Below are 85,946 nucleotides of genomic sequence, written 5' to 3'. Positions count from 1 at the left end.
GTGTTGGGCATGAATGCGGCGATGATGGAGGATTACCTCAAGTTCATCGCTAACCGTCGTCTGTCGCAGATTGGGTTGAAGGAAGAGTACCCAGGTACCACCAACCCGTTTCCGTGGATGAGCGAGATCATGGACTTGAAGAAAGAGAAAAACTTCTTCGAGACCCGTGTGATCGAGTACCAGACTGGCGGCGCGCTGAGCTGGGACTGACTCCACATGTGGGAGGGGGCTTGCCCCCGATGACGTTCGTTCAGCTCAAGCTTCAGTGACTGATGCACCGCAATCGGGGGCAAGCCCCCTCCCACATCGGTTGCGGTGCGCGATAAATCTTTGCAAATTGCCTTCTTATGCCCAATCAAACCATCAAGACCCCCTGCATAGGCCTGTGTTCCACCGTCTACGGAGACCTGGTCTGCCGCGGCTGCAAACGCTATCACCACGAAGTGATCCAGTGGAACGGCTACAACGCCGAGGAAAAACAGGCGGTGTGGCTGCGCCTGGAGCAACTGCTGGTGCAGGTAATGGCCAGCAAGCTGCAGGTGCTCGACGCGCACCTGCTGCGCCAGCAACTGGAGAATCGCAAGATCCGCTTTGTGCCGCACCAATCGCCCTATTGCTGGGCGTACCAGCTGATTGCGCGGGGGGCTAGAGTGATTTCCAGACTGGAGGCGTATGGGTTGGGGTTGCTGCCGGAGTTTCGCGAGCGCAGCCTGGCGGATCTGCGCGATGCGATTGACCGGGAGTTTTTCCTGTTGTCCGAGGCGCATTACGAGCGGTATATCGCGCCGGGGTTTATCAGGGAGGCTTTTGGGCCTCCACTGATAGCCAGCTTTTAACTCAGCCGTTCCAGGCGGCTCCGCGCTCAGTCTGCACGTTGTAACGCTCGATAGCCTCCTGGCACACCCGCGCTTGCAGATGCCCCTGCTCCACCAACGCCGTCAACGCTGCCAGCACGAGATGATGGCGATCCACCTCAAAGAAATCGCGCAACGCCGCCCGTGTATCACTGCGCCCGAATCCGTCAGTACCGAGCACGGTGTAGCTGGAATCCAGATATGAACCGATCATCTGCGGCACAGCCCGCACGTAGTCGGACACAGCCACCACCGGCGCGCCCTTGGGCAAGCATTCAGCCAAGTGGCTGACACGTGCCTTCTGCTGCGGATGCAAGCGATTCCAGCGTTCCACCTCCCGCGCTTCCCGCGCCAGTTCGCTGAAACTGGTCACGCTGAACACCTCGCTCGCCACCTGCCAATCCTGCGCCAGCAACTGCGCCGCCGCTTGCGCCTCGCGCACCAGCGTGCCGGAACCCAACAGGCGCACCTTGGCATCGACCGTACCTTGCAAGCGATACATGCCCTTGATGATCGCCGTCTCCACGCCTTCCGGGAGGCTCGGCTGCGGGTAGTTTTCGTTCATCAGGGTCACGTAGTAGAACTCGTCCACATCGTGCTCCAGCATCTGGCGCATACCGTGGTCGAGGATCACCGCGAATTCACCGGCAAACGCCGGGTCGTAGGCGCGGCAGTTGGGCACGGTGGCCGCCGTGAGGTGGCTGCTGCCATCCTGGTGCTGCAAGCCCTCGCCACCGAGGGTGGTGCGCCCGGCCGTGGCGCCGAGCAGGAAGCCACGGGCGCGCTGGTCGGCCGCGGCCCAGATCAGGTCGCCGACGCGCTGGAAGCCGAACATCGAGTAATAGATGTAGAACGGCAACATGCGCAGGCCATGGACTGAATAACTGGTGGCCGCGGCAACCCAGGAGCTGATGGCGCTGGCTTCGCTGATGCCCTCCTCCAGGATCTGCCCATCGGTGGCTTCGCGGTAGCTGAGGATCGAGCCGATGTCTTCCGGCTCGTAGCGCTGGCCGACGCTGGAATAGATGCCGATCTGCTTAAACAGGTTGGCCATGCCGAAGGTGCGCGCTTCATCGGCGACGATGGGCACGATGCGCGGGCCCAGGGCTTTGTCCTTGAGCAGGTTGGTGAGCATGCGCACGAATGCCATGGTGGTGGACATTTCCTTGCCGTCGGCGGCCGTGGCAAAACCGGCGTAGCCCGATACCGCCGGCACGGCGACAGGCGCGGCGGCCTGGCTGCGACTGGGCACGTAGCCGCCCAATGCGTTGCGCCGCTGGTGCAGGTAGCGCAGTTCGACGCTGTCGTCTGCCGGTTTGAAAAAGCTCAGGGACTCGGTCTGCTCATCGGTCAGCGGCAACTGGAAGCGATTGCGGAAGGCGATCAGTGCATCGCGGTCGAGTTTCTTCTGCTGGTGGGTGGTCATCTTGCCCTGCCCGGCTTCGCCCATGCCGAAGCCCTTCTTGGTCTGGGCCAGGATCACCGTGGGCTTGCCCTTGACCTGCCGCGCCGCGTGGTAGGCCGCGTGAATCTTGACCATGTCGTGGCCGCCACGCTTGAGGCGGTCGATCTGTTCGTCGCTCAGGCCCTCGACCAGCCGGGCCAGGGATTCACTCTGGCCAAAGAAGTGTTCGCGGTTGTAGGCGCCGTCCTTGGCGGCAAAGGTCTGGAATTGGCCGTCAACCGTACTGGACAAGGTGTTGACCAGCGAACCGTCGGCATCCTTGGCCAACAACGCATCCCAGTCCGAGCCCCACACCAGTTTGATAACGTTCCAACCGGCGCCGGCAAACAAGGCTTCCAGTTCATCGATGATGCGCCCGTTGCCGCGCACCGGGCCGTCGAGGCGTTGCAGGTTGCAATTGACCACCCAGGTGAGGTTGTCCAGGCCTTCACGGGCGGCCAGGGTCAAGGCGGACATGCTTTCCGGCTCGTCCATCTCGCCGTCGCCAAACACGCCCCAGACGTGGCGGTCAGTGGTGTCCAGCAAGCCGCGATGCTGCAAGTAGCGCATGAAGCGCGCCTGGAAAATCGAACTGATGGGGCCGATCCCCATGGAACCAGTGGGGAACTGCCAGAAATCCGGCATCAGCCAGGGGTGGGGATAGCTGGACAGGCCGCGTGCGCCTCCCTTGGGCCCGCCGATCTCCTGGCGATAGTGGGCCAGGTCGGCTTCACTCAAGCGGCCTTCAAGGAACGCCCGCGCATAAATGCCAGGCGCGGAATGCGGCTGATAGAACACCAGGTCACCGCCAAAGCTGTCGCTGCGGGCACGGAAGAAATGGTTGAAACCTACCTCGAACAAGTCTGCCGCGCTGGCGTAACTGGCGATATGCCCGCCGAGTTCGCCATAGGCCTGGTTGGCGCGCACCACCATGGCCAGGGCGTTCCAGCGCACCAGTGAAGCCAGGCGTTCTTCGGTGGCGAGGTCGCCCGGAAACGCCGGCTGCTGCTCGACGCTGATGCTATTGATGTAGGGCGTGCCGTGGCGCGGTTTCCAGTCAATGTGCGGGGCACTGGCATCCTGGGCCAGCACATCGAGGATCTGGCGCGCCCGTGCCGGGCCGGCGTTCGCCGCCAGTGAGGCGAGGGCTTCGCGCCATTCATCCAGCTCTTGCTGGTCAATCACCGCTGTCGTGAAACCGTTCATGGGCACCTCCAGGCTTTTTTTCCAGTTTATGTCGGCACCGAAGGATTTTTTGCCTGTTCTCAAGCGCTGATTTCAGCATTTTGAGCATGAATCACTGCCAACTCACTTTTTTGCAGCACGTTGTGCTCAAGCCACCCGCAACCCTGCAACTGTGTTTAAAATGCCGCCCGCTCAATCAATGACGTTTAACGATGAACCCAGAAGCACTCGCCACCCTGCACGCTCATTTGCTCGCTGCCCTGCAGACTCCGCCGAGCGAAACCCGCCGCCTGTTCCACGGCCGTGGTCGTTGCTGGCCGGGCCTGGAGCAACTGACGGTGGACTGGTTGCAAGGCGTATTGCTGGTGTCGTTGTTCAAGGAGCCCGACGCGGCACAACTGGACGCCCTGAAACAGCTGCTGCGCAGCCAGTTCGGCCGTTATACCGTGGCCCTGCAACACCGCTACCTGCCGCAAAGCACCACCGAATGGCTGGTAGGTGAGCCCGTCGAAGAGCAGATCATCGTCGAAGGCGGCCTGCGCTACCTGATCGACCTGGGCAAGAAACAGAATAGCGGGCTGTTCCTCGACATGCGTCATGGCCGCAACTGGGTGCGCGAACAGGCCAGGGGCATGCGTGTGCTCAACCTGTTTGCCTACACCTGCGGGTTTTCCGTGGCGGCCATCGAAGGCGGCGCCGAGCATGTGGTGAACCTGGACATGGCCCGCGGCGCCTTGAGCCGTGGCCGCGACAACCATCGTCTCAACGGTCATGACCTGAGCAAGGTGAGTTTCCTGGGCCATGACCTGTTCAAGTCCTGGGCCAAGGTTACCAACAGCGGCCCCTACGACCTGGTGATCATCGACCCGCCCTCGTTCCAGAAAGGCAGCTTTCTGCTGACCAAGGACTACCAACGTGTGCTGCGCCGGCTGCCGGATTTACTCACGCCACAGGGCACGGTGCTGGCCTGCATGAACGACCCGGCCTTCGGCGAAGACTTCCTGATCGACGGCGTGACCCGCGAAGCGCCGGGCCTGAACTTTGTGGAGCGCCTGGCAAACCCGCCGGAGTTTCCGGATATCGATCCGCAAAGTGGCTTGAAGGCACTGGTGTTCCGCCAGGGTTGATGCCGAAATGTCTTACGCTTGCTACGCTAAGTGATACGCCGGGGTGGTGAACCTTCTTACCCCCTTCCCGGTCGATACCTGCATTCCCCGGCCAGACTCGACGGCGTCACGTTGTCGGCTGCCCCGTTTCACCTTTTGGAGAACCGCCCGTGATATCGACCCTGCATGTAGCCAGACTCAAAGCCTGGGGCGCCCACGGCTTCACCGCCACCGGTGTGGTATTGGCCTTCCTGGCCACCCTGGCGCTGCTGGAAAACTCGCCGAAGGCCTGCCTGCTGTGGCTTGGCCTGGCATTGGTGGTGGACGGGGTCGATGGCTCGCTCGCGCGCCGGGTGAATGTCAGCACGGTATTGCCAAGCTTTGACGGCTCGGTGCTGGACCTGGTGATCGATTACCTCACCTATGTGTTCATTCCCGCACTGTTTATCTACCGCTATATCGACCTGCCGGACTTTACCCACCTGTTCACGGTGTCGGTGATCCTGGTGTCGTCGCTGTTCTGCTTCTGCAACGTCAACATGAAGAGCAAGGACAACTACTTCGTCGGCTTCCCCGCCGCCTGGAACGTGGTGGCGCTGTGCGTGTATATCATCCAGCCGGAAGCCTGGGTCACCTTGCTCACCGTGATTGGCCTGGCGCTGCTGACCGTGACGCCGATGAAGTTCCTGCACCCGTTCCGGGTGAAGCGGTTCATGCCGATCAACATCGCGGTGACCACGATCTGGTTGCTGTGCAGCTTCTTGATGGTGGTGGATTACCCGAATACCAACCCGTGGACGTTTGGGTTGTGGTCGGTGATGTCGGCGTATTTCCTCGGGATTTGTATCTGGCGCACGGCGTTGGAGTGGATCGAAACACATCGATCGTAAGTCGACGCAGTAACAATGTGAGAGGGGGCAAGCCCCCTCCCACATTTGGATTTGCAGACTCCCCGCGAGTAAGATGGCGGCCTTTCGCATAGCGCCCTGCCAAGAATAAGCCCTGCCCATGCCCTTCGAACTCAGCGTAGACCTCACCACCCTCGCCATCCTGGCGGTGGTTGCCTTCATCGCCGGTTTTATCGACGCCATTGCCGGTGGCGGCGGCCTGCTGACCACACCCGCCCTGCTCACCGCCGGCATGCCACCGCATTTGGTATTGGGCACCAACAAGCTCAGTTCCACCTTCGGCTCGGCCACCGCCAGTTTCACCTTCTATCGCCGCAAACTGTTCCACCCGCGCCAGTGGGTGCACGCCATCGTTGGTACGCTGGTCGGCGCACTGAGTGGCGCCGTGGTCGCCCATTATTTACCGGCCGAAACCCTGAACAAAATGCTGCCAGTGATTGTGTTCGCCTGTGGCCTGTACCTGCTGTTCGGCGGCACGCCCAAGGCGCCGCTGGATGCCGACGCGCCGATCAAGAAGAAGTGGCAAGCCACCCAGGGCTTCGGCCTGGGCTTCTACGATGGCGTGGCAGGCCCGGGCACCGGGGCGTTCTGGACGGTGAGCACGATGCTGTTGCACCCCATCGACCTGGTGAAGGCCAGCGGCGTGGCGCGCAGCATGAACTTTGTCAGCAACGCAGCGGCGCTGACGGTGTTCATCGTCAATGGTTCGGTGGACTGGATCGTCGGCCTGGCCATGGGCGTTTCAGTGATGTGCGGCGCATTCTTTGGCGCACGCAGCGCGATCAGCGGCGGCGCCAAATTCATTCGCCCGGTGTTTATCACCGTGGTCCTCGGCCTGACGGTGCGTCTAGCCTGGCAACACTGGTTCAGCGTGACCTAGTCGACGGGCCAGGTACAGGTCGATCAGGTAACGCGCAATCGAGCGTGACGCCGGCAACGGCGGCAGGTCGTGGATGTTGAACCACTGCGCGTCCTCAATCTCATCGGCCTGGGGCACGATGTCGCCACCGGCGTACTCGGCATGGAAGCCCAGCATCATCGAGTGCGGGAACGGCCAGCACTGGCTGCCCATGTACTGGATGTTCTTGACCTCCAGCTGCACCTCTTCGCGGACCTCGCGGACCAGGCAGTCTTCGGCCGACTCACCCGGCTCGGCAAACCCCGCCAGGGTGCTGTAGACCCCCGTGACAAAGCGTGGCGAACGCGCCAGCAGGATCTCGTCGCCACGGGTCACCAGCACGATCATGCTCGGCGAGATCCGCGGATAGCTGCGCAGGTCGCAGGCCTGGCAGTACATCGCGCGTTCCCGTGGCACCTGGACCATGGCCTGGCCACAACTGCCACAGAACCTGTGCTCCCGTGCCCAAGTACCGATCTGCGCCGCATAGCCCAGCACTTTGTACAAAGTGTGATCGCCTTGCAGCATGAAGCCGCGCAGGCCCTGCCAACTGCAGCCCGGCACTTCAGCCGCCGAGTCGAGCTCCAGCAGGTACACCGGCTCGCCATCGAGGTGGCCGATGCCATGCTCGGCGAACACCGACAGGTCCTGGCGCTTGAGCCATTCCCTCGGGAACAGCGGGCCATTGGTGTCGTGCAAAAAGCCGTCGCGGCTGCGGGCGACGGCCCAGCCGCCAGGGGCGTCGTTGTCCAGCAGCGTTGTGGTAATCCAGCCTGGGGTCATGTCAGTCAATCCACGAATTCGGGTTTCTGCTTGCTCATATGGGCCGCGATGGCCACGCGCAGGTCGTTGGATTGCAACATAGCCGAGTTCCAGGTGGCAACGTATTCCAGGCCGTCATTGACTGTATGGTCACGCATGTAGCTGATCATGGCCTTGGTGCCGGTGACCGCAATCGGCGATTTGCCGGCGATTTCATGGGCAATCTCCATCACGCCGGCCAACAGGCTGTCCTGATCGGCGTAGACGCGATTGACCAGGCCGATGCTGCGCGCCTCCTCGGCGCCGAACTGGCGACCGGTGTAGGCCAGCTCGCGCAGCATGCCGTCGCCGATGATGCGCGGCAGACGCTGCAGGGTGCCGACGTCGGCGGCCATGCCGATGTCGATTTCCTTGATCGAGAATTGCGCACCTTCGGCGGCGTAGCGCATGTCACAAGCGCTGATCAGGTCGATGGCGCCGCCGATGCAGTAACCCTGGATCGCCGCCAGCACCGGCTTGCGGCAGTTGTCGACGGCGTTGAACGAGGCTTGCAGTTCGAGGATCTTGCGCCGCAGCAGGCGGGCGTTGCGACCGACATCCTTGCCAAAGTCATTGGCGACCGAGGCCAGCATCATCAGGTCGATGCCGGAGGAGAAATGCTTGCCGGCGCCGCTGAGTACCACGGCGCGCACGGCGTCGGTGTCTTCGACCCACTGGAAGATGTCGATGATTTCGGTCCAGAACGCGGCGTTCATCGAGTTGATCTTTTCCGGGCGGTTGATCTGCACATGGGCAACGTTGCCGGTGAGTTCGACGACGAAAGCTTGGTATTCGGACATGGCAGTGATCCCTGACTGGCGAGTGATAAGGCCCGAACTATAACAAGTGTGTGTGACGGCACATCGGCCAAAAACGGGACGGGCAAACGTAATGGAATGTTGTGGGCGCAAGGTTCAGGCAATACCGATACATTTGATCCCGGAGGCCCGGCTTATCGGCGATACAATCAGGGCCCTTGCCTGGAGCCGTCTATGCCGTCCACGTTGCGTTCGTCGCTGATTCTTGCCCTGGTGGTCGTGTTGACCGGCGTTGGCGCGGGCCTGGGCGGGATGCTCCTGGCCCTGCTGCTGCACGGTATTCAGCACCTGGCGTACGGTTACAGTCTCGACAGCCTGGTCAGCCACGAAACCTTTCTGTGGGGCGTGACCGCCGCCGCGCCGGAGCGCCGTTTGCGGGTGCTGGTGGTATGCGGCCTGGTTGCCGGGTTGGGGTGGTGGACGCTCTATCGCTACGGCCGCCCGCTGGTGAGCATCAAGCGGGCGGTGTCGGAACACATGCCGATCATGCCGCCCAAGACCACCCTCGCCCACGCGCTGTTGCAGATCATCACCGTGGCTCTCGGCTCGCCGCTGGGGCGTGAAGTGGCGCCCCGTGAGGTCGGTGCACTGGCCGCCACCTGGCTGTCCCGACACGCCCGGCTCGAACCGCCCATGCACCGCCTGATCGTGGCTTGCGGCGCGGGGGCCGGGCTGGCGGCGGTGTACAACGTGCCGTTGGGCGGCGCGGTGTTTGTACTGGAAGTGCTGGTGGGCGCATTCAGTTGGCCGGCGGCGCTGATTGCGCTGGCAACTTCGGCGATTGGTGCAGCAGTGGCGTGGATCGGGCTGGGGGCGGAGTCGCAATACGTGGTGCCGCATTTTGTGCTGAGCCCGGTGCTGATCGCCTGGGCCGTGGTGTGTGGGCCAGTGTTTGGATTGGCCGCCTATGGTTTCACCCGCCTCACCGGCGCTGCGCGGGCGAACGCCGCCAGAGGCTGGCGCCTGCCGGTATTGGCGTTGATCAACTTCAGCGTCATCGGCGGGCTGGCAATGTTGCTGCCGCAGATTCTCGGCAACGGCAAAGGCCCGGCGCAACTGGGTTTCGACAATGAGCTGAGCATCGGCCTGGCCGCACTGTTGCTGGTGGTCAAGGTGCTGATCACCACCAGCAGCCTGCGCGCCGGGGCCGAAGGCGGCCTGCTCACCCCCGGCCTGGCGAATGGCGCGTTACTGGCGATCATCCTCGGCGGCGCCTGGAGCCTGGTGTGGCCGGGTGTGCCCCTCGGAGCGTTTGCAATCATCGGCGCGGCGGCGTTCCTCGCCGCCAGCATGAACATGCCCCTGACCGCGATTGTGCTGGTGGCGGAATTCACCCGCATCGACCATGACTTCCTGGTGCCGATCATCCTCGCAGTGGTCGGCGCGGTGTGCGTGGGCAAGCTGTGCCAACGCATGGAAACTGCTGGAAAAAAGCCTGACTAAGCGCCATCCTTCGCGCTTTAGGCCGCCCCGACAGCGGCGCTCGACGTTTAAAGGATATGCCCATGCACGCCCAACCCCTCACCGCCGCCGAATTCGAGTTCATCGAAGACACTTTGCTTAAATACGGCGACGACCATTCGGTGCTGAACCTGGCCGAACTCGACGGCTACTTCACCGCGCTGGTGTCCAGCCCGGTGCAGGTGGACGTGGCCGAGTGGTTCCCGGCGATCTGGGGCGGCCAGAACCCGGAATGGGACAACATGGATGAAGCGCAGAGTTTCCTCGAACTGTGCGTACGCCATATCAACACCCTGGCCGGGCAACTGGCCACTGACGCCACGGGTTTCAAGGCGCGCTTCGACGATACCGAACACCAGGGCCACACCGTGACCCTCGCCGAGGAATGGTGCTTTGGCTACATCCGTGGCGCCGCCATCGGTAACTGGCCTGAATTGCCCGCCGAGCAGGCCGCGCAATTGGAGAAGATTTCCTGGTGCGCCGAACAGGACAACTTCGAATTACCGGCCGACCTGGATGTAGACGCCCATCAACAGCGGGTCAGCGAAATCGAACCGGCTGCGCGGGCGCTACATGATTACTGGTTGAGCAAGCGTTGACCGGACTTTATTTGAAGTCCAGGTCAAACGCCTGGTAGAACGCGTTGCCCGTGTTGGCCACGATCCACATCAGCACCACCACATGTCGGCCTTGCTTACCCTTGGGCAATGTCACCTGATGCTCGACCTTGGCTTTCAGTTCGTCGGCATGCTGGTAGTACGGCACCTGGGTGTAGAAATCCTCGAAGAACGGCTGGGTGTCCAATTGAGCACGACTGATGCGCTGTTTCGGGTCCCAGCCATCCCTGGTGATGAACCAGCGGTAACCACGGGTAACGTGGGCGGCGGTGTATTCCCACTGCACCTTGAAGACTTGTCCGGCCTCCACATTCAGCAGTGGCCAGGTAAACGGCGTGTTGAGCTTTTTGCTCATCTCCTCATCGGTGTAGTTGATGCAATCGCGCTCGTCGGTTTTGCCGCCGCTCAAGATATGCCCATCGGCCGGCGGCGTCACACTCTGGTCGTCGGTTTGATAGGGTGCGGGGAACGGCCCGGCAGTCAGCGCCGGGAAGTTCTTGCCGCCTTCCATTTCGTTGACTTGCCAGTTGCCCAGCAGCCCGCGTTCAACAGCCACCGAGCCACGGCTGGCCGGGGTCACGACGCGGCCATGTCTGAGTTGAGTCTGGGGTTTGTTCATTTCAGTCACTCCTTGATTGAAAACGCCCCGGGGATGGGACGCGCTTTGAACTTACCCTATCGCCCCGGCTTGTCCATCGAGGCGCCGCGTATGAAAATTTACACAACTCCTGCATTTCATTGACCGGACGCGCTTGTCCTGCCCCCTGTTGGGGCGCACGCCTACCCTGCCAAGGGTAATCCACCTACAGCGCGTCCCGATAATCGATAACCCTGCGGAAAATGCCGGCCGGCGGCGTTCCCTGCTCGACAAGTACTGTATCTATGCCCGATTATTCGAGTCCGCCCGTCGGCCACTCCGTGCCACCTTGCCTTGATCAGGAGCCCTGTCCCTTGAGTTCGCAGAAAACCGTGACCGTTACACCGCCCAATTTCCCCCTCAATGGCAAGGTCGCGCCCCCCGGCTCCAAATCCATTACCAACCGCGCCCTGTTGCTGGCGGCCCTGGCCAAGGGCACCAGCCGTCTCAGCGGCGCGCTCAAGAGCGACGACACCCGCCATATGTCGGTGGCCCTGCGCCAAATGGGCGTGACCATCGATGAGCCGGACGACACCACCTTCGTTGTCACCGGCAACGGCAAACTGCACCTGCCGGCACAACCGCTGTTCCTCGGCAATGCCGGTACTGCCATGCGCTTTCTCACGGCTGCGGTGGCCACGGTCGAAGGCACCGTGGTGCTGACCGGCGACGACTACATGCAAAAACGCCCGATCGGCCCGTTGCTGGCGACCCTCGGCCAGAACGGCATCCAGGTCGACAGCCCGACCGGTTGCCCGCCGGTCACCGTGCATGGCGTGGGCAAGATCAAGGCCAAGCGCTTCGAGATCGACGGCGGCCTGTCCAGCCAGTACGTGTCGGCGCTGCTGATGCTCGCGGCCTGCGGCGAAGCGCCGATTGAAGTGGCGCTGACCGGCAAGGACATCGGTGCCCGTGGCTATGTCGACCTGACCCTGGACTGCATGCGCGCCTTCGGTGCCCAGGTTGAAGCCGTTGACGACACCACCTGGTGCGTGGCCCCGACCGGCTACATCGCCCACGACTACCTGATCGAACCCGACGCCTCCGCCGCCACTTACCTGTGGGCCGCTGAAGTGTTGACCGGGGGGCGCATCGACATCGGCGTGGCCGCGCAGGATTTCACCCAACCGGACGCCAAGGCCCAGGCCGTGATCGCGCAGTTCCCGCATATGCAAGCCACGGTGGTCGGCTCGCAGATGCAGGACGCCATCCCGACCCTGGCGGTGCTCGCGGCTTTCAACAACACGCCGGTGCGTTTCACCGAGTTGGCCAACCTGCGGGTCAAGGAGTGCGACCGTGTGCAGGCACTGCATGACGGCCTCAATGCAATCCGCCCGGGCCTGGCGACCATCGAAGGCGACGACCTGCTGGTAGCCAGCGACCCCGCATTGGCCGGCACCTCGTGCACCGCGCTGATCGACACCCACGCCGACCACCGCATCGCCATGTGCTTTGCCCTGGCCGGGCTGAAGGTTTCGGGTATTCGCATACAGGACCCGGATTGCGTGGCCAAGACCTATCCCGAGTACTGGAAGGCCCTGGGCAGTCTCGGGGTGCAGCTGAGCTATTAAGGCGTCGGCGTCGGAATGGGGAGGCTCTGCACATGATCATTCGCCAACCCTGCCCACCCGGCGCCTGCGTCTGCGACCGCGAACAACTGTTGCAGACGCCGGGTGCCGACCAGCGCATCCTCCGGCTCACGCGCCAGGAAGAGAAGAAACTGCTCGACCGGCTTGAAGACCTCAAGAGCCTGCAGGACCTGGAGCGCATGCAACAGCTGATGTACCAGCAACTGGGCATCCGCGTGCATATCGCCCCTGGACATACCGAGGTCAAGAGCATGCGCGGGATCCAGATCGTCATCGACGATTTGCCAGGGATGTGTCGCAAGACCCGCCAATCGATCCCGGCCGCGATCCGCCGAGGCATGGAAAAACGTCCGGAAATCGCCTACCGCCTGCTGGATGCCCACGACTTGTTTCGCGACGTTTGAATCAACCGGCAACCGCCTTGGTTTCAAACACTCCCCGACCAACGGCCCTGGCCTTGTCCAGATGCGCCTGCGCCCCACCGCTTTCCGACTCCAGCAACAATTCGGACGTCACCACCTGCGCGCCACAGTAATCAAAAATCCCGTAGTCGATCTGCGTGCGCATCGCCTTGGCATAGCCGTGCCGATCAAAGGCATCGTCATCCGCCGCGCCCAGGGCCAGCAGGTGGACCTGCAGGTGCCGCAGTTTTTTCACCATCAGGGTATCCGGGCCGTACTCGATGGCCCAGCCGTTGACGAATACACGGTCGATCCAGCCCTTGAGCAAGCCCGGCAGCGACCACCAATAGATCGGGAACGCCAGCACCAGCGCGTCGGCGCGGTCAAGGCGGGCCTGTTCGGCCAGTACGTCGGCCGGGGGCGTGGCGCGGCTGCGGTGTACCGCATGGTCGGCGGCGTTGTAGCGCGGGTCAAACCCTTCGGCGGCAAGGTCGGCGATCTCGAATGTGTGGCCGGATGCGCCGAGGCCGACGGCCACCTGCGCGGCGACGCTGTGGGTAAGGGATTGCGGGTCGTGATGGGCAACAACAATCAACGCATGCATGACAAAACTCCCCTTCAGGGTTAGGCTGGGCTTAAGTTACGATCAGTAAGTTACTTTTGGTATATAAGCATGTCAAGCCCCGCATCCCCTGCCCCACGCCGTCGCCTGTCCCGTGAAGATCGCCTGCGCCAACTACTTGATGTGGCCTGGCAACTGGTGCGCGATGAAGGCACAGACGCCCTGACCCTTGGCCGCCTGGCGGAACTGGCGGGCGTCACCAAGCCGGTGGTTTACGACCATTTTGTCACCCGCGCCGGGTTGCTGACCGCGCTGTATGAAGACTTCGATGCGCGCCAGAACCAGGTGTTTGTCGACGCCATCGAAGCCAGCAGCGCTACGCTTGAGGATCGTGCCTGGGTGATCGCCGCGTCCTATGTGGACTGCGTGCTGTTGCAAGGTCGGGAAATTCCGGGGGTGATCGCCGCGCTCAGCAGCTCGCCGGAGCTGGAGACGCTCAAGCGCCAGTACGAGGCAATCTTTCTCGATAAATGCCGCGATGCGCTGTCGCCCTTCGGCCGGATTTCCCAGCCGGGTCTAAGGGCAATGCTGGGGGCTGCGGAAGCGTTGTCCCAGGCAGCGGCCAGTGGTGAGATCAGCCGTGAAGAGGCGCAACAGGAGTTGCTGGCGACCATCCTGGCGATGGTCAATCGTGGGCGCGTCTAGAAAGTTTTGGGTGACGATGCAACAACCTACACGGCGGCGGCAACTGACAGCTCACATTGCCACATGGTAGTGAGCGGGCTTGCCACAAAAAAGATCCACTCAACGCCCGACAACAAACAACTGCACCTTGCGCGCCAGTTGATCGAGGTGCCGGTCACGCTGCTTCTCCGCATCCACCATGGCGCGCTTGCCATGCTTTTGCAGCAGGTACGTATGAATCTGCCGCACCTCCAGCGAGCGGTAGATCGACGCCACATCCAGCACGCCCATCAGGCCATCGGTGCCGTAGTCCCGCGTGTTCATCAACACCTGGGTGCCGCGCGCACCACGCACTTGAAAGCCCATGCCCTCAAAGGCGGGCACCTTCTCCACCGAACAGGCCAATTCAGCATGGGGATAACGGCTCAACACGTCACGCATCATTGCGCGGGCCACACCCTGGCGCCGATAGCCGACCTGCACCGCCATGAACGCAACACCGCAGGCCTCTGGATCATCCTTCACGGGCAGGTACAGGCAAAAGCCAATCAGCTTGTCCCCGTCCATCGCCACCACCAACTCGACCGCAATGCCTTTGGCACCGTTGAGCGCTTCGAGGTACAGGTGCACTTCAAAGCCGGTGGCATATTGGTAGATGTTGTACAGCAGGTTGCTCGGCGGCAGCGCTACGCTGCTGATGTCAGTGAGGTTATCCACCACCAATTGCAGGATCTGGCTGTTGATCGGCTCGGGGCACGGTGTGGTGTAGCGGGTAAGGCTGTACATGCAAATTCCTGGGGGTTCAGCGTCAAGGCAGCGCTGATTGTACCTGTTCGGCGCATACCTCACGCAAACACCCGCGCGACCAACGGTGGGTAAGGTCGGCATCTTGCCGGGGATGCCAGAGCATCGCCACGGTAAAGCCCGGCAACGTCAGTGGCAGGGCAAAGCTGTACAGGCCTGCACGTTGACGGGTGGTGTGTTGATCGTCGGCACGTCCGTACTGGGTGCAGTGTTTGCCTGGGCCAGCCCGGACGTGACCCGCGCCCTGCCCCAATCCGTGGCCTATGGCCTGCATCCAACGTTCAGCGTGGCGCTGGGTTTGATCCTGCTGGCCGGTGTGATGGCATGGCGCCGCTTCAGCGCTTGTAACAGCCTCCAGAACACCCATTGAGGCAAAAAAACAAAAAAGGCGTTGCGCCAGACCGGGTTACATCGCGCATCATGGGCACTTTCAAGCTCAAGGGTAACGTCCATGCGCGTTCTGTCATTGATGATGGGTCTCACGACGCTGGCCGCCAGTACGGTGTTCTGCGCCAGCGCGATGGCGAATGAAGAAAGTCAGTTGGTACAACAGATCAACCAATACCGCAGCCAGGTGCAACGTTGCGGCGACCAGGGTTCCCAGGAACTGCCACCGCTGGCCAGCGACACCCGGCTGGTGCTGCCGGCCACCAATGTGGGCGACTTGCAGCAAGCGCTGGCACGCGCCGCGTACCCGATGGTCAACGTGCAGGCCATCAGCCTGTCCGGGCCCAAGGATGCCCAGGCGGCCATGAAGGCCGTGCGCGAGAGCTTCTGCCGCGTGGTGCTGGACCCGCAATTCGTCGATATCGGCGTGAGCAACAGCGGCCAGGACTGGCGCATCGTGCTCGCCCGCCCGCTGCTGACCAGTGGCCTGGGCGATTGGCAGACCGAAGGCAGGCAACTGCTCAACCTGATCAACGCCGCGCGATCGCAGCCAAGGCAATGCGGCCCCCAGGCGTTTACCGCCACCACGCCCTTGTCGTGGAATGACGACCTGGCCGGCGCCGCCAACAGTCACACGCGAAACATGGCCAACGGCAATTTCTTCGACCACCTCGACCACGACGGCCGTACCCCCGGCGACCGTGCGGAACTGGCCGGGTATATCGCGAAGAACATCGGCGAAAACATCGCCGCCGGCCTGGACACGCCGCGCAAGGTGGTCGACGGCTGGCTCGCCAGCCCGGGCCATTGCGCCAACCTGATGAACCCGCAGTTCCGCGAGCTGGGCGCGGCCTATGCGATGGACCCGAAGAGTGACGCGGGGATTTATTGGACGGCGGTTTTCGGCGCGCAATAAGCCGGTTTGCAGATCGCCACGAATGCACAGTGCATCAAATTGCTATCACCGCGATAATCCCGCTGAACTGCCAGCGGGGTTTCCGGTCTGTTGCTTGTCAGGCCCTCCCTTCAAGGCGTTACGCAGATCGCGGCAAACAAGGTGTTCTTGCAATGATGAATTGGCTGCAGAGTAGCAGCGACATGGCTGAGCGGGTTCGCCAGCATGATTGGGCGAATACGCCCCTGGGTCCGCTGGAACAGTGGCCGGATGTGCTCAAAACCACGGCCGCACTGTGCTTCGCCTCAAGCTTTCCCCAGGCCATCATCTGGGGACCGCAGTTGATCACGCTCTACAACGATGCGTTTATTCCGATCCTGGGCGATAAACCTGACGCATTGGGCCGCCCTTTCAGCGAAATCTGGCACGAAGTCTGGGACCAGATCAGCCCGATCGCCGACGCGGCATTCGAGGGGCACGCGACCTACATCGAGAATTTCCCCCTGGTCATTGAGCGTGGTGCGGGGCCGGAGCAGGCCTACTTCACGTTCTGCTACAGCCCGATCCGCGACCCCGATGGCAAGATCGTCGGCATGCTCGACACGGTCACCGAAACCACCACCACCGTATTTCTCACCCAGCGCCTGGCGGCCCTGGACACCATCGGCAATGCGGTCGCCACCGCCACCGATGCCGAACACATCATGGCCACCACCACGCGCCTGCTGGCGCAGCACATGCAGGTGTCCAACTGCGCGTATGCCGACATGGATGCCGACGAAGACGGCTTTACCATTCGCGGCAACTGGGCAGCGCCCGGCTCGCCGAGCATCGTGGGTCACTACAGCCTGGCCTCGTTCGGCGCAATGGCAGTGCAGCGCCTGCGCGCCGGCGAACCGTTGGTGGTGCAGGACAATCGCATCGAGTTCGCCCCCGAGGACGCCGCCAGCTATCAGGCACTGGGCGCGTTGGCCACTGTGTGTTTCCCATTGATCAAGCACGGCCGCCTCACCGCCTTGATGGCCGTGCATGACAAAAAGGCCCGGGTCTGGTCGCCCTATGACCTGGCGCTGGTAGGAGAAGTCACCGAGCGCTCCTGGGCCCATATCGAGCGCGTACGCGCCGACGCCGCCGTACGCGAAGGCCTGGCAGCCTTCACCGAGCTGAACGCCTCGCTGGAACAACGGGTACAGGAACGCACCGCTGCCCTCACCCAGGCCGAGGCCGCACTGCGCCAGTCACAGAAACTCGAAGCCATCGGCCAATTGACCGGCGGCGTGGCCCACGACTTCAACAACCTGCTGACCATCATTCGCTCCTCGGTGGACTTCCTGCGTCAGCCGGGGTTGTCCGAAGAACGGCGCCAACGCTACATGGGCGCGGTGTCCGATACCGTAGAGCGGGCCAGCAAACTCACCAGTCAACTGCTCGCCTTCGCCCGCCGCCAACCGCTGAACCCGGAAGTCTTCGATGCGGGCCAACGGGTCAAGAACATCGGCGAGATGCTCGAAAGCGTCACCGGCGCACGCATCCACGTGCAAGTAGAACTGCCTGATGCCCCTTGCCATGTGCGCGTCGACTCCAGCCAGTTCGAAACTGCGCTGATCAATATCGCACTCAATGCCCGGGATGCCATGGACGGCCAGGGCACGCTGGTCCTGCGTGTCGCCACGGTGGATGCAATGCCGCGTATTCGCGGCGACGCAGCGGTGCACGAAGGGTTTGTGAGCGTTTCCCTGACCGACACCGGCAGCGGTATTGCGGGAGACACCTTCGAGCACATTTTCGAGCCGTTTTTCACCACCAAGGCCGTGGGCAAAGGCACTGGCCTGGGCTTGTCCCAGGTATTCGGGTTTGCCAAGCAGTCCGGCGGCAACGTCGATGTGTCCAGCCGCGTGGGCCAGGGCACGGTGTTTACCTTGTATCTGCCGGAAGTGGCCCCACCCGCGATGCCTCTCGCGCAGCGCCCAGAGGAGCTTGCACCGGTCCACACTGCGACGCCGCGCCATATCCTCATCGTAGAGGACAATCTGGAAGTGGGTCGCTTCGCCAACCAGATCCTCCAGGACCTGGGCTACCGCACCACCTGGGCCACCGATGCCGAACAGGCGCTCGCCCTGGCCGGTGCCGATGCCATGGGGTTCGATGGGGTGTTCTCGGATGTGGTGATGCCCGGCATGACCGGTGTGGCCATGGCCAAGGTGCTGCGCCAGCGACGCCCGGACTTGCCGGTGGTGCTCACCTCCGGCTACAGCGAAGAGCTGGCCGACAGTGGCTACGAAGGGTTCGAGTTCCTCGCCAAACCCTACTCCGCAGACCAGGTGGCCCGGGCATTGGCCAAGGCGATGCCCTAGGCGAGACCTGAAACCTTACTCTGCCACGGCCACTTGATTACGACCCAGGGCTTTCGCCCGGTACAGCGCCTTGTCGGCCGTATTCATCAGGCCGTGCAGGTCTTGATCCTGGGCATGGGTGGAGGCAACACCGAGGCTGGCGGTCAAGCCATGCACCGGCGCGGAAGACAGGCCGGAGATCGCCTTGATCAACTGCTCGGCGATAGCCCGTGCGGTTTCCAGCGAAGTGTTGGGCAGCAACACCGCGAACTCTTCACCCCCCAGGCGCCCGTACACATCGGCCTGGCGGAACGAAGCGCTGATCACTCCGCCAATCTGGCGCAACACCTGGTCACCGGCCTGGTGGCCGTAGGTGTCGTTGATTTCCTTGAAGTGGTCCATGTCCATCATCAGCGCACACAGCGGCTGACGATTGTGCCGGCATTGTTCATACAACACCTGGGCATGCTCGAAGAAGGCGCGGCGATTCATCAGGCCGGTGAGTTCATCGGTCTGGGCGGCGCGGGTGGAGATGTTGTGGGCACGTTCCATTTGCCGGGTCAGGCGAAAGGCCTTTTCCAGGGCATCGGACAGCTTGCGCGTGGCACTCACCACAAAGGTGGAAAACACCAATACCGCGATGGCCACGCCGATTTGCATCGGCGAAGGCTGGAACAGCAGCCAGAGGGTGCACGGGAACAAAACCAGGCCCATGGACCCCAGCGTCATATAGCGGTACGCCGAATAGCAAGACACTGCACTCACCGACATACCCACGGTAAACAGCATCACCAGGGCCTGGGACAGTCGGTCATCGGTGGGCATCACCGCCAGCGCGCCGAAGCCCCAGATGCCGGCCGACAGCATCAGCGTGATCCAGTAGCGGCGCTCCCAGCGATCCGGGGTGCGCTCGGCGTTGGGGCAGCGAAACCACTCCATGAACATCTTGAGCCGCAGTAACGTCGAGGCCGCCAATGCCAGCAGCCAAACCAGGATGACTTGATGATCAAACCGGTCCCAGCACAGCCAGGAGAGCATTATGGCGCCCAAGTAGCTGCCGAAAATGGCGGAAAATGATTGCCGGAACAACTGGTGCAAACGATCGGTCCGCACCTGCTCTTCTATAACGCAATCCTGGTCCTGCCCACGCCCAAGGCCATTCATGAGATTCGCCTGATTCGACTGCCACGACAAAGGCGCCATTGTGGCACCCTGCCAGTAGCGTGGACAACAGAATCCAGCACGGTAGAGCCTTTAAAGCGATTCCGGACGCAGAATCAGCACACCCAGGGGCGGCAAATTCAAAGACAGTGACACCGCTTGCCCATGACGGGGCTCTTCCTGGGTAAATACCTCGCCCCCGTTACCGTAATTGGAACCTGCGTACATATCGGCGTCACTGTTGATCACTTCGCTCCAGCGTCCAGCAAAAGGAACACCGACGGCATAACCCTCACGCGGCACCGGGGTGAAATTGGCCACCACCAGCACCGGCTTACCGTCCTTGCTCCAGCGCAGCCAGGCATAGACGCTGTTGATCGCGTCATCGCCGATCAGCCACTGGAAGCCCTGGGGCGCATCGTCCTGTTCATGCAACGCCGGCTCTTCGCGGTACAGACGGTTCAAGTCGCCCACCAGCTTTTGCACGCCTTTGTGTTCGGCATACTGCAGCAAGTACCAGTCCAATTGCTGATCGTGGTTCCACTCGCGCCATTGGCCGAACTCGCAGCCCATGAACAGCAGTTTCTTGCCAGGGTGCATCCACATGAACGCGAGGTAGGCACGCAGGTTGGCGAATTTCTGCCAGCGGTCGCCTGGCATCTTGTCGATCAGCGAGTGCTTGCCGTGTACCACCTCATCGTGGGAGATCGGCAGGATGAACCGCTCGGACCAGGCATACACCAGGCCGAAACTCAGCTCGTTGTGATGGTGGGCACGGTACACCGGGTCCTGCTGGATGTAATGCAGGGAGTCGTGCATCCAGCCCATGTTCCATTTGTAGTTGAAGCCCAGCCCGCCCTGTTGGGTCGGCTGGCTCACACCCGGCCAGGCGGTGGACTCCTCGGCAATCACCAGCGCACCCGGCGCTTCCTGGGCCACCACGTCGTTCAGATGGCGCAGGAAGTCGATAGCTTCAAGGTTCTCGCGGCCGCCATGGCGGTTCGGCACCCACTCGCCGGCCTTGCGCGAATAGTCGCGGTAGAGCATGGACGCCACGGCATCCACGCGCAGCCCGTCGATGTGGAAGTGTTTGAGCCAGTGCAGCGCCGAAGCCAGCATGAAGCCGTGTACCTCGGTGCGGCCCAGGTTGTAGATCAGTGTGTCCCAATCCTGGTGGAAGCCTTCCAGCGGGTTGGCATATTCGTACAGCGCAGTGCCGTCGAATTGCGCCAGGCCGTGGGTATCGGTAGGAAAATGCGCCGGCACCCAGTCAAGGATCACGCCGATATCGGCCTGGTGCAGCGCATCGACGAAGTAGGCGAAATCCTGCGGAGAGCCGAACCGCGCCGTCGGCGCAAATTGCGACAGCGCCTGGTAGCCCCAGGAGCCGCCGAACGGGTGCTCCATGATCGGCATCAGCTCGACGTGGGTGAAGCCCAATTGCTGCACGTAGGGAATCAGGCGCTCGGCCAGTTCACGCCAGTTATATTGGCGGGCCACTTCGCCTGCCTCGTCCAACTCGCACTGCCAGGAGCCGACGTGCAGCTCATAGATCGACAGGGGTGCCGTGGTCTTTTGCTTGTCGACCCGCGATTGCATCCAGGCGTGGTCCTGCCAGTCCACTTGCAACGGTTCGGCCACCTTGGAGGCTGTGTCGGGCGGCAACTGGGTGGCCAGCGCCACCGGATCGGCCTTGAGCGGCAGGATCCCATGGGCACCTAGAATCTCGTACTTGTAGGCCGCCCCCGGTTGCAGGCGAGGGATAAAGATCTCCCACACCCCGGAAGGATGGCGCAAGCGCATCGGATGGCGACGACCGTCCCAGATATTGAAGTCGCCCACCACCGACACCCGCCGCGCATTCGGTGCCCACACGGCAAAGCGCACGCCCGCCACGCCGTCGACGCTGGTCACCTGGGCGCCCAGGCAACTGCCGAGGTCGCGGTGATTGCCTTCGGCAAACAGGTAAAGGTCCATTTCACCCAGCAGCAGTTGCTGGAAGCTGTACGGGTCTTCGGTGATCTGTTCGCCACCGGCCCACTGGATTTTCAACAGGTACGGCTGACGGGTCTTGAACTGGCCGACAAACAGGCCCGGCACCTGGCTCGCGTCCAGGCTGCCCAGCTGCTCGCCGCCATCACGTGCCAGCACTTGCACACTCAAGGCCTCGGGCAGGAATGCGCGGATAAACTGGCCGCCGTGTTCATCATCGTGCGGCCCCAGCACCGAGAACGGGTCGTGGTGTTCGGCGCGGACCAGCGCTTCGACGTCCCTGGACGCCGGCAATGCAGTCAGTTTCGGTTGCAGCGGTTCTTTATGTGTAAAACTCATGACGTCTCCCCACCGCGTGCAGTGTTCGATATAGGTGCTTCCTTTATAGAAGCAATCCCGCTCAGTAAACCGTGCAACCCTTGCAGGGGCACCGGCAACCAGGTCGGGCGGTTTTCCGCTTCGTAGGCCACTTCGTACGCGGCCTTCTCCAGGCTGAACAACGTCAGCGCGGCGTCCTGGCCTCTGGCATCCTGCCAGTCATGCGCCAGTGTAGCCGTCGCCGCCTGATAAGCCCGGATAAAGGCCTGCCGTGCTTCCTTGAGGTAACGTTCCGTTACGCGTCTGCGCGCCTGGTCCGCCTCGGGCGAGTGATCCACCCCTTGAACATTCAGGGCCATCGCCGCCGCATAGTCGAATGAGCGCAATACGCCGCTCACATCTTTATAGGGGCTGTGCTTGCCACGTCGCTCATGCAATGGCCGCGCCGGCTCCCCTTCGAAGTCGATCAGGTAAGCATCGCCCTTCACCACCAGCACTTGACCCAGGTGCAAGTCACCATGCACGCGAATGCGCAACCCGCCCGCCGTGGCTTTCGCCAAAGCCTGCACATGGCTGGCGATGGCTTTTTTCTGCGCCAGCAAATCACTGACCAGCGCTTGATCCGCCGGGTTCAACTGGCTTTGATGAAGTTTGAGCAAGTGCAGCGCACGCTCCAGTTGTGCGCCGACGTCCTTGGCCCAGGCCTGGGTGTCCTTGGCCGTGGTGATTTCGGGTTTAAAGGCCTTGTCGGTGGTTTTTGCACCGAGCACCTGGTGCATTTCGCCCAGGCGCTGGCCGAGCAGCCCGGCAAAATCCGCCAGCTCGCCCAGGGCGTTGTAGTGTTGTTCCTGCTCGGAAATGGCCTCGGCCAGTTCGTCGCGGATCGCCCGCTCCAGGTTGTTCTGGGTCCAGCTCCAGGCATCGCCCTGGTTGCTCAGGTAGCCCTGGGCAATCATCAGCAGGTTGTCCTGCCCCTCGGCGTCGTGGCGCGCCATCGATCCCAGCAGTGGCGAAATATTGGGGTAGCCCGCGGCCGTCAGATAGGCACTCATCTCCAGTTCCGGGTGCACGCCGGAGGCGACTTTGCGGATCAGCTTGAGCACCAGGCTCTCACCGACCACCACCGAGCTGTTGGATTGCTCGGCCGACAAGTAACGCACCTCGGACTCATCCGTCAGTTGCAACCTGTCCAAGTGCGGTGTGGCCGCAAAGCGCAGCTCACCGTCACTGGTCTCCAGCACGGTGCCCGCCTGCAAGCCCTGGATCACCGCACGAATAAAGTGTTCAAGGCTGAAGGCATCGGTCACCAACCCGACCTGGCGCACCCGACGTACGCGGGCCAGCGCCAATTGCTGGGGCAAGGCACTGGTGAACTGGTCTTCACCGAGAAAACCGAACGGTAGCTGGTAGCGGCTGACCTGGCCTGCGGCCGTCACTTCGACCTCGCTGAGCAACACCGGATGCTGCGGGTCGCCAAAACGCGCACCGTAGGCAATGCGCACGCTGTCGATGGCCGTGTCCTTGCCAGCAAACCAGCGGCGCTTGGGCAACCACGCCGGCAGAGCGGTCTGTTCCAGGGACGCTCGGCAAGGTTCTTCAAGCAGTTCTTCCATGCGTTTTTTCAATACCAGTGTGGTGAAGTCGGGCATGCTCTGGGCCGGTTCCACATGCCAGCTGGGCATCTGGTTTTCCGGCGCCAGCACAAACCAATAGAAGCCGTAGGGCGCCAGGGTCAGCAGGAAATTCAGCTGGCCGATGGGCGGGAAGGCATTACCGCCGAGCATTTCCACCGGCACCATGCCGGCAAACGCCGACAGGTCCAGCTCTGCCGCCTGGGCACTGCGCGACACGTTGGCCACGCACAAAATGATCTCGTTGCGCCCGTCCTCCCCGGTGAATTCGCGGGTATAGGCCAGGATGCGCCGGTTGCTCGGCGAGAGCATTTTCAGGCTGCCCCGGCCAAAGGCCTTGGACTGCTTGCGCACCGCCAACATGCGCCGGGTCCAGTTCAGTAGCGAATGCGGGTCCTGGGCCTGGGTCTCCACATTGACCGACTGATAGCCATATTGCGGGTCCATGATCGGCGGCAGTACCAGGCTGGCCGGGTCGGCGCGGGAGAAACCGCCGTTGCGGTCGATGGACCACTGCATCGGCGTGCGCACCCCATCGCGGTCACCCAGGTAGATGTTATCGCCCATGCCGATTTCATCGCCGTAGTACAAGGTCGGCGTGCCCGGCATCGACAGCAACAGACTGTTGAGCAACTCGACACGGCGGCGATCGCGCTCCATCAACGGTGCCAGGCGCCGGCGAATGCCCAGGTTGATCCGCGCACGCCGGTCGGCGGCGTAGTAGTTCCACAGGTAGTCGCGCTCTTTGTCGGTGACCATTTCCAGGGTCAGCTCATCATGGTTGCGCAGGAAGATCGCCCACTGGCAATTGGCGGGAATTTCCGGAGTCTGGCGCAGGATATCGGTGATCGGGAAGCGATCTTCCTGGGCCAGGGCCATGTACATGCGCGGCATCAACGGAAAGTGGAAGGCCATGTGGCATTCGTCGCCGTCGTCGCCCTTTTTGTCACCGAAGTAGAGTTGCGTGTCTTCCGGCCACTGGTTGGCTTCGGCCAGCAGCATGCGGTCGGGGTAATGGGCGTCGATCTCGGCGCGGATCTGCTTGAGCACGTCGTGAGTCTCAGGCAGGTTTTCGTTGTTGGTCCCATCGCGTTCGATCAAATAGGGGATCGCGTCCAGGCGCAGGCCGTCGATGCCCATGTCCAGCCAGTAACGCATCACCGACAGCACGGCTTTCATGACCTGCGGGTTGTCGAAGTTGAGGTCGGGCTGGTGCGAGTAGAAACGGTGCCAGAAGTATTGGCCGGCGACCGGGTCCCAGGTCCAGTTGGATTTTTCGGTGTCGAGGAAGATGATGCGCGTGCCGTCGTATTTCTGGTCGTCATCCGACCACACGTAGAAGTCCCGCGCCGCCGAACCGGGCTTGGCGTTGCGCGCACGCTGGAACCAGGGGTGCTGGTCGGAGGTGTGGTTGATCACCAGCTCGGTGATCACCCGCAGACCGCGCTTGTGCGCCTCGGCGATAAAGCGCTTGGCGTCGGCCATGGTGCCGTAGTCACTGTGCACGCCTCGGTATTCAGCGATGTCGTAGCCATCGTCGCGGCGTGGCGACGGGTAGAACGGCAGCAGCCAGATAGTGTTGACGCCGAGGTCGGCGATGTAATCGAGCTTGGCGATCAGGCCGGGAAAGTCGCCGATACCGTCATTGTTGGAGTCGAAATAGGATTTGACATGAACCTGGTAGATCACCGCGTCCTTATACCAGAGCGGGTCTTTGATGAAGGTGGCAGCGTTGGGTTTCTTCGCCATTGGAAGCTCCTGAAATACTTGAACCACTCGGTCAATGTGGGAGAGGCGGTGCGACGATTCGACCTGCACCCGATGAAGGTGTGTCAGTTGATGAAGCGGTGGCTGACACACTGCTATCGGGGGCGAGCCCTCTCCCACATTTGTCTCGCGCAGGGTTTAAGAGGTGGTGATACGCCAGATCCCGAACGGCATCTGCGGCTCCAGCCGTGTCCACTGGTGCTTGCCATACCAGGTCCAGCGATGGCCATTCATCAAGTCTTCGCCCTGGGTCTGGGCATCGTCCGGCAACCCCAACTCCCACAGCGGCAACTCGAAATTGGCTTCCTGGGCGTTGTAAGGGTCGAGGTTGACCGCCACCAGAATGAAGTTGCTGCCATCCTCGCTGCGCTTGCCGAAATACAGGATGTTGTCGTTCCAGGCGTTGTAGAGCTTCAGCCCCAAATGCGTTTGCAGTGCCGGGTTCTGCCGACGAATGCGGTTGAGCTGGGCGATCTCGGCGATGATGTTGCCGGGGGCGGTGAAATCCCGAGGGCGGATTTCGTATTTCTCCGAATCCAGGTATTCCTCTTTGCCGGGCACCGGGGCCGCTTCACACAGCTCGAAACCCGAATACATGCCCCACAGGCCCGAGCCCATGGTTGCCAGCGCGGCGCGGATCAAAAAGCCCGGGCGTCCTGACTCATGCAGGAAGCCAGGGTTGATGTCCGGCGTGTTGACGAAGAAATTCGGCCGATAGCACTCACGCCATGGCGATTCATTCAACTGCGTCAGGTATTCGCTCAATTCGGCCTTGGTATTGCGCCAGGTGAAGTAGGTGTAGCTCTGGGAGTAGCCGACCTTGCCCAGGCGCGCCATCATCGCCGGCGTGGTGAACGCCTCGGCGAGGAAGATCACCTCCGGGTACCTGGACCGTACGTCGCTGATCAACCATTGCCAGAACGGCAGCGGCTTGGTGTGGGGGTTGTCGACGCGAAAAGTCTTCACACCCTCTTCCACCCAGCCCACCACGATATCGCGCAGCTCGGTCCACAGGCCTGGGATGGCATCCGCCGCATAGAAGTCGACGTTGACGATGTCCTGATACTTTTTCGGCGGGTTTTCCGCGTACTTGATCGTGCCGTCCGGGCGCCAGTTGAACCAGCCCGGATGCTCTTTGAGCCATGGGTGGTCCTGGGAACACTGGATGGCGAAGTCCAGGGCGATTTCCAGGCCGTGTTCGGCGGCGGCCTGGACCAGGCGGCGGAAGTCGTCGCGGCTGCCCAGTTGCGGGTGGATGGCTTCGTGGCCGCCCTCTTCGCTGCCGATTGCATACGGGCTGCCCGGATCATCGGGACCGGCGGTCAGCGAGTTGTTCTTGCCTTTGCGGTGGCTGCGCCCGATGGGGTGGATAGGCGGGAAATACAGCACGTCGAAGCCCATGTCATGGATCATCGACAGGCGCGAATGCACGTCATTGAACGTGCCGTGCCGTGCGGGATCGTCAGTGATCGAGCGCGGGAACAGCTCGTACCAACTGGCGAACAGTGCCGCCTCACGTTCCACATCGATCGGGTAAACCGTGCTGATGCTCAGGTAGGCACGGTGATCAGCCTGTGTCATCAAATGTGCACTGTCTTCGTGCAGGAACTGCGCAACCTGCTCGGTTTCCAGCAGGCCAGAGAGTTCATGATGCAGCAGCATCAGGCGGTCGCGAAGTTCATTGTCACTGCGTTCGGCGGCCTGCAGCACCAGGCTGCGGCCTTCCTGCAACTCCAGGCTGACCGGCACGCCGGCCTCGTGCTTCTTGCGCAGCTCGTAACAGAAGCTGGCGAAGGTATCGATCCAGGCTTCGATGCAGTATTCGTGGGGGCCTTGCTGGGTCACGGTAAAGGCGCCTTCCCAGCCGTTGTTGCCCACGTCGGTCATGACCACGCTGTGCCAGCTTTCGTCCTGCAGCGGGCGCCAGCGGATCAGCACGGCGAGCTTGTCATGGCCGTCGGCAAACACTTTGCTGGTGACGTTGACCCGCTGGCCGACCACGGCTTTGACGGCAAATTCGCCGCCGTCGATCACGGGGGTGGTGCTTTCGATCGCGATCCGGGGCAGCAACAGCGCCTGGGACAGCGGCAATATGGAGGTGTCTGGAACCTGTGTTTCAGCAGTCATCGAGCATCTTCCCCTTACGCCCTGTGGACGCTCTTTGCTTGATCCGAAATTGCGATACGGCTGAGCTCTCCCTGAGCAGCGCCGTATAGGTCCGAGCCTGCACGCTGGTTAAAAGTTCAGGTGGATGTGCTGCCATTGGGCGGGGAATCAATTCGCCCTGGCAGCTGTCCACCGATAGAGCAAAGCACAAAGGAGGCCACACCGATGAATATCCCGATCCCGGCTGAAACCCCGGACCCGAATATCGACAACCCCACCCTGCCACCCACCGAACCGGAACCGATTCCGGAAAAGGAACCGCCGGAGCATCAGCCACCGCCCGTCGAGGAACCCCCCACGACAATGCCACCGGTGATCGTGTAATCAAGCATGTGCAGTGCGCAAATGCACTGCACAGCCACATCGCCCTACAGAAATGTCGGTAAACATCTCTCACGACTTTCGGAAAGTGCTTAGTACGCAGCCTATTCAACGCGAGCAAACTCTGGGCTCACGATTTTGAATAGGAACCCCCATGCCGATCAGCGCCATTTCCCCCCACGGTAGTGCCACCTACCAACAGGTCGACGACTTCAAGCACCGCGATGACCGCGGTGGGCATATTGAAAAAAATGGCCTGAAGTCAAAAACCTCGCAGGAAGCTATCCCGCGCTTGATAAGTCCGCATTTAGGTTGGCGTGACAAGAACGGTGATGGTGTCACGGTTGTCACCTACTCGTTCATACCCGGCTCCGATAAACCTAAAAAAGAGTACGGCCGCTACCAGGGCGTGAATGATGTGTCCGAAGCAAATAAGGCTAAAACCCGCGACGCACTCAACCAGTGGGCAGATGTGACGAACGTCAAGTTTGTCGAAGGACCAAGAAATGAGCAAAGCGAAGGCCATATCGAGTTCGGAAACTTTAAGACCATGCGCAACCCGAGAGGTGAACACGCGCCCTTCAACCCCCACGCCATTCAGCCGAAAAAAGAAAAGCAAAGCGCACAGGTCTGGACCACAGAAAAGGAAAGTTCAGGCCCGGGCGGCGTGACGACGTTGGTGCATGAAGCCGGCCACACGCTTGGCTTGACCCACCCGGGACGCAACTACGGAAAAAAATATGAACAGAACAAACTTGGCTATTTGGAGGACTCCCGTAAACACACCATCATGAGCAAATATCAACATGGAAGCCCTACACCTATGCCCTTGATGGATGACATCACCGCGATTCAAAGCCGATACGGCGCTAACCATCAAACGCGCAAGGGAGACACTGTCTACGGCTTCAACTCGAACGCCGACCGTGACGTCCTGAAGCTCAAGTCCGACAAGGATGAACTCAGGGGTACCATCTGGGATGGCGGCGGCAACGACACGCTGGATCTTTCCGGTTACAAAAAGGACCAGAAGATCAGCCTGATGCCGGGCACCTTCACCAATGCCAATGGCCGTGACAGGAACCTTTCTATCGCCAATGGCGTCATCATCGAAAACGCCAAAGGCGGCAAGGGCGACGATTTGATCGTGGGTAACGACGCCAATAACATCCTGGAAGGCGGTGACGGTAACGACGTTATTCATGGCGGCAGAGGCTGGGACAAGCTGTGGGGCGGGAAAGGCGCGGATACATTTGTCTACGGCAGTCCGACTGATTCGAGCATGTTCAACGGCGTCGATACCATCATGGATTTCGAAAGCGGCAAGGACAAGATTGATGTGTCGGGTATACGCACAGTAACCGGCGGCAAGCCGGTACGCTTGAACGAGTCCGTCCTCGAGCAGGGGATGGGACACGGGCTGATAGCTGGCGAAGGCGCCATTTACTATGACCCAAAAGAAAACGTCAGCACGCTGATGATAAATTACGGGGCAGGACACGCGACCTTTGAAGTGGAAGTACGAGGCCAACTACAACCAAGCGATGTGGTGCTATGAGGCTGGCCGCCCAGCATAGGCCTACTTCTCCAACATACGCACAAGCCTGGGCATCACGCTGAACACCGCCAAGGCCAGCAATGTACTGAGTACCGCTGTCGATTCCCGGCCCAACCCGGCCGAGACCCCAATCGCAGCGGTCATCCACAGGCCGGCGGCGGTGGTCAGGCCTTTGACATGCCCTTCTTCATCGTCCTTGCCTTTGATGATGGTGCCCGCGCCCAGGAAACCGATCCCGGCAATTACCCCCTGGACCACCCGGCTCATTGCATCCGCCTGATTGCCGGACATCTGCGGCACCATTACAAATAACGCGGCCCCCATTGCTACCAGCATGTGGGTGCGCACCCCGGCGGCCTTGCCCTTGCTCTCGCGCTCAAAGCCGAGGATGCCGCCCAGGACCGCCGCGATCAGCAGGCGCACGGTGATCTGGGTGAGTTGCCTGGCGTCGCCGATATCAGCGAATTCAGCCTGCAGGGTTTGCCACACTTCATGCCACCAGGCGTCCATGGATGCCGTCCTTTATCGTTGTTGGTAAAGGATGGACAGCGGCGACCGCCAGTCAGTTGCCTGGAACCCCTGCACATTGCCTACCCCTAACCTTGCATAGCCCATGAGAAAGGAGATCGGCATGCCCATTCGTATCGACAACCAACTGTGCTACTTCATGCTCGACGACAACCGCCAGGAACAGAGCGTGCCAGCGACGCGGGTCACTGTCCTGACCGACACCGAAAAATCCATGTCCTACGTGGAATTGGCCGCCGAGCGGATCTATATCACTGAAGCCGAGGCCGACGCGCTGACGGTCGCCGGAGCCCACGATGGACGCCAGCATGTGAAGGCCGAAGAGCCTGGTTCGCTGATTTGATTGATCTGTATCAATACACCCGTCATAGCGCTGCACCCTAGGCGATACGGGGTGCAGCGCATTGTCGCAGCACACCTCGCGCAGCCTATCTGATCCGCTTTTTATCACGCTACCTGAGTCTGTTATGCAAACAGCCCCCCGCGCATAGTTCATTGGCCTGATGGAGGCTGATGAGCGAACGACATGAGCGAAAGAATCCCCACCGTGGAAACCTTTGAGCCCATACACCCGAAGAAGGTGAAGGCCAAATCCAGCGACAATCTGATTCATACCCGCAGTTTCACCGGCCTGTTCCGCACCTTGCGCGTAGGCGGTGCAGGCTTTCTGTTCCTGGCGTTTTTCGGCACCGTGTGGCTGAACTGGGGTGGCCGGCAAGCGGTGCTGTGGGACTTGGCTGAAAGCAAATTCCACATCTTCGGGGCGACCTTCTGGCCCCAGGATTTCATCCTGCTGTCGGCCTTGCTGATCATCTGCGCCTTCGGCCTGTTTGCGATCACCGTGTTCGCTGGCCGTGTGTGGTGCGGCTACACCTGCCCGCAGAGTTCATTCACCTGGCTGTTCATGTGGTGTGAAAAGGTCACCGAAGGTGAACGCAACCAGCGCATCAAGCTGCATGCCGGGCCCTGGAGCCTGGACAAACTGGCGCGGCGCTCGGCCAAGCACGCCTTGTGGCTGGGCATCAGTGTGCTGACCGGGCTGACCTTTGTCGGCTATTTCACGCCGATCCGCCCCCTGGCCAGCGAACTGCTGACCTGGCAGATGGGCGGCGTCAGCCTGTTCTGGGTGCTGTTCTTTACCGGTGCCACCTACATCAACGCCGGCTGGTTGCGCGAAGCAGTGTGCATGCACATGTGCCCGTATGCGCGGTTCCAGAGCGTGATGTTCGACAAGGACACCCTGACCATTTCCTACGACGTGGCTCGCGGCGAACGCCGTGGCCCGCGCAAACGTGAAGTGAAACCCGCCGACGTCGGCCTGGGCGATTGCATCGACTGCCAACTGTGCGTGCAGGTTTGCCCTACCGGTATCGACATCCGCGATGGTCTGCAAATGGAGTGCATCGGTTGTGCAGCGTGCATCGACGCCTGCGATTCGATCATGGACAAGATGGGCTACGCGCGCGGCCTGGTGAGCTATACCAGCGAACATCAACTGCAAGGCGGCAAGACCCATCTGCTACGGCCGCGCCTGATCGGCTACAGTGCGGTGCTGCTGGTGATGATCGCAGCCCTGGTGGTGGCCTTGGTGGAACGACCCATGGTCTCGCTGGACGTGACCAAGGACCGTGGCATGTTTCGCGAGAACGCCCAGGGCCAGATTGAAAACATCTACAGCCTCAAGGTGATCAACAAGACCCAGCAGCGCCAGGATTACCGCCTGGAATTGGTGGACGCCGACGGCTTCCAATTGCAGGGCAAGACCGAGATCAGCCTGGCACCGGGGGAAATCATCGATGTGCCGGTGTCGGTGGCATTGCTGGCGGACAAACCGACGAGCAGCTCGCAGACCTTGCGCTTCAAAGTCTCGGATGTGGATGAGCCGTGGATCCATAGCGCTGCCGACAGCCGCTTTGTGGCGCCGCTGAACCGCTGAAAAATACCTGTAAAAAGCTAATTGAGCCCCCATGAAACGCTACGAAAAATTCGCCGACGACATCGCAGAACTGATCCGCTCCGGCGTGCTCGGCCCCGGCCAGCGGGTACCTTCGGTACGCTACGCCAGCCAGACGTACGGCGTCAGCCCGTCGACAGTGTTCCAGGCCTACTACCTGCTGGAACGCCGTGGCCTGATCCGGGCACGGCCGCGTTCCGGCTACTTCGTCAACACCCACGCACCCAGCCCGTTTTCCGAGCCGGTGGTGAGCGAGCAGGTGCATGAGTCCACCGAAGTGGATGTGAGCGAACTGGTGTTCTCGGTGCTCGACTCGATCAAGGACCCCAACACCGTGCCCTTCGGCTCGGCGTTCCCCAGCCCGATGCTGTTCCCGTTGCCGCGCCTGGCCCGGTCCCTGGCCAGCGCCAGCCGCGAAATGGACCCGCGCCTGGTGGTCACCGACATGTCGCCGGGCAACCCGCAACTGCGTCGGCAAATCGCCCTGCGCTACATGGTCGGTGGCCTGATGCTGCCCATGGAGGAACTGCTGATCACCAATGGCGCCTTGGAAGCCCTCAACCTGTGCCTGCAAGCCGTCACCGAACCGGGTGACCTGGTGGCCATCGAAGCGCCGGCGTTCTATGCGTGCCTGCAAGTGTTGGAGCGTTTGAAACTCAAGGCCGTGGAAATCCCCGTGCACCCGCGCGACGGCATCGACCTCAACGCCCTGGCGCAATCCCTGCAGCGCTACCCGATCAAGGCTTGCTGGACCATGACCAGCTTCCAGAACCCCATGGGCGCGACGCTGCCGGAAGCCAAGAAGCAGGCCCTGGTGGAACTGCTGCGCGAGCATCAGGTGCCACTGATCGAAGATGACGTGTACGCCGAGCTGTATTACGGGCAACAGGCACCCAAACCGGCCAAGGCCTTCGACACTGAGGGCCTGGTGATGCATTGCGGCTCCTTCGCCAAAAGCCTGGCCCCCGGCTATCGCGTGGGCTGGGTCGCGGCCGGGCGTTTTGCGCAGAAGGTCGAACGTTTGAAACTGATGACGTCGCTATGCCCCTCAATGCCGGCCCAGGCCGCAATTGCCGATTACCTGCAACATGGCGGCTACGACCGGCACCTGCGCAAATTGCGCTATGCCCTGGAAGAACAGCAAAGCGCCATGCTGGCCGCCATCGCGCGCTACTTTCCGGCACAGACGCGGGTCAGCCAACCGGCCGGCGGGTACTTCCTGTGGTTGGAACTGCCGGAGCAGACGGACTCGCTGAAGCTGTTCCAGATGGCCCTGGCGCAGGGCATCAGCATTGCGCCGGGGCCGATCTTCTCGGCGACCCAGCGCTTTCGCAATTGCATTCGCCTGAACTATGGCAGCCCGTGGACCGAGGCGTTGGAAAAGGCGATGGAGACGTTGGGGCGGATTGTGCGGTCGTTTTGAACGGGAACCCGATAAAACAAGGAACCACATAAAGAAGCGCAAGTTTCTCACAAGGGAGAATGCGTTTACCCCATTTTGACCCGGAACTTTCCCATGAGCATGTCCGTCAAGCCACTGCCGATCCCCCCCATTACATGCGTGCAGCAGAACAGCAACAAATACGCGAGATGACAGGCCCGACGGGGCGCCCTGCCGGCGATCACCGTTCTGCAGACAGGATTATCGAACAGAGCCCTGTACTTAAGAATTTTTTGGACAATCGCGACAATTACCACTTGATTGATGACCTGAAACGCCAGGTGGGTGACTTCACCGAAGCCAACCCGCACCCGGAAGCCAGGGCCAATGCGCTCTACTATCTGGACCAAGTGTTGCGGTTTCTCGATAACCTGGACGATCGCTATCTAAACGGTAGCCATAGCCGCAATGGACAGATCGATGGTTTCAACAGCGATGGCTACAGCACCGTTTACAATTCGGAAGCCAGCCTGCTCCAGGCGTTTTCATTAAAGGGCTATGACGCACTGCGCCATTTGCGGACCCGATAGCACCGCCGTCTAACGGCCACCGCCCAAATCAAGGAACGTCCCGGTGGCATACGAAGCCTTATCCGACAGCAGCCAGATAATCGCTTCCGCCACCTCATCCGGGCGCCCGCCACGGGCCATGGGGATACCGGATTCGAGTTTGCTGACCCGGTCCGGGTCGCCGCTCAGGGCATGGAAGTCGGTGTAGATATAGCCAGGACGCACCGCGTTGACGCGAATGCCCTCACCCGCCACTTCCTTTGACAGACCAATGGTGAAGGAGTCGAGCGCGCCCTTTGACGCAGCGTAGTCGACATACTCGCCGGGCGACCCCAGGCGCGCCGCCACCGACGACACGTTGACAATGCTGCCGCCCTGCCCGCCATGCTTGGGCGACATGCGCAGCACCGCGTGCTTGGCACACAGGATCGGCCCCAGCACATTGGTCTTCATGATTTTCAGGATACGGAACTCGGACATCTCATCCACACGGGATTTGTGCCCCACGGTGCCGGCGTTGTTGACCAGTGCGGTGACGCGGCCCAGTTCGGTGTCGACGCGATGAAACAGTGCAATCACTTCATCTTCAATGCTCACGTCGGCGCGCACGGTAATCGCCTGGGCGCCCAGGGCGCGGACTTGTTCGAGCACACGGTGGGCAGCCTCTTCGTCAGACTGATAGTTGATGCAGATGCGATAACCCTGGCGAGCGGCCAGCAACGCCGTCTCGGCGCCGATCCCACGGCTGCCCCCGGTGATGATGACGACTTTGTCCATGCGTGCGGTCTCCTGATTCAACCTGATGTTTAGGGCTGGATCCAAGAATACCCGTCATGCACGGCTTTTGTCAGGCGCCAAGGTGTCTTCGGCACGCTGGATGTCGACCATGAACCCTTCCGCCGGCAACGGATGGCCCAGCAGGTAACCTTGCAGGGAGTTACACCCCAGGCGCGTGAGAAAGTTCTGTTGCACATCGGTTTCCACCCCTTCGGCAACAATACGCAGGCCCAGGGCCTGGCCGAGGGCGACAATGGCCGAGACGATGGCGGCATCATCGCTGTCGTGCTCCAGGTCGCGTACAAACCCACGGTCGATCTTCAACTCGTTGGCCGGCAGGCGCTTGAGGTACATCAGGCTGGAATAACCCGTGCCGAAGTCATCTATGGAAAGATCGACGCCCATGTCCGACAACTGCTGCAACACCGTCATGCTCGCATCGGCGTCGCTCATGGCGGTGGTCTCGGTGATTTCCAGGGTCAGGCTGTTGGCTGGCAAGCGATGACGCTCAAGGGCTTGAGCCACGCTCTTGACCAGCCCGGCGTGGCAGAACTGCAGCGCCGACAGGTTCACGGCGATACGCCAATCTTCGTAGCCCTGGGCGTACCACAGGCTCATTTGGCGACAGGCTTCATCGAGTACCCATTCGCCGATGGGGATGATCAACCCGGTCTTTTCCGCCAATTCGATAAACGTCGCCGGCAACAACAGGCCCTGTTGTGGATGCTCCCAGCGCAACAGCGCTTCGGCCCCCACCGCAATGCCACTGGCCGCATCGTACTTGGGCTGGTAGTACAAGCGAAATTGTTGCTGTTCCACCGCATTGCGCAGGTCCTGCAACAACTGCAATTGCTTGCGCGCGTTGGTGTTCATCGACGCATCAAAGAAGCTGTAGCCGTTCTTGCCCATGCCCTTGGCGTGGTACATCGCGGCGTCGGCGTTCATCAGCAATTCCTGGGGGTTATTGCCGTTGCCCGGGAACACGGCGATGCCCACGCTGGCGGAGATCTTCAACTCATGTTCGGCCACCTGGAAGGCGCGGTTGATCAGCACCACCTGGCGCTCGGCCAGGCCGAGGGCATCGTCCGGCTGGGTCAGTTGCACCAGCAATACGAACTCATCGCCGCCGATGCGCGCCAGGGTGTCGTGACTGCGCAACTCTTCACGCAGGCGCTGGCCGACTTCGCGCAGCAACTGGTCGCCCATATGGTGGCCAAAAGCATCGTTGACCGGCTTGAAGCCGTCCAGGTCGATAAACATCAGCGCAAAACAGCCGCCCTGCTCTTTCACCGCCTGCATGGCTTGCTGGATGCGGTCGGCGAGCAAGGTGCGGTTGGGCAGGCCGGTGAGCATGTCGTGCAGGGCCAGGTGGGTCAGTTCCTGGTTGGCCTGGCTCAGGGAGTCGGCGAGAACCGCTGTGCGCGCTTCCAGGCGTGCGTCGAGCAACGACGTCAGCAAAGCGATGGCCAGCACCGCCAGGGTGGTAACCAGCACCAGGTTATCCAGGCCCTTGCCGCTCAAACCGTTCAGTGCCGCGCCGCAGAAGCTCTCATCGGCAAAGCGTGCGGCTGCCATGCCGGTGTAATGCATACCGACGATGGCAAAACCCATCACCACCGCCGCCCCACCCCGGGCCAGGCGCACATACGGCGTATTGCGGCGCAGATTATGGGCGATCCACAACGCTGCACCGGAGGCCACCACCGCGATCAATAACGAAGCGCCAAACAGCGTCGGGTCGTAATCGATGCCCGGCGTCATGCGCATCGCCGCCATGCCGGTGTAGTGCATGCTGGCAATGCCGGTGCCCATGATCAGCGCCCCCAACCCCAGCTGCCAGGCCGGCAGGCGCGGTTGGCTGACCAGCCACAAGGCAAAGCCGCTGGACAGCACCGCAATCAGCAACGACAGCGCGGTAATCCCCAGGTCGAAGCCCAGGGTAAACGGCAAGCGCAAAGCCAGCATGCCGATGAAGTGCATGGACCACACCCCCACCCCCATCGCCATGGATCCGCCAGTGATCCATAAGTAAACGGCGCGCCCCTTGGCGGTGGCGATGCGGCCAGAAAGGTCCAGCGCGGTGTAAGAAGCGAGGATCGCAACGAACAGTGAGATCACGACCAGCGAGGGCGAGTAACTACCGATGAGCATGGGACTTCTCGTGCACAGCGAGCCCGAAAGGCCCGTGCGAAATGGCAAAGCGGGCGATTGTAGCGAGAATAATTCTTGAGTACTTGATTAATTATCAGAGCGCCATTAGTGGCATTTTGACGCCAATCGGATGACTCAAAACGAGGATTTGTTGAGGCCAAATATGGCAGTGGGACTTGGTGAGCGGGCTTATTGCGGTGAGCGGGCCCGCCAACCTCAACACGCCTGTTCATCACAGCAAGCCCACCCATTGGATCGAGTTGATCTTCAGTTTTTGTCGGCGATCGGTGTCTGTCCATCCCAGCCACCGCCCAACGCGGCGATCAATTGCACACTGGCCACCAGGCGCGTCTGCAGCAAGGTCAGCACCGTGCGCTCGTTGCTCAGGGCCGTGGCCTGCACAGTGACCACATCCAGGTAGGCAATCAGCCCGGCCTTGTACTGGTTCTGGGTCAGGCGCAGCGACTCACGCGCTGCCGCCAGCGCTTCGTTGCTGACCACCGCCTCGTCCTCCAGCACCTTGAGCTGCACCATGTAGTTTTCCACTTCGCGGAAACCATCCAGCACGGTCTGGCGGTACTTGGCCACCGTCTCGTCATAGGAGGCTACGGTACGGTCGACTTCCGCCGAGCGCTGGCCACCATCGAACAGCGTCATGGCCAGCTTGGGCCCTACCGACCAGAAGCGGTTCGGCAGGCTGATCCAGTCGGCGTACGTGCTGCTGGAGTAACCACCGGCCAGGCTCAGGGTCAGGTCCGGGTAGTAGGCGGCCTTGGCCACGCCGATATTGGCGTTGGCGGCGATCACCGAGCGTTCGGCCGAGGCGATGTCCGGGCGACGCTCAAGCAGTTGCGACGGCAGGCTCACCGGGATCTGCGGCAGCGCCGGAATGTCCTTGCTCACCGCCAGGTTGAAGTTGGCCGGCGCCTCGCCAATCAGTACCGCAATCGCGTTTTCCAGCTGGGCGCGCTGCCAGATCAGGTCGATCAGGCTGGCCTGGGTGGTCTTGAGCTGGGTCTGCGCCTGGGCCACCGCGTCCTTGCCGGAAACACCGGCGCGGTACTGGTTTTCGGTCATTTGCAGGGAGCGCTGATAAGTCTCCAGGGTCGCTTGCAGCAGGCGCGTCTGTTCATCCATGACGCGCAGTTGCAGGTAGCTTTGCACCAGTTCCGACTGCTGGCTCAGGCGCATCGCCGCCAGGTCCGCCGAGCTGGCTTCGGCACTGGCCTCATTGGCTTCCAGGCCCCGGCGCAGCTTGCCCCAGATGTCCGCTTCCCAGCTCACGCCCAACTGCGCATTGAGGGTGTCGCGGATACCGCTGCTGGAACTGCTCAGGCTGGCGCTGCTGCTGCCGGTGCCCTGGCTGGCCCGAGTTTTCCCGGCGCTCAGGTCGACGGTGGGGTAAAACGCCCCACGGGAACTGCGCACCAGTGCCTGGGCCTGGCGAAAGCGCGCTTCGGCCTGGGCCACGGTCTGGTTGGAACTGTTCAGGCGCAGCACCAGCTCATTGAGCTGGCGGTCGCCGTACAACTCCCACCAGGCACCACGGGCCAGGGAATCACTGGGGGTGGCCTGGCGCCAACCCTTGGCTTCCTTGAATTGCGCCGGCTCGACCACTTCCGGGCGTTTGTAGTCGGGGCCGACGGCGCAGGCGCTGAGCAACACGCCGCAGAGCACCAGGCTCGCCACGCGGGAACCCCGGAACAGGGCCAATCGGGCAAAGGTTGAATCGGTCATAGCGCAGTGTCCAGGGCAGCATCGGTCCGCACGCCGCGCCAGGCGTTGAAGCGGTGGCGCGCGCGGTCGAGATAAAGGTAAACCACCGGGGTGGTGTAAAGGGTCAGGACCTGGCTGAACACCAGGCCACCGATAATGGTCAGGCCCAGGGGACGGCGCATTTCCGCGCCATCGCCCGCACCCAGCAGCAACGGCAAGGCGCCGAGGATTGCTGCCAGGGTGGTCATCAGGATCGGGCGCAAGCGCAGCAGGCAGGCACTGCGAATCGATTCGAGCGGCCCCATGCGGTCATTGCGTTCCAGCTGCAGCGCCAGGTCGATCATCAGGATCGCGTTTTTCTTCACCACCCCAATCAACAGGAACAGGCCCAGCAGGGAGATCAGGCTGAACTCGCCTCCCGTCAGGTAAATGGCGAGCATGGCGCCGACACCCGCCGAGGGCAAGGTCGAGAGAATGGTCAGCGGGTGAATGTAGCTTTCGTACAGAATGCCCAACACCAGGTACACCGCCACCAGCGCGCCGAGGATCATGAACGGCTGGCCCTTCTGCGTGGCCGCGAAGGCATCGGCGGTACCGGCCATCTTGGCAATCACGTCTTCCGGCAAGCCGACCTTGGCAATCGCCCGTTCGATGGCGGCCGTACCCTGCTCCACCGTCACGCCGGGCGCCATGTCGAAGGCGATGTCTTCCGAGGCGAACTGGCCTTCGTGGCTGACGCGGTCGTCGGCCAGGCTGTTCTCATAATGGGCGATGGTCGACAACGGCACCCGTGCGCCCGTGGACGTGATCACCTGCATCTGGTTGAGGGTGATCGGGTCCTGGGCATATTTCGGGTTGACCTCCATCACCACCTGATACTGGTTGAGGCTGTCGTAGATGGTCGAAATCTGCCGCTGGCTGTAGGCGTTGTTCAGTACGGCCGTGACCATGTTCATGTCGATCCCCAGGCGCTTGGCCTGGTCGCGGTCGACAATCAACGTGACCTGCGCCGCGCCCCGACCTTCACGGGCGTCGATGGCGGTGAGTTCCGGCAACTCGCGCAGGGCCGCGACCACTTTCGGGTACCACAGGCGCAATGCCGCCAGGTCGCCGCTTTGCAGGATGTAGGAATACTGCGCACTGGTCTGGTCGCGGCTACCGCCGAATTGCAGGTCCTGGTCGGCCATCAGGAACAGACGCCCGCCCGGCACCAGCGGCACATCCTTGCGCAGACGCTCGATCACCGCCTGGGCGGAGACCTTGCGCTCGCTGATGGGCTTGAGGCGGACCAGCATCACCGCGTTGTTGGTGCCGTTGTTGCCGCCGATGAAGCCGGCCACGCTGAGCACCGCCGGGTCCTTGAGCACCGCCTTGCGGAAGGTCTCCATTTTCGGCTGCATCACGCTGAACGACAGGCCGTCGTCACCGCGCACAAAACCGATCAATTGGCCGGTGTCCTGCTGGGGCATGAAGGTTTTCGGCACCACCACGTACAGCGCCACGTTCATGCCGATGGTCAGCAACAGGCTGAGCAGGGTCAGGCGCCGATGGCGCAGCACCCAGTCCAGGCTGGTGGCGTAGCCGGCGACCATGCGGTCGTTGATCTTCTGGCTCCAGCGTTGCAAACCGGTCATCTGCGTTTTGACGTGGGGTTTCAGCCAGCGCGCGCAGAGCATCGGGGTCAGGGTCAGCGAGACAATCAACGACACAATGATCGCCGCCGACAGGGTGATGGAAAACTCGCGGAACAGGTTGGTGACAATCCCGCCCATGAACAGGATGGACAGGAACACCGCCACCAGCGACACGTTCATCGACAGCAAGGTAAAGCCGACTTCCTGTGCGCCCAGATACGCCGCCTTCATCGGCGGCACGCCTTCGTCGATGTGCCGGGAGATGTTCTCCAGCACTACGATGGCATCGTCCACCACCAGGCCGGTGGCCAGGATCAACGCCATCAGCGAGAAGTTGTTCAACGAGAACCCGTACAGGTACATCACCGCAAAGGTGCCCACCAGCGACACCGGCACCGCCAGGGTCGGGATCAGCGAGGCGCGGAAATTCCCCAGGAACAGGTACACCACCAGGATCACCAGCCCCACGGCAATCAGCAAGGTCATCTCGGCTTCATGCAAGGTGGCGGTGATCACCGGCGAGCGGTCCATGGCCAGGCTCAGCTTGACGCTGGACGGTAGCACCGCCTGCAACGCCGGCAACTGCGCCTTGATCTGCCGCACCGTCTCGATGATGTTGGCACCGGACTGGCGGTTGATCACCAGCAGTACCGCCGAGTCGTTATTGAAGAAGCCGCTGTTATAGCGGTCTTCCACACCGTCGCTGATCTTGGCCACATCCCCAAGGCGCAGGGCAGCCCCGTTCTGGTAGCGAATCAGCAGCGGCTCGTAGTCCTTGGCCTTTTCCAACTGGTCGTTGGCCTGGATCTGCCAGTTACGCTCATTGTCTTCCAGCGAGCCCTTGGGCCGGCGCTGGTTGGCGTTGGCGATGGTGTTGCGCACATCATCGAGGGCCACGCCGTACTGGTCGAGAGCCTTGGGCTCCAGCTCGATGCGCACGGCCGGCAGGGAGCTGCCGCCGATCTGCACTTCGCCCACACCCGGAACCTGCGAGAGGCTCTGGGAAAGAATGGTCGAGGCCAGGTCGTACAACTGGCCCTTCTGCAACACGTCCGAGGTCAGCGACAGCACCATGATCGGCGCCTGGGACGGGTTGATCTTCTTGTAGGTGGGCATGCTGCGCATACCGCTGGGCAGCAGGTTGCGCGAGGCGTTGATCGCCGCCTGCACTTCCCGCGCCGCGCCGTTGATGTCGCGGTCGGAATCGAACGCGAGGATCACCCGGGTGGAGCCCTGGCTCGACGAACTGCTCATGGTGGTGATGCCGGCAATCGCGCCGAACGAACGCTCCAGCGGCGTGGCCACGGTAGACGCCATCACTTCGGGGCTGGCGCCGGGCAAGCTGGCCGATACCACGATCACCGGAAAATCGATCTGCGGCAGTGGCGATACCGGCAGCAGGTTGAAGCTGACACCGCCGAGCAACAGGATCGCCAGGCTCAGCAGCATGGTCGCGACCGGCCGGCGGATGAAAGGTCCGGACAGGTTCATGACTCAACCGGCTCCAGGCTTTGCGGCTCTTTGCGCCAGCGGCGGCCAAGGCGATCGAAGTACAGGTAGATCACCGGGGTGGTGAACAGCGTCAACACCTGGCTCACCAGCAGACCGCCGACCATCACCAGGCCCAGCGGTTGGCGCAATTCCGCGCCGGAACCGGTGGCCAGCATCAACGGCACCGCGCCGAACAACGCCGCCAGGGTGGTCATCAGGATCGGCCGGAAGCGCAGCAGGGCCGCCTGGTAAATGGCGGTCTGCGGGTCGAGGCCCTGGTTGCGTTCAGCGTCGAGGGCGAAGTCGATCATCATGATCGCGTTCTTCTTGACGATACCGATCAACAGAATGATGCCGATGATCGCGATCATGCCCAGGTCATTGCCGCTGAGCAGCAAGGCCAGCAAGGCTCCCACCGCCGCCGATGGCAAGGTCGAGAGAATGGTGATCGGGTGGATATAGCTCTCGTAGAGCACACCGAGCACGATGTACATGGTGACCACCGCCGCCAGGATCAGCAGCAAGGTGCTCGACAGCGACGCTTCGAACGCCTGGGCTGCGCCCTGGAACTGAGTCTGCACGCCCACCGGCATGCCGATATCTTTCTGGGTCTGGTTGATCAGCTCCACGCCTTTGCCCAGCGCGACGCCGGGGGCCAGGTTGAACGACATCATCACCGCCGGGAACTGGCCGATATGGGCAATCGCCAACTGCGCCTGACGCTGTTCCACATGGGCCAGGCTGGACAAGCGCACCTGGCCGCCATCGGTGGTTTTCACGTGGATCTGGTTCAGCGCGTCCGGCCCGAGTGTCTCGCCGGACTGGGCCTGCAACACCACGCGGTACTGGCTGGCCTGGGTGTAGATGGTGGAAATCTGCCGCTGGCCGAAGGCGTCGTACAGGGCGTCGGTGATGGTCGATACGCTCACGCCCAGCCGCGAGGCCGCATCGCGGTCGATCACCAGGTACACCTGCAGGCCTTTGTCCTGCAGATCGCTGGCCACATCAGTGAGTTCCGGCAACTGGCTGAGCGCATGCACCAGCTTGTCGCTCCACAGCGCCAGCAGCTCGGCGTCCGGCGAGGACATGCTGAACTGGTACTGGGTACGGCTCACACGGTCTTCGATGGTCAGGTCCTGCACCGGCTGCATGAACAGGCGGATGCCCACCAGCTTGTCGATCTGCGGCTGCAAACGGGTGATCACCTGGGCTGCGCTCAAGTCACGCTGGCCGTGGGCCTTGAGGTTGATCAACAGGCGCCCGCTGTTGAGGGTAGCGTTATCGCCGTCCACACCAATATACGACGACAGGCTTTCCACCGCCGGATCGGCCAGGATGATCTTGGCCAGCTCCTGCTGGCGCTGGCTCATGGCGGCAAAGGAAATCGACTGCGGTGCTTCGGAAATGCCCTGGATTACGCCGGTATCCTGCACCGGGAAGAACCCCTTGGGCACCACCAGATACAGGAATACAGTGAGTCCCAGGGTGGCGATGGCCACCAGCAGGGTCAGTGGCTGGTGCTTGAGCACCCACTGCAACATGCTCCCGTAACGCGCAATCAACCAATCGATCCAGGCACCGCTGGCCTTGTAGAAACGCCCCTGCTCTTCCTCTTTTGGCTCACGCTTGAGCAAGCGTGCGCACATCATCGGCGTGAGGGTCAGGGACACCACCAGGGAAATCAGGATCGCCACCGCCAGGGTAATGGCGAACTCACGGAACAGGCGCCCGACCACGTCGGCCATGAACAGCAGCGGGATCAACACTGCAATCAGCGACAGCGTCAGGGAAATCAGGGTGAAACCGATCTGCTTGGCGCCCTTGAGGGCGGCGGCCAATGGTGTTTCGCCTTCCTCGATATAGCGGGAAATGTTCTCCAGCATCACGATCGCGTCATCCACCACGAACCCGGTGGCGATGGTCAGCGCCATCAGCGTCAGGTTGTTGATGGAGAATCCGGCCAGGTACATCACGCCAAAGGTGCCCACCAGCGACAGCGGCACGGCGATGGACGGGATGATCGTGGCACTGACCCGGCGCAGGAACAGGAACGTCACCATGACCACCAGGGCGATGGCGATGAGCAATTCGTGTTGCACATCCTTGACCGAGGCGCGGATGGTCTGGGTACGGTCGGTGAGCACCGTCACATCGAGGCCGGCCGGCAGGTTGTCGGTGATGCTGGGCAGCAATGCCTTGATGCGGTCCACCACCTCGATCACGTTGGCACCCGGCTGGCGTTGGATGTTCAGCAGCACCGCCTGGTTTTCATTGGCCCAGGCGGCAAGGCGTTCATTTTCAGCGCCGTCGACGATCTGCGCCACGTCCTTGAGGCGCAATGGCGCGCCGTTGTTGTAGGCCAGGATCAGTTCGGCATATTGCGCGGGCGAGACCAACTGGTCGTTGGCATCGAGCATCGACACACGGGTCGGCCCGTCGAAGTTGCCCTTGGGCTGGTTGACGTTGGACGCGGCGATCAGCGTGCGCACATCGGACAGGTTCAAGCCGTTGGCCGCCAGGGCCTCGGGGTTGACCTTGATGCGCACCGCCTGGCGCTGGCCGCCGGCGATGCTGACCATGCCGACGCCGCTGATCTGCGCGATTTTCTGCGCCATCCGCGTATCCACCAGATCATTGAGCTTGGGCAGCAGCATGGTCTTGGAGGTGATCGCCAGGGTCAGCACCGGGGTGTCCGCCGGGTTGACCTTGTTGTACACCGGCGGCGCCGGCAGGTCCTTGGGCAGCAGGTTGGTGGCCGCGTTGATCGCGGCCTGCACCTGCTGCTCGGCGACATCCATATTGATGTCGAGGTTGAAACGCAGGGTCAGCACCGACGCTCCGCCGGAACTGGTGGAGGCCATCTGTGTGAGGCCGGGCATTTGCCCGAACTGGCGCTCCAGCGGTGCGGTGACCGCACTGGTCATCACGTCCGGGCTGGCCCCGGGGTACAGGGTCATCACCCGGATCGTCGGGTAATCCACCTGGGGCAAGGCCGACACCGGCAACAAGCGGTACGCGATGATGCCGGCCAGGACAATGGCCAGCATGCTCAGCGTAGTGGCGACCGGGCGAAGGATAAACAGCCGCGACAGGTTCATGAACCGACCTTTTGCGCCTTGCCGGCGGTGGCACCGGTCTCCCCTTTAGCCGCAGGCTTGCCTTGCAGGTGTTCGGTCGGGGTGGTCGGCACTTCGCTGCTGTCGTTGACCACTTCGATCTCGCTGCCGTCCTTCAAGCGGTCGGTGCCTTCCAACACCACGCGGTCGCCAGCCTTGAGGCCCTCTTTGATCACCGTGTTGTCGCCATCGGAATCACCGACCACCAGGGGCTGCATCTTGACCTTCTTGTCACCGTCCAGCACGTAGACGAAGGTTCCGGTGTTGCCAAACTGGATCGCCGCCGACGGCGCCAGCACCACGTTATGCAGGGTATCGGCCAGCAAGTGCACATTGACGAACTGGTTGGGGAACAGCGCCTGGTCCTTGTTATCGAAACGCGCCTTGAACTTCAGGGTGCCGGTGGTGACGTCTATCTGGTTGTCCAGGCTTTGCAGCACGCCGGTGGCCTGCTTCTTCACGTCGCCACGGTCCCAGGCCTCTACAGGCAGCTTGTTGCCGGCGTGGTAGCGGGTGAGCACGGTTTCCAGGGTGTTTTCCGGCAGGGTGAAGGCCACGCTGATCGGTTGTGTCTGGGTGATCACCGCGAGTGAGGTGGTGTCGTTGGCCGCCACCAGGTTGCCTACGTCGACCTGGCGCAGGCCCACGCGGCCGCTGATCGGTGCGCGGATCTTGGTGAATTCGAGGTTGAGCTTGGCGTCATCCACCGCGCCCTGGTTGGTCTTGACCGTGCCCTGGTATTGCAGGACCAGCGCTTCGGCGGTGTCCAGGGTCTGCTTGGCGATGCTGTCCTGGGCGTACAGGTCGCGGTAACGCTGCACATCGACCTGGGCGTTCTTCAACTGAGCCTGGTTCTGCATCAGCGTGCCCTGGGCCTGGAGCAAGGCGTTCTGGTAGCTGCGCGGGTCGATCTCGGCGAGCAGGTCGCCGGCCTTGACCATCTGGCCTTCCTCAAAGGCAATCTTCACCAGCTCGCCGCCTACCCGGCTGCGCACATTGATGGTGTTGAGCGCGGTCACCGTGCCCAGCGCCTTGTAGTACACCGGGAACTCCCCCAGCACGGCGGGCGCCACGCGCACCGGTACCGGGCCGACGGAGCCGCCGAACCCCGGGCGCATCATCCCCGTCTTGCCGGCATGGCCCGCGGGCTTTTCGGCGCCATCCTTATGGCTGCCGGGCCAGAACTTCCAGCACAGGCCGGCGATAACCAGCAGCACAAGCAGGCCGAACAGCCAGCGGCGGGACTTACGGGGGGAGGATTGCATGGAGTGATCAACCATTGGGCGCGAGAGCTTCTTCTTTGGGAGGCTGAAAGATAAGCACTGGGGCGCATTTAGAAAAGCGCCTTTACCGGCTATTTACCTTGGGCTTACAACTTTTAACTTCTGATCTTAGTCTGCCCGCTATTTCGCTAAGCAGTTGAGACACAAATAAAAACGGCCTGGACTAGGCCAGGCCGCAATCATGCATCACGCGTGTTACTGCAAAACGACAGTAACGTACCGAAACAGTTACTTCAAAACAGCCAGGGCTGCTTCGTAGTTCGGCTCCTGGCCGATTTCCGCAACCAGCTCGCTGTGCAGCACAGTGTTGTTCTCGTCCAGTACCACCACGGCGCGGGCGGTCAGGCCCTGCAGTGGGCCGTCGGCGAGGGAAACGCCGTAGTCGACAGCGAAGTCGGCGTTGCGGAAGTCCGACAGGCTCAGCACATTGTCCAGGCCTTCGGTGCCGCAGAAACGCTTCTGGGCAAACGGCAGATCAGAGGAAATGCACAGCACGACCGTGTTGCTCAGGTCGTTGGCCTGGGCGTTGAACTTGCGTACCGAGGTCGCGCAGGTCGGGGTATCAACGCTTGGGAAGATGTTCAGAACCTTGCGCTTGCCGGCGAAGGTTTCCAGGGTCGCTTGCGACAGGTCGACAGCAACCAGGCTGAATTCAGGAGCGGTGGAGCCGGTTTTCGGCAGTTCGCCTTCAACCTGGACAGGATTACCACGAAGGGTGACTTGAGCCATGAACAGAATCCTTATGCTGGGTTTGATGAAACGAATTCGAGAGGCGGAAGTTAACCACAAAGTGCGATGGCTACCTACCGCCAGACATAAATTCTCATGCCGCCGGTTATGGTTTAATTGCGCGCCGATCGCCCTGCCCTTCAAGGAACCTGTTGTTGATGAATCAGCCTGCCACCAAAGTCCTGGTCATTGGTTATGTCTGGCCGGAGCCGCGTTCCTCGGCCGCAGGCGGGCATATGATGCAGATTCTTGAGAGCTTTCTGACACAAGGTTGGGACATAACCTTCAGCAGCCCCGCAACCATCGGCGAGCACAAGGCCGATTTGCCCGCGCTGGGCATCGCCGAATGCCTAATCGAACTCAATAACAGCAGTTTCGATGATTTTATCCGCGAACTCGCCCCGGATATCGTGCTGTTCGACCGCTTCATGATGGAAGAGCAGTTTGGCTGGCGTGTCGAGAAACAATGCCCCGATGCCCTTCGCGTCCTGGAAACCAGCGACCTGCAAAGCCTGCGCGATGTCCGGCACCAGCACCTCAAGGACCACCTGAGGACGCATCCAGACAGTAACGACTTCAGCGCCCTGTTCAATTTGGCCCTGGACGAAGAATTCCGGCTAATGGCCGACACTGACATTGCCAAGCGCGAAATCGCCGCGATTTATCGCTGTGACATCAGCCTGATGATCTCCGACGCAGAGGCACGCCTGCTCACCGAGCAGTTCAAGGTGCCCGCCGCCCTGCTCCACTGGTGCCCGCTGATGCTGGAACCGCCGACCGAGCCCTTCGCGCCATTTGAAGACCGCGCCCATTTCCTCAGCATCGGCAACTTCCGCCACGCCCCCAACTGGGATGCGGTGCTGTGGATGAAGAACAGCCTGTGGCCGCTGATCCGCCAGCAACTCCCGGGAGCGCAACTGCACATTTATGGCGCCTACACCCCGCCCAAAGCCACGGCCCTGCACAACCCGGCGCAGGGCTTTCATGTAATGAACTGGGCCGAAGACGCCCTGCAAGTGATGTCCGCGGCGCGCATCTGCCTGGCACCCTTGCGATTCGGCGCCGGGATCAAGGGCAAGCTGGCGGATGCGATGCTGTGCGGCACGCCAAACGTCACCACGCCGATCGGTGCCGAGGCCATGGGGGATGAACAGCCGTGGCCTGGTGCCGTGGAACAAAGCGCCCCGGCCCTCGCGGCAGCCGCGGTGGCCCTGTATCAAGACTGTGAACGCTGGAACCAGGCCCAGGAGGACGGTCGCCGACTGCTGGCCAGACGGTATGACCAGAACATCCATGGCCCGGCGCTGGTGGCCTGCCTGGAGCAGTGCCGCGGGCGCCTTTCGGCCCATCGCCGCGATAACTTCACCGGCAGCATGCTGCGCCACCATGCCCACAAAAGTACGCAATACATGTCCCAGTGGATCGAGGCAAAAAACCGCAACGTATAAACATCGACGCTGGCGAGGTCGTGCGCAAGGGGGCATTATCCTACGCAGCAACCACAATAAAGCGACGGCAGCATGACCCGAGCAACGCGCATCACCGACCCTTCCTACGAACTGATGGACGACCACAACGGCCTGTCCATTATTTATCGCCAACACGGTTTCCCTTGCCCGCTGGTGCGCTGGCACTTCCACAAGGAATACGAGCTGCACCTGATCGTCGCCAGCTCCGGCAAGGTGTTTATCGGTGACTACATCGGCAACTTCTACCCGGAAAGCCTGTTCCTCACCGGCCCCAACCTGCCCCATAACTGGATCAGCCAGGTGGAGGAAGACGAGGTGGTGCCCAAGCGCGACATGCTGGTGAACTTCACCGATGAGCTGTTCGAGCACGGCAGCCACATCTTCGCCGAACTCAAAAGCCTGGCGCCGCTGCTGGAGCGGGCACAGTCCGGCATCGAGTTTCGCTGCAAAAAGACCATCGCCCAGGCCATGACCTTGATGCAACGCATCGAGGACGCCCAAGGCATGGCGCGCCTGGGGCACTTCTTTATCCTGCTGGACGTGTTGAGCGCCTGTGAGGACTACCAACTGCTTTCCGGTGTGACCACGCCGCAACTGGCCGATGAACACAGCATCGACCGCACCAACCGCGCCGTAGACTACATTTTCGCCCACTACGCGCGGGAGTTGCCGCTCGAAGAAGTGGCGGAATACTTGGGCATGAAGCCCACTTACTTCTCTCGCGTGTTCAAACAGGCCACCGGGCGCACATTCATCGAGTTCGTCAACCGGTTGCGTATCAGCAAATCCTGCGAGTTGTTGGCCGATGGGGATAAAGCCGTGACGGATGTGTGTTTCGAGTCGGGCTTCAACAATATCTCCAACTTCAACCGGCGCTTCCAGCAACTCAAGGGCATGACCCCTTCCCACTACCGTCGCCTGGCGGTGCAGCGACTGACTGAGCAGAACCTCGCCTGAAACTGCGACGCCTCCCTAGATAGATCTATAGGGGAATTCAAAAGGAACCTAACAGCGCTGGTTGCCACGTAAGAAAAGTGTCTTCCATTTTCCATTGCGCGGAATTTCCTGCCTATATCCGCTGCTGTTGAGGACTTCTTATGATCGGGCTTCCAGTCTCAAACCACCGCACAACCACTGCGCAGCGTGATAACCCGAAACCACCGGCTGGCCCGCTCCGCGTCTCGGTCACCTCCATCGTCATCGGACTTTTCGCTAACCCCATCGACCAACGCCAGACACCTTTCACCTCGCCGGTTGATCTGCCGGATCACACGCGTCAGCGCATTGAATCCTTGCTCAGATTCAGAGCGACAAAAGAACAATCAAGCCTGTTCGAGCAGATCAGGCAACACGTGATGAGTTCGCCTGATCCGCTGGCAGCTCCCGCAGTACGGGCAGAGGTCGAGAAACTTCTTGGTCAGCCAAGTGCGCTCGATCCGCAAAAAAACACCGACCAGTTGATTCAAGAAATCATTGATAGTCCCGTGCCCAGCGCGCCAAAAATTCGTCCTGTTTCTTCGCGCTTACGTCGAGATCTGCAGAACGCGCCCCCCAGCCAGGACACAGGCAACGCCTCGCTGCGCAAGTTCGCCGACACGTTGGTTGACAAGGCTGATGCGGAGTTGGCGATCAATACAGCCTACACCCTGATCAACGCGTTGCTTAACGATAAAGAGCTGGCTCTAAAAGGCACCCAATACACGGTTCACGTCGAGCCCGACTCCACTTTTGGCCTGGCCCTTGCCGAGCTGGATGATGCGCTTCGCTCGGAACCCTTCAAATCGTTTGCCCAAACCCATGACATCGATATTGAATCGTTGGTGATCGACCCCGCCGGGCGCCTCCTCCTGCAGCAGGAGGACCACGACATTGATATCAGCCAGTACGGCAAAGACAGTTTTTCAAAGGCAACATCGGCGGTTTTCAAAGCGGTCACAAAAGTGGCGGGCTCCAGTCGTGAACCTTTCAGATTTTTCGGGCGAGACCGGGCGTTTCCTGAGCTGATTACCAACTTCTATGGCATGCCACTGCCCCATGATTACTCCCGAAACTACAATGAGGATACGTTATTCAACATTGGGCAGTTGATTCGTGAGGGAACATTTCCTTCGCTACGTCATTCCGACCCGCTTTACGAGCAACAGTATGCCCCCGTCAAGCAACGTCAACAGCAAGCCAAGCAACAAATCGTCGATCTGCCAGCGGAGCAACTGGATCAACGCCTCGCTCGCTATGCGCCGTTGACCGCAGCCCAAAGGGTTCAGGAGGCCGACGAGGCGCTGGCATGGCAGTGCAGCGAGACGCTTCTGAAACAATTGCCAGCGCTGAATGGTGGAAATGACAATACGCCACCTATGCTCAATGAAGTGCCCGAGTACTCAACCTTCAACCAAGTTCGCCAGCAGCTTCTGAATGCGTTCACAAGCACCACTTTTACCGACTTTGCGCAGAAACAAGGCCTTGATCCCAAGACGGCCCGCATCAACCCCGACACAGGCACCCTGACCGCCAACGTGAAAGGCGTGGAAATCACGTTCACCCTGAACGATGTGTCAGAAAAGTCAGAAGAGTGGAGTAATGTCTGGCTCAAGATAAAGCAGGCGGTGCAGCAGATGGCCGCAGGCTCTCATGCCAATGTGCACTACCCTGCTCCGCCCACCGCAACACTGAACGAGGTGATGCGTTTCTACAATGAGCAAATGCCCCCTCAGCCAGACACCCGACAACCCGACTGGAAAGAACACCAACTGAACACCTTGCTAAATCGTGGCTTAGCATTGGTTCAAAATCAAACCTTCAGCGCACTGGTCGACACCTCGTTGAACGATCCCCAGTCTGTCGCCGTACGGCAAAACCAGCAGGCCGTGACGCAAATGCTGGCCTCTACGCCGCTCTCCCCCTCGCCACTTGAAAAACTGGCCGCCGCCATCAAAGCCAGCCGGGCGGCGCTTGTGGAAGCTGAGGACACCCCCGAAGACCTTTTGGCGCGCGCCGAAGGTGAGCTTGCCACCACTGTTCATCGTGCAATGCTTGAACTGAAACTCGCCCCCGAACAAGCCGCATCGAAAATCATCCAACTGATACCGCCCAACAGCCTGTTCGGTCAATGGCGGGCCTACCTGCACAAAGCCCTCAATAGCCAGGGTTTCAAGGCGTGGGCGCATGAGCAGAAGGTTGACCTGGCTTCCTTGCGTTATGACCCCACGGACAACGCGCTGGTTAGCAAGGTTGGGGCGCAAGAACAGCGTTTCACTGCCACCGCGTTCGCGCAAAAGTACCCCAATTACTTTGACGCGCTGGCGCCCGTGCTAACCGCAGCGCAGGCATTCGCGAATCAAACACAACCCATTGCACTGCTTCACGCCGAATCCAACGGTGCTCCCTACCAATGGGTGGCCAACTTTTATAGCCTCAGCGACACCCCCGGCAGCACGAGATTTGACCAACAGGCTGCCTTGATGGGCCGCACCCAACAATTTCCCAATCCACCTGATAACCCAGAAAACATAGTGGGCTGGCTGGCCCGGCAAAACACCGCAGTGGGTGACAGCAACGACCGTTACAGACTGATCCAAGCCTTGGAAAACTGGACACCGGACAGCGGCTCCAGGCGCCTTGTGGTCGATCCAGACTCTTCCCATCAACCCAAGGGCGTGACAACGGTTGCCGAATTTATCTCGCACAACAACTGGTACCCAGTGTCATCAAAAGCAGACAACGACAATTTGCTGAAGGCCTTGCAGACGCGGGCTCCCCACTCTCCTCCGCTGGGCAATCGCTGGGGGTTCCTGTCGACGCCACTGCCGCTGAATGCCGCGCAACGCGATGAGCTGGTCGAAGAGGCGAAAAAAAGGATCGGCACCAATAACACGCTCCTCAATTACCTCAGCAGTAGGGTTACCAACCTCAGTACCGATCCTGAACAGGCACTGGAGCAACTGCTTACCTGCAGTGATGCGCTTGAACTCGCCACCGATCTGCAAACCCGCATTAAGGTGGCTGTAACCTCAACCAGCTTGAGGAAGTTGCTTTTGACGTACCTGATACTGGAAGTTGATCCAACGGCCGGCACTCAACACAAGACCATTGCCGGAGCCGATTTGACCGACAACGATAACGTTGGCCGCAGCACTCACCTCAGGCGCGAACGCTTCACGCAACACCTGATTGAGAACAAAGGCATCCCTCGTCACCTTGCACCGGCAGTTGCGCACTTGCTTCTACAAGGGGCGGCACCGCAATTACTGGTGAAGGATGTACCGAAACAAGTAACGCTCGGCTCGCCGGAGGATGTCGAGTTTACGACTGCGGTCAACCGGATCGAATGGACAGCGCCTGGCGCGACCGCAAACATGACGTACCCGGAAATCATGAGTCTTCATAACATCCGGCCTATCTCAGCACTGGAAGCGCAGATATACAGCTACGCGCAAATGAATCCGTTATTGGATTGGGCGGCCATCCATAACAACGTTGATAAGAACAACTACACCCTGGAGCAATTGAAAGACAGCCAGCAGAAACTCCAGGCAGCCACCCAGGCCACCGCCGAAGCCGTCCAGTGGCTGAGAACAGTTGAAGCGCCCAATAGAAGGGACATGGCACTGAAAGTACTAAGAGAACAGTTCGGCAGCCATATCGACTATGAAAAACGCTTTATGATTGAAAACGAACTCGCTGGTTTGATCAGCGGGAGACACTATAGCCTGGCAGAAATCTATGAAGCAGGCAGGCTGGATGAAAGCTGGGGGCAGGAAGGCAATCATGTGGATTTCGACAGCCTGCGTAAAAAGGCCGGGGAACCTGGCTTTCCAGTGATCAACGATGAATTCGACAAGGCTATAAAGGCGGATTTCAATCTTCGCAGGCGGCATACCACGACACTGTTCGAGAACATGCTCAACAAGCTGCCTGTCGAAGAGCGCAAGAGCCTGCTTTATGGCGACGTAGAGTTTTTGAACGTTGAAGGCGCCGGCAGCGGCATGGTGATCACGTCGATCTACAACGGGGCCAGAAGAGATTTTGCGGTTTACCCGACGTGGGGCCAGATTGTAAGAATTGCCGACATTGATCCGGATACCCCCCTAGGCCAAAAAGTCAGCCTGGAAATCGATGCCGAGGCTTTCAAGACCGGCACTGAACCTAAATCGGGGGTTAAATCAGAAGTCGTTTTGAGAGCCACCGATCAACGCCTCCTGGATGACAATAACGAACCCTGGCCGTTACCGGTGTCCTTCCCTGCCCACCAGGAAAATGACGCGTTCTCCCCCCATTATGTGGCTGGAAGACTATCGAAATTGGCCAAAGTGATGGTCGACTCCACATACCTGTACAAATCCGACTTTGTCGACCTTCACCGTAATTGGTCCAGCAATACACTTGAAACGGCCACGCAACCCCGTGACTTCTTCAAGGCCATATGGCACTCCTTGCCCGGCACCAGCAGCTTGGAAGACCTTTATCACGGCCAATTCCTGAAAGCAGGCGTAGACCTTGGCATTGATGTCGCGATCCTTGTTGCCACAGAGGGCGCCAGCAATTTGTGGAGCTTGGCCAAATCTGCTGCATCTTGGGCGGCTGCCAAGGTATCCGCGGGGTTTATCGAGAAGTTTGGCGTTAAAGAGGTTGAAGCAATTGAGCTCAAGGACTTCACGGCTGCCACTACCACGCAATCAACCCGCTCTTTGAGCCGGCTTCAGGATGGCCAGCTAACTGAGCAGACAGCTGACATGGCCAATGGCAGCGTGTGGCTTTCCGGGGCTCAGGACCGGGCCAACATCACCGCCATACGCCAGGGCAATGAGTGGTATGCCTACGACGCAAAGACCATGGCCGCTTATGGTCCTGCGCTTGAGGGTTTTGTGTCTGACACATCCTCGGTCCTGAAACAAGAAACCTTTTCCGACGGCACCAAAGCCCTGGTCACCGAAAAGCCTTTGGCCGCAGATGCCTATACCGTCACGCGCACCCATGGCTTCGACTTGATCAACGAGGGCAAGGTTTACCGCTACGACTCTCGCCAACCAGGCTTGCTACGAGACCTGGAGTCAGCCGACCACTACACGCCGCTGGAAAGCTTTGAAGCCTGGTGCCCAGCCCCCAGTATCGGCGGCCGCGTCAAGCGCGGTGCCAACGACGTCTGTTTTACCAAGTTCATCGAGGAGGTATCCGGCGAATTGAAGCAGGAACTTCAGGCGCTTGAGCACGTGCGCCTGTTTCCCTCAGCGCCGAAGTTCCTGCGCAAGGGCCAGTTTGTGATTTTCGAACGCCGCCGCTGGAAAATGGTCGACGGCGAAAGGGGGCCAAAATTGCATCCGGTGCCTGGGACCAAGCCCATCGTCTACAAATCAAAAATCACCGGCACACTCAAAAATGAACCCGAATTCGGCTTTTTCAGCGCACAACACAGTGAGGGGCTGGAGCGAGAAACACGCGTGGTCAAGCTCAACCGCATCACTGATGCTGTCGACGATAAACGTGAACTGCGTGGGGTGATCGTTAACGACAAGGCACACGGCAGTACCGCCAAATACCTGGTGATCGAGGCGGATACCGCCGAGTTCTACTACGCACGATTGGAGGAGACACCCGGCAGCCAGCTGACGTTCAATAAATGCACGCGTAGGGAGCTGCCGATGGTGAGGGCTTACCGGAATAAATTCAGCATCCGTCAAGGTGCTGCCAACTTACCGTTTGATGCCAATTTCATTGCGCTGCCAAAATTGAAATTTGCCTTTGAAGATCTGGAGCGCACGGGCTACTTGAAAGAGGACATCGATGAGTTAAAAGCAATGTGCAAGAATCTGACGGATGAACAGCAACGCGAGGTTGTCTATCAGCTACAGCGGGCCAAAGCGATTGATAAAGCGGATATTGCCTTGCAACCCAACCAGGTTACCGCGCTGGACCATCCCGCCAACTTCACATCGTGGACCGCTGAACAGCAAAACAAATTCTACGCACAACAAGCGCAAGACAGCGTGAACCGTTCCATGAAAGCCACCGGCCTGGGGCCTGCTAACCAAATGCACTCAAAAGCGGACCTGGCCCGCACTGAGGCCGCAGATATGACGATTAACTGGTTGCGCAACACCGTACCGCCTGGGGCGTTGAACCATCCAAACCTGATTGTGAAGTCCGGGGCTGGAAACTGTGGGGAAATGGCTTTGCTATCCGAAAACATCATCGAAAAAAGCGGAGGAAAGGCCCAAACATGGTATGTGGAAGGAGGCGACCACGTATTCACAGTTGTCGGCGGACCGGCCTCGGGAGGTAAAGCCACCATTGATTTTTCACAATCCGAATGGAAAGACGCCTGGATCGTCGACCCCTGGGCCGAAATTTCATGCAGGGCATCCGAGTACACCGAGTCAGTGAAGAAGAAGATGGCCGAGTGGGACGCAAAAGGCCTGAAAATTCACACCCGTGGCCAATGGCGCAAGCCTGTGGACCCACAGTGGATCAAAGAGCTGACCACGCATGAAAAAAGAGCCTATTAAGTCGTAGCATCGTAACCTGCGAAGACCTGGCCCCACCGCGCTATTCAGGGCGCCAGGTTTTCGGATGCCCGCCGGCGTCAAGCCCCCACCTGAACTCAAGTGCAAAAAAGTATCAGTCCTAGTGCTCCCAAGGATTTGTCACATCGCCGTTTCAAGGCTGTAATCGACGCACACTCTTCCTGACTCCTTGTAGGAAGACACAACAACAATAACTGTCCTTCCGTAGCCCCCTGGGCATGGAAATGGAGTGCGCGATGAAGTTCACAGCAAAAGCACTGCTCGTCTCTACCTGCATGACCACCTGCATGACCCTCAGCGCCGTCAGCTTTGGCGCGCAGACCCTGACCATTGCCACCGTCAACAACAGCGACATGATCCGCATGCAAAAGCTCTCGAAAACCTTCGAGGCCGAGCATCCGGAGATCAAGCTGAACTGGGTGGTGCTCGAAGAAAACGTACTGCGCCAGCGCCTGACCACCGACATCGCCACCCAGGGTGGGCAGTTCGATGTATTGACCATCGGCATGTACGAAGCTGCACTGTGGGGCGCCAAGGGTTGGCTGGAGCCGATGAAGGATCTGCCGGCGTCCTACGACCTCGACGATGTCTTCCCTTCAGTACGTGACGGTTTGTCCGTCAAAGGCTCGCTGTACGCCCTGCCGTTCTACGCCGAAAGCTCGATCACCTATTACCGCACCGATCTGTTCAAGGACGCCGGGCTGACCATGCCCGAGCACCCGACCTGGACCCAGATCGGCGAATTCGCCAGCAAACTCACCGACAAGAGCAAAGAGCAATACGGCCTGTGCCTGCGCGGCAAAGCCGGTTGGGGCGAGAACATGGCGCTGATCACCACCCTGGCCAACGGCTACGGGGCGCGCTGGTTCGATGAGAAATGGCAGCCGGAATTCAACGGCCCTGAATGGAAGGACGCACTGAACTTCTACGTCGACAACATGAAGAAATCCGGCCCGCCGGGCGCTTCCAGCAACGGTTTCAACGAAAACCTGGCGCTGTTCAACAGCGGCAAGTGCGCGATCTGGGTGGATGCCAGCGTGGCCGGCTCGTTCGTCACCGACAAGACCCAGAGCAAAGTGGCTGACCATGTCGGCTTCACCTTTGCCCCTCATGAAAAGACCGACAAAGGTACGTCGTGGCTGTACTCCTGGAGCCTGGCGATCCCGACCAGTTCCAAGGCGAAGGACGCCGCCAAGGTGTTCACCAGCTGGGCCACCTCCAAGGAATATGGTGCCTTGGTCGCCAAGACCGACGGCGTCGCCAACGTACCGCCAGGCACGCGCAAGTCGACCTACAGCGACGAGTACATGAAAGCCGCACCGTTTGCCAAGGTGACGCTGGAATCGTTGAAAGTCGCGGACCCGACCAAACCGACGCTCAAGCCGGTGCCGTATATCGGTATCCAGTTGGTGACCATTCCTGAGTTCCAGGCGATTGGCACCCAGGTCGGCAAGTTCTTCTCGGGCGCGCTGACCGGTCAGCAGACAGTGGATCAAGCCTTGACCGCCGCGCAGACCACCACCGAGCGTGAGATGAAGCGGGCGGGTTACCCCAAATAACCCAGCCCCACCCACAGTCAAATGTGGGAGGGGGCAAGCCCCCACCCACATTGACCGCGCTCCGATTCGTATCTGACTGGTCTTGACCCTAATGAATACACCCGCCAAAAACCGCCTGGCCAACCCCGGCTGGTTCCTCGTCAGCCCCTCGGTGGCCTTGCTGCTGCTGTGGATGATCGTGCCGCTGGGCATGACCCTGTACTTTTCGCTGATCCGCTACAACCTGCTCTACCCCGGTGAAAACGAGTTCGTGGGGTTGGAAAATTTCGCTTACTTCGTGACCGACTCGGGCTTCCTGCCCGGAGCCACCAATACCCTGTTGCTGGTGGGCAGCGTGCTGCTGATCAGTGTGGTGTTCGGTGTGTTGATCAGTGCCCTGCTCGAAGCCAGTGAGTTTTTCGGTCGTGGCCTGGTGCGGGTGCTGCTGATCTCGCCGTTCTTCATCATGCCTACCGTCGGCGCGCTGATCTGGAAGAACCTGATTTTCCACCCGGTGTCGGGGATTCTCGCTGCCGTGTGGAAGCTGTTCGGTGCCGAGCCGGTGGACTGGCTGGCGCACTACCCGTTGCTGTCGATCATCATCATCGTGTCGTGGCAATGGCTGCCCTTTGCGATCCTGCTGCTGATGACCGCCATGCAGTCCCTCGACCAGGAACAAAAGGAAGCTGCGCGCCTGGACGGTGCCGGCGCCATCGCGATCTTCTGGCACCTGACCCTGCCCCACCTGGCCCGGCCGATTGCCGTGGTGGTGATGATCGAAACGATCTTCCTGCTCTCGGTGTTCGCCGAAATCTTCACCACCACCAACGGCGGCCCCGGTTACGCCTCGACCAACCTCGCGTACCTGATCTACAACCAGGCGCTGGTGCAGTTCGACGTGGGCATGGCCTCGGCCGGCGGCTTGATTGCCGTGGTCATCGCCAATATCGCGGCGATCATCCTGGTGCGGATGATCGGCAAAAACCTGACTGACAAGCCTTGAGGGCCGCGCCATGACGCTTCAACAATCCCGCCGCCTGCAAAGCCTGTTGCTCGGCACCCTGGCCTGGGCCATCGCGATCCTGATTTTCTTCCCGATCTTCTGGATGGTGCTGACCAGCTTCAAGACCGAGATCGATGCGTTCGCCACGCCGCCGCAGTTCATCTTCACGCCGACGCTGGAGAACTACCTGCACATCAACGAGCGCAGCAACTACTTCAGTTATGCGTGGAACTCGGTGCTGATCTCCTTCAGCGCCACCGCCCTGTGCCTGCTGATCTCGGTGCCGGCCGCCTACTCCATGGCGTTCTACGAAACCCAGCGCACCAAAGGCACGCTGCTGTGGATGCTGTCGACCAAGATGCTGCCGCCGGTGGGCGTGCTGATGCCGATCTACCTGCTGGCCAAGAGCTTCGGCCTGCTGGATACACGCATCGCGCTGATCATCATCTACACCCTGATCAACCTGCCGATCGTGGTCTGGATGGTTTACACCTACTTCAAGGATATCCCCAAGGACATCCTCGAAGCCGCCCGCCTGGATGGCGCCACCCTATGGCAGGAAATGGTCCGTGTACTGCTGCCGATTGCCAAGGGTGGCCTGGCGTCAACCGTGTTGCTGTCGCTGATCCTGTGCTGGAACGAGGCGTTCTGGTCGCTGAACCTGACCTCGTCCGCCGCCGCGCCGCTGACCGCGCTGATCGCCTCCTACTCCAGCCCCGAAGGGCTGTTCTGGGCCAAATTGTCCGCCGTGTCGACCCTGGCCTGCGCGCCGATCCTGATCTTTGGCTGGATCAGCCAGAAACAGCTGGTGCGCGGTCTGTCCTTCGGCGCCGTTAAATAATAATTCCTAGCGGAGGCCCCTCATGGCCAACCTGAAAATCAAGAATCTGCAAAAAGGCTTCGAAGGCTTTTCCATCATCAAGGGCATCGACCTGGAAGTGAACGACAAGGAATTCGTGGTGTTCGTCGGCCCCTCGGGCTGCGGTAAATCCACGCTGCTGCGCCTGATCGCCGGCCTGGAGGAAGTCAGCGAAGGCACCATCGAACTGGACGGGCGCGACATCACCGAAGTGACCCCGGCCAAGCGCGACCTGGCCATGGTGTTCCAGACCTATGCGCTGTACCCGCACATGAGCGTGCGCAAGAACATGTCGTTTGCCCTCGACCTGGCCGGTGTCGACAAGAAACTGGTGGAAAGCAAAGTCAGCGAAGCGGCGCGCATCCTGGAACTTGGGCCGTTGCTGGAGCGCAAGCCCAAGCAACTGTCTGGCGGCCAGCGCCAGCGTGTGGCCATTGGCCGGGCGATTGTGCGTAACCCGAAGATCTTCCTGTTCGACGAACCGCTGTCCAACCTCGACGCCGCCCTGCGCGTGCAGATGCGCCTGGAACTGGCGCGCCTGCATAAAGAACTGCAAGCGACCATGATCTATGTGACCCACGACCAGGTCGAAGCCATGACCCTGGCCGACAAAGTGGTGGTACTCAACAGTGGCCGTATCGAGCAGGTCGGCTCGCCGCTGGAGCTGTACCACCAGCCGGCCAACCTGTTCGTGGCGGGTTTCCTCGGCACGCCGAAGATGGGCTTCCTCAAAGGCAAGGTCACCCACGTCGAAGGCCAGGGCTGTGAAGTGCAACTGGATGCCGGCACCACCATCAGCCTGCCGTTGAGCAGCGCCACCCTGAGCGTCGGCAGCGCGGTGACCCTGGGCATTCGCCCGGAGCACCTGGAAATCGCCACGCCCGGCCAAACCACCCTGACCGTCACCGCCGACGTCGGCGAGCGCCTGGGCAGCGACACCTTCTGCCACGTGATCACCGCCAATGGCGAACCGCTGACCATGCGTATCCGTGGCGACATGGCCAGCCAGTACGGCGAGACGCTGCACCTGCACCTGGACCCGGCGCACTGCCATCTGTTCGACACCGATGGCGTGGCCGTGGCCCGCCCACTGCGCGCTGCCGCCTGATTTCGCGAGATTGAGCTGATGAAACTGAATAAACACAACCTCACCCAGCTGGCACCGCAAGTGAAGCTGCCCACCTATGCCATCGCCAGCACCACCCAGGGCATCGCCCATATCGGCGTCGGCGGTTTTCACCGTGCGCACCAGGCGTATTACACCGATGCGCTGATGAACACTGGCGAAGGGTTGGACTGGAGCATCTGCGGCGTCGGCCTGCGTGCCGAGGACCGCAAGGCCCGCGACGACCTGGCGGGCCAGGACTACCTGTTCACCCTGTACGAACTGGGCGACACCGACGACACCGAGGTGCGGGTGATCGGCTCGATCAGCGACATGCTGCTGGCCGAAGACGGCGCCCAGGCGCTGATCGACAAACTGGCCGACCCGGCCATTCGCATCGTCTCGCTGACCATCACCGAAGGCGGCTACTGCATCGACGACAGCAACGGCGAGTTCATGGCCCACCTGCCGCAGATCCAGCACGACCTGGCGCACCCGAGCGCACCGAAAACCGTGTTCGGCTTTATCTGCGCCGCGTTGACCCAGCGCCGCGCCGCCGGCACCCCGGCGTTTACCGTGATGTCCTGCGATAACCTGCCGCACAACGGCGCCGTGACCCGCAAGGCCCTGCTGGCGTTCGCGGCGCTGCACAATGCCGAGTTGCACGACTGGATCAAGGCCAATGTGAGCTTCCCGAATGCCATGGTCGACCGCATCACACCGATGACCAGCACCGCCCACCGCCTGCAATTGCATGACGAGCACGGTATCGACGACGCCTGGCCGGTGGTGTGCGAACCCTTTGTGCAGTGGGTGCTGGAAGACAAATTCGTCAACGGTCGCCCGGCCTGGGAAAAGGTCGGCGTGCAGTTTACCGATGACGTTACGCCCTATGAAGAGATGAAGATCGGCCTGCTCAACGGCAGCCACCTGGCGTTGACCTACCTGGGTTTTCTCAAGGGTTATCGGTTTGTGCACGAGACCATGAATGACCCGCTGTTCGTGGCCTACATGCGCGCCTATATGGACCTGGACGTCACGCCGAACCTGGCGCCGGTGCCGGGCATCGACCTGACGGAGTACAAGCAGACGTTGGTAGACCGCTTCTCCAACCAGGCGATTGCCGATCAACTGGAGCGCGTGTGTTCCGATGGCTCGTCGAAGTTTCCCAAGTTCACCGTGCCGACCATCAACCGGTTGATTGCCGATGGGCGCGAGACGGAGCGTGCGGCGCTGGTGGTGGCCGCTTGGGCGCTGTACCTCAAGGGCGTGGATGAGAACGGCGTCAGCTACAAGATCCCCGACCCCCGTGCCGAGTTCTGCCAAGGGCTGGTGAGTGAGGATGCATTGATCAGCAAGCGCCTGCTGGGGGTGGAGGAGATTTTTGGCACGGCTATTCCCAAGTCGGCTGAGTTTGTGGCAGCGTTCGAGCGGTGTTATGCAAGCTTGCGTGATAACGGCGTGACCAAAACACTGCAGCATCTCCTGAAGCAACGGACTTAAACATGTGGGAGGGGGCTTGCCCCCGATGAGGGAGTGTCAGTTGATGCATCCTTAGCTGACCCTGCGCTATCGGGGGCAAGCCCTCCTCCCACATTGGAATGCATTGCCAACTCGAACAATAAACTGCTGAGCACACCCTCATGACCCAGCAAAACCTGTTTCTCGGCATCGACTGCGGCACCCAAGGCACCAAGGCCATCGTCCTCGACGCCACCAGCGGCAAGGTACTCGGCCTCGGCGCTGCGGCGCACACCCTGATCAGCGGCGCCAACGGCCGCCGCGAACAGCACGCTCAGGAATGGCTGGACGCCTTCACCGAGGCCACCCACCGCGCCCTGCAACAGGCCGGTGTGGACGGCCAGGACATCCTCGGCATCGGCGTGTCCGGCCAGCAACACGGCCTGGTGCTGCTGGATGAACAAGGCCAGGTCCTGCGCCCGGCCAAGCTGTGGTGCGACACCGAAACCACACCTGAAAACGAGCGCCTGCTGGCCGATCTGGGCGGTGAGAACGGCTCCCTGGAACGCCTCGGCGTGGCGATTGCGCCGGGCTATACCGTATCGAAACTGCTGTGGACCCGCGAACAGCACCCGGAGCTGTTTGCGCGCATTGCGCATATCCTGCTGCCCCACGACTACCTCAACTACTGGCTCACCGGCCGTGCCGTCGCGGAATACGGCGATGCGTCGGGCACCGGCTACTTCAATGTGCGCAGCCGTGAATGGGATGTGGATCTGCTCAAGCACATCGATCCCAGCGGCCGCCTTGAAGCGGCGCTGCCGGCGTTGATCGATGCGAATCAAGGCGTCGGCACGATCCTGCCGGCCATCGCCGAACGCCTGGGCATCAACCCCAACGCCATCGTGTCCAGCGGCGGCGGCGATAACATGATGGGCGCCATTGGCACCGGTAATATCGCGACCGGCGTGATCACCATGAGCCTGGGTTCATCGGGCACCGTGTATGCATTTGCCGACCAACCCAACGTCAGCCCCCAGGCTTCGGTCGCGACGTTTTGCTCATCCAGCGGCGGCTGGTTGCCATTGATCTGCACCATGAACCTGACCAACGCCACCGGGGTCATGCGCGAGCTGTTCGACCTCGACCTGGCCGCGTTCAACACCCTGGTCGATCAGGCGCCCATCGGCGCCGACGGCCTGAGCATGCTGCCATTCCTCAACGGTGAGCGTGTACCCGCCCTGCCCCACGCCACCGGCAGCCTGCACGGCCTGACCATGACCAACCTGACCCGCGCGAACCTGTGCCGCGCCGTGGTCGAAGGCACCACCTTCGGCCTGCGCTACGGCCTAGACCTGCTGCGCGAGACCGGCCTGCAAAGCCAGAGCATCCGCCTGATCGGCGGCGGCTCGAAGAGCCCGGTGTGGCGGCAGATGGTGGCCGACATCATGAACACCGAGGTGGTCTGCACCGAACAAAGCGAAGCCGCGGCCCTGGGCGCAGCGATCCAGGCGGCGTGGTGCCAGTCCGGCGAAGCGCTGGCCAGCCTGTGCGACAAATGCGTAAGCGTCGACCCCGCCAGCCGGACCCTGCCGGTGGCGGCCAGCGTAGGCGCCTACCAGCAGGCTTACGAGCGCTATCAACAACTCGTGGCAACCCTTTAAGAGCGAACGACTATGTATCTGGTGTGTGGTGAAGCGCTGTTCGATTTCTTCAGCGAGGAAGATGCCAGCGGGCAGGCTTCCAAGGTCAACTACAAGGCGATTGCCGGCGGTTCGCCGTTCAACGTGGCGGTAGGCCTGCGCCGCCTGGGTATCGAGGCCGGGTTGTTCGGCGGCTTGTCCACCGACTTCCTTGGCCGCCGCTTATTGCAGGTGCTCAAGGATGAAGGCGTGAGCGAGCAGTTCCTGGTGGAGTTCGCCGCACCGACCACCCTGTCGATGGTCGCCGTGGGTGCCGATGGCTCACCGCAGTACAACTTCCGAGGCGAAGGCTGCGCCGACCGGCTGCTGGAAATCGCCCATCTGCCCAGCCTGAGCGATGATATTCGCGGCCTGCACGTCGGCTCGTTCTCCCTGGTGGTGCAACCGATTGGTGACACGCTGCTGAACCTGGTCAAGCGTGAAAGCGGCAAGCGCCTGATCAGCCTCGACCCCAACGTGCGCCTCAACCCGCAGCCGGACATCCAGCTGTGGCGCGACCGCGTGGCGGAGCTGGTCAAGCATGCCGACCTGATCAAGGTCAGCGACGAAGACCTGCACCTGCTCTACCCGGACCAGTCGCCGGAAAGCGTGCTGCAGGGCTGGCTGCAACACCGTTGCCAATTGGTGTTCCTCACCCGTGGCGGCGACGGTGCCAGTGTGTTCAGCCGCCAGCACGGCAACTGGTCGCAACCGGCAGTCAAGGTGGTGATGGCCGACACGGTGGGGGCCGGCGACACCTTCCAGGCGGCGTTGATTGCCTGGCTGACCGAGCAGCAGCTTGACTCGGTAGAGGGCCTGCAACAGCTCACGCGGGCACAGATCGACGTCATGCTGGGCTTTGCCATTCGCGCCGCGGCGATGACCTGCGGCAAGACCGGGCCGGACCTGCCCTATCGTCATCAGCTTGGATGAAGCTTTTGTCAGCCAGGCAAACTTTAATCGATGGTTAATCCCGCAAGCCGAGAGTGAAGTTGTACCCACTTGTTGCGGAGAACCACCATGAAACTGCGCACGTTGATGCTCGGTGCCACCCTTGCACTGGCGGCTGCGTCTGGCCTGGCCCAGGCCGACGATCAAACAGCCGCCGTCAAACCCGTGCCTTACCACTACGGCCTGCCGATGAATATCGACAAGGTGCTGGCCATGAACGAAACCCCGACCGATGAGTGCAAGGTCATCAAGGCGGATATCAAGTTCCTGGATAAAGCAGGCAAGGTGGAAGACGTGAGCTATCGGAAGATGTCCGAAGCCTGCGACTTCCAGAACTGAGGCGTTGAAACAATAGAGCCAGGCCCGCACTAATAGGCGTACGCTTGCGGGCTTGTCATAAGGCTGAAAGGATTCGCCATGCGCTTGAACTTCCGTACCCTCGCCACCTTCACCGCCCTGCTGTGCTTCGCCCTCGCACTGGTCTGGGGCCTGCGTCCCGACCTGCTGCTGTGGTTGTGGAGCGTGGAGTATTCCAACGCCACCGGGATGGTGTCGCGCCGCAACGCCGCGCTCTTCCTGGGCATCGGCATCATGTTCTACCGCGCCCGTCACGCGCCTCCTTCAGACACGCGCCGCGCCCTGACCACAGGGTTTATCACCGGGTGCCTGGTGCTGGCGCTATTGGGGTTTGGTGAGTGGATCAAGGGCAATGCGGGGCCAGGCATCCTGCTGGCGGTGGCAACAGAAACCGTATTGGGCCTGGCGTTTATCCAGGCCCACAGGTCTTCGGTCCCTCATACTCAAGCGTCAAGCTAATAGAAGCTGCGCCCTCCCGCGCGTTGCAGGGCGGGTGCATGGGTGTGCTTGAGGTCTTCGCGCAACCCGGCAATCAGGTTGCAAATCGCTCGACTGCTGTCGAGTTTGTCGGCGTTGATACCTTTGACTTCCAAATCCACCCGGTCACGGTCACGGTCGTCATAGATCTTGATCGTCAGCGAGGCATCTTCGGCTTTGGTGCATTCGCACCGTTTAGGCAGGAAACTTCCTTCAATGATGCTGCGAAGCTCTAGTTCCGAAAGCATGGTCAACCTCTCCTTTTCTGAGACTGCCAACAGATTGTCATGAACCTGGCAGGCGCGTGCCCGCCACGTCTTGCCGACCCTGGCAGACGCTTGTAACTCCCAAGCCTACTCGGCAAAAACGGCCCTCGTTGTAACCTTTCCTCATAAGCACTGTGCGTTCTTATAGAGGTTGAACAGTGTCGACGGAATCGTCGTCGAACCGCTGCGATTAATCGTTTAACCCTGGGCTTCAAGTTAAACGGCGCCCTGTGCAGCCACCCTTTCAGCAACATGTCGCAAACTATCGAAGTTGATGTTCGCCCCGGAGTTGATCGCCACCAGGGTCTGTCCGCGGAATTGATGACGGGCCACGTAGTGGCGGATGCCCGCTACCGCCAACGCACCGGAAGGCTCGGTGATGGACCGCGTGTCGTCGTAGATCAACTTGATGGCGCTGCACAGTTCGTCGTTGCTGACAGTGATGACTTCATCCACCCAGTCGCGGCAGATCTCAAAGCCATACGCGCCGACCTGCGCCACTGCCGTGCCGTCGGCAAACCCGTCGACGCTGGGTAGTATCACCCGTTCACCGGCCCGCAGTGCCGCCAACAGGCAGCTGGAACCTTCGGGCTCGACGCCAATGATGCGCACCTCGGGCCGCAGGTATTTGACGTAGGCGGCGACGCCGGCGATCAGGCCACCACCGCCCACCGGCACGAAGATCGCGTCCAGTGGCCCTTGCTGCTGGCGCAGGATCTCCATGGCGACGGTGCCTTGGCCGGCGATCACGTCCGGGTCATCGAAGGGCGAAACAAAGGTGCACCCGGAACACTCGGCCAACTGCAGCGCGTGGGCCAGGGCAAACGGGAAGCTTGCGCCGTGCAGCACCGCTTCGGCGCCGCGTGAACGCACGCCCAGCACCTTGAGTTCCGGGGTGCTGGCGGGCATTACAATGCGTGCCTCGATCCCCAGTTCCCGTGCCGCCAGGGCCACACCCTGGGCGTGGTTACCCGCCGACGCGGTCACCACGCCACGGGCTTTTTGCTCAGGCGTAAGCTGCACCAGCTTGTTGTAGGCGCCGCGAATCTTGAAAGAAAAGGTCGGTTGCAGGTCTTCGCGTTTGAGCAACACCTGGTTACCCAGCAGCGCCGACAGGGCCGGGGCCGCCTGCAACGGCGTGCGCACCGCCAGGTCGTATACCGGGGCGGCAAGAATCTTCTTCACGTAATGCTCAAGCAGTCCCGGGTCGGCGGTGTGAGGCGCGGTGCAGGTGCTCATGGGTGTCTCCTGGCTTTTTGTCAGAAACCCTGGAGACGGAAAAACAAAACCCGCCTCTAGGGCGGGTTTGGGTACAGCCGTGTGCTATCCCGCCAAATGAGGAATGGCGGTAATAATGCTTGGCTGGCTACGAAAGGCTTGAAATGTCATGTGACGAAACTAACCGGCGGCCTGCGGGCAAGTCAATGGTCAAGCGCCATTTGGCGGCCAGGGGTTTACTATCGATATACGAAACATATACGCTTTGTATATTGCTACCACACAGTGAACACCATGGGCATCGTCAAGATCACCGACCAACTGCACGAACAACTGCGCCTGGCCAGCGCCGCGATGGACCGCTCCATCAACGCCCAGGCCGAATTCTGGATCAAGATCGGGCTGCTTGCCGAACTCAATCCTCACCTGCCCTATAACGAGCTGATCAACAAACTGTTGTTGGACAAGCCCGACCTGATCCGGGGGCGCAGTTGATGATCAAGACTGCCGCACAACTGGCGGTGATGCGTGAATCCGGCCGCCTGCTGGCCCAGGTGTTCAGCATGCTCGATGGGTACGTCGCGGCCGGCCGCTCCACCCTGGAGCTGGACGCCGCCGTCGAAGCCTTCATCCGCAATGACCTCAAGGCCCGCCCGGCGAGCCTGGGTCAGTACGACTACCCCTTCTGCATCAACACCTCGATCAATGAGGTGGTGTGCCATGGCATGCCCAGCGCCAAGGAGATCCTCAAGGACGGCGACATCATCAACATCGACATCACCCTGGAAAAAGGCGGCTACATCGCCGACTCCAGCAAGATGTACATGATCGGTACCGTCGCACCCAAGGCCCGGCGCCTGGTGGAACAGACTTTTGAAGCCATGTGGGCCGGCATCCGCCAGGTCAAGCCCGGCGCACGCCTGGGGGATATCGGCCACGCGATCCAGAGCCACGCGCAGGCCAACGGCTACAGCGTGGTGCGTGAGTATTGCGGCCACGGGATTGGGCGCGAGATGCACGAAGAACCGCAGGTCCTGCACTTTGGCCGTCCCGGCACCGGGTTGGAACTGCGTGAAGGCATGGTGTTTACCGTGGAGCCGATGCTCAACCAGGGCAGCTCGAAAGTACGCAGCCTCAAGGATGGCTGGACGGTGGTCACCAAGGACAACAGCCTGTCGGCGCAGTGGGAACATACCGTGGCGGTGACGGCGGATGGGTTCGAGGTCTTGACCTTGCAACCCGGCGCCTGAACGACACACACCCTGTAGGAGCCGGTGTTCATACCACATTGGCGCCGCCCGCTATCCGCTTCAGCCCCAACACCATCAACCCCGCCCCAAGCCCCATCACCAGCAGGAACAACGGATACGACACCCACCACGGCGTCCCCGCCGTCATCATGCTGAACTCCGACATGCCACCAATGCTCGCAATCAGGTTCAGCGGCAGGAACACCACGTTGATCAGCGTGAGCTTGCGCAACAGGTTGTTCATGCTGTTGTTCATCAGGTTGCCACGCGCATCGATCAGGCCGGAGAACACGTTGGAATAGATCTCCGCCTGCTTGTAGCACTGGTGGTTCTCGATGATCAGGTCATCGATCAGCCCGATGATCTCGGCGCTGAAATGTTCCTTTTCCGCGTGGTTGCGCAACCGCGACAACACCGCCCCGTTGCTGTGCAACGCGTTGATGTAATAGATCAGGCTCTCGCTGAGGTTGAACATCTGCATCAGGTGGTGGTTGCTCATGGACGCATTGAACTGCTGCTGCAACTCGCGGGCGACCAGCTTGATCACCTTCAGGTGGCCGAGGTAATGGTGGATGTTGTTGAGCAACAGATCGAGCAGCACATCCAGCGGCGTGTGCAGCGGACGGCGCTTGCCCAGGCCGTTGAGCGGGGTTTCGTCGGTGGCGATCACCAGCAGGCGGCTGGGGGAAAACAGCAGGCCGCAGGACGACACTTCGAACACCAGGTTGCCGCCGCCGGAGTAGTTCTCCGGCCGCTTCCAGATCAGGAACAGATTGTCGGGGTGAAATTCGATACGCGAGACTTCGTCCGGGTCCAGGGCCGAGGCCAGGGCGTGTTCGTCCAGCTTGTGGTGGTCGCGCAGCCACTCACGTTCGGCCAGGTCAGGGTTGTTAAACAACATGACCGGGGCTGCGTCACTCTCCCCGCCCTGCAGCTTGCCATCGGTCAGGTCGAAACGCTGGATCATCGCCGGGTCACCAGACCTGGCCCTGGCGCTTCAACTCCAGGCGCCGCACGAATTCCTCCAGCACCAGGCCATACAAGTCGTCCTGCAAGTACGCATCCTCGATGCCCGCATCCAGGTTGGGGTTGTCGTTGACCTCGATCACCACCACCTTGTCACCGGACTGCTTGAGGTCGACGCCGTAGAGGCCATCGCCGATCAGGTTGGCGGTCTTCACCGCCAGCTCCACCACTGCCCTGGGCGCTTCATGGACCGCCAGGGTGCGGCATTCACCGTTGATGTCCTGGCCGATGGCCTTGTGGTTGTAGATCTGCCAATGGCCCTTGGACATGAAGTACTGGCAGGCAAAGATCGGCTTGCGGTTGAGCACGCCGATGCGCCAGTCGTACTCGGTGTAGAAGAATTCCTGGGCCAGCAACAGCACCGAATGCTCGAACAACTCGGCGGTCGCCTTGAGCAAAGCCTCCTGGCTTTCAACCTTGATCACGCCTCGGGAAAAGCATCCGTCAGGGATCTTCAGCACCAGCGGGAAGCCCAGGCGCTCGCCGACCCGTTCGAAGTCTTCCGGTCGTTCCTTGTACAGAATCTCGGTGGCGGGCATGCCCAGTTGGTGGCTGTTGAGCAAGTCGGTGAGGTAGACCTTGTTGGTACAGCGCAGGATCGACGCCGGATCGTCCATCACCACCAGGCCTTCGCTTTCGGCTTTCTTGGCAAAACGGTAGGTGTGGTTGTCGACACTGGTGGTTTCGCGGATCAGCAAGGCGTCGTACTCGGCCAGGCGCGAATAGTCCTTGCGCTCGATCAACTCCACATCGATGCCCAGGCCCTTGCCCACGCGGATGAAATTATCCAATGCCTTGGCGTTGGACGGCGGCAACTGTTCCTGGGGATCGTGCAGGATGGCCAGGTCATAACGGGCCAGGCGACGTGAGCGCGGCTGGCGCCAGATCTTGCGGCTGAAGTTGTCCAGCGCATGGGCGAATTGATCTTCCTGGTCATCGCGCAACTTGTGCAATACACCGGACTTGATCCCTTCGATATGCCAGCCGTTATTCCTTTTGAAATCAACTAACAGGATGGGACACGGGAACGCTTCAAATAACTGACGGGCCAGGTCCTGCAACGGTTCTATATTGGTCCGACCGAAGTAAAGTGTCAGGGTAAAGCCTTCGGTATTGCTGTAAAGATGATGACTCAAGGCTTTATCGAGGGTTTTATCCAGGTCGTCCAGGGCCAGCCCGTACAGCGACTTCTTCGTCAGTTCGCTGATGGTGCGCACCGACGGAATCACCTTGTGCCCGCGGGCTTCGGCCAGCAGCGAGCAGTAATAACCGTGCCCCAGGTACTTATAGCCGCGGCACAGGTTGATCACCTGCACACGCTTGCCTGTCTCGGTTTCCCGGGTCTGTTCCAGGTACTCCTGGGCGGTGACGATATCTTCGCTGGGGAAGTAGGAGGCCCAATCTTCCTTGCGCTCGACAATGATCACGACTTGACGGGTTCCTTTGATAGGGGCGAGAAAATAACCCTTGTCAGTTATTGTCGTCGCGACTGTTTGCTCCGATACTTCACGCCAATGACCTTGTACCGCCGACATAATAGTTGATCCGCTTTAGAGAACTCGACCTTTTCTATTAAGCACGATCATTTAGAGAAGTCCCGTTTCGTTACGCAACTTTTACGGCGGTCATATGGCTCTTTGCTTTCGCGTTGCAACCTCCAACGATGTGTCTGAACTGGTGGCACTGGAACAGCGCTGTTTCAGCAGCGACCGGCTGTCATCGCGCAGTTTCCAGTGGATGGTCAGCCGCGCCCACGGCCAGTTGCTGGTGGCGGAAAATGACCGGCAGTTACTCGGCTATGCGCTGGTGTTGTTTCGTCGGGGCGCCTCCTCGGCGCGCCTGTATTCGATTGCCATTGCCGAGCATGCACGCGGCATTGGCTTGGGCAAGCAGTTGCTGAACGGCGTGGAAGCTATCGCCGTGGCACAGGGCTACACCTGCATACGTCTGGAAGTACGCACCGACAACCCCGGCGCCCTCAACCTCTATGAGCGCAACGGTTATCGGCGCTTTGCCCTGATCAACGATTACTACGAAGACCACACGCCCGCCCTGCGCCTGGAAAAACACCTGTAGCAAGCCCGCTCACTACTTGCACGGATCAAGCTCGCACGGATCAAGCCACCTGTTTGATTGCCGCCTTGGCTTCAAGCTCTCGCACCAGCGGCAACACGCGCTTGCCGAAGTATTCGACTTCTTCCTGGAAGTGCAGGAACCCGGCGAGTACCAGGTCCACCCCCACCGCCTTGAGCGCAACGATGCGCTCGGCGATCTGCTGCGGCGTGCCGATCAGGTTGGTCTTGAAGCCATCGTTGTACTGCACCAGGTCCTCGAAGCTGGATTTGGCCCAGTTGCCCTCTCCCTCCGGCGACGCCTTGCCGGCCTGTTTCGCCGCATCGCCGAAGGCATTCACCGCTTCCGGGTCGGCCTTGTCGATGATCTCCGCCAGCACGGCGCGCGCTTCTTCCTCGGTGTCGCGGGCGATCACAAAGGCGTTGACGCCGACTTTGACCGAGTGGTTATTGGCTGCTGCCTTGGCACGGATGTCGTCGACCTGGGCCTTGATACCTTCCGGGGTGTTGCCGTTGGTGAAGTACCAGTCCGACACCCGCGCCGCCATGTCCCGTGCCGCCCGCGAGCTGCCGCCCTGGAACACTTCCGGCTGGCCCAGTGGCTTGGGCTTGAGGGTGTAATTGTTGAACCGGTAGAAGTCGCCCTTGAAGGTGAAGTCATCCTGGGTCCAGATGCCTTTGAGGGCGCGGATGAACTCTTCGGAGCGGCGATAACGTTCGTCATGCTCCAGCCAGTGTTCGCCAATGGCCTGGAACTCACCCTTGAACCAACCGCTGACGATATTCACCGCGATACGGCCATTGGTGAGTTGGTCGATGGTTGCCAATTGCTTGGCCGCCAGCGCCGGCTGCCACGGGCCGGGCAGGATCGCGGCGATCACCTTGAGCTTGGTGGTTGCAGCCAGCAACGCATGGCTGAATGCCACGGACTCATGCTGGTTCTCGGCGCCGTAGCCGGCGGTGAAACGGATCTGGGTCAGGCCGTACTCGAAGCCGGCAGCCTCAGCCAATTGCGCCAGCTTGCGGTTGTAATCGATGCCCCAGTGGGTGCGTTGCTCGATTTTGCTGACCACCAGCCCACCGCTGACGTTGGGCACCCAGTAGGCAAATTTCACGGCGTGTTGAGTCATCGGACGGTACCTCGCAAAAAGGGATGTACCAGGGCTTGAGCAGCAAGCGTGCCAGGCCGGCGAAACGCCCAGGCCAGGCGGTTTGGATCAACGACTCTATGGCGTCGCCAGTGTTTTGGATTGCGCCGGTTTGTCGATCCGCTGTTGCCAGGGCAACAGTGACTCGACGTTTGTCCCCGTAAATACGCGCCCCGGCACCCGGCACGGACTGTGCAATCGCCTCTGCATCGATCACTGCCCAGGAACCTCGCCATGACCGAACATCACGTCATCAACCCGCTGTCCACCGGCGTCGACTACCCCACGCTGGCGGCACGCTTTCGCCCGATCTTCCAGCGCATCGCCGAAGGCGCCGTAGCACGCGAACACAGCCGCACCCTGCCCCATGAGCCGATCCAATGGCTCAAGGAGGCGGGTTTTGGCGCGGTGCGCGTACCGGTGGAATACGGCGGTGGCGGCGCGTCACTGCCGCAATTGTTCGAATTGCTGATTGAACTGGCCGAAGCCGACTCCAACGTGCCCCAGGCCCTGCGCGGGCACTTCGCCTTTGCCGAAGACCGCCTGAATGCACCGCCCGGCGCCGGCCGCGATGTGTGGTTCAAGCGTTTCGTGGACGGCGATATCGTCGGCTGTGCCTGGACCGAGATCGGCAACGTGGCCATTGGCGACGTGGTCACCCAGGTCAGCCCCGACGGCGACCACTGGAAGCTCAACGGAGAAAAGTTCTATAGCACCGGCAGCATCTTCGCCGACTGGATCGATGTGTACGCCCAACGCAGCGACACCGGTGGCGACGTGATCGCCGCGACCCGCGCCCGTCAGCCTGGCGTGGAGCACAGTGACGACTGGGATGGCTTTGGCCAACGCACCACCGGCAGCGGCACGTCGCGCTTTACCGATGCGGTGGTGGAGGCAGACAACGTGATCGACTTTGCCACGCGCTTCAAATACCAGACCGCGTTCTACCAACTGGTGCTGCTGGCCACCTTGGCGGGCATCGGCCGTGCGGCACTGCGCGATGTGGCGCATCAGGTGCGCAGCCGCAAGCGCATCTACAGCCATGGCAATGCGGCGCATGTCAGCCAGGATGCGCAGATTCAACAGGTGGTGGGTGAAGTGGCGGCGCTGGTGTATGCCGCCGAAGCGAGCGCGCTGAAGGCGACACTGCCCGCGCAACGGGCGTATGTGGCGCGATTCGGGGGCGACGATGCGGTAGAGCGCGAAGCCAATGTGGCGGCCGAGATTGAGTCGGCTACCGCACAGGTGGTGGTGTCGTCGTTGATTCAGCGGGCGACCAGCGAGTTGTTTAATGCGCTGGGGGCTTCGGATGTGCGCCAGGGTAAGGCGCTGGATCGGCATTGGCGGAATGCGCGGACGGTGTCGTCGCATAATCCGCTGATTTACAAGGCGCGGATTGTGGGGGATTGGGTGGTCAATGGGGCTGAGCCGCCGTTTGTCTGGCAGATTGGGAATGGGCCTGGCGTAGTGGGTTGAGGTTTTTGACTGTGTGTATATCCGTTATTTAGGTGATGGCGGAACCCTAAATGGCCGTTACCTGAACAACGGATATGCGCCCAATCAGAAAGCCAGTTTATAGCCAATAGCCATGAGCATAACCGCCAAACACGGCCGCAGCACCCCATCCGGCAACTTCCCCGTCATATGACTACCGATATAGATCCCCGGCAACGACCCCATCAACAAAAACCCGAGCAGATGCCAATCCATATTCCCCATGCTGGCATGCCCCAACCCGGCTACCAGGGTCAACGGCACGGCATGCGCAATCTCAGTCCCCACCAGCCGCCGCGTGGCCAGAAACGGATAAAGAATAAACAACGCCACCGTCCCCAGCGCACCCGCGCCAATGGAGGTCAGCGCCACCATGGTGCCGAGGATCGCCCCTGTCACCACCGTCAGCGCATTCAAGTTGCGCGGGCTCATGTGATAGCTGTCGCCCGCATGCCGCTGGGCAAACGCCAACAGGCTTTTCTTGAACAGAATCGCCAACGCCGTCAGCAGCAGCACCACACCGAGCGCCTGCTTGATCACTGCATTCATGGCGCTGGGGTCAGTATGCAGGCTGGCCAGAAACCACAGCGTCAGCAACACCGCCGGCACACTGCCCAGGGTCAGCCAGCCGGTGATGGTCCAGTCGATATTCTTGTTCTTGCTGTGTACCAGCACCCCACCCGACTTGGTGATGGCGGCGTACAACAGATCGGTACCCACGGCAGTGGCGGGGTTGATGCCGAACCACAACAGGATCGGCGTCATCAACGAACCGCCGCCCACACCGGTCATGCCCACGATAAAACCCACGATCAGACCGGCAACCACAAAACCAAAATTACCCACATCCATTACAGCTACCTGCGGCCTTATAAATTTCTGGCCGCAGGATAGCGATTTTTCTTATAACGACTTATACCAATATGATCTGACTTTATGCCTTTTAGGCCAGTCGATGACAGACATAAGCCTGGGTCTTATACGGAAAGGCCACGGTGTCCTTCCCCTTCAACGCCGGATGGGTGTCGATCAGCGCCTGCAATTGCGCGGTAACGCGGGCCTTGGGCTCATCGTCCAGCGCGGCAATAAAGCTCACCGAGAGAAAGCGATCCATGATCACCTCTTGAGGACTGCCGACATGGCTATAGGGGAAACAGGTGACTTCGGGCTGGGAAAAATACTTGCCGCTGAACGCGTCACGCCAACGCCCGGTATGAAAGCGCGGGGTATCGCCCTCGTACGGGGTGATGATGTCGGTGATCGCGGCGACCCAATCCACCGATTCGTCTCGCACATTCCACACCAGGCCAAGGCGGCCGTCAGGCTTGAGCACGCGATGGATTTCCGCCAGGGCCGCCTCGGTGGAAAACCAGTGGAAGGCCTGGGCGCACACCACTGCATCGGCGCTGGCGGCTGGCAATGGGATGGATTCAGCGGTGCCATTGAGCAGACGCACATCCGGCATCAGTCGGGTCAACTGCGCGCCCATCGCCGCCACCGGCTCGACCGCGATCAGGGTCGGTGCCAGGGCGCTGAGCAAGCGGGTGAACTTGCCAGTGCCGGCGCCCAGGTCAATCACGCTGGACTGCGCGCTGATGCGCAACGTGTCGGCCAGCCAGCCGGTGAGTTGCCGCGGATAATCCGGTCGCCCCTGGGCGTAGGTAACAGCCTGGGCAGAAAAACCTTGTTGAGCAGACGTGTGCACACCAGTCATTGCCAATCTCTCCTCGGGTAAAACGGGGGGACACAGTGTGCGCCCTCTCAGGTTTATTTTCTAATCGCTGCATCCAATCGTGCCGGCCATGGGTAGTCCTCTCAGTTACCCCGCTGTTTCACTGAAATGGAGAAGTACCCATGAACGCTAAAGCACTGCTCTGCCTCACCGCCCTGCTCGCCGCCGCGCCTGCCGCCTTTGCCCAGGCCGACCTGCCCGACAGCATCAAGGTGCCGGACGGCCACAAAGTGGCACTGGAGACCACCGGCGTTGGCGAAATCACCTACGAGTGTCGCGACAAAGCCAACGCCGCCGGCCAGACCGAGTGGACTTTTGTCGGGCCCAAGGCAGTGTTGAACGACCGCAGCGGTAAACCAGTCGGCACCTACTTCGGCCCACCGGCCACCTGGCAGGCCGAGGACGGCTCGAAAATCACCGGCACGCAGTTGGCCGTGGCACCGGCGGGGGCGGGCAACCTGCCGTATCAACTGGTCAAGGCCAACCCGGCCGAAGGCAAGGGTGCAATGAGCGGCGTGAGCTACATCCAGCGCGTGGCGCTCAAGGGTGGCGTGGCGCCGAGCAGCGCGTGCACCACGGCCAGCAAAGGCAAGCAGGAAGTGGTGAAATACCAGGCGGATTACATCTTCTGGGCGGCCAACTGAGCAAAGTCGGCTACGCTGCCCCCCATACTGATCGTTGGGGGGGAGCACCACGTGTTTGATTACGAAGCTTGCCTGCGGGCCTGCGCCCGCGGCGAGCAACGCGCCTTGCGCCAGCTCTACGAGCAGGACAGCAGTCGCTTGCTCGGCGTGGCTTTGCGCATCGTGCGCGAAAAAGCGCTGGCCGAAGACATCGTGCACGACGCGTTCATCAATATCTGGCGTGGTGCCGGCAGTTTCGACCCCAGCCGCGGTTCGGCCCGTGGCTGGGTGTTCAGCGTGACCCGGCACCTGGCGCTCAATGTGGTTCGCAACCACTACCGTGAAGTGCCGCTGGCCGATGAATACGAGCAGGTCGCAGCCACCGACACTGTTGAATTCAGCACACGCTCCGGGCAAGTCCACACCTGCCTGGAGCAGCTCGACCCGACCCGTCGCACGTGCATCCTGCATGCCTATGTCGACGGTTTTTCCCACAGCGAAATCGCCCGGAAACTGGACGCCCCGCTGGGGACCGTCAAAGCCTGGATCAAACGTAGCCTCGCCGCGCTGCGGGAGTGCATGGCATGAGCAACCCTCTGGACGAACTGGCCGGCGAATACGTGCTGGGCACTCTGCCCGGCGAACAGCGCGCCGAGGTGGAACAACGTCTCCAGCACGACGCCGAACTGCGTGCCGCAGTGGACGCCTGGGAGCAGCGTCTGTTGCCGCTGACCGCCTTGGCGGAGCCCGTGCCCCCCTCCGCTGAATTATGGCGACGCATCGAGCGCCACACGGCAAGTGCCCGCACCCCCTGGTGGAACCTGCTCGCCGTATGGCGCAGCCTGGCCGGTGCCGGGATGGTCACCACGCTGGTCCTCGCCGCGCTGCTGCTGACGCGTCCGCCCGTCCTTGAACCCAGCTTTGTGGTCGTGTTGGTCGCCCCGCAAAGCCAGGCGCCGGGCTGGGTGATCCAGGCCAGCAATGACCAGCAGATCCAATTGATTCCATTGGGCGTGATGGACGTGCCGGGCGACAAGGCCCTGCAGTTCTGGACCAAAGGTGATGGCTGGCAGGGGCCGGTGTCCCTGGGGCTGGTCAAGCCGGGCCAGACACTGTCAGTGCCGCTGGACCAACTGCCGCCGCTGACACAGAACCAGCTGTTCGAACTGACCCTGGAAGACTCACAGGGCTCGCCGACCGGCAAGCCCACCGGGCCGATCCAGGCGATCGGCCGTGCGGTCAAGGTGCTCTGATCAGCCGGCGCTGGGCAACCACAACCGGAACCGCGCACCACCCAATGGCGACGCCAACGCCGTCAAGGTGCCGCCCTGGGCTTCCAGGGCGCGCCGGCTGATGGCCAGGCCCAGGCCGAAACCGCCGGTGGCGCGATCACGGCTGCGGTCCAGGCGGTAGAACGGTTCGAAGATGCGTTCACGCTGGTCAAGCGGGATGCCGATGCCATCATCGTCCACCCAGATTTCACACCCCTTGGCGCAGACCTTTACGCCGACCTGAATGCGCTTGTCGCAGTAACGTGTGGCGTTGCGCAGCAGGTTTTGCAAAGCGCGGGCGGTGAGGCGCGGGTCGAGGCTGAAGCGCTCCACGGCGCAGTCGAGCGCGACATCGATGACGATCTCGGGATTTTCCAGTTCGTCGTCGACGCTGCCCAGCACGCTGTCGATAAACTCATCGAGCACCACCTCGACCCGCTCCGGCAGTTGCGCCGGGTTTTGCAGGCGGCTGTAGGACAGTAGCTCCAACACCAGTTCATCCAGCTCGCGGATATGTGCCACCAGGCCGTGCAGGCGTTCGCGGCTGGCCTCGGGCAAATCTTCGGACAACGCCAGGGCCAGGCCGAAATCCAGGCGCGTGAGCGGTGTGCGCAGTTCATGGGAAACGGCGTTGAGCAGATCGCGTTGCTGGTTGAGCAGGTGCTCGATGTCGTCGGCCATGGCGTCGAACACCGACGCCAGGCTGCCGATGCTGGAGCTGGCCGGAAGACCGGTGCGTTCGGCCAGGTTACCCTGGCCCAGTTGCCCGGCGGTGCTTTTCAGGCGTTCCAGGTCGCGCCAGTGCGGACGCAGCCATATGAGCAGGCAGGCCAGCAGCGCGGCGACAATCAGCACGTTGATCGCCCAATACAGCACGTTCATGTCCATCGGGTCGGGCGGAATGGTCAGCTTGACCACGAATTGCTCATTGATCGGCGAGCTGATCTGCTCCATCCAGCCCCATTCGCCCAGGCGCACCACCGACTTGCCCTGCTCCAGCAGCTGTTCTTCCGCCGGGGTGTAGCTGGCGTCCTGGCGCAACAGCAATTGCACTTTCAGCGGCGCAAAATCGCGGCCCAATTGCTCGGTCACCTGTGACCAACGCTCTACCGGCGCCCGCTGATATTGCTTGACGATCAGCTTTTGCTGGCCGCGGGTCTGCTCGATGTTGTAGTTCATGTAGCGGTGTTCGAACAGCTGGATCACCAACGAAGGGATCAAATAGATCGCCAGGCTGTAGGTGACGATGGTGATCAGGTAGAGGCGCAGCAATACACGAAACATGGCTCAGCATTCCCACTCGGAACGGCTGAACAGGTAGCCCTTGCCCCACACCGTCTTGATCTTGCGCGCCTCGCCGGCGTTGTCGTCGAACTTGCGACGCAGCTTGGAGATGGCCACGTCCACCGAGCGGTCGGTGCCGTTGAACTCGATGCCGCGCAGGCGTTGCAGGATCTGGTCGCGGCTGAGCACTTCACCGGCATGCCGCGCCAGCACCACCAGCAGGTTGTATTCGCCGCTGGACAACTCCACCGCCAGATCGCGCCAGGTCACGGTGCGCTCCGACAGGTCGATGCACAGGTTGCCCATGATGATCTGGTCGTTGGCCACCTGGGGCTCGGACAGGCTGCTGCGACGCAGCAAGGTGCGGACGCGGGCGAGCAGTACACGTGGCTCGCAGGGCTTGGTCACGTAGTCGTCGGCGCCCATTTCCAGGCCCAGCACCTGGTCGTGGCTGTCATCGCGGGCGGTGAGCATCAGGATCGGCAGGCCCGCCGAGTCGGCACGCAGCAGGCGGCACACCTGCAGGCCGTCGAGGCCGGGCAGCATCAGGTCGAGGATCACCAGGTCCGGCGGGTTCAGGCGTGCGCGCTCACGGACATGGTCGCCACGGCTGAGCACATTGACGTGGTAGCCATTGCGTTCCAGGTAGCTGGCAATCAGCTCGGAGAGTGCGGCGTCGTCTTCCACCAGAAGGATGTTGGGCATAAAGGTGTTTCCAGAAAATACAGTTGTTGGTCGTACACAAATCCCATGTGGGAGGGGGCTTGCCCTCGATAGCGGTGGCTCAGTGAAGCGTATTTCGACTGATACACCCCTATCGGGGGCAAGCCCCCTCCCACATGGCATCTCCATGTTTGCAGGATTGTGCAAGGATATACGCCCCCGGCGCCCCGCGCGCCGCACCTTACATTTCTTCACAGACCCGCTACACAGCTTCACAGCACCACGGCGCAGGTGACTTTAGGATGCGCCAGTCAATATTGGGATAAGAGCATGTCGAAGAATCTGTTTGCGCCATTTTGCCTGCTGGCCCTCACCCTGGCCCTGAGCGCGTGTGGCGACTCCGCCGCCGAAGCGCCGCAAATGCCCCTGGCCAAAGTGCGCATCGAAACCCTGGAAGCCAAGCCCCTGTCGATCAGCAGCGAACTGAGCGGGCGCATTGCCGCGCCGCGCATCGCCGAAGTGCGCGCAAGGGTTGCTGGCGTGGTGATGCAACGGGTGTTCAAGGAAGGCCATGACGTGAAACAGGGTGACGTGCTGTTTCGCATCGACCCCGCGCCCTTCAAGGCCGACCTCGACAGCGCCCAGGCCAACCTGAGCAAGGCCGAGGCGGATGCGTTCAAGGCGCGCCTGCAGGAGCAGCGCTACAGCCAATTGGTGGAAGGCAACGCCATCAGCGGCCAGGACTACGACAACGCCCGCGCCGCCGTACGCCAGACCAACGCCGAAGTCGCCGCCAACAAGGCAGCCGTGGAACGCGCCCGCTTGAACCTGGGTTACGCCACTGTGACCGCGCCGATTTCCGGGCGCATCGGCCGGGCGCTGGTGACGGAAGGCGCGCTGGTCGGGCAGAACGAGGCCACGCCGCTGGCGATCATCCAGCAACTGGACCCGATCCATGCCGACCTGACCCAGTCCAACCGCGAGCTGAACGACCTGCGCCGCGCCTTCCGTGCCGGCAGCCTGAAGCAAGTCGGCCAGGACCAGGCCAAGGCCACCCTGATCGAGGACGACGGCAGCCTGTACCCACTGCCGGGCAAGTTGCTGTTCGCCGAGATCAGCGTCGACCCGGGTACCGGGCAGATCATCCTGCGCAGCGAGTTCCCCAACCCGGACCTCGACCTGCTGCCCGGCAGCTTTGTACGGGTGCGCCTGGAGCAAGCCGTCGACAAGCAAGGCATCAGCGTGCCGCAACGCGCCATCACCCGTGACAGCGCCGGTATCCCGATGGTCTTGCTGCTGGACGCCGAGCAGACCGTGAGCCAGCAGCCGGTGGAGTTGGGCGCGGTGGTCAACGATCGCTGGATCGTCAGCAGCGGTCTCAAAGCCGGTGACCGCATCATCGTCGAAGGCCTGCAGCACGCGCGCCCCGGTGAAAAAGTTGAAGTGGACGACAGCCCGCTCGTAAAGGAATAACCCGCCATGCCGCAGTTCTTTATTGACCGCCCGATCTTCGCCTGGGTGGTCGCCCTGTTTATCCTGCTGGCCGGCTTGCTGGCCATCCCGCAGTTGCCGGTGGCGCAGTACCCCAACGTCGCGCCGCCGAAAGTAGAGATCTACGCGGTGTACCCCGGTGCGTCGGCGCAGACCCTGGACGAAAGCGTGGTGAGCCTGATCGAGCAGGAGCTCAACGGCGCCGATCACCTGTTGTATTTCGAATCCCAGAGCAGCCTGGGTTCGGCCACCATCACCGCCACCTTCCAACCGGGCACCAACCCGGAAATGGCCCAGGTCGATGTGCAAAACCGCCTCAAAGCGGTCGAGCCGCGCCTGCCGCAAGCCGTTACCCAGCAAGGCTTGCAGGTGGAGAAAGTCTCCGCCGGCTTCCTGCTGCTGGTGACCCTCACGTCCAACGACGGCAAGCTCGATGACGTGGCGCTCAGCGACTACCTGGCGCGTAACGTGATGAACGAGCTCAAGCGCCTGGACGGTGTGGGCAAGGCCCAGCTGTACGGCGCCGAGCGTGCCATGCGGATCTGGATCGACCCGCAGAAGCTGATCGGTTTCAACCTCACGCCGGCCGATGTGAACGCGGCGATCAGCGCGCAGAACGCCCAGGTCTCGGCGGGCAGCATCGGTGACTTGCCGGGTACCAATACCCAGGAAATCACCGCGGCGATCCTGGTCAAGGGCCAGTTGTCGACGCCGACCGAGTTCGCCGACATCGTGCTCAAGGCCAACCCGGACGGCTCCACCGTGCGCATCGGCGATGTGGCGCGGGTGGAAGTCGGCAGCCAGGAATACCAGTTCTCCACGCGCCTCAACGGCAAGCCCTCCACCGCCGTCAGCGTACAGCTGTCGCCCGGCGCCAACGCGTTGAGCACCGCCACCCTGGTGCGAGCCAAGATGGACGAGCTGTCGCGCTATTTCCCGGCCAATGTGGAATACAAGATCCCGTACGACACCTCGCCGTTCGTCAAGGTTTCGATCACCAAGGTGGTCTACACCCTGCTTGAGGCAATGGCGCTGGTGTTCGCGGTGATGTTCCTGTTCCTGCAAAACGTGCGCTATACGCTGATCCCGACGCTGGTGGTGCCGATTGCGCTGATGGGCACTTTTGCCACCATGTTGCTGCTGGGCTTTTCGATCAACGTGCTGACCATGTTCGGCATGGTGCTGGCTATCGGCATTCTGGTGGACGACGCGATTGTGGTGGTGGAAAACGTCGAGCGCATCATGGCCACCGAGGGCCTGTCGCCCAAGGAAGCGACGAAAAAAGCCATGGGCCAGATCACCGGCGCCATCATCGGCATCACCCTGGTGCTGGTGGCGGTGTTCCTGCCGATGGCGTTCATGGCCGGTTCGGTGGGGGTGATCTACCAGCAATTCTCGCTGTCGATGGCCACCTCGATCCTGTTCTCGGCGTTTCTCGCCCTGACCTTGACCCCGGCCCTGTGCGCCACCTTGCTCAAGCCGATCCCCAAGGGCGAGCACCATGCCAAGGGCGGTTTCTTCGGCTGGTTCAACCAGCGTTTTGAAAGCCTCACCGACCGCTATGAAGGCTGGGTGGCCTATGCCCTCAAGCGCAGTGGCCGTTACCTGCTGATCTACCTGGTATTGCTGGTGGGCCTGGGCTGGATGTTCAGCCGCCTGCCCTCCTCGTTCCTGCCGGTGGAAGACCAGGGCTACACCATCACCGACATCCAGTTGCCGCCGGGTGCGAGCAAGAACCGCACGGTGCAGGTGGCCGAGCAGATCGAAGCGCACAACGCCGAAGAGCCTGGGGTGGGTGATACCACCATGATCATGGGTTTCAGCTTCTCCGGTTCGGGGCAGAACGCAGCGTTGGCGTTTACCACGCTCAAGGATTGGTCGCAGCGCAGCAGCGATGACTCCGCATCGTCGATTGCCGACCGCGCCAACATGGCCTTCAGCGAACTGAAAGATGCGGTCGCCTACGCCATCCTGCCGCCGCCAGTGGACGGCCTGGGCACCTCCAGCGGCTTCGAGTTCCGCCTGCAGGACCGCGGTGGCGTGGGCCATGCCGCGTTGATGGCCGCGCGTACCGAGTTGCTGGCCGCCGCCGCGAAAAGCCCGATCCTGGCCAACGTGCGCGAAAGCGCCCTGGCCGAAGCACCGCAAGTGCAGCTTGAAGTGGACCGCAAACAGGCCAATGCGTTGGGCGTGTCGTTTGCCGACGTCGGCAATGTGCTGTCCTCGGCCGTCGGTTCGGCCTATATCAACGACTTCCCCAACCAGGGCCGCATGCAGCGGGTGGTGGTGCAGGCCGAAGGTGACCAACGCAGCCAGGTGGCGGACTTGATGAAAATCAACGTGCGCAACAACGCCGGCAAGATGGTGCCACTGTCCGCCTTTGTCGAAGCCAGATGGACCCAGGGCCCGACCCAGTTGACCCGCTACAACGGCTACCCGGCCATCGCGATTTCCGGCGAAGCCGCTCCGGGACACAGTACCGGTGAGGCCATGGACGAGATCCAGCGCCTGGTCAGCCAATTGCCCGCCGGCCTGGGCCAGGAATGGACCGGGTTGTCGTTGCAGGAACGTCTGTCCGGCTCCCAGGCCCCGATACTGCTGGGCTTGTCGCTGCTGATCGTATTCCTGTGCCTGGCAGCGCTGTATGAAAGCTGGTCGATCCCCACCTCGGTGTTGCTGGTGGTGCCGCTCGGCGTGCTCGGCGCGGTACTGGCCGTGGCGTTGCGGGGGATGCCCAACGATGTGTTCTTCAAAGTGGGCCTGATCACCATCATCGGCCTGTCGGCGAAGAACGCGATCCTGATCATCGAATTCGCCAAGGACCTGTACGACCAGGGTGAAGACCTGATGAGCGCCACCCTGAAGGCTGCGCGCTTGCGCTTGCGACCGATCATCATGACCTCGCTGGCGTTCATCCTCGGCGTGGTGCCGTTGGCGATTGCCACCGGCGCCAGTTCCGCCAGCCAGCAAGCGATTGGTACCGGCGTGATTGGCGGCATGATCACGGCGACGCTGGCGGTGGTGTTTGTGCCGGTGTTTTTTGTGGTGGTGATGAAGTTGGTTAAAAAGCGCCGCGACTGATTGACGTCAACCGACGCAAGCCCACTGAAAAGAGCCCTTACAAACTGTCAATGTTGACAGTTTCGCAGGGTTCTTTTTCGTTTTAGTGTGCCTTTGTTCAATCCGAACGATCAGTAAAGAGAAGCTTCCCATGAGCGAACACTCAGGCTTACTGCTTTCCAACGGGTACCTGGCGGTAGGCATTGGAAACAGTTTTTTTGTCAGCGAAGACTTAACAGTAATCCATACGAGCCAATTGCTGCGTATTGAGGCACCGGGCACTGGAAACTCAGCCGGAGAATTCATCATCACGGTCAATAACCCTGGGAATGGTGGAACAGCCATACCGGTTGGTCCTGGCAACCCTTCGCAGCTCACCTACGAACGGTACGGCTATCCTACCCGCCATGCCGGTAGCGGAAGCATAACCTTCGTGTGGGACCCTACACGTAAAATGCTTGATGCGACGTTTGAAGCCATCTTGGTTCCTGTCGCGCACTACCCCGCAGTCAAACTCAGGGACGGCGCCATCCGTCACGTTGAATAAGCACGGCTGTAACCGCCATGTTTGATGGCCAGGACGTGCAACTGACAAAAAGGAGTGTTCGACGCAGTCAGTCAGGGACTAAAGAATGCGCTATGGTGCTCGCAGAGACATTTCATTGTGAGCCGCCATGCCGTTCCTCGCCCGCACCCACCCTCGCCTCTCCGCCGCCGCCGTGCTGGGTATTGCCGTGGGCATCCTGGCGCCGGCAGACACCGTCGTCAGCAAAATCCTCATCGGCTGGAATGCCGGGGTCTGGACCTACCTGGTACTGATGCTATGGCTGACCCGGCGGGCCAAGGCCGAGGATGTGAAGCGCATCGCCGAAATCGAAGATGAAAATGCCGGGCTGGTGCTGTTCACGGTGTGCATCGCCGCTCTCGCCAGCCTGGCAACCATCACCTTCGAACTGGTGGGCAGCAAAGACCTGGCCACCTCGGAACGCCTGCTGCACTACGGTTTCACCGGGCTGACAGTGATCGGTTCGTGGTTGCTGATCGGGGTGATCTTCAGCGTGCATTACGCGCGCCTTTATTACACCTGGGACGGCAAGGAGCCGGCGCTGCGCTTTGCCGAAGGTTTGCAGACCCCCAACTATTGGGACTTCCTGTACTTTTCCTTCACCATCGGCGTGGCGGTGCAGACCTCTGATGTCGGGGTTGCCACCCGAGGCATGCGCAAGGTAGTGCTGGGTCAATCATTGATCGGGTTTCTGTTCAACACGGCGATCCTGGGGTTCTCGATCAATATCGCCGCTGGCTTATTCGGTTGAGGCTGCACAAACCTTCTAGACGCTTATGCCCAGCTGGGCGCTAATTACCTCACCTATTCCGCCTCGGTGTTTTATGGCCGCGCACAATTGGATCGACCTGTCCCAGGACGCCGACACCGGCATCGAGACCCTGCGCGCGCATTTCGAAGGCCACGCCTACGATCCGCATTGGCACGACAGCTACCTGATCGGCGTGACCGAGCAAGGCGTGCAGCAATTCAACTGTCGCCGTACCCGCCACAACAGCGTGCCCGGCCAGGTGTTCCTGGTGGAGCCCGGCGAACTGCATGACGGCGACGCACCCACCGCAGACGGCTTTACCTACCACATGCTCTACCTCGACCCACAGTGGTTGGCGCGGGAGGTGAGCGCGGTGTTTGAAGAGGCACCACTCGATAGCCAACTGAGTTTCGCCAATACCTTGACCAGCGACCCGCGCCTGGCCATCGCCACCACTCAAGCTTTCCAGACCCTGCACGCCGGCGAACTGCGCATCGTGCGCCAGCGCGCCATGGACCATCTGTTGGAGCGCCTCACCGGCCAACTCTACTGGCGCATCCGCTACCGCGAAGACCCGCGATTGCCACTGGTTGCGCACAAGGCGCGGGAATACCTGCACGCTCATCTGCACGTCGATGTGGGCATGGACGAACTGGCCCTGGCCTGCGGCGTCGACCGTTTCCGCCTGACCCGTGCGTTCAAGAGCGCATTTGGTTTGCCACCCCACGCGTATCTGGTGCAACTGCGCCTGGCCCACGCCCGGCACTTGCTGGCCAAGGGCGAGCAACCCGCCGATGTCGCGATTGCCCTGGGCTTTGCCGACCAGAGCCACTTGGGCCGCTGGTTCATGCGTGCCTACGGTCTGACGCCCGCCGCCTACCGCAAACGCTGCTCAAATCTTCCAGACAGATGACATACCGGCCCGGGAAGATCGACGCCATCTTTCGGTTTGTCGGAGTCACCTGCCATGTTGCCGTTCATGTTGT

The 85,946-nt window shown here is 61.2% G+C and carries 68 protein-coding genes and 3 pseudogenes (1 of these 71 running past the window's edge); 43 read left to right on the top strand and 28 right to left on the bottom strand.

Annotated features, from left to right (window positions below):
• Positions 1-210, top strand: a pseudogene (locus BM017_RS24090) (ribonucleotide-diphosphate reductase subunit beta); the annotation flags it as partial.
• Between the two features lie 137 nt (positions 211-347).
• Entirely contained in the window at positions 348-836 is a 489-nt protein-coding gene (locus BM017_RS24085; protein ID WP_092249136.1) for a DUF1289 domain-containing protein, read from the top strand.
• A 1-nt stretch (position 837) separates the two neighbouring features.
• Here the strand turns inward: BM017_RS24085 and mdeB are convergent, their stop codons facing one another.
• Entirely contained in the window at positions 838-3,504 is a 2,667-nt protein-coding gene (mdeB, locus tag BM017_RS24080; RefSeq protein ID WP_092249133.1) for an alpha-ketoglutarate dehydrogenase, read from the bottom strand.
• Positions 3,505-3,695: 191 nt separating this feature from the next.
• On the opposite strand from mdeB, the gene BM017_RS24075 reads away from it, so the two are divergent.
• From BM017_RS24075 to BM017_RS24065, 3 genes are all read left to right on the top strand, one after another.
• Positions 3,696-4,610: a class I SAM-dependent methyltransferase gene (locus tag BM017_RS24075; RefSeq protein ID WP_092249130.1), complete on the top strand. Its 915-nt coding sequence runs from the start codon at positions 3,696-3,698 to the stop codon at positions 4,608-4,610.
• Positions 4,611-4,759: 149 nt separating this feature from the next.
• Positions 4,760-5,479, top strand: coding sequence for a phosphatidylcholine synthase (pcsA, locus tag BM017_RS24070; RefSeq protein WP_058427603.1), 720 nt, complete (start codon positions 4,760-4,762; stop codon positions 5,477-5,479).
• Positions 5,480-5,597: 118 nt separating this feature from the next.
• Complete coding sequence (locus BM017_RS24065) at positions 5,598-6,377, top strand: TSUP family transporter (protein ID WP_092249127.1); 780 nt, start codon at positions 5,598-5,600, stop codon at positions 6,375-6,377.
• Here the strand turns inward: BM017_RS24065 and nudC are convergent.
• Together nudC and BM017_RS24055 are read right to left on the bottom strand one after the other, a co-directional pair.
• The gene (gene nudC / locus BM017_RS24060) at positions 6,345-7,178 is read right to left on the bottom strand and encodes an NAD(+) diphosphatase (RefSeq protein ID WP_092249124.1); all 834 of its coding nucleotides are present in this window, start codon (positions 7,176-7,178) and stop codon (positions 6,345-6,347) included. The genes BM017_RS24065 and nudC overlap by 33 nt on opposite strands.
• A 5-nt stretch (positions 7,179-7,183) precedes the next feature.
• The gene (locus BM017_RS24055) at positions 7,184-7,996 is read right to left on the bottom strand and encodes a crotonase/enoyl-CoA hydratase family protein (RefSeq protein ID WP_092249121.1); all 813 of its coding nucleotides are present in this window, start codon (positions 7,994-7,996) and stop codon (positions 7,184-7,186) included.
• A 192-nt stretch (positions 7,997-8,188) separates the two neighbouring features.
• Here BM017_RS24055 and BM017_RS24050 point away from each other — a divergent pair, with 192 nt between their 5' ends.
• Positions 8,189-9,457, top strand: coding sequence for a chloride channel protein (locus BM017_RS24050; protein ID WP_092249118.1), 1,269 nt, complete (start codon positions 8,189-8,191; stop codon positions 9,455-9,457).
• Positions 9,458-9,519: 62 nt separating this feature from the next.
• Positions 9,520-10,074, top strand: a complete 555-nt coding sequence (locus tag BM017_RS24045) for a UPF0149 family protein (protein WP_092249115.1) — start codon at positions 9,520-9,522, stop codon at positions 10,072-10,074.
• Between the two features lie 7 nt (positions 10,075-10,081).
• Here BM017_RS24045 and BM017_RS24040 read toward each other — a convergent pair whose 3' ends face one another.
• A complete protein-coding gene (locus tag BM017_RS24040; protein ID WP_092249112.1) occupies positions 10,082-10,711 on the bottom strand; it encodes a lytic polysaccharide monooxygenase auxiliary activity family 9 protein in 630 nt (209 codons plus the stop codon).
• A gap of 332 nt (positions 10,712-11,043) precedes the next feature.
• Here BM017_RS24040 and BM017_RS24035 point away from each other — a divergent pair, with 332 nt between their 5' ends.
• Complete coding sequence (locus BM017_RS24035; protein ID WP_092249109.1) at positions 11,044-12,300, top strand: 3-phosphoshikimate 1-carboxyvinyltransferase; 1,257 nt, start codon at positions 11,044-11,046, stop codon at positions 12,298-12,300.
• A gap of 32 nt (positions 12,301-12,332) precedes the next feature.
• Positions 12,333-12,722: a hypothetical protein gene (locus BM017_RS24030; protein ID WP_092249106.1), complete on the top strand. Its 390-nt coding sequence runs from the start codon at positions 12,333-12,335 to the stop codon at positions 12,720-12,722.
• A 1-nt stretch (position 12,723) separates the two neighbouring features.
• On the opposite strand, the gene BM017_RS24025 is transcribed toward BM017_RS24030, so the two are convergent.
• Positions 12,724-13,323, bottom strand: coding sequence for an NAD(P)H-dependent oxidoreductase (locus BM017_RS24025; RefSeq protein WP_092249103.1), 600 nt, complete (start codon positions 13,321-13,323; stop codon positions 12,724-12,726).
• Positions 13,324-13,392: 69 nt separating this feature from the next.
• Here BM017_RS24025 and BM017_RS24020 point away from each other — a divergent pair, with 69 nt between their 5' ends.
• Entirely contained in the window at positions 13,393-13,986 is a 594-nt protein-coding gene (locus BM017_RS24020; RefSeq protein WP_071490573.1) for a TetR/AcrR family transcriptional regulator, read from the top strand.
• A gap of 99 nt (positions 13,987-14,085) precedes the next feature.
• Here BM017_RS24020 and BM017_RS24015 read toward each other — a convergent pair whose 3' ends face one another.
• On the bottom strand, positions 14,086-14,751 hold the full coding sequence (locus tag BM017_RS24015; RefSeq protein WP_092249100.1) for a GNAT family N-acetyltransferase: 666 nt from the start codon (positions 14,749-14,751) through the stop codon (positions 14,086-14,088).
• Between the two features lie 22 nt (positions 14,752-14,773).
• Positions 14,774-14,944: pseudogene (locus BM017_RS29435) on the bottom strand (LysR family transcriptional regulator); the annotation flags it as partial.
• Positions 14,945-15,220: 276 nt separating this feature from the next.
• On the opposite strand from BM017_RS29435, the gene BM017_RS24000 reads away from it, so the two are divergent.
• The gene (locus BM017_RS24000; RefSeq protein WP_092249097.1) at positions 15,221-16,072 is read left to right on the top strand and encodes a CAP domain-containing protein; all 852 of its coding nucleotides are present in this window, start codon (positions 15,221-15,223) and stop codon (positions 16,070-16,072) included.
• Between the two features lie 152 nt (positions 16,073-16,224).
• Complete coding sequence (locus BM017_RS23995; RefSeq protein WP_092249095.1) at positions 16,225-18,405, top strand: GAF domain-containing protein; 2,181 nt, start codon at positions 16,225-16,227, stop codon at positions 18,403-18,405.
• A gap of 15 nt (positions 18,406-18,420) precedes the next feature.
• Here the strand turns inward: BM017_RS23995 and BM017_RS23990 are convergent, their stop codons facing one another.
• The 4 genes from BM017_RS23990 to BM017_RS23975 all read right to left on the bottom strand — a co-directional run bounded on the left by BM017_RS23990 (position 18,421) and on the right by BM017_RS23975 (position 27,380).
• Complete coding sequence (locus BM017_RS23990) at positions 18,421-19,587, bottom strand: GGDEF domain-containing protein (RefSeq protein ID WP_092249093.1); 1,167 nt, start codon at positions 19,585-19,587, stop codon at positions 18,421-18,423.
• Between the two features lie 51 nt (positions 19,588-19,638).
• Positions 19,639-21,876, bottom strand: coding sequence for a 1,4-alpha-glucan branching protein GlgB (gene glgB, locus BM017_RS23985; protein WP_092249090.1), 2,238 nt, complete (start codon positions 21,874-21,876; stop codon positions 19,639-19,641).
• Positions 21,873-25,235, bottom strand: a complete 3,363-nt coding sequence (gene treS / locus BM017_RS23980; RefSeq protein ID WP_092249088.1) for a maltose alpha-D-glucosyltransferase — start codon at positions 25,233-25,235, stop codon at positions 21,873-21,875. Before treS ends, glgB begins: the two co-directional genes overlap by 4 nt.
• 156 nt (positions 25,236-25,391) lie before the next feature.
• Positions 25,392-27,380, bottom strand: a complete 1,989-nt coding sequence (locus BM017_RS23975; protein ID WP_092249086.1) for an alpha-1,4-glucan--maltose-1-phosphate maltosyltransferase — start codon at positions 27,378-27,380, stop codon at positions 25,392-25,394.
• A gap of 204 nt (positions 27,381-27,584) precedes the next feature.
• Here BM017_RS23975 and BM017_RS29195 point away from each other — a divergent pair, with 204 nt between their 5' ends.
• Positions 27,585-27,743, top strand: coding sequence for a hypothetical protein (locus tag BM017_RS29195; protein WP_170856115.1), 159 nt, complete (start codon positions 27,585-27,587; stop codon positions 27,741-27,743).
• A 151-nt stretch (positions 27,744-27,894) separates the two neighbouring features.
• Positions 27,895-29,298 carry a M10 family metallopeptidase C-terminal domain-containing protein gene (locus BM017_RS29535; RefSeq protein WP_092249084.1) on the top strand — a complete coding sequence of 468 codons (1,404 nt, stop codon included), beginning with the start codon at positions 27,895-27,897 and terminating at the stop codon, positions 29,296-29,298.
• A gap of 21 nt (positions 29,299-29,319) precedes the next feature.
• Here BM017_RS29535 and BM017_RS23965 read toward each other — a convergent pair whose 3' ends face one another.
• Positions 29,320-29,808 (bottom strand): MgtC/SapB family protein, encoded by a 489-nt coding sequence (locus tag BM017_RS23965; protein WP_071490585.1) that lies wholly within the window; start codon positions 29,806-29,808, stop codon positions 29,320-29,322.
• A gap of 121 nt (positions 29,809-29,929) precedes the next feature.
• On the opposite strand from BM017_RS23965, the gene BM017_RS23960 reads away from it, so the two are divergent.
• The 4 genes from BM017_RS23960 (at position 29,930) to BM017_RS23945 (ending at position 33,751) form a co-directional block, all read left to right on the top strand.
• A complete protein-coding gene (locus BM017_RS23960; RefSeq protein WP_092249082.1) occupies positions 29,930-30,169 on the top strand; it encodes a DUF3203 family protein in 240 nt (79 codons plus the stop codon).
• Between the two features lie 183 nt (positions 30,170-30,352).
• On the top strand, positions 30,353-31,762 hold the full coding sequence (ccoG, locus tag BM017_RS23955) for a cytochrome c oxidase accessory protein CcoG (protein WP_092249080.1): 1,410 nt from the start codon (positions 30,353-30,355) through the stop codon (positions 31,760-31,762).
• A gap of 31 nt (positions 31,763-31,793) precedes the next feature.
• Positions 31,794-33,203: a GntR family transcriptional regulator MpaR gene (gene mapR, locus BM017_RS23950; protein WP_092249078.1), complete on the top strand. Its 1,410-nt coding sequence runs from the start codon at positions 31,794-31,796 to the stop codon at positions 33,201-33,203.
• A 59-nt stretch (positions 33,204-33,262) separates the two neighbouring features.
• Positions 33,263-33,751: a hypothetical protein gene (locus tag BM017_RS23945; RefSeq protein WP_256575675.1), complete on the top strand. Its 489-nt coding sequence runs from the start codon at positions 33,263-33,265 to the stop codon at positions 33,749-33,751.
• A 9-nt stretch (positions 33,752-33,760) separates the two neighbouring features.
• On the opposite strand, the gene BM017_RS23940 is transcribed toward BM017_RS23945, so the two are convergent.
• The 7 genes from BM017_RS23940 to tpx all read right to left on the bottom strand — a co-directional run bounded on the left by BM017_RS23940 (position 33,761) and on the right by tpx (position 46,627).
• Positions 33,761-34,507, bottom strand: a complete 747-nt coding sequence (locus BM017_RS23940; protein WP_092249074.1) for an SDR family oxidoreductase — start codon at positions 34,505-34,507, stop codon at positions 33,761-33,763.
• Positions 34,508-34,561: 54 nt separating this feature from the next.
• Entirely contained in the window at positions 34,562-36,658 is a 2,097-nt protein-coding gene (locus tag BM017_RS23935) for a putative bifunctional diguanylate cyclase/phosphodiesterase (protein ID WP_092249072.1), read from the bottom strand.
• Between the two features lie 267 nt (positions 36,659-36,925).
• Positions 36,926-38,395 carry an efflux transporter outer membrane subunit gene (locus tag BM017_RS23930; protein ID WP_092249070.1) on the bottom strand — a complete coding sequence of 490 codons (1,470 nt, stop codon included), beginning with the start codon at positions 38,393-38,395 and terminating at the stop codon, positions 36,926-36,928.
• Positions 38,392-41,499, bottom strand: a complete 3,108-nt coding sequence (locus BM017_RS23925) for an efflux RND transporter permease subunit (protein ID WP_071490593.1) — start codon at positions 41,497-41,499, stop codon at positions 38,392-38,394. The genes BM017_RS23930 and BM017_RS23925 overlap by 4 nt, the downstream gene beginning before the upstream one ends.
• Positions 41,496-44,597, bottom strand: coding sequence for an MdtB/MuxB family multidrug efflux RND transporter permease subunit (locus BM017_RS23920; RefSeq protein WP_092249068.1), 3,102 nt, complete (start codon positions 44,595-44,597; stop codon positions 41,496-41,498). The genes BM017_RS23925 and BM017_RS23920 overlap by 4 nt, the downstream gene beginning before the upstream one ends.
• On the bottom strand, positions 44,594-45,895 hold the full coding sequence (locus tag BM017_RS23915) for an MdtA/MuxA family multidrug efflux RND transporter periplasmic adaptor subunit (RefSeq protein ID WP_092249066.1): 1,302 nt from the start codon (positions 45,893-45,895) through the stop codon (positions 44,594-44,596). The genes BM017_RS23920 and BM017_RS23915 overlap by 4 nt, the downstream gene beginning before the upstream one ends.
• Positions 45,896-46,126: 231 nt before the next feature.
• Positions 46,127-46,627 (bottom strand): thiol peroxidase, encoded by a 501-nt coding sequence (tpx, locus tag BM017_RS23910; RefSeq protein ID WP_092249064.1) that lies wholly within the window; start codon positions 46,625-46,627, stop codon positions 46,127-46,129.
• A 158-nt stretch (positions 46,628-46,785) separates the two neighbouring features.
• Between tpx and BM017_RS23905 the strand changes: the two genes are divergently transcribed.
• The 12 genes from BM017_RS23905 (at position 46,786) to BM017_RS23850 (ending at position 65,028) form a co-directional block, all read left to right on the top strand.
• A complete protein-coding gene (locus tag BM017_RS23905) occupies positions 46,786-48,075 on the top strand; it encodes a glycosyltransferase (RefSeq protein WP_092249062.1) in 1,290 nt (429 codons plus the stop codon).
• 72 nt (positions 48,076-48,147) lie between these two features.
• The gene (locus BM017_RS23900; RefSeq protein ID WP_071490598.1) at positions 48,148-49,053 is read left to right on the top strand and encodes an AraC family transcriptional regulator; all 906 of its coding nucleotides are present in this window, start codon (positions 48,148-48,150) and stop codon (positions 49,051-49,053) included.
• Positions 49,054-49,193: 140 nt separating this feature from the next.
• Positions 49,194-55,595 carry a hypothetical protein gene (locus BM017_RS23895; RefSeq protein WP_092249060.1) on the top strand — a complete coding sequence of 2,134 codons (6,402 nt, stop codon included), beginning with the start codon at positions 49,194-49,196 and terminating at the stop codon, positions 55,593-55,595.
• Between the two features lie 293 nt (positions 55,596-55,888).
• Positions 55,889-57,172: an ABC transporter substrate-binding protein gene (locus BM017_RS23890; protein ID WP_371858640.1), complete on the top strand. Its 1,284-nt coding sequence runs from the start codon at positions 55,889-55,891 to the stop codon at positions 57,170-57,172.
• A 91-nt stretch (positions 57,173-57,263) separates the two neighbouring features.
• Positions 57,264-58,154, top strand: a complete 891-nt coding sequence (locus tag BM017_RS23885) for a carbohydrate ABC transporter permease (protein ID WP_071490600.1) — start codon at positions 57,264-57,266, stop codon at positions 58,152-58,154.
• A gap of 10 nt (positions 58,155-58,164) precedes the next feature.
• Entirely contained in the window at positions 58,165-58,995 is an 831-nt protein-coding gene (locus tag BM017_RS23880) for a carbohydrate ABC transporter permease (protein WP_003173672.1), read from the top strand.
• Positions 58,996-59,017: 22 nt separating this feature from the next.
• The gene (locus tag BM017_RS23875; RefSeq protein WP_092249058.1) at positions 59,018-60,121 is read left to right on the top strand and encodes an ABC transporter ATP-binding protein; all 1,104 of its coding nucleotides are present in this window, start codon (positions 59,018-59,020) and stop codon (positions 60,119-60,121) included.
• An 18-nt stretch (positions 60,122-60,139) separates the two neighbouring features.
• The gene (locus BM017_RS23870) at positions 60,140-61,621 is read left to right on the top strand and encodes a mannitol dehydrogenase family protein (RefSeq protein WP_092249056.1); all 1,482 of its coding nucleotides are present in this window, start codon (positions 60,140-60,142) and stop codon (positions 61,619-61,621) included.
• A 140-nt stretch (positions 61,622-61,761) separates the two neighbouring features.
• Positions 61,762-63,243 carry a xylulokinase gene (gene xylB / locus BM017_RS23865; protein WP_092249054.1) on the top strand — a complete coding sequence of 494 codons (1,482 nt, stop codon included), beginning with the start codon at positions 61,762-61,764 and terminating at the stop codon, positions 63,241-63,243.
• A 12-nt stretch (positions 63,244-63,255) separates the two neighbouring features.
• A complete protein-coding gene (locus BM017_RS23860) occupies positions 63,256-64,194 on the top strand; it encodes a carbohydrate kinase family protein (RefSeq protein WP_092249052.1) in 939 nt (312 codons plus the stop codon).
• 87 nt (positions 64,195-64,281) lie between these two features.
• Complete coding sequence (locus BM017_RS23855; protein ID WP_092249050.1) at positions 64,282-64,551, top strand: DUF2790 domain-containing protein; 270 nt, start codon at positions 64,282-64,284, stop codon at positions 64,549-64,551.
• A gap of 78 nt (positions 64,552-64,629) precedes the next feature.
• Positions 64,630-65,028, top strand: a complete 399-nt coding sequence (locus tag BM017_RS23850) for a hypothetical protein (protein ID WP_092249048.1) — start codon at positions 64,630-64,632, stop codon at positions 65,026-65,028.
• Here the strand turns inward: BM017_RS23850 and BM017_RS23845 are convergent.
• On the bottom strand, positions 65,025-65,294 hold the full coding sequence (locus BM017_RS23845; RefSeq protein WP_071490607.1) for a DUF1652 domain-containing protein: 270 nt from the start codon (positions 65,292-65,294) through the stop codon (positions 65,025-65,027). The genes BM017_RS23850 and BM017_RS23845 overlap by 4 nt on opposite strands.
• A gap of 234 nt (positions 65,295-65,528) precedes the next feature.
• Positions 65,529-66,551, bottom strand: coding sequence for a threonine ammonia-lyase, biosynthetic (gene ilvA / locus BM017_RS23840; RefSeq protein WP_092249046.1), 1,023 nt, complete (start codon positions 66,549-66,551; stop codon positions 65,529-65,531).
• A 273-nt stretch (positions 66,552-66,824) separates the two neighbouring features.
• On the opposite strand from ilvA, the gene BM017_RS23835 reads away from it, so the two are divergent.
• Both BM017_RS23835 and map read left to right on the top strand, forming a co-directional pair.
• On the top strand, positions 66,825-67,025 hold the full coding sequence (locus BM017_RS23835) for a ParD-like family protein (RefSeq protein WP_003190946.1): 201 nt from the start codon (positions 66,825-66,827) through the stop codon (positions 67,023-67,025).
• Positions 67,025-67,780, top strand: coding sequence for a type I methionyl aminopeptidase (map, locus tag BM017_RS23830; RefSeq protein WP_092249044.1), 756 nt, complete (start codon positions 67,025-67,027; stop codon positions 67,778-67,780). Before BM017_RS23835 ends, map begins: the two co-directional genes overlap by 1 nt.
• Before the next feature lie 28 nt (positions 67,781-67,808).
• Here map and BM017_RS23825 read toward each other — a convergent pair whose 3' ends face one another.
• Positions 67,809-68,747: a magnesium transporter CorA family protein gene (locus tag BM017_RS23825; protein ID WP_092249042.1), complete on the bottom strand. Its 939-nt coding sequence runs from the start codon at positions 68,745-68,747 to the stop codon at positions 67,809-67,811.
• 7 nt (positions 68,748-68,754) lie between these two features.
• Positions 68,755-70,341 carry a RimK family protein gene (locus BM017_RS23820; protein ID WP_092249040.1) on the bottom strand — a complete coding sequence of 529 codons (1,587 nt, stop codon included), beginning with the start codon at positions 70,339-70,341 and terminating at the stop codon, positions 68,755-68,757.
• Positions 70,342-70,435: 94 nt separating this feature from the next.
• On the opposite strand from BM017_RS23820, the pseudogene BM017_RS23815 reads away from it, so the two are divergent.
• Positions 70,436-70,879: pseudogene (locus BM017_RS23815) on the top strand (GNAT family N-acetyltransferase); the annotation flags it as partial.
• Between the two features lie 43 nt (positions 70,880-70,922).
• Here the strand turns inward: BM017_RS23815 and sfnG are convergent.
• Positions 70,923-72,008, bottom strand: a complete 1,086-nt coding sequence (gene sfnG, locus BM017_RS23810) for a dimethylsulfone monooxygenase SfnG (RefSeq protein WP_071490612.1) — start codon at positions 72,006-72,008, stop codon at positions 70,923-70,925.
• A gap of 252 nt (positions 72,009-72,260) precedes the next feature.
• On the opposite strand from sfnG, the gene BM017_RS23805 reads away from it, so the two are divergent.
• Positions 72,261-73,502 (top strand): acyl-CoA dehydrogenase family protein, encoded by a 1,242-nt coding sequence (locus tag BM017_RS23805; protein ID WP_092249038.1) that lies wholly within the window; start codon positions 72,261-72,263, stop codon positions 73,500-73,502.
• Between the two features lie 84 nt (positions 73,503-73,586).
• On the opposite strand, the gene BM017_RS23800 is transcribed toward BM017_RS23805, so the two are convergent.
• On the bottom strand, positions 73,587-74,372 hold the full coding sequence (locus tag BM017_RS23800; protein WP_092249036.1) for a sulfite exporter TauE/SafE family protein: 786 nt from the start codon (positions 74,370-74,372) through the stop codon (positions 73,587-73,589).
• Between the two features lie 91 nt (positions 74,373-74,463).
• Positions 74,464-75,234, bottom strand: coding sequence for a class I SAM-dependent methyltransferase (locus BM017_RS23795; RefSeq protein WP_092249034.1), 771 nt, complete (start codon positions 75,232-75,234; stop codon positions 74,464-74,466).
• Positions 75,235-75,374: 140 nt separating this feature from the next.
• Here BM017_RS23795 and BM017_RS23790 point away from each other — a divergent pair, with 140 nt between their 5' ends.
• The 3 genes from BM017_RS23790 to BM017_RS23780 are packed head-to-tail and all read left to right on the top strand — an operon-like array spanning position 75,375 to position 77,128.
• The gene (locus BM017_RS23790) at positions 75,375-75,896 is read left to right on the top strand and encodes a DUF3455 domain-containing protein (protein WP_092249032.1); all 522 of its coding nucleotides are present in this window, start codon (positions 75,375-75,377) and stop codon (positions 75,894-75,896) included.
• A gap of 51 nt (positions 75,897-75,947) precedes the next feature.
• A complete protein-coding gene (locus tag BM017_RS23785) occupies positions 75,948-76,463 on the top strand; it encodes a sigma-70 family RNA polymerase sigma factor (RefSeq protein WP_092249030.1) in 516 nt (171 codons plus the stop codon).
• The gene (locus BM017_RS23780; RefSeq protein ID WP_092249028.1) at positions 76,460-77,128 is read left to right on the top strand and encodes an anti-sigma factor; all 669 of its coding nucleotides are present in this window, start codon (positions 76,460-76,462) and stop codon (positions 77,126-77,128) included. The genes BM017_RS23785 and BM017_RS23780 overlap by 4 nt, the downstream gene beginning before the upstream one ends.
• On the opposite strand, the gene BM017_RS23775 is transcribed toward BM017_RS23780, so the two are convergent.
• Positions 77,129-78,430 carry an ATP-binding protein gene (locus BM017_RS23775; RefSeq protein WP_092249025.1) on the bottom strand — a complete coding sequence of 434 codons (1,302 nt, stop codon included), beginning with the start codon at positions 78,428-78,430 and terminating at the stop codon, positions 77,129-77,131.
• A gap of 3 nt (positions 78,431-78,433) precedes the next feature.
• On the bottom strand, positions 78,434-79,135 hold the full coding sequence (locus tag BM017_RS23770; protein ID WP_092249023.1) for a response regulator: 702 nt from the start codon (positions 79,133-79,135) through the stop codon (positions 78,434-78,436).
• Positions 79,136-79,423: 288 nt separating this feature from the next.
• Between BM017_RS23770 and BM017_RS23765 the strand changes: the two genes are divergently transcribed.
• From BM017_RS23765 to BM017_RS23740, 6 genes are all read left to right on the top strand, one after another.
• Positions 79,424-80,566 (top strand): efflux RND transporter periplasmic adaptor subunit, encoded by a 1,143-nt coding sequence (locus BM017_RS23765; RefSeq protein ID WP_058424858.1) that lies wholly within the window; start codon positions 79,424-79,426, stop codon positions 80,564-80,566.
• Positions 80,567-80,572: 6 nt separating this feature from the next.
• Positions 80,573-83,665 carry an efflux RND transporter permease subunit gene (locus tag BM017_RS23760; RefSeq protein ID WP_092249020.1) on the top strand — a complete coding sequence of 1,031 codons (3,093 nt, stop codon included), beginning with the start codon at positions 80,573-80,575 and terminating at the stop codon, positions 83,663-83,665.
• A 130-nt stretch (positions 83,666-83,795) separates the two neighbouring features.
• On the top strand, positions 83,796-84,191 hold the full coding sequence (locus BM017_RS23755) for a hypothetical protein (protein WP_092249018.1): 396 nt from the start codon (positions 83,796-83,798) through the stop codon (positions 84,189-84,191).
• A gap of 127 nt (positions 84,192-84,318) precedes the next feature.
• Positions 84,319-84,960, top strand: coding sequence for a DUF1345 domain-containing protein (locus BM017_RS23750; RefSeq protein WP_078048145.1), 642 nt, complete (start codon positions 84,319-84,321; stop codon positions 84,958-84,960).
• 73 nt (positions 84,961-85,033) lie between these two features.
• Entirely contained in the window at positions 85,034-85,873 is an 840-nt protein-coding gene (locus tag BM017_RS23745; protein WP_092249015.1) for an AraC family transcriptional regulator, read from the top strand.
• A 54-nt stretch (positions 85,874-85,927) separates the two neighbouring features.
• Positions 85,928-85,946 carry the 5' portion of a LysE family translocator gene (locus BM017_RS23740; protein WP_092249012.1) on the top strand. It continues 569 nt past the right edge of the window, so the window shows 19 of its 588 coding nt (coding positions 1-19); the start codon lies at positions 85,928-85,930; its stop codon lies off the right edge, out of view.

It is taken from the genome of Pseudomonas sp. NFPP04, assembly GCF_900113815.1.
Classification (GTDB): domain Bacteria; phylum Pseudomonadota; class Gammaproteobacteria; order Pseudomonadales; family Pseudomonadaceae; genus Aquipseudomonas; species Aquipseudomonas extremorientalis.
This window is presented reverse-complemented; position numbering and strand designations above follow the sequence as displayed.

Bases quoted from the DNA above. Each gene is read 5' to 3' on its own strand.
- BM017_RS23780 (WP_092249028.1), top strand. From the start codon at position 76,460: ATGAGCAACCCTCTGGACGAACTGGCCGGCGAATACGTGCTGGGCACT.
- BM017_RS23770 (WP_092249023.1), bottom strand. From the start codon at position 79,135: ATGCCCAACATCCTTCTGGTGGAAGACGACGCCGCACTCTCCGAGCTG.
- BM017_RS23960 (WP_092249082.1), top strand. From the start codon at position 29,930: ATGCCCATTCGTATCGACAACCAACTGTGCTACTTCATGCTCGACGAC.
- ccoG (WP_092249080.1), top strand. From the start codon at position 30,353: ATGAGCGAAAGAATCCCCACCGTGGAAACCTTTGAGCCCATACACCCG.
- BM017_RS23765 (WP_058424858.1), top strand. From the start codon at position 79,424: ATGTCGAAGAATCTGTTTGCGCCATTTTGCCTGCTGGCCCTCACCCTG.
- BM017_RS23835 (WP_003190946.1), top strand. From the start codon at position 66,825: ATGGGCATCGTCAAGATCACCGACCAACTGCACGAACAACTGCGCCTG.
- BM017_RS24040 (WP_092249112.1), bottom strand. From the start codon at position 10,711: ATGAACAAACCCCAGACTCAACTCAGACATGGCCGCGTCGTGACCCCG.
- BM017_RS23925 (WP_071490593.1), bottom strand. From the start codon at position 41,499: ATGAACCTGTCCGGACCTTTCATCCGCCGGCCGGTCGCGACCATGCTG.
- BM017_RS23755 (WP_092249018.1), top strand. From the start codon at position 83,796: ATGAGCGAACACTCAGGCTTACTGCTTTCCAACGGGTACCTGGCGGTA.
- BM017_RS23995 (WP_092249095.1), top strand. From the start codon at position 16,225: ATGATGAATTGGCTGCAGAGTAGCAGCGACATGGCTGAGCGGGTTCGC.
- BM017_RS23880 (WP_003173672.1), top strand. From the start codon at position 58,165: ATGACGCTTCAACAATCCCGCCGCCTGCAAAGCCTGTTGCTCGGCACC.
- BM017_RS24065 (WP_092249127.1), top strand. From the start codon at position 5,598: ATGCCCTTCGAACTCAGCGTAGACCTCACCACCCTCGCCATCCTGGCG.
- BM017_RS23825 (WP_092249042.1), bottom strand. From the start codon at position 68,747: ATGATCCAGCGTTTCGACCTGACCGATGGCAAGCTGCAGGGCGGGGAG.
- BM017_RS23860 (WP_092249052.1), top strand. From the start codon at position 63,256: ATGTATCTGGTGTGTGGTGAAGCGCTGTTCGATTTCTTCAGCGAGGAA.
- BM017_RS23990 (WP_092249093.1), bottom strand. From the start codon at position 19,587: ATGGCGCCTTTGTCGTGGCAGTCGAATCAGGCGAATCTCATGAATGGC.
- mapR (WP_092249078.1), top strand. From the start codon at position 31,794: ATGAAACGCTACGAAAAATTCGCCGACGACATCGCAGAACTGATCCGC.
- tpx (WP_092249064.1), bottom strand. From the start codon at position 46,627: ATGGCTCAAGTCACCCTTCGTGGTAATCCTGTCCAGGTTGAAGGCGAA.
- BM017_RS23745 (WP_092249015.1), top strand. From the start codon at position 85,034: ATGGCCGCGCACAATTGGATCGACCTGTCCCAGGACGCCGACACCGGC.
- BM017_RS24025 (WP_092249103.1), bottom strand. From the start codon at position 13,323: ATGCATGCGTTGATTGTTGTTGCCCATCACGACCCGCAATCCCTTACC.
- BM017_RS24050 (WP_092249118.1), top strand. From the start codon at position 8,189: ATGCCGTCCACGTTGCGTTCGTCGCTGATTCTTGCCCTGGTGGTCGTG.
- BM017_RS24030 (WP_092249106.1), top strand. From the start codon at position 12,333: ATGATCATTCGCCAACCCTGCCCACCCGGCGCCTGCGTCTGCGACCGC.
- BM017_RS24055 (WP_092249121.1), bottom strand. From the start codon at position 7,996: ATGTCCGAATACCAAGCTTTCGTCGTCGAACTCACCGGCAACGTTGCC.
- BM017_RS23905 (WP_092249062.1), top strand. From the start codon at position 46,786: ATGAATCAGCCTGCCACCAAAGTCCTGGTCATTGGTTATGTCTGGCCG.
- sfnG (WP_071490612.1), bottom strand. From the start codon at position 72,008: ATGACTCAACACGCCGTGAAATTTGCCTACTGGGTGCCCAACGTCAGC.
- BM017_RS23965 (WP_071490585.1), bottom strand. From the start codon at position 29,808: ATGGACGCCTGGTGGCATGAAGTGTGGCAAACCCTGCAGGCTGAATTC.
- ilvA (WP_092249046.1), bottom strand. From the start codon at position 66,551: ATGAGCACCTGCACCGCGCCTCACACCGCCGACCCGGGACTGCTTGAG.
- BM017_RS23975 (WP_092249086.1), bottom strand. From the start codon at position 27,380: ATGACTGCTGAAACACAGGTTCCAGACACCTCCATATTGCCGCTGTCC.
- BM017_RS24000 (WP_092249097.1), top strand. From the start codon at position 15,221: ATGCGCGTTCTGTCATTGATGATGGGTCTCACGACGCTGGCCGCCAGT.
- BM017_RS23900 (WP_071490598.1), top strand. From the start codon at position 48,148: ATGACCCGAGCAACGCGCATCACCGACCCTTCCTACGAACTGATGGAC.
- BM017_RS23795 (WP_092249034.1), bottom strand. From the start codon at position 75,234: ATGACTGGTGTGCACACGTCTGCTCAACAAGGTTTTTCTGCCCAGGCT.
- BM017_RS23915 (WP_092249066.1), bottom strand. From the start codon at position 45,895: ATGGTTGATCACTCCATGCAATCCTCCCCCCGTAAGTCCCGCCGCTGG.
- BM017_RS29535 (WP_092249084.1), top strand. From the start codon at position 27,895: ATGCCGATCAGCGCCATTTCCCCCCACGGTAGTGCCACCTACCAACAG.
- BM017_RS23845 (WP_071490607.1), bottom strand. From the start codon at position 65,294: ATGCTTTCGGAACTAGAGCTTCGCAGCATCATTGAAGGAAGTTTCCTG.
- BM017_RS23940 (WP_092249074.1), bottom strand. From the start codon at position 34,507: ATGGACAAAGTCGTCATCATCACCGGGGGCAGCCGTGGGATCGGCGCC.
- BM017_RS24045 (WP_092249115.1), top strand. From the start codon at position 9,520: ATGCACGCCCAACCCCTCACCGCCGCCGAATTCGAGTTCATCGAAGAC.
- BM017_RS23820 (WP_092249040.1), bottom strand. From the start codon at position 70,341: ATGTCGGCGGTACAAGGTCATTGGCGTGAAGTATCGGAGCAAACAGTC.
- BM017_RS23850 (WP_092249048.1), top strand. From the start codon at position 64,630: ATGCGCTTGAACTTCCGTACCCTCGCCACCTTCACCGCCCTGCTGTGC.
- BM017_RS23935 (WP_092249072.1), bottom strand. From the start codon at position 36,658: ATGCTCATCGGTAGTTACTCGCCCTCGCTGGTCGTGATCTCACTGTTC.
- nudC (WP_092249124.1), bottom strand. From the start codon at position 7,178: ATGACCCCAGGCTGGATTACCACAACGCTGCTGGACAACGACGCCCCT.
- BM017_RS23855 (WP_092249050.1), top strand. From the start codon at position 64,282: ATGAAACTGCGCACGTTGATGCTCGGTGCCACCCTTGCACTGGCGGCT.
- BM017_RS23945 (WP_256575675.1), top strand. From the start codon at position 33,263: ATGCGTTTACCCCATTTTGACCCGGAACTTTCCCATGAGCATGTCCGT.
- BM017_RS23920 (WP_092249068.1), bottom strand. From the start codon at position 44,597: ATGAACCTGTCGCGGCTGTTTATCCTTCGCCCGGTCGCCACTACGCTG.
- mdeB (WP_092249133.1), bottom strand. From the start codon at position 3,504: ATGAACGGTTTCACGACAGCGGTGATTGACCAGCAAGAGCTGGATGAA.
- BM017_RS23760 (WP_092249020.1), top strand. From the start codon at position 80,573: ATGCCGCAGTTCTTTATTGACCGCCCGATCTTCGCCTGGGTGGTCGCC.
- BM017_RS23895 (WP_092249060.1), top strand. From the start codon at position 49,194: ATGATCGGGCTTCCAGTCTCAAACCACCGCACAACCACTGCGCAGCGT.
- BM017_RS29195 (WP_170856115.1), top strand. From the start codon at position 27,585: ATGAATATCCCGATCCCGGCTGAAACCCCGGACCCGAATATCGACAAC.
- BM017_RS23930 (WP_092249070.1), bottom strand. From the start codon at position 38,395: ATGACCGATTCAACCTTTGCCCGATTGGCCCTGTTCCGGGGTTCCCGC.
- BM017_RS23805 (WP_092249038.1), top strand. From the start codon at position 72,261: ATGACCGAACATCACGTCATCAACCCGCTGTCCACCGGCGTCGACTAC.
- treS (WP_092249088.1), bottom strand. From the start codon at position 25,235: ATGGCGAAGAAACCCAACGCTGCCACCTTCATCAAAGACCCGCTCTGG.
- BM017_RS23750 (WP_078048145.1), top strand. From the start codon at position 84,319: ATGCCGTTCCTCGCCCGCACCCACCCTCGCCTCTCCGCCGCCGCCGTG.
- BM017_RS24020 (WP_071490573.1), top strand. From the start codon at position 13,393: ATGTCAAGCCCCGCATCCCCTGCCCCACGCCGTCGCCTGTCCCGTGAA.
- map (WP_092249044.1), top strand. From the start codon at position 67,025: ATGATCAAGACTGCCGCACAACTGGCGGTGATGCGTGAATCCGGCCGC.
- BM017_RS23790 (WP_092249032.1), top strand. From the start codon at position 75,375: ATGAACGCTAAAGCACTGCTCTGCCTCACCGCCCTGCTCGCCGCCGCG.
- glgB (WP_092249090.1), bottom strand. From the start codon at position 21,876: ATGAGTTTTACACATAAAGAACCGCTGCAACCGAAACTGACTGCATTG.
- xylB (WP_092249054.1), top strand. From the start codon at position 61,762: ATGACCCAGCAAAACCTGTTTCTCGGCATCGACTGCGGCACCCAAGGC.
- BM017_RS23800 (WP_092249036.1), bottom strand. From the start codon at position 74,372: ATGGATGTGGGTAATTTTGGTTTTGTGGTTGCCGGTCTGATCGTGGGT.
- BM017_RS23875 (WP_092249058.1), top strand. From the start codon at position 59,018: ATGGCCAACCTGAAAATCAAGAATCTGCAAAAAGGCTTCGAAGGCTTT.
- BM017_RS23775 (WP_092249025.1), bottom strand. From the start codon at position 78,430: ATGTTTCGTGTATTGCTGCGCCTCTACCTGATCACCATCGTCACCTAC.
- BM017_RS24075 (WP_092249130.1), top strand. From the start codon at position 3,696: ATGAACCCAGAAGCACTCGCCACCCTGCACGCTCATTTGCTCGCTGCC.
- BM017_RS23885 (WP_071490600.1), top strand. From the start codon at position 57,264: ATGAATACACCCGCCAAAAACCGCCTGGCCAACCCCGGCTGGTTCCTC.
- BM017_RS23890 (WP_371858640.1), top strand. From the start codon at position 55,889: ATGACCACCTGCATGACCCTCAGCGCCGTCAGCTTTGGCGCGCAGACC.
- BM017_RS24085 (WP_092249136.1), top strand. From the start codon at position 348: ATGCCCAATCAAACCATCAAGACCCCCTGCATAGGCCTGTGTTCCACC.
- BM017_RS23870 (WP_092249056.1), top strand. From the start codon at position 60,140: ATGAAACTGAATAAACACAACCTCACCCAGCTGGCACCGCAAGTGAAG.
- BM017_RS24015 (WP_092249100.1), bottom strand. From the start codon at position 14,751: ATGTACAGCCTTACCCGCTACACCACACCGTGCCCCGAGCCGATCAAC.